Origin of the sequence: Paenibacillus sp. W4I10 (assembly GCF_030816325.1) — a bacterium.
Lineage (GTDB): Bacteria > Bacillota > Bacilli > Paenibacillales > Paenibacillaceae > Paenibacillus > Paenibacillus amylolyticus_B.
In genome coordinates this window covers 115,343-230,685 of the sequence record NZ_JAUSXX010000001.1, presented here as the reverse complement: position 1 = coordinate 230,685, position 115,343 = coordinate 115,343, and the positions used below count along the sequence as shown (strand labels likewise).

The window sequence follows — 115,343 nt, the reverse complement described above, 5'->3', positions numbered from 1 at the left end:
GGAAAAAGGGTTTCTTTATACAGCATGTCGAACATCGTAGGAATATCTGTTGCATTTTACATGCTAGCGTGATAGAATATTTTAAGTTGTGAAACGTTTGTATTCATGCAAATGCCTTACAGGAGGTGAATGTAATGCCAAACATCAAATCCGCTGTTAAACGCGTAAAAACGAGCGACAAGCGCCGCGCACTCAACGCTTCCCAGAAGTCTGCACTCCGTACAGCTGTTAAAGCTGCTGATGCTGCTCTGGTAAGTAACGAAGTTGATACTGCAAAAGCTGCGATTCAAGCTGCTTCCAAAAAGCTGGACAAGGCTGTAACTAAAGGTCTGGTTCATAAAAATGCTGCAGCACGCAAAAAGTCTCGCTTGGCGAAAAAACTGAACGCTCTTTCCGCACAAGCGTAAGAAGCGTTACTTATACGATCCAATGGAAAAATCCTGAACAGCATAGGCTTTCAGGATTTTTTAGTATCTGATTCGATAAGTATAAGACACAAACAAAAGCGACCTTTATTCCGATGATTTAACCATCATGGAGCAAAGGTCGCTTTGTTTGTTATTCACACTAGTAATCTATTACGTTTACGTATTCATTCACGCACCAAGTCTCAATAAGAACAGCTCCAGACCAAGCACTTTATCCACCGCTCCTGTTTTCATCTGGTAATCCAGTTCGCTGAGGTGACTCATAATCATTCTCAGACGTTCCGGCTGAAATTTACGGGCTTGTTCACCCGCAATTTTAACAGCATACGGATGCAAACCAAGCTGACTGGCGATCTGCTGCTGGGAGTAACTTTGTTGGCCCAACTCCTTCACTTGGATCATGATCCGAAACTGACGTGCGATTAAAGCCGCAATTTTAATCGGTTCTTCCCGCTGCTTCAGCAACTCATAGAAAAGAGCCAACGCTTTCTCTAATCGCAAATTAGCGAGTTCCTCCACTAGCGAAAATACATTCTGCTCTGTACTACGGGCAACCAGTGACTCGATATCAGCACGCTTGATTGTCCCCCCATTACCCGCAAACAAACATAACTTGTCTACTTCAGCAGACAGGGTCTGAAGACCTGTTCCTGCATAGCTGATCAACGTTTCCGCCGCTCCCGTCTCCAAGGAAACATCCCGCTGCTTCGCCAGTTTCACTATCCAATTCAACAGCTCATCTCCACTGAGTGGAGCAAAAGCAAGAACTACTGCCTGTTTCTTGACAGCCTTCACCAGTTTCTTGCGCTCATCCAGCTTATCCCCTTGGGCCAGGAAAACAATCGTACTGTAATCTGCCGGATTTTCCATATATGTAAGCAGACGATCAACCTGATGTTCAATCTTGGATTCTTTACCTGCGGTGAACAGGCTCGCGTCCCTTACAATAATTAATTTGCGTGGAACCAGAAAAGGTACAGTCTCTGCTTCTTCAATAACGACCTCCACAGCCGTTTCAGACAAATCATATGGAATAATCGCAAAATCACGATGTTCTTCTTCAATAACCTGTTCTTTTAACATATCCGTAAATTGCTGTATCTGGTACTTCTCCGTTCCGTACAGCACATATATCGGTGCCGTTTCTCCATTACGTATTGCCTTTGTTGCACTTTTTACATCCATTCACGGCGCCTCCCTATCCCTCTTATCCTACCAGAAAAAGTGCAAGACAACAAAGGGACCTTACATCCAGTTATGGATGAAGGCCCCCTGTCCTACATCTATATAAACGCTGACACCAGCAGTTCTAGAAAAAGCCGGTGCGCGGTCATACGACGTCAGTTGTTTGAACTGAGATAGGACGTTTTGTTACTACACTATATGCTTGTCATACTGAAAATGTTCTTTCGTTTAGAGGAGCGCACTCCCCATTTTTAATTATTTCGCAGGAGCTCCACCTGAAACAGCAGGTACATTAAACGAGTTCTTCGCCGTTGTTCCGTCCTTGTCCGTTTCGTAATTAAATAGGGTACCATCCTTCGACCAACTCGCTGACTTCAGTGTCCCCTCTATGCTGCGTTGTTCAACCAAATTTAGAACATCCGGTTCGCTCACAGGTTTGGAGTATATGCTGATTTGATCACCAATAAGCATAACTACATAAGAGCCGTCAGGTGATTTCCATTCTTTTGGTGCTGCTGTTGTAGCCATTCCCTGATCCGGTCCTGCTGGTAATCCTTTGTTTCCTCCAGAAGCGTCTGCACCTGCACTGGAATCAGGTACAATGTTACCTTCAACCGGAACATCTTCAGTCATATTAGGTGTTGTATCCTGAGAAGTGAAGGATTGCGCATCTCCATTTTCTGTTTCTGTTACTCCACTCTCTTCCCCATCTGCAGAAGATTTAGGAGAATCTCCTGATCCCTGAATTCTCTGCTCAGAATCTTGGTTCTGAACCGGATTCTTTTGATTATCGGTCGAAGGAGTTCTGGACGAATTATCCTGCGGTCCTTTATTTGGAGCAGGCGTTGATTCGGTAGCCGGTTGTTTAGGTGTCGGATCTGACTGAACTTCAGGCTCCTGTACCTCATCTCCACCGTTCTCTTCAGGAATTGTTTCTACGTCTTGGCTATCTGGATTAGTTGGTGAAACATTCGATTGCCCCACAAACACATCGTTGCTGCTTGGTTGGGACGAAGTGGCAGGATCATAATTTTCAATATTCTTGCTTAATGGATTCTCATCCACATTGCCGCTCTCTTGAGAAGCTCCAGAGCTCATCAGCATGGAATCGGCATTCTCAATCTGTTCAGGCGGATTTCCCCAGATGGCGAATCCCAATATAACTGCCGCAGCCGCTGCACCCATGGACATACGTCCTGCCATCGAGTTAAGCCATTTTTGCTTCGTTTTCCGCTCACTTGAACGTTGTAAATTCTCAAATGCAGCGGGGACAGGATTCATTTCCTGTATAGTGCTACTTTGTTCCTTCCGCGCTTCGTCAATGGCATCAAGCTGTGGCATAATCGCATCAACCAGACTAAATTTCGGGTTTACTTGCGGTAATTCTTCCAGTTCTCTCGAAAGAGCTCTGAGTAAACTAAAATTCTCGGCACACTCCGGACACTTTGCCACATGCTGTAGCATCTGCGCGGTTTCCGCCTCGCCCAGATCATGATCCAGATAGCGGTGCATCCATTCCACCACCTCTTCGCATTTCATCCTGTCACACCACCTTTCTGATATTCCTGTAGTAGATTCTGTAATTGCTGTCTGGCTCTAAATAAATAAGATTTCACCGTATTCAACGGAAGATCGAGACAATCCGCAATTTCATTGTAGGATAAGTCCTGCAAATATCTTAGAACAATAACGGTACGATGATGCTCGGGAAGCTTGTTGATCGCATCCTGAATGTCTTGGGCCACATATGTAGACATGACCTCGTACTCCACATCCTGATTATCCTGAAAAACCATGTCATGTTCGTCAATGGAGACGGACGGCTTGGTTCTTCTGAATTTATCAATACAGATGTTCGTGACGATGCGTTGTACCCATGTTTTGAATTGGGCCTTTTCTTCGTATGAGTTGATTTTGGTGTAAATTCGGATCAACGCTTCCTGCGCAGCATCCAAAGCGTCCTGTTCATTATTTAGAATGTAATATGCGGTCCGATAGACATGTTGTTCAATCTCCCGCAATAGGGTAATTAGAGCGTCGCGATCGCCCGATTGAGCGGCTCTGATGAGTTCCGGCTCTACCACAAAGGATCCCCCTCTCCCTGCAACCTTACAGACGTGATCATCAATAAAATTGTTGCAAAGTTAAGTATTTTTTTAATTTGCCATAACAAAATAACGGCGTATGTATTAGGGCCGCTGAAATCTTCTCTTAGAATAACAGAAATTGCATAACGAGTCACCAAACGTATCCAAAAGGGATTCCATTACTTACACGACTCAATTCAAATGCAATGGCATACATTATAGATAAGCACTTTTTTGGTTCCTAAAATAAAAAAAGTCGAAATTTGTCCAAATTTAAGCTGATTTTAATGCAATTTTCATGAAAATAGTGTATTGTAAATTTACATTCATAAACACGAGGTGATGAGCATGCCAGCTCTTGCGAAAATTCAAGCTTTAAAAGAACAAATGCCCAAAGAATACCAAAGTATTTCCCACTTTGTGGAACATGCATTGGATTCCATTGATACTCTGGTCGAGGAACATCGGAAGTACGTAGCTGCACAGGCATTATACGGCGATAAAATCGTTGGATCGGAAGAACGCTTGTACAGAGAAACCGTACTTGATGTCAGAGCACAGCTGTTGATGACTCTTGAGAAAACGGTAGAAGATCTGTTGCACAAGGGTGACAAACATTGGAACAAACACTTCAAGGATGGCGTAGAGTAGTTCTTATATTTCTTCTACATTTTGAAAAAATGGCCCGTTTTCCGATATTCTCCCTCGTGGAGTGTAACGGAAAGCGGGCTTTTTTGTGCTGTGACTTGCAATCAAATGAAGTAATGAATTGGTGTATTCATCAGTAAATCACGATCAGTTTGCCATTGAGAAACCCTAAAGCTCTTATGCCTGCTGAGCTGCCATACACCCAAACTTCGATTTTGCCTTTTGAACTCGTTTCATACGAAATGCTGGATGGATCTCCCCACGCAAGGCGCACTTGGGTTATGTTCATTCCTAGAGCTACTTCTCCGGCAATAATTTTATTCCAAGTGGACTGAGACCAATTGTATTTCTTATACGGATCAGAAGAGAAGAATTGGTTGGAATCGTTAAGCATCTCCGTCACACTGGAAGGCGCACCTCCTGCGTAGGCAGAAACTGTTTTTCCTTTTGCATTACGGAAGACAATAGAGTAACTTCGATCACCGTATTTAATCTTCTCAATTTTGATATCTGATATGGTCACTTTACTGAAACGTTGCCCTAAACTCGTATCACTGTTGATCCAGTAGGACTTGCCAATGAAGCGAGCAAGATTCCCCAACTCTTTTTTCTTGATCAGTGCAAGTGTATCCTTCGATTCCACCAGAATAGAAGAATTTCCAACCAGCACCTTGGCCTGCTTTAGCTCAGCATCCCATCGAACCTGAATACCCGCAGCCTGTCTTAACAAGTCCGCAGGAAATACAGTTTGTCCTCCAATCGTTTGTACTTTCCCTTTCAACTTCAGCTCTTTGTTGTTTAATCGCGCAACAGCACTTCCCTTTTGCAAAGTAATACTGTCATCTCCAAATTGAATCTCAAAAGATGAGCCTTTGACATCAATTTTGGCTCCCAATGTTTTAAACACCGACTGTACTGGCAAGTATACATTCCCATCCAGCAATGTGGCGCCTGATAACTTTTTCTCTGAATTAACGTTCAGTTGAAGACTTGAAGCCAAATCGCCTATCTTCAATGTCACTTTGGTTGTTCCCATGCCCGTAACCTTTAGTTTGCCTCCCGCCTGAATCTGTGCAACTTGGGGCTGCTCCACTATAAGTTCTTCAGGCAACGGTACACGTTTGTTTTTGAAACCGTTACTATAATTCTCCTGAACGGTAAGGGTGATCGTATCCCCAATATTAGCGTCCTTGGAAGATGCCGTAAGTGTCACTTGATTTAACGCAGGAGCTGATAGAGGAGCTAACTTTCCATTATCATATGTAGCCCATGATCCATCCTGTAACTGTGCATATAGTTCATCCAGATTAGGCGCATACACCATCCGCGATACGTTACTTAAACCCGGCAGTTGCTCACCCTTATATTTGGCAGTTCGATCGTAGCTCCAGACGGTTCCATCCTGCTTCACCGTGAGCAGCTTATGCGTACTCCCCCACCAAATCAAAGATTGCACATTATTTGCAACCGTGATGTAGTCATCCTCATATAGCATACTTACGATCACTACCGAGCCATCATTTTTTAGCACTGCTGCGTAAACACCATTTGTTGCAATTGCTTTACCATCAGGTACATTTCCTGCTTTACGTATTTTGTTGTATTTGTCATAATATATATCTCCTGATGAAGATAATGCAGTATAAGAAGAATCTCTCCCAGAACTATCCCGATAAGAATCCACATCGATAATCGATTCCAAAACCTTAGCCTGATCATCAAAATTATAAAGGTTTCCATCCTGAAGCTGGACCCATCCATGGCCATATACCTTAATCACACCATTGAATTGTTTCGTTACTGGTTTATGCGCATTGTCCTTATCCCACCGAATCACTTGGCCATCGGCAGTCCACCCAAAGATGGAATGGTCGTCTGATTTTGAAATACCAATCAGTTTCCGATTTTGTGTCCATACTCCACTTGTGGCCCCTTTAGACCAAAGTGTACCATCGTCCAGCAAATAGTCATTTCGGTCAAGAACTGAAGTGATGGAATTACCCGATCCAGATGATGCAAAAGCGGAGGACTGTCCTGCGATCAAACCGATAACTAAAAGTCCAATGCATAGAGCTATCACTTTTCTAATCCATTTCACTCTAAACTTCTGAGTTGCATTACTTTTCCTTTTACTTGGTGTCATTTCTACAAGTTTCATTTTCTTGATCCCCTCATTATTATGTATAGTGCTACGATCACTAAGTATCTCTATCCCTCCTCTAAGGTTGGCCTAACTATTATTCGGTAAAAATAACCATAATCCTGCAAAGAAAATTACTGAACACTAATAACAAACACAACTAAATCCATATTTTTACATATATTTAACGAATAACATACAAATAATTCTATTCAATCACCTAAAATGGAACATATAAACGTACATCCGTAACAAAATTTCAATTGAATATATGGGAGATTAAATGAATCTAAAAACTTTTTCTAAATACTTTCTGGGAATCTTTCTACTCTCTAATGTGTTACTTGTTGCATTTAATATGATAATAGGGCATAAAAGTTGGGACCAAATTGATCACGTACTCAACTTATTTAGCGCAATTATAATTAGCTTGCCGATTAGTATCTTAAAAGCAAGAAAGTAACATATTTTTAGTCAACTCCCCTAAGTGACAGTCGAGATGTGCTTAAAGTACATAGACATTGAAATATGTCACCATCATGCAATTCAAGGAAAAAGTCGTTCGCAGCGAAACGACTTTTTTTCTTTTATAGGTCAATCAAGTACTCTCTTTCTCTATTTCCCACTTTTCCTAAACCTCCGCATGTTAAAATATAGTAACTCTCTTAGTCAATTTCTTGTTAAATATTGTTTTTTAAGATGGAGGTTAATGCTCATAATGACAAAAACCCATAGAATCAATAGGCCGCGCGGTAAAATACTTGTAGCTATATTAACTGCAATTGTAATTTCACTTGTAATGGGGTTATATCACTACGTTCCCTTGGATGAAAGAATAGAGAATACCCACTATTATTCATTCGGGTATACATTTGCCGTTGGATTATTGATTAACCTCGCTATTTTACTTTTCTTAATTATGCCACTTTCCATATTAGTGGATGGATTGCTTATATACAGAAAAAAAGATAATAAGTATATGAGATTGCCCTTTGCTATTGCCGCATATGGTCTATTAGGCTTCATAGGTGGGATTATCTACTCGATATTTACACGTAACTTCACTACTTTTTCCGCTCAGACTATCCACATCATTATAAGTTCTCTTGTCTTTTTTGCCTTACAGTTGGTATTAAATCGGAGCTTTTTTCACTTATCTTCACACCGATAAATAGAGTGCGTACGACTTAACCCATAAGGTTTGCATTTAGTAAACTTATGCTTCCAATAGTGATGGCACTTCAGTATCATCTTGGTATCATCACAAACAAATGGATAACTCAACGAAAAATTAAGAGCAGTCTAGAAAACTACATACTGCTCTTAATTTTTCAACTAACGTTTCCCGTTAGCGTAACAAGTACTAGTGCTTGTTTGGTCTTATAGTTTTATGCATTAAAGTATAATCTTATCAACAATATAGTAAGTAGAACTTAATCACACTTAAGATATCTTAACTCATCTTCTCTTCATTGGAGAATTTTCAGCTAGATCCCTGCAACACTTTTAATTATAAAAAATAAAACTGGAATCACCAATGATGGAATTAAATTGAGTGAATTGAATTTACATATGCCAAGTATACTTAATCCAGAGCAAAAAATAAGAATTCCTCCTACAATTGATATTTCAGTTAGCAGCACCGGAGTAATTAAACCTGATAAAACATGTGCTAATAAGAAAAGTAAGCCTTGCCAACAAAATAGGATTAGCGCTGAGATAGTAATCCCAATTCCAAATGTAGACGGTATCTGTTACAAATAAGGCTTTACACGAGTCTTCGCGACTGTCTAAATACTTCTTTAACCATACTTTGCACTCCGTGGTGAAGTAAACCTCTCTTTGTTTTGCCCCCTTACCATTTACAATAGCCGAGCAGTTTTCCCAGTTCAAGTCCTCAATGTTTAACTTCTCCACCTCACCTATACGACATCCTGTACAATATAGAAATTCAAGAAGACCTCTTTCCCGTAAAGTCTGACAAGAAATCTTTAAATGGATCACATCTTCTTCCATTAAAAACTTAGGTACCCGCTTCTCCATTTTTGGCTCACGCAGTTTAATAGAAGGGTTGCTAGATAGATAGGTCTCTTCATATGCAAAACGAAATAAGGAACGTATAAAACGAATACGTTGCCCTAGGCTGCTTGGTTTTAGACGATCCGATTGCTTTGCTAAGTATTCCTTCAGGAGATTTAAAGTTACTCCCGAAATATCTACGTCTCCAAGATCCAGAACCAACATCTTTTGTTGTAAAGCATAGGCGCGCAATGTATTCGGGCTAAACCCTTGAATTCGTTTATCTGCCTCATATTGATTCCAAAGTTCACTTAAAATCATAATAAAACCTCCTATAAGAGCAATTAATTCTAGTTTGCTTCAAATAAGAGGTTTTAGACTGGGGCTATATAACTAAAGTTTACTGTTAGTTCAATATTGAGCACAAGCAAGGGTGGTAAGAACAAATCATACAGTGTTATTTAAGAAATTATACCCCACCGTAAGGCTTTCGCCTTGCACGGTAGGTTTTGCCATTATTATCAGATTTGCGTTCCGTTGGGTAGATCGAACTCCGGCTTCAAAAGCACGACATCTCCTGTCCAGGCAGTCAGCCCAGAACCAAAACTTCTGAATCGAATCCCGCTATGCGGCGCGGTGAAAAGTGAAGACGCCTACGATTTTTTTTCCGACACGGCTATCCATTAAGACTTCCCGATCGCGACTTAGGATTGAAACTCTTTTCCCCATACTCTTATAGAATCGATGATACTCGACAATTTATTTCCTTGTTCAGTGAGGGAGTATTCTACTTTGGGTGGCACAGTGTCATCTACTATCCTCTTCACAATTCCATCCGCCTCGAGTTCCCTGAGTTGTAAAGTCAACATCCGTTGTGTAATCCCTGGTATTAATCGTTTAAGTTCATTAAATCTGACCGATTTTTCGGATAAAATGTCGATAATGATTCCCTTCCATTTTCCTCCTATCATATGTAAAACCATTTCAACAGGACAGGCCTTTATAACCTCTTCACTGCAATCGCCATAATTTTTTAATCCATATCCCATATTGCCACTCCATTCATTAAGTTACAAAAATGTGCGTACTTATAAGTATCAATCATTTCCACTATATTAACTATATCAGAAATGAAAGGAGATATATCACGGTTACAATGAGAGAATCTTAATGGCAGTCACAACTATAAGAATTAAATACATTTTCGTAGGTATAGGTTTTAGAAAACAGATTAGGGAGGCAATTTTATGAATAAATCCAAGATCGTATTAATTACAGGTGGCAATAAGGGTATTGGTTTTGAGACAGCAAGACAATTGGGAAACATGGGGTATGAGATTTTAATAGGAGCAAGAAGCGAAGAAAAAGGACATGAGGCCGTAACGCACTTGGAAACGGAGAACATTAAAGCTAAAACGGTGGTTCTTGATGTCACAAAACCCAGCTCCGTTCTCTCGGCAGTAGAATGGATTGAACAAGAATATGGATACCTTGATATCTTGATTAATAATGCAGGCGTGTTTTTTGAAGGCAACACATCTCCAAGGGAACTGGAACTGTCCGTTCTCAAGAATACTTATGAGACAAACGTTTTCGGCGTATTTTCTGTCACGAAAGCATTACTTCCATTGCTCCAAAAATCTTCTGCCGGAAGAATCGTAAATCTTTCCAGCGCATTAGGTTCCTTAACTTTGAATTCAGACCCAACGTCGGAATTTTATAATGTGAATTCGCTCGCCTATAATAGTTCCAAAACGGCTGTAAATGCTTTAACTGTTTTCTTTGCTAAAGAATTAAGAGATACTCCTATTAAAATCAACTCAGTTTGCCCTGGATTTACAGCTACCGATTTAAATGATAATAGTGGCTATCGCACAGTCGAACAAGCAGCTTCCAGTGTAGTTAAGCTCGCCACAATCAATAATGATGGTCCAACTGGTAGCTTTTTTGATGAAAATGGAGTTGTGCCTTGGTAAACCATTTTACCCGGGCAGTTTCTGAGTATTCCGTAAGCTATATGGAGTTTACCCCGTCCCACTCACCAGAGTAGCGGAGTAGACTCTCTGTATAGTCAAGGCTATAAGGACTTGTTCATGTCCACTATCGGCAATAGGGTCAAATTCATGTACCTGACCAAGGACATGAACTTGACCCTTTAAAATGAAAAAACGCGTCTAGAGCGGTTTGTATAGGGCTGTATTAATAAAGCTCTATAACCTTGCAATCAGCGATCTACAATCCAGTATTGTAATTTAATATTGATTGTTAAGTTGAATATGTATTTAAACTAACCTGCCCGTTAGTTAAATGAAAAGTCGTCATAATGGGGACTCATGGCAACTTTATGCTTCCAGTTTCGACTCATGGCAAACTTATGCTTCTATTTGTGTTCCGAAAGGCAAAAAACAACGGAAATTAAAGCAAATTCCAGCACATATATGGGTGAAATTTATCTTTTTATGGGTTAAGTCACATTTTTGCATGCCGTGACATCCGTTTTTATAAACTCTTCAACCTGCTTATCATGCAACCATGTAATGTAAATCCTGTCACTCAACTCCAACCAATTTGTACCGGATATCAATCTTCCCATTTTTCACTCTCATCTGAACCTCTCCCATCTGATCTGTCCGATAAATATCTGATCCGGTAGCCTCCAGACGTTCCATCACTCCCGGATTGGGATGCCCATATGTATTGTTAACTCCTGCAGATATCACGGCGGTTCTGGCATTCCAGTATTGGAGCCAGGCTTCGGTGGACGACGTTTTACTACCATGGTGAGCGACCTTTAGAACGTCAAGGGAGATAGCAGAGGAGGATGCATCATATTTAATTGGATTTCCCAAAAACTTCTGCATTATCTCGCTAAGGACAACTTTATCTGCAATGCCTCCTTTCACCTTATGTTTTTCAAAGACTTCAGCAAGTGAGCCATCTTGAATCATATAGAGCAGATCCTGCTCGGCTGCTGCATCCATATCCCCAGTGAACAACATGGAAGTGCCAGCCATATCCAGCAAAAAGACAACGGAATCATGATTTTGGTGTTCAGATACAGGCAAATTGCCTGATTCATTTACATCCATATGTGCCAGATCCGGAGCTATAAAATGTAAACTCGTCTGCTTGTCAGCCTTATAGGACATGCCCTGCTGAATGGCGTACAGAGGAATCTTCCGTTCCATGGCTGTATTCAGCAGCTTATCAAAGTTATCCTTACCGCTGGTCGTGCCATTAAACATGAAACGTTTAACTGGAATCTGTTCCAGCACAGCCTGTAGTCCTCCGGCATGATCCTGGTCAGCATGCGTGACAATTACAGCATCCAGTTGATGGATGCCTCTTTTTTTCAATAGAGGAACAACCACCTTAGCTCCCACCTCATACGGATCACGTCTTGTTTTCCATGATTGTTCGGTGTTCCCAAAACTAACCGTTCCTCCGCCATCCACCAGAATGTGTTTGCCTTCCGGGGTTGTAATCAATGTGCTGTCCCCTTGTCCAATATCCAAAAACTGCACGATGCCGGTTCCAGCAGGCTTGGGAGTCTGATATGCCCACCACAATCCAGCAATAAAGCTTAGCGCGAGCAACACGCACAACCATCGCTGAGCTTTACTCATTCGTTGATGCGTATAATAACCTGCACCTCGTGCAGTAAATGCACTTGTATACTCCGGCCATGCGATACTGGCTCCTAAAGTCGTTAATGAAGTTTCTTTTCCATCTACACGGTTCTTACCTTGATCCTGTGCCATGTTAGACTTAGAAGAGCGAATGCCCACATTCCCCATGGAAACTGGAGGTTGTCGCCTCACAAGAGGTGCCGTCTCCTCCTCAATAAACGTTGTTTCTCGCTGCTCACCATTGCCACGATGCAACAGGTAGAGCAAGGCATACAACACGGCATAATATGCAGTAATCCATAACAAGGGCGGTGTTGCCCAGATCAATACAAAACCTGGCAGGCTGTTCATCCACTCCACGCTTACAAATGTCAGTTGATTCAGTTGCATCGCTATCCATGCGAGGGGTTTCGCCATGGGAACCCATATGAATGACAATAACATGGCGACTGTCCCCAGAGGTAATACAATGGCGCTAATCAAAGAAACAAGCAGAAAGTTGGCTACAAATGAGAGTAATGAGAACTGGTTGAAGTACAGAATGGTTACTGGAAAAGAAATCAGCTGAGCGGTTACCGTTACGGATGCTGTTGCGGCAAGAGATTTCGGCCAGCTGCTGAACAGTCGGTTAATCAATGGCATGTAGATCATCAAACCTGCGGTCACAAGAAAGGATAACTGGAAACTCACGCTTAGCAAAAAGTACGGGTCCCACCACATCATCAGCAACGCTGCTGCACTGATCATCTGAAGGCCGTCTCTGGCGAGACCACGACGTGCCATATACAACCCAATCATGGACATCATTCCTGCCCGAATCACCGAAGGTGAACCACCGGATAACAGCACATAAGCTGGCACCAGAATCAGAACAATCGTGAGTGCCGTCTCTCTGGTAAGCCTTAGCCAAGATAGAATGAGAAGCAAAGAAGCAACATACACAGCGACATGGGTTCCGGAGATTGCCAGGATATGCGTTAGACCGAGTTGTGAAAACTGACCATAGGTACCTGGATCGATATCAGTAGCCATCCCGATAATAAGACCCTTCATATATCCAGCATGAGGCTCTGGAAATAACTGCTCAACCGCCGAGCCCAACTTATGCCTAGTCCAATCCGTCCACCGTAGTACGTTATATTGTCCAAGTCCCTCAGGAGCAACTACTGTGACCGAACTGGCTCCCTTCACTTTGAACAACCAGTGGATATGCAGGGTGCGCAAGTAACTGCGATAATCAAACCCGCCAAAGTTCCTGGCTTCACCAGGAAGGACAAAAGAACCATTAAGCGTGATCAAATCGCCCCTCTTCCAGCCCGCTGCTACCTGTTGTTCTTCTTCCTCCAACAGTCTGACTTGTACCATCAATTGTTCATCTATGTTGAATGCAGATGATGCTACAAGATCTGTATCTGCTGACGAATCCGATATTGGTAATATTGAAGACATCTGAATCTTAAAGTCAGCCCGATCTCCGTCAATGCGTACATCTGACACCAGCTCACCCTGAATTTCAGCTGACCATCCGTCCAACTCATAAGCTGCGATATGCATGGTCTCCGGCAGACTGCTATGATTGCGTGCGTCATTCCACTCCCAATGTACAGCGCCTCCAATAAAGGCAGCGAGTAAAAATAAAACAGACCATCCACGCACATCTATAAAACGAAGTAAAAGTGGCAGACATGCCAGAGCTCCAATTAACCCCCAGATTAACGTCCAGCCTGTTAACGCACATGCTATCCCGCTCCCGCACAACCAACAAATCGTAAAACTTAATAACGGTCTGCCTTTCATTTCTACCCCTCCTTCATTTCACCCGTTGAACGCAGAAAAACCCCCGGAAAGCCAATTCAGGCTTGCCGGAGGTTCTCCCTCGCGTATTCGACCATATTCACATTAATTGCTCACGGTCATCATCGTTTCCCGCGGGGGCTGGTAATTCTCCAGCCTGCGGAACGTTATTCCCTTCTGTTCCATCATATTTGTAACCTTGCCGCTATCTTTAGGATAAGAACGATGAAACACGATTTCTGTTATCCCGCTATTCGCCAGCATATTGGCACATGTCCAGCACGGTTCGTCAGTCACATACACGGACGAGCCTTCGCGGTCGATTCGATCTGTGAATAAAAGCAAGTTTTGCTCCGCATGGATTGTGCGAATGCATCGTTGCTTTTTCACCATTTCTTCTTGCCCATCGGTCACGACCAACTCATACTCTTCCGATATCATACAACCTGCTTCAGAACAATCCGGGACGCCGGTGGGTGCACCATTATAGGCTGTTCCCAGCAGTTTCTTTCCCTGAACAAGAACTGCACCCACATGACGACGCGAACAGCGGGAACGGGTGGAAACCATATACGCGATGTCCATAAAATACGTATCCCAGTCCTTGCGTACCTCTACTGTACTCATGCTGCTTTCCTCCCGCTCAACACATTTTTTATTCTAATATTACCGGATCTGCACATACGGTGCCATCTTCTCCAGCATCTTCATGCCGATCCCTTTGACCTTTGTCAGATCACTGACTTTTGCATAAGGACCATGTGCATTCCGATAGTCCACAATAGCCTGAGCTTTCTTCTCCCCAATTCCGGGAAGCTCCGTAAGCTTGGAGACAGATGCAGTATTCACATCAATCTTACCATTGTCGCTAGCTTCCTCATCAACTACAGGTGGATTACTGTTCGTGCCCATCTCGGAGGGAACCGAAGGATTCGAATTCGTACTTTGCGTAACTGGTTCAATCGAAGTAGCAGCATCTGAAGGATTATCGTTCGTCTGATTTGGAGTTTGAACTCCCGAATCACCTTCAACCCCAATGCTCGAAAACTCTTTAGACTCTCCTGCCTTTGCCTCATTCCCAGTCTGCATCCCATTTGCATCCGTACCCGAAGATGCTCCTGTATTGCCCTGAACCGAAGTAGCCGACTGCACAGCAGGGAGTTCCTGCTCTATCGTCGGCTTCTCGGTGCCGAGCTGCAAGGGTTCCCAGCCACTAGGTGGTTGTTCACTTTTGCCCGACCATAATATAAGTATACTTCCAACCACCGCAGCAGCAATGGTCATCCCTTTGTTCCATCTCATTCTTTCACACCTCTCCCTGAATTCAAAATCATTCATTTCGAACACGGGCGGTGCTTCCGAACCGTTGTACTTTCCTGATGAAACAAGTTGTGCATTTTTCATGTCATGTGAAACAGGTCCTCACGCATAGAATAGAGGGAATGAACTGCGCCAGTACCGTAAAGCATGAAAGGAGGCCTGAAACAATGAAGGTTGGATTTATCGGAACCGGCAGCATGGGCAGCCTGCTAATCTATGCCCTGATCCAATCGGGTGCACTTGAGCCCCGGCAGATTGCGGCCAGCAATCGGACCCCGTCCAAAGTACGTCAGTTATCCCTTCGTTACCCCGGTCTGCATGAATCCCAGAGCAACCGGGAAACGGTGATCCGAAGTAATATCATCTTCCTGTGCGTGAAGCCGCTTGAATTCAAACATGTTATTGACGACATCCTGCCTGTCGTGAATCCCAATCATATAATTGTCTCGATCACCAGTCCCGTGCAGCTGCGACATCTGGAATCTTCACTTCCTTGCAAAGTCTCCAAGGTAATTCCCAGCGTCACACACCAAGTCGGCAGTGGAGCATCCCTCTGCATACATGGCGAACGAATGACCAGTGAAGACCGCGCTGTGTTGGAAAGTCTGCTCAGTCATATAGGCAGGCCGTACCAAGTGGATGAAGCCTGTACACGAATCACATCCGACTTCTCCAGCTGCGGACCTGCATTCATATCGTTCTTTTTGGAACAGTGGATCGAAAGTGCCGTGAAACTGACAGGCATCAAAAGGGCAGATGCCTGTGCTCTGGCTGGCGAAATGCTCCTCGGAACAGGCAAGCTGCTCACCGAAGGAGGATACACCCCGCAAGAGCTTCAGGCTCGTGTCGCTGTACCTGGCGGTATTACCGCTCAGGCACTGGCACTGCTGAAGGTAAGTCTCGACGGTGTTTTCGACAGCCTGATCCACACGACACATGACAAATATGATGAAGATTTGTTAAAGCTGGATGAACTATTCCGAGCCGGTGAGATTAACCGGCAACAATATTAACGAGTTTGCCTGGAACGGCAATGACCTTACGAATGGTCTTGCCTTCCAGCGCCTGCTTAACAGGTGCCAGCTCCATCGTAAAGTCCTGCATACCCTGTGCATCCAGATCCTTCGCGATTGTAGCACGAGTTACGATTTTACCGTTTACCTGAACAACAATTTCTACTTCCGCATCTACTGTCATGGACTCATCATATTCAGGCCAAGCCACGTAAGAGATTCCACCTTCATGACCCAAACGGCTCCACAGTTCCTCTGCCATATGCGGTGCCAGTGGTGACAACAGCTGCACAAAGTTCTCCATCGCTTCACGAGGCAGTGTGTCCGCTTTGTATGCATCGTTGATGAAAATCATCAGCTGGCTGATGGATGTGTTGAAGCGCAGATGTTCCAGATCTTCCGTAACTTTTTTGATCGTTTTGTGAGCAGTCCGTTTGAACTCATCCGTTCCACCGTCCACCGTAATCTTGTCATTGATGGCTCCTGTGTCTTCGTTAATGAAGAGACGCCATACACGTGAAAGGAAGCGGTGCATGCCTTCAACCCCGTTTGCATTCCACGGTTTTGTCGCTTCCAATGGTCCCATGAACATCTCGTACAGACGCAATGTATCTGCACCGAATTCATTCACGATTTCATCCGGGTTAATGACATTACCACGGGATTTACTCATTTTCTCATTATTGGTACCCAGGATCATACCTTGGTTCACCAATTTGTGGAAAGGTTCTTTGGTCTCCACAACACCCAGATCATACAGCACTTTGTGCCAGAAACGAGCGTAAAGCAAGTGAAGCACCGCGTGCTCTGCTCCGCCAATGTACAGATCAACTGGCAGCCACTGCTGCTGTTTCTCCTTGGAGATCAGTTCCTTGTCATTGTGCGGATCGATAAAGCGCAGGTAATACCAGCAGCTACCCGCCCATTGTGGCATGGTGTTGGTCTCACGACGTGCCTTCATTCCCGTTTCCGGATCTACCGTATTCACCCACTCCGTAACATTCGCCAGTGGTGATTCTCCTGTACCCGAAGGTTTGATCTGGTCGATATCAGGCAGCAGCAGTGGAAGTTGATCCTCCGGTACTGTCTTCATCGTTCCGTCTTCCAGATGCAGAATCGGGATTGGCTCACCCCAGTAACGCTGACGGCTGAACAGCCAATCACGCAGACGATAGGTTACTTTCCCTTGTCCTTTGCCGTTCTCTTCCAGCCAAGCAATCATCTTGGCAACCGCTTCTTCATTGTTCAGTCCGTTCAGGAAATCGGAATTCACATGCGCGCCATCACCCGAATATGCCTCTTGTGTAACGTCGCCACCTTGAATAACCTCGATGATATCCAGACCGAACTGCTTCGCAAATTCCCAGTCACGTGCATCATGACCCGGAACAGCCATAACCGCGCCTGTACCGTAACCTGCAAGAACGTAATCAGCAATCCAGATCGGCAGTTTTGCACCATTAACGGGATTGATTGCATAAGCGCCAGTGAATACACCTGTTTTGTCTTTGGCCAAATCCGTACGTTCCAGATCACTCTTACGAGAAGCCTGCTCCTGATAAGCCTGAATCGCTTCACGTTGGTCATCAGTTGTAATTGCTTCTACCAATTCATGTTCCGGAGCAAGTACTGCAAAGCTCGCACCAAACAATGTGTCCGCACGGGTGGTGAACACCTTGATAACTTCCTCGCGACCTTCAATGGCAAATACAACTTCTGCACCTGTCGATTTACCGATCCAGTTACGCTGCATATCCTTGATGCTTTCAGACCAATCCAGCTCTTCCAGGTCTTCCAACAGACGCTCTGCATACTCGGTAATTCTCAGAACCCATTGACGCATCGGTTTGCGTACAACCGGATGTCCGCCACGTTCACTCTTGCCATCAATAACCTCTTCATTAGCAAGTACCGTTCCAAGGGCTTCACACCAGTTAACTGCAACTTCATCCACATAAGCCAGGCCTTTATTGTACAGCTGGATAAAGATCCATTGTGTCCATTTATAATATTCAGGGTCCGTTGTGCTGATCTCACGATCCCAGTCATAAGAGAAACCGAGCGATTTGATCTGGCGACGGAAATTATCAATATTACGGAATGTAATATCTCGTGGATGTTCACCTGTATCCAGTGCATGCTGCTCAGCAGGCAGACCGAAAGCGTCCCAACCCATTGGGTGCAATACATTGTAACCGCGCATACGTTTGTAACGGGAAACGATATCCGTTGCCGTATATCCTTCCGGGTGACCTACGTGCAGACCTGAACCGGATGGATAAGGGAACATATCCAGTGCATAAAATTTCGGTTTAGCAGGGTCCTCACCCGTTTTAAACGTTTTATTTGCATCCCAGTATTGCTGCCAACTTTTTTCCATGACTTGTGGCTGATAGCCGTGTTTCGGCTGGTTATTCTCAGTCATCTATTGTTCCTCCTTCAGGTTATTCGCTTTAGCTTTAATTGCAACAAAAAAACCTCAGCATCCCGTAGCGTTTGCAGCGCTAGGGACGAGAGGTTGAATTCCCGTGGTACCACCCTAGTTAGCGGACGAACGTGCTTCGTCATCCACTCCCTTTGGACCTGTAACGGCGGTTAACCGATGCGGATTTCCATTCCTAAACCCAAGCTTTATACAAGCAGGTTAAACAGAGTGGTGTAATCACCGCATTTCTCCAAGGCGAGTTCGCAAATCACTGTCAACCGGCTTGCACCAACCGCCGGCTCTCTGTTATGTACAGGAATTACTACTGATCCTTATCATCGAAATATGTATACAATATCGGGACCATTATATAAAAAAGCAAGCCCAAAGTCAATATTACACGTTATAATCGCCATCTTGAAGTCTGCGGTTCGTACCGTTCATAACGCTGGTTGCTGTTTAGGATAACCGAAAACGCTCAATGCCTTCCTCCAGATTATGAATGGTCCAATTCACATGTTCCTGATTATCATATTGACGATAAGCGCACTCAATGCGTAGCACCAGATCAAAGTACAAGTCGTAGAGGCTTCTTCTTTTCAGCTCACTTTCGGTCGTAATCGCATGCCCATACCCTTTCACAAAACCAGGCGTATAGTTAAAATGACTGAAATAATGCTCCATCAGAGGATCTGCCCACAGTGAACGTTCAAAATCAATAATCGCTGTGATACGACCTGCGTCTACTAGAAAATTGCCATCCCACAGATCCCAACTCACAAGCACAGGTTCTTTGACATCGTCCAGCACATTCGATTTTTCTTCAATCAAACGTCTCAATTCAGGGTAATCGATCGAAAATGTAATTCCGGCTTCTTCACCATCGGTAAGAATGTCATCCATCAAATTCATAAATGCTTCTTTCCATGTGGAATAACGCTGTTTTTGTTCCGAGAAATATCCAAACTTCTCACCCTTGATTTCATTAATTCGACGATTGTACCGACCGAGTTGTTGTTCAATGGCCTCCTGCTCTTCCGCAGAATACTGATCCTTGACCTGATTATAGGGTGTTCCAGACATGTACTCCATGATAAAATAACGCGCTGAAGCCATGGTTAACGAATCATCATAAGCCAGCACTTGGGGTACGGGAACATCCTGTAGCTCCGTGATGAGGCGTAGTGCCTCAACCTCGGCAATCATGAGATCCTGCTCACAGCGCATCAGATTTGTCGAAGCCGACGGTGCAATCTTGAGTACCACTCGCTGTGCGTCACTAAGTGTAATGAGATATGCATGATTGGCCCAGCCATCTACCATTTCCTTGTAGTCCTGTATACTTGCAGAGAAATGCTGCTCTATTATGGCATTCAATTGTTCTGACGTAAGTCTTGTTTTATATGTACTTTCCATTTTTACACCTCACATTGACAATTGATTTATTTTCTCGGAAAACGCTTTCTATCCGACTATTATCGCCTCCTTTACTTTAACTGGCAATACTTTTTGTCACGTCGTTATGTCTTTTCTTGCATTCCTTTACCCTATTTAAGACTATCGCTATTCATTCTCCATGGAAAATCAAACAAAAAAACTGCCCTTATGCACCATACATAAGGACAGTTGTCATCTTTCGTTCTTACTTCACAGCAACGTAGAACAAGCGCTGTGCGCTGTCTTCGGCCTCTTTCCATTCAAAATCCGCATATACCTTCACGTCTCTAAAACCTGCCTTGGATAACTCCAGCTTCATCCAGTCCGGATTATATGCACGCTGGACATGAACTTCTTCAAACCGCTGGTACATATCCTTGTTACCATCATCCACACGCGAAAAAATACTGAGATGATGTTCGATCTCACAGCGATCCTGATCCAGATCACAAGTCCAAATATACGACACGGAGCGCTCATCCAGTACAAAAGGCTGCTCCTCATCATAACGAATAAGGGTATTGGGATGATGCACATCAAACAGGAACGTTCCATCAGGCTTCAGCATCTCATATGTGCGCTGGAATGTACGAATGACATCTTCTTGTTCAAGCAAATAATTGACACAATCACAGAAAGATATCACCGAATCCACAGGTTCCGGAACTCGCCATTCCCGCATATCCTGCTGCACCCAACGGACACTGCCTTCCCGATACAAACGATGGCCTTGAGGCGTAGCCTCCATCTTGCTGCGTGCAACCGACAGCATATCTGCTGAGAGATCAATGCCTGTAACTTCGAAACCGGAGTTCACGAGCGGGATCGTAATGGAGCCCGTTCCACAGCCAAGTTCAGCGACACTTTTGGGCATTCCATGCTTTTCCCATGCTGTTCTTGCAAACCTTATCCAGTCCGGATAAGGCATATCTTCCATTAATTCATCATACACATAGGCAAATTTCCGGTAAGACATGTCAGGCACCGCACTTTCAATTTCATTTTCCAATCCTGCTAACAAAAGAAAAAGCAGGGGCATCCGGTGTTTACCCAGCCTATCCCTGCCTTATCCGAGTTCCATATTACAACTATTTAATCAAGAAGATTATTTGTTTTCACTTTGATCCGCAGGAGCAGATTCGGACAGATACGTCCAGCTTTCCTTTTGGACCACCAGTCCGTCCTTCATCAATTTGCCCAAGGCACGCTTGAAAGCAGACTTACTGATGCCAAAGCGTTGCTTGATGATATCCGGCGGAGTTGCATCCGAGTATGGCATGCCACCCATAGGACGCTCTTTCATAAAGGCGAGCAGCTTGTCTGCATCTTCGTTACGTCCAACTTGTTTGAGTTGAGTCATGGCCAGATTCACACGTCCGTCTTCACGTACCAGTGTCACCCGACATTTCACTTTTTCACCAAGACGCAGCATATGACTACGTTCGGATGAATGAATCATGCCAATTGCGCCAAATCCCAGTACACCACCCTCTACAAGTACAAAAGTACCCATCTGCAGTGGCTTGTATACCGTCGCTTCAACCCACTCGTTTAACCATGAAGTTGGAGCATGGAAAGACAATGGTGAAAGTTCACGTTCCCCGGCCAATTTGGCACGCAGACGTCCCTGCTTGTCATGTTCCATGATTACAAAGACTTCATCCCCCACTTGAGGACGCAGTTCTTCCAGTTCAGGCAATTCACGAATAGGAAGCAGCAATTGCCGTCCAAGTCCCATTTCCAGGAAACAACCCAGTCGTGGGTGAACATCAGCCACAACCAGTCGTGCCATTTCGCCGAGCATGAGATAAGGCTTTTTCATCGTTACGGCCAGACGATCTTCCGTATCAAAGAACACAAATACCTCAAGCGTCTCACCAATCTTAATATCCCGCGTTAACTCGGTGTAGTGAAGCAGTACATCTTCCGATCCTGTCGTCAAAAAGAAACCAAACGGAGACACTTCACGTGAAACCGGCAAAGAGACGACTGTTCCAGCAATCAAACTCATACAGTTTCCACCACTTTGGCATCAGACCACAGTCGTTCAATGTTGTAGTATTCACGCTCGTCGCGGTGGAAGATATGAACAACAACATCGCCCATGTCCATCAGTACCCAACGTGCAGAATCCATACCTTCGATACCTTTGATCGTCGCTCCGGCTGCATGAGCCTGTTTGCGAATTTCAGTGGCAATGGCTTGTACCTGTGTATCGGAATTCCCGTGACAAATAACAAAATAATCCGCCACCAGGGAAACATTAATCAGATCCAATGCTACAATATTGGATGCCTTTTTGTCGTCAGCGGCAGCAACCGCCATATTCATAAGTTCTTTCGATGATACTGTCATGAACCAACCTCCATAATCTATAATTGTGCAATTAAGTCATTCCGCGACAGCATGGTCAAAGGATAAATGACACGTCGTTGCGAGATCAGCAAGCTGATCGTCGAATCGAATCCGGCAATTAAACCTTCCTCCAGACTACGTTCAGCCTGTTCGCGAATGTGATCCACTCCCGGGAAATCTCGTCCCGGTTCAATGTAATCGGCAAGACATACCACTTTGTCCAGCAAGCTCATGCCTACCCGACCCGAGGTATGCCACCGGATGGCATTAATAACTTCGGAATCCACTACACCGTAATCACGCTCGGCTACAAAAGCACCGACTTCGGAATGCCAGAGTTGCTTGTCATGCTGCAGAAGTTCCTGGTTTAATCCGTTATCACGGATGACCGCTTCCATCTCCGCTACGGGCCAGTACTTCGCCACATCATGCAATATCGCTGCCAGATCTGCTTTCACAGGATCAGCACCGTATTTTTCAGCCAACATCACTGACGATTCCATTACACCCAGTGTATGCTTCCAGCGTTTTTCCGGCATTTGTCCGGATACGGCTTGAATCAGTTCATCACGGCTTAGTGCCATATAAACCGCTCCTTACAATGTATTGGTGCACTTCATCAGGAATCATGAAGCGTACCGAATGTCCTTTGGCCAGACGTCTGCGTACGGCTGTCGATGAAATATCGACCAAGGGCATCTCGGCCAGCAGGACCCGATCCTGTAACTCGTCTGGTAAATCATCCAGATGTAACTGGAAGCCTGGCCGACCAACTCCGATAAAGGTTAAGCGTTCTGCAAGCTCTTCAATCTGCTCCCATTTGGGAAGATAGTTCACCATATCCGCCCCGATAATGAAATAAAATTCATGTTCAGGATAGCGACGCCACAGTTCCTTCATCGTATCGATGGTATAAGACACTCCGCCCAATTCCATCTCGATACCCAGCACCTCATATTGCTGCACACCCTTCACAGCCGCTACCGTCATATCGAGACGTTGCTGTCCCGAAGCTCCGGCTCCGCGTTTGTGAGGTGGAACATGGGAAGGCATGAACCAGATCTCATCCAGTGCATGCGAGTCCCTTGCCGCTTCAGCTGCCAGGAGGTGTCCCATGTGGATCGGATCAAACGTACCACCCATGATGCCGATCTTCACCTGCGTCACGCTCCCTTATCTAGGTAGTTCGATTTGTTTGTTATCACGAGATTCTTTGTACAGGATGATTGTGTTACCAATCAGTTGTACAAGCTCACTTCCCGTTTCACGGGCAACTTCTTCTGCCATCTCTTTTCTGTCCTCGTCATTGTTGTTCAATACTTGCACTTTCATCAATTCGCGCTTCTCAATCGCATCTTCGATGTGACGGAACAGGTGCTCGTTTGTTCCACCTTTACCAATCTGAAATACAGGGGTCAGGTGGTGTGCCTGTGACCGCAAAAAGCGCTTTTGTTTACCGTTTAACATGAATACTCCATACTCCTTATGTTGAGCAGGCCCTGATCGACAGCGCAAAAACTGTCCGGACCTGACCATTCAATTATTATTTTTCAATGGTAAATATGATCACTGAGTACACAAGGTGACTCCGAGTGCAGTACCATCTTCCGATCGCTGTTATCCCCAGATTTTTCTGATCCCTTTTTAAAAAGGGAAAATCCGGTGATAAATGCGACCACTCCGTTTCTTCAGATTGGTTCTGCACTCGTCGTCTGCATGTACTCTTAATATCATTTCACACTTCAAAACTGTTTAGTACAGCTCGTCTCATCGTCTCCACTGGAGCCGGAATGCCGAGCCAATGTTCAAAGGCCACTGCGCCCTGGTATACAAACATACCCAGACCACCATGCACCGTGCATCCTCGCATCCGCGACTCTCGAAGCAGACGGGTCTCCAGCGGATTGTAGATCAGATCACTCACCGCTGCTCCTTCACGGATCAGTGCAGGATCAACCGGAACGTCATCAACATGAGGATGCATACCGGCAGCCGTTGTGTTAATCACGATATCAGCCGTAGCCAGTACCGTTGCAGCGTCTTCCATGCCACTGCCCGAGATTTCTCCCAAGCCATGGCCCCGTAAATCCGAAGCAAGTGCAACAGCCCTGTCCGCTGTACGATTCAGAATGTGGATCTGCTCAGGCTTCTCCAATGCAAGTGCGTATATAACGCCTCTTGCCGCTCCACCTGCTCCCAATACAGCGATACGTTTGCCCGCAAGCTCAGGCACAGCCTCTTCCTTCAGCGATCGGACATAACCAATACCATCGGTATTGTACCCTGTCAGTGTTCCACCTTCATTAACGATGGTATTCACCGCACCAATCAGGCGAGCACTTTCATCGATCACATCCAGATACTGCATCACCTGCTCTTTGTGCGGGATGGTGACATTAACACCACGATAGCCCAGTGCCACAATTCCCCGAACGGCCGCTTCCAGTTGATCCGGATGAACATGCAGTGGCATATACATTCCATTCACTTCTGCAGCCTGCAGAGCCGCATTGTGCATTGCCGGAGACTTGGAGTGAGCAATAGGATCACCCATAACACCAAGCAACACGGGAAGTGAAGAGTTGAACTTTTTCTGCTCAGACATAGTGTTCCGCCTCCGATCCATCTGATGTACAGCTTCTGAGATTACTAGATCAAGGATGGGCGGATCTGTACACGAATGCCTTTTGGAGCATGAACAGCAACAAGCGCTCCAATATCGCCATTAACCTTAATCCAGCCCAAGCCAGAGATGAATACATCAGATTGACTGCCGCGTTTGATGCGGAATTCATGTCTGGTCCATTCAGCCATCTCTGCTGCATCCTCACGGGTTGGCGGAGACAACAATTCTCCCAGATGGTCACGGTACAGGTCATCTGCACGCTCCAGCTTCGTCCGGTGAATATCAAGCGCAGTGCTGATAAAACAAGTGAACGACTGGCGATCACCTTCCACAAAGTCAAATCGAGCCATGCCGCCGAAGAACAGCGTCTGACCGGAGTTCAACTGATACACAGCTGGTTTAAGCGGTTTTTCTGGCATGATGGCAGCGAGATCCTTACGTGAAACAATCTCGCTGAAACGCCATGGATACACGATCCCAGGCGTATCAATGATATATTTTCCATCATCCAACGGAATGTTCACCATATCCAGCGTTGTTCCCGGATAACGGGATGTGGTCAGCTCCTGCTCCAGATCGCTGTAATCACGAATCAGACGGTTAATCAGTGTGGATTTACCCACATTGGTACCGCCAACCACGTACACGTCACGATCTTCGCGATACGTTCCTACAAGCTCAAGCAGTCGGTCGAAGCCCTGATTTTGCTTCGCACTGCACAAGACTACATCCACGGTACGCAAACCCTGTTCTTTGGCTTGCTTCTGTACCCAGTTGCGAACCTTGTTCCAGTTGGTTACTTTCGGAAGCAAGTCCGTTTTGTTCACAGCAAGCAATACCGGATTGTTGCCTACAAAACGTTGCAGACCGGAGATAATACTGCCATCAAAGTCAAACAAATCAACGATATGGATGACAAGTGCATCCTTATCCCCGATTTTGCTAAGCAGCGCCAGGAATTCGTCCTGATCCACCGTAACGGATGATGACTCATTGTAGTTTTTGATGCGGAAACAGCGCTGGCATATAACCGGTTCACGATCCAATGCCTTCTCAGGAATAAACCCTGGTAATTCCGAATTTTCTGTTTGCAGATGCACGCCGCATCCGCTGCACCTTACGGCAAGATTGCCGTTATGCGGTTCTGTCATTTCTTCTTTTCCTCCTCAAGCCATAAGCCTTTCCTGCGTAAACTCGTTAGAGCAATCCGTTCCACGCGTCGATTGAAGCGGGTCATAAAACCTTCGTCCCCAATGGAGATTGGCAGTACCAGAACGGTATATAACCCCATTCGGTTCCCTCCATAAACGTCCGTAAGCATCTGATCGCCTACTACAATCGTGTTTTCAGGAGATAACTCCATCATTTTCATTGCTCTACGAAACGGTACATTCGATGGTTTGCGTGCACTATGCACAAACTGGATATCCAGCGGGGTCGCAAACAGGGATACACGATTCAAATTGTTATTGGACACAATCATCAGCTTGAAACCTGCCTCTTTCACACGTGCAAACCATTCAATCAGTTCGGGCGTAGCGTCAGGGGCTTTGGCTCCAACGAGTGTGTTATCCAGATCAGTTATAATTCCACGGTAGCCTTGAGCGTACAGCTCTTCCAGATTAATGTCAAAAACCGTGTCTACACGCAGCTTGGGCATTAACATTTTAAACAAAGAAGTCACCTCAGTTTCATACGACACACTATATCACAAATCCGTCTTTCCTGAAAATGCATACAGCGCCTGATGGCATAGGAAAAAAGGAAAAACGGGACGGGCAACAACTATGCCCGTTCCGCTTTCAGTTCCTTCCGCAGCTTCAAGGCGGTCTGATAGACGCCCTTCCAGTCGTCGGCAGTTACGGACGCCGGACTGTAACGAGTCTGTTCAAACTTCGTGAGAAGCTCATACAACGTTGCTTCTGCAGCAGGTTTTGCCTGGCTCCAGCGGGCTACCGATTCACGAAGTGTCTCGTCTCCGCTCCGGGTCAACCCTTTGCGTTTCACATACTGAATCCAACGCTCGGTCTCTGCCACTACCTTCTGTTCAGGGGTGAGCGGTCCACCTGTCCGTAGACGAAGCAGGAAGAATCGCATGGAGAAACGATTTCGCCAGAACATATATGCTACCCACATTACAATAATGGCTCCTGCAGCCCAGATAACAAAAGTCGGGATGGCAGACGATGTCTGCTCAGGTGCAGGGGTCTGCTCTTCCTCTTGTACCGGCTCCTCTTCTGGCTTTTCTTCAGGCTCATCTACAGGCTCTACAGCAGGCTGTTCCGTCAGCAGCGGCATATCAAAGCCCGGCGTTGCTTCAACAGGAATCCAGCCATACTCACCAAAGTAAACCTCTGCCCAAGAGTGTGCATCTGCATTGGTAACGGTGTAGGTTGTCTCAATCTCCGCGCCAGGTTGACGTGGAGCCTGCATGTCCGAATTCAGGGACAGTTGTCCAGGCGCATAACCTTTAACCCACCTTGCAGGAATGCCCTCCGAGCGCGCCATCATCACCAGCGCAGTGGAGAAGTAATCACAGTAGCCTTCCATAATGTCGAACAGGAAACCTTCCACAAAGTCGCTGCTTACTTTTCGAGATAAATCCGGATTGTTCGTGTATTCAAAATTAGTTTGTAAGTAGTTTTGCAGTAATGCCACTTTTTCATACGGAGTATTCGCAGATGCCGTTATCTCGGCTGCCAGATTCGACACACGGTTAGGGAAACGGGATGGTAACTGCAGGTACATATCATCTGCCGGATTACTGTTATACAGATCTTCAAATGACTTCGTACGAAGCTCATCTTCCACAATCACAGGGGCTTCAGATACGATGGTGTACGTCTTGGGATACTGTGGTTGCTGACGGTCTGTCACCACATGCAATTCAGCCTGTTCGGCATTCCACAACATCCGTTCTGTTCTGTCTTCACCATTAATCGAGCTCACTTCAGCGATCGAATAAGCACCAAAGAGAATCGGATAGACATTGTCATTCAGCATCGTTACGTTCTGAGTCACTTGTTTGGTGTTCACATTTCCGGATTCTTGGTTCTCCAGAGGCTGTCCGGCTTCAACATTTTCTGTCGCACCCCGTCCACGGTCATCCCAACCTGTGCCTGTATACTCTGCACGTGTCTCACCGCGCCAGTAACTACGCTCATTGGTGGTGACAGACATAACAGGGGTATAGTCGAAGTTGAACCCTCCACCCAGCTGATTGTCTTCCCTGCTGTATCCCGATTCGGTAGCCGCGGGAATATCAAGGTTTCCGTTACCAGCCTGACTTGTGGAAGTTCCGGTATAGTTACGCCACGCCGTATATGGGTCCGTCAAGGTGGGTGGAATCTCCGGCATATTAACGCTGGCTACAATAATTAAAGAAAAGATAATGGCAATATTGGCCAGGACTTTATAAGGATACCGGATGATTCGTTTCCAACCTTGTGGATACTGTAGCTGATAGTTACGGAAATGCTGACATACGAGCCATCCCATCCCCGCAAACATCACCCACGCGATTTCAATCCAGAGTGGAATCTGGGTGAAAGAATCGAGAATCCCCATCGAAATGATGTTAACACCCAGAAAAACAAGAATGCGACGTGTTGTGGTCACGAGTCGAAGCGCAGCTTCAAGCATCACCCATGCACACAGGGAGAACCAGATGTACGGCGTCATGTGTAATATGAATTGCTCCGCTCGGTCCGTTAAAGAGCCATAAGGGATGTACACCGTATAATCAATCAGCGTTTTATGCAAAATGTAACCAACAACGACCGCCTTGATGATCGCCCGATACATCGTTTTGAAGGGCAGGATGACCTCCAGCACAGTGACTGCTGCAAGTGTCCATAAGACCAGAGAAGTTGTCTCCGTGTACCACGATTCCTGCGTAAAGGAAATCCACTGCATGCCAATCAGGAAAATCCAGAGCAATGACGCTGCATGATACCAGGATCGTTTGCCTGCAACGTTTTCATTTCCTTTTGTACTCATACAGAACCTCCCCCCATCACCGTTGGAAGCTCCTGCAAGTGAGAAACAGTGAATGACCTCGTGCCTCTTCCACGCAACATGGCATTCCACTCGGCACTTCGACGGGATTCACTGGTATCGATCAGAATATGACATGGCGTCATGCCCCGCGTATCGGCCCAGCGCAACAGTTCCATTATTTTTTCATCCTTCTGGGGAGAAATCACGACAAAGTAAGCTCCCTGAGGCAGTTGACGTGCGATTCTTTCCACGCCAGGCAACAGATGGGTATCCTGACCGTTATATTGAATATCCACCAGATGATGCATCATCTTCTGTCGTTCCATCAGGCTTTCACTGGGGGCCATGAAGGATGTCTGGTCTGACAATGTCAACAACCCCATCCCCATTCGTTCCCTGACACCATACTCCAGCAGAGAGGCAGCCGTGGAAACGGCAATTTCGAATGCATCCCCATGTTCATAACTTGATGCCAGCGCATCCAGAACCAGAATGGTTTTAGGCACAGACTCATGTTCAAACTCCTTGGACTTCCAGTTCCCTGTCTTTGCCGTTGCATTCCAGTGAATGCGGGAAAGTCGATCTCCGTATACGTAGTCACGTACACCATTGATCTGAGTGGTCTCTCTCCGTGAGCGGGTTAACGCCGTCTGAGGACCGGATAACCGTGATTTGCGGTCGTAGAGCTGCCAATATGGAATAAATACCGTTCTTGGCAGTACGCGAAACTCACCTTTTGCCTTAAACTTTCCTCGATGTTCAATCAGTCCAAATATGTCCTCGCTGGCACATTCCGTTTCTGAAAAAACATACTTCCCCCGCTCAAGTGGCGGTGTCTGAAAAGACAACTCGCCATTACCTCGCATATTGGGAATCAAACTTTCCTTGAACGACCACGATTCTCCGTTATGCCGATGCAGCATTTCACGTACAACAACATAGGGAAGCGGGAGGAATCCCGGAATCGTCAGACTCAGATGTACTTGAACCTGGTCACCCGCATGCAGCAATTCTTCGTGGTCTGGACCAGAAGATAACCTACGAACTCCTTGAGCACGTCTTACCCCGCTAAATCCAGCAATGGCAAGGTACACACAGAGCAGGGTCACCATCGACAGCAACATAAGGGATGTCTTCCCGCCCTGAAACAAAACATAAGCCAGACAGCACATCCACACCATTGCGATGCTCCATACGCGTGGGTGGCGTAACCCTCTATTGACTGTTCTCAAAAGCGGCTTCATGAACTATTGCCCCATGGAGACGGGCACGCGTACTTGCTGGAGTACGGCATTCAAAACGGCCTCGGAACTCATACTGTCCAGTCTCGATTCGGGGCGAAGCACAATACGATGAGAGATCACATAAGGGGCCATCGTTTTCACATCATCCGGAAGCACATAATCACGTTCCTGCAAGAAAGCAAAGGCTTTTACGGCCATCATGAACGATATGGCTGCCCGTGGGCTGGCACCCAGCAATACAGATGGGTGGGAGCGGGTTTGACGAACAACATCCAGCAAATAGTCCATAACCGGATCACCGATAAAGACCTCTTTAATCTCCTGCTGGATTGCCGAGATCTGGTCCATATGAGTCACGGATTCAAGGCGATCTACAGGCTGACCGAGCTGATGCTGTTTCAATAGGATTTTCTCAATTTCCTTATCGGGATAACCTAGACTTATTTTCAACATAAACCGGTCAAGTTGTGCTTCCGGCAAAGTATACGTGCCTTCAAAATCAATCGGATTCTGAGTTGCACAGAGCATGAATGGATGTGGCAGATCATACGTATCGCCATCAACGGTTACGCTGCGCTCCTCCATAACTTCGAGCAGAGCCGATTGGGTTTTTGTTGTGGCCCGGTTAATCTCATCAGCTAGCAAAATGTTGGTCATCACAGGACCTGGCCGGAAATAAAAACGCTCATCCTTCGGATGGAACACAGATACGCCCGTAATATCACTAGGTAAAATATCAGGATTACATTGAATACGCCGGTACTCACCACGCATGGATTTCGATAATGCCTTGATTAATTGCGTTTTGCCAGTTCCCGGTACGTCTTCAATCAGAACGTGCCCGCCTGCAAGCAAAGCTGTAAGTAAAAGTTGAATTTCAAAGGATTTCCCCATAATACAGGATTCCAGATTTGAACGAACTGCGGATATGATTTGGATCGACTCTTTGCGCACAGGCATGTGGTCTAACCTCCTAAAAAAGCATACAGATTTCCTTTTATTGTACATGATCCAGAGTCACGAGTACACTCGAAGGAACTCATAATTTGTTTCCAGCCCGTCAGATTCACCGCAGTTCACGCATGAATACGACAAAAAAGGCCCGGATAAAAGTTATCCGAAGCCTTTGCTGAATCGCAATATGTTCAAGGAGATTTCTCATTCTATGTTAGCCTTTTGGTCTAACGACCAATGCCGCGAGAAAAGAAAAGATGATCGCTGACGAAATCCCCGCCGCAGTCAGATCGAAAATCCCTGTAATCACACCTAGCCATCCCTCTTTTTCCAGCTCCGTCAATGCCCCGTGCACCAAGGAATTACCGAAACTTGTGATGGGGATGGTAGCACCCGCACCTGCAAATTTAACCAAGGGGTCATACACGCCAAATGCATCCGCAAGCGCACCTGTCACAACAAGTGTACTCATGGTATGAGCTGGCGTCAGTTTAACCCCATCCATTAGAAGCTGTCCGACAACACAGATCAAACCGCCAACGATAAATGCCCACAAGAACTGCATTACCTTTATCCCTCCTTTTCAATAGCTACGGCATGTGCAATACAAGGAATACTTTCACCCTGCTGGTACGAAATCGGAGATAACAGCGCACCCGTAGCAACGACGAGCACCCGTTTAAGATCACCCTTCTGCATCCGGTTCAAAATGTGACCATAGGTGACGGTGGCAGAACATCCACAGCCACTTCCCCCGGCAACAACATAAGGCTGTTTCTCCCGATCATAGATCATCAGGCCACAGTCATTAAAAACCGTCTGTTCCATGGGAATGCCTTCTTTTTGCAAAAGCTCTTTCGTAATTGGCAGACCGACGGAAGCCAGATCCCCAGTCACAATGAGATCATAATAGCCGGGTTCCAATCCCGTATCCCTGAAATGAGAGATTATAGTGTCGGCTGCTGCTGGCGCCATGGCTGAACCCATATTAAAGGGATCTTTGATGCCCAAATCCATAATGCGTCCAATAGTGGCTTTGGTAACAACGGGACCATCACCAGTACGGGAGACCACACCACACCCTGATCCTGTGACGGTATATTGCGCATAAGGCGGCTTCTGGGAGCCATACTCCGTCGGATACCGAAATTGTTTTTCAACCGTACAGTTGTGGCTCACCGTTCCTGCAAGGACATAATCTCCAGCTCCGGAGTCAACAATCATGGACGCTAAAGCTAACGTTTCCATGGAAGTAGAACAGGCTCCAAAGACACCTAGGTAAGGCACACCCAGTTTTCGCGCTGAAAAGGAACTACTGATAATCTGGTTCATCAGATCTCCACCAACAAAAAATTGAAGCTCTTCCTTGGTGATATTTGCATTTACCAAAGCCAGTTGGGAGGCCTGTTCGAGCAGTTTGCGTTCTCCCTTTTCCCACGTTTTCTCGCCGATCTCGAGGTTGTCGTAGACATAATCGAAATCAGATGACAGTGGACCCTCGCCTTCTTCTGGTCCTACAACTGCGGCTTTACCAATGATCCGCGGACGATTCTCAAACTGCCATGTCTGGCGACCCAATCGCTTCACAGGTGCCCACCTCCAAATCCCAAAAAGGCGTAAACAATCCCTACGACAAATGCTGCCACGACACCAAACACGATAACGGAACCAGCAAGTTTAAACATGTTGGCCCCTACACCGAGCACCAGTCCTTCAGCACGATGTTCCAGTGCAGCAGAACACATGGAATTGGCAAAGCCGGTAACCGGCACAGCCGTTCCTGCTCCTGCCCATTGAGCCATTTTATCGTAAACGCCGAGACACGTTAGAATAACCGATATGAGAATCATGACCGCCACCGTAGGACTGGAAGCTTCCTTCGATGTCATGTCGAAACCGGCCATAAAAGCCTCTTGAATGGCCTGTCCAATCAAACAGACGGTACCCCCAACCAGAAATGCTTTGAGGCAATTTTTCAGGATTGGACGAGGCGGCTCATGTCTTTTTGCGACTTTTTTGTACTCCTTTTCATCCATGGACAGGGACGACGATTTTTTTTCGCTTCCGGATGCAGATTGAGCTGGCAAGATACAAGACCTCCTCTATGTGAAATGGTTCAAAGCTACGGCTGAATGCCAATGTGTGTAATCCTATATTCATTGTTTGTTAATAATCGGAAGGTTATGTATCCGGCGACAGACAGCATATGTTTCCAACAAGATCATGTTGTGGAAGCAAGATGGGAATACGCCGGTTCTGAGGACTTTTAGATACGCTCTATAAATAAAGAAGAACAATCACGAGCAAGATAAAAAGAACGATAAACAGTACTTTTTCCGTGCCCTCTTCTGGAGGCTTCATTGGATATTTAGCTCCTTTCTGTAAACAGACCAACAAATATTGAACAAAAAGAACATCACAAAATGATGACATCTCCTCCATATATTCATATTCATTGAAGTGGCATCAGGACTACGACTACAGCGGATAGAGTCATGAAACTTGGACACGGTAAGCGCCCAAAACATGCCTTAAATACGTGACATAAACATGGACAATCACTTGCGCAAGGTTCATACTGTAATGTGACCAGTGGTTAAATAACAAGTCCTCAGCATCTTAAAGTGCATGTTCAAAAAGATAAAAGACTTTTTGAACTACATCTTAAAGGACAACAGGCGGGTAGCCGTTCTACTGTGACCTGATTTACATACCAACAGAGGAGTTGTTGACACATGAATGAAAAAACGATGGATATGTTTCGTACGTTGACGGAATTTCCTTCCGCATCCGGTTTTGAACGTGAGCTTCGTGGCTGGATGAAAGATAAGCTTTCCGCTTATACCGATGAGTTCGTCCAAGATCGCCTGGGGAGTCTATTTGGTGTATTACGCGGGGAGGAATCCGGTCCCAAAGTTATGGTAGCCGGACACTTTGACGAAGTAGGTTTCATGACTACTGGCATTACGGAAACAGGTATGATCAAGTTCCGTCCACTGGGTGGATGGTGGAGTCAGGCTGTACTGTCTCAACGATTGGAAATCATCACACCTGATCGTCGGATTACCGGAGTTGTAGGTTCTACACCTACACACTTGCTGGACGAGTCCCAGCGGAACAAACCTGTGGATCTGAATTCCATGTATCTCGATATTGGAGCAGACAACCGTGCGGAAGCAGAATCCTGGGGCATTCATCCAGGGATGCAGATCGTACCGATCTGTGAATTCACACCTATGGCCAATCCTAAGAAAATTATGGCTAAAGCGTGGGATAATCGTTACGGCGTAGGACTTGCACTTGAACTGGTTGAAGCGCTGCACAAGGAAAAACTGCCTAACACGCTTTATGCTGGTGCAACGGTTCAGGAAGAACTGGGGCTTCGCGGTGCACGTACGGCGGCCAATCTGATTCAACCTGATATCTTCTTTGCACTTGACTGTAGCGCGGCGAATGATATGACAGGTGACAAACAGTCATTTGGACATATCGGAGAAGGCGCATTGCTTCGTATTTTTGACCCGGGCATGTTCACCCATCGCGGAATGGTGGAATATGTTCAAGATACGGCTTCATCCAATCAGATCAAAATGCAGTATTTCATCTCACCAGGCGGTACCGATGCAGGTCAAGTTCACCTGAGTGGCATTGGTGTGCCCTCAACAGTGATCGGTATCTGCGCACGTTATATCCATACCTCTTCTTCCATCATTCATACAGACGACTACGATGCAGCCAAAGAACTGATCGTGAAGCTGGTCAAAGGTCTTGATCGGACAACGATGAATACCATAATTAATAACGCGTAACAGTTGACAAGAGACCTCCTAACTATATCGGGAGGTCTCTTTTTTTATATCCACAACTATATCAGTTGGACACATTTACACTTGAACGCAGAGGCCAGAAATAACCTGAAGAAGCGGAGCTAAAACCTTTCTGCAAGAAAGCTGCTTCGGAAGCATATACTTCGCCTTTATTCGGTGATTGAAAGGTTATTCTGTCATTCGGAGTGGCAAGTGTAAATATTTTTTAGTTCAACATACGTAGATTAATAGGCCGAACATTATAGGGAATTACACATAAGATGTAATAACGGTAGATGAATTAAACACCAAGCAGCGGGGGACCTGTTATGGCAGTGAGAAGGAATGGAAAATCGAATAAAGGTACCAAAAAAACAAATGCCGCAAACACCCTTCTCAATGGCAACCTTAAAGGAAGAAATCTGGAACTTATCGTTGCAGCATTACTAGTAAGTGGGAAGTTAAGAGTGGATGCGGTCACGTTGTTTCGAGAAGCTACACTGGTCGTTGAACTGGTTGGGCAGTATAAAACATTACAAAATATTACACCATCGAATCAAGACAAACTGGTGCAATTCCTCGATGAAATCGGTGGCGATATGACGTTGAATGACGTTATACGGGCTTTCCAACAGAGAATCAATTCCTAAACGCCAAGAAATGAGGTTGAAGTGATGTCTGACTTTGACGGAAATGGGTTCGCTGAGCTACTGATCATTGTCATTCTTGTTGTTTTATTTGTATTTGGTTCTTCCGATATTGACGACCTGACTGATTCTCCTTCTCAATCCTGAATTGGCTAGGTTATTACGATCCATTCATTATGAAATGCATATCTGTAAACGCCAGCCCACAATATGCGGGCTGGCGTTTTTGGATGGCTATAGAAATAGCGGTGAGAATGCAATCCAGGCCAAAATAAGAGTAAGCACAATGCAGACATTCTCTACAACGGCCCCACGCTTGGTCCCTGTACTCATCAGATTCACCCGTATGCGCCACTTGAGTGGTGGTAACGGACGAATACCTCGATTGGTGAGTGAATCGGCCAACAGATGCATCGCATATGCAGTTCCTCCCGCTACCCAGATCTCCGGTCCCTGCTGCTGGGTCGTGCTGTACAACAAGCCCGCCCATATTGCGGTTCCGTACAGGGTATGTGTCAGTCCCCTATGAGTCAGTGTGGTGCAGAGCATTAACAAACTGCCTGCAATCAAGTTCCACGGTGCGAACGCGTGACCATAAAAGACCAGTCCGAGTCCAATCGCAAACATCAACACTTTGCGAAGCGAACGTGAAGGCAGGAATGACACAAGCGCAATGAGGATCGCAAGCAACAGGTTCCATGGTTTGGCATGAACATAGAAGTACACAAATACAGCTGTGGGCAACAGAATCGTCTGTAACAACCTGATCAGACTGTTAGGCAAGGCTCTGGATACCAGCAGCGAATTTGGCTCATCAATGTCAGGCAATAACGAACCAATCAGTGCAACCGTAACTGCCGGCGCTGTCACCGGCATACCGGCCAACTGCAGAACAGAAAGCGACACACCTGTCCCGATAATAAGGTGGGATCTTCCCATCATGATGCAAAAACGTCCTTTCAAAGAAATCGGGAACAATAAGGCCCAGTTCCGATTTTACAACGAAAACAAAATAAGAACAATAGTTCGCATTTCTTATTTGTATGAAAATAAATATAACTTTCTGTGATGGGGCGCACATTATTATATTTATGACTCTTCTATCTTTATTAGTGAATTAAATCACATAAATTGTCGTCAACTACTTGTATAATTTCAAATATAAACCACTAAAATTGTTGGTAATGTACAGCGTCTATCCAAGGAGGCATACACACATGAACGGAAAAAAAGAGAAACTCGTTATCATAGGTAACGGAATGGCAGGAATCAGTACTGTAGAACAAATTTTAAAATTAACATCGCGATTTGATATTACTGTTTTTGGCACAGAGCCCTACCCTAACTACAACCGCATTATGTTGTCTTATGTACTGGAAGGAAGCAAAACACTGGATGACATCGTACTGAACGACCTTCACTGGTATGAAGATTACGGCATTACGCTGCACACAGGCACAACGGTTACACGAATCGATGCCGAGACACACGAAGTTGTGACTGAAGAAGGAACTCGCGTTCCTTATGACAAAATTATCATTGCAACAGGCTCCAACTCCTTCATTCTCCCCGTTCCGGGACATGACAAAGAGGGTGTTGTCGGTTTCCGCGATATCGCCGATTGTAATGTGATGCTCGACGCTGCCAAACAGTACAAAAGAGCGGCCGTTATCGGGGGCGGACTGCTGGGTCTTGAAGCTGCCAAAGGGTTGGTACAACTTGGCATGGAAGTTACCGTAGTACACTTGATGCAGGATCTGATGGAGCGTCAGCTTGATCCACAAGCTTCAGCCATGTTGAAGGCAGAACTCGAACGTCAGGGTATCCGGTTCAAGATGGGTGCGCAGACTTCCGAACTGCTGGGCGGCGAACGCGTTGAAGGAATACGTTTTGCAGATGATACGGTTCTGAATGTTGATTTTGTGGTCATGGCTGTAGGCATTAAACCCAATACGACTGTAGCCCGCGAAAGCGGTATGGAAGTGAACCGGGGTATTGTCGTGAATGACTATATGCAGACTTCACTTGAGAATGTGTATTCGGTCGGAGAATGTACAGAGCACCGCGGGGTATGTTACGGCCTCGTTGCCCCATTGTTCGAACAAGGAATGATTCTGGCGAAACATATCTGCGGGGTTGAAACGGCTCCTTATGAAGGTTCCGTAGTATCTACGAAATTGAAAATTTCGGGTGTAGACGTCTTTTCAACTGGTGAATTCATCGACAGTCCGGAACACACCGTCATTTCGCACAAAGATGACTGGAAACGGACTTACAAAAAAATTCTGCTTCGTGATAATAAAATGGTCGGCGCCGTTCTCTTCGGTGACATTACGGATTCTGCCGAATTGCAGAAACTGATCAAACAACAGACCGAAATGACCGAGGAATTGTACGGTTCACTCATGGGTACAGGCTGCGGCGGTCATAAGAAAGCAACTTCTGTTGAAACGATGCCCGAGGACGAGATCGTCTGTGGATGTAACGGGGTCACCAAAGGAACTATTGTTGATGTAATTACAAACCAGGGCCTTACCACTGTAGATGAAATCAAAGCCTGTACCGGTGCAACACGCTCTTGCGGTGGATGTAAACCGGTTGTGGAACAGATTCTGCAATATGTGCTGGGAGACGGCTTCAGCAGTGGAGCCAAACAGGGAATATGCGGATGTACTTCCATGGGACGGGATGAGATTGTAGCTGAGATTCGTGCAAAAGGATTACAAACGACCAAAGAGGTCATGAATGTACTGGGTTGGAGTCAACCTGAAGGTTGTTCCAAATGTCGTCCGGCGATCAACTACTACCTTGGCATGATTGCACCAGACACACACGAAGATGAGAAAGAATCCCGTTTTGTTAACGAACGTATGAACGCGAATATTCAAAAGGATGGAACGTATACGGTTGTACCTCGGATGTACGGCGGGGTGACTACACCAGCGGACCTCAAACGCATCGCTGACGTTTCAGTCAAATATGATGTGAAAGCAGTCAAAGTTACCGGCGGTCAGCGTCTTGACTTGATTGGTGTCAAAAAAGAAGACCTGACTAAAGTCTGGGCTGAACTGGATATGCCTTCAGGTTATGCATACGCCAAATCGCTGCGCACGGTCAAAACATGTGTCGGCTCCCAATTCTGCCGATTCGGTACACAGGATTCCATGGCTATGGGTGCTCGCATTGAACGTAAATTCGAACGTCTGGATCTGCCTGCCAAGTTCAAATACGCTGTCAATGGCTGTCCACGGAACTGTGCAGAGGCATGTACAAAAGATATCGGTATCGTTGGTAACGACGGCGGCTGGGAAATCTTCATCGGTGGTAACGGCGGTATTAAAGCAAGACTTGCTGATTCCCTGTGCAAAGTGAAAACAGATGAAGAGTTGATTGAACTGTGCGGAGCCATCATGCAATATTACCGCGAAACAGGTAACTATCTGGAGCGGACTTCCGAGTGGGTGGAACGTATGGGTCTGGAGCATATTCGTTCGGTTGTCGTGGATAATCTTGAGGAACGCAAAGCGTTGATGCAACGGATTGAATTCGCACTTGAGCATGTGGAAGAACCTTGGCAAAAAGCGATTCGCAATGAGGAAGGCCAAAGCAAAATGTTCCACGGCATCGAAGTATCGGCTCGTCCATAAGTAAGCTCGCAAGATTAATACTGCCGGAATGTTAAATATAGATAAGGAGTGGTTTTAGATGACGACAAAACAATCAGGCACCTACTTCCCTGCCGGAGTAGTTGAAGAATTCCTGCCACGAATCGGAAGAGTAGTTGAGATTAAGGACCATCAGCTTGCTGTCTTTCGTGCATCGGATGGCACCATCTTCGCTGCGGATAATCACAATCCCCACCCTAAGGGTGGACCGCTGGCTGAAGGCATCGTGTCCGGGCATTATCTGTACGATCCGCTGTATGATTGGAAAATTGACCTGACTACCGGTCTTGTGCAAGCACCAGACAATGGTCAAGTACAGATGTATCCGGTGAAGGTAGAGAACGGCCAGGTCTGGATCGAAATATAGCTCCATTGAAACGTTCAAAGATTGATGCAAAATAATGGGGGAAACCGTGATGTATACACCAAGTGTTGAGGGAATTATTGAAGCTGCGGTTAAAAAACGGGATCAAATGAACGCAAGCCTGCCACGTTATATGGTTGCTGCCTTGATGGCTGGTGCCTATGTAGGGCTTGGCATCGTTCTGATCTTCAGTATTGGTGCTCCGCTTCTTGCGGCACAGTCACCACTGCAAACCATGTTGATGGGCATGTCCTTCGGACTCGCCCTCACGCTGGTCATCTTTGCCGGATCGGAACTGTTCACAGGTAACAATATGTTCTTTACCATGAGTACACTGGCAGGCCGGACCACAGTTAAAGATACACTGAAAAACTGGGGACTCGTCTTCCTCGGCAATTTGCTAGGTGCGATCCTGCTCAGCCTGCTTATTGTAGGCAGCGGCCTGTTCAAAACGGCTGCGCCCGAACATCTGTTATTCGTCGCTTCTGCCAAAAAGATGGCCGCTCCCGTATCGGAGTTGTTCTTCCGCGGCATTCTCTGTAACTGGCTCGTCTGTCTGGCGATCTGGATGGCTGCTCGCACAAAAGAGGATATCGCCAAAATTGCTCTTATCTGGTGGTGTCTGTACGCCTTTATTGCAAGTGGGTATGAGCACAGTGTTGCCAATATGACTTTGCTGTCCTTGTCCTGGCTGTTGCCAAACCACCCGGATACCATTACTCTGGCAGGCTGGTTTCATAACATGATCCCGGTGACGCTTGGTAATATCATCGGCGGTGCCCTCTTTGTCGGAATGGCTTACTGGTATACTTCATCAGTACGCAAAAAAGCGTAACTCTTAATCCAACTGCATTTCCGTACGATAGATAGCAGAACATTTACACAACTAAAGCCACGATGGATGCCGAACTCACGTTCAGTCATACATGGTGGCTTTTTGGCTTCGTTTTACATTCAATGTATACATCGTTAATCCCAGGTTAATATAACTAGAGTATAGTCAGTGTAGGCGACTACTCAAAATTACAAAGGATGATCTCTACTATGGGAATTCATACGTACTTCCGATCATTGAATGATCTTGAACGCATTATTCGAACCCCTGGCAAATTCAAGTTCGAAGAACATTGTGTATCCGCCCATTCCTGGAAAGTAGTTCAGTACGCCAAAACCTTGGCCGATATTGAAGAGCAGCAAGGCGTGAACATAGATTGGAAGAAGCTATACGAGATCACCAGCAGCCATGATTATGGCGAAATCTTCATCGGTGATATCAAAACGCCAGTCAAGCATTCTTCACTCGAACTTCGTTCCATGCTTCAGCAAGTGGAAGAAGGTATGGTTGAACATTTTATTAACGAAAATATCCCGGAAGAGTTCAAAGAAATTTTCCGCAGACAGCTCCGAGAAGGCAAAGATCAATCTGTCGAAGGACTAATTCTGGAAGTCGCAGACAAGATGGATCAAGTGTACGAAGCCTTTGCCGAACTGCAACGGGGTAATACGGAGAAAGAATTTATCGTCATGTACCGTTACGCACTCGTCAAGATCAAAAACATCGATCTCCACTGTGTCCGCTATTTCCTCAATCACATCCTGCCTGATATCATCGAAGAAGGTATTCGATCCCCGTTCGATATTCGCAAAATAACCGAAGAAGCTTTACTGCAATAAATTAGCTCAAGCCATCTGGATTCCCATTATCCATGGACAGGGCTTTTTTTCGTTCCAGTGACTGTTGGCGATACTCGCTTGGATATAGGCCTGTTTTGTTTTTGAAAATCCGGCTGAAATAGTGGGAATCACTATACCCTACCGCTCCACCAATGGTCTTGATATCCATATTCTCGTGCGTGACGAGCATACGCTTTGCTTCATTAATCCGCAAACCTGTCATATATTTCAGCGGAGTCTCACCCGTCACTTTTTTAAAACACTTTCCCAGATAGTCCACACTAAAATGCATCTGTCCCGCCATGTCCTGGAGTGTAATCTCATGCATGTAATTCTGCTTCAAATACAACTTAACGGCCTCTGCGATATCCTCCGGCTTCACCTGCTCGTCCAGCACGGCACTGACGTGGGCAAGTGAATCCACAGCGCTCCCAAGCTTCAATTCCATCGCATCCAGCAGTGTCCGAAGCTGTTCTTCCGATAATGGTTTGAGCAGATAATCCTCCACCTTGTAACTGATTGCCTGCCGTGCATATTCGAATTCATGATAACCACTCAGAATGACAATTTTCACATGCGGATAGGCAAAATACAGATGTTTGGCGAGTTCCAATCCATTCATTACCGGCATCTGTATATCAGTTACAACCAGATCAGGTACGGAATGTTCAATGAGCTGTAACGCTTCCTGACCGTTCCGCGCTTCACCAATCACCTCGAACCGGGTGTCCAGCTCTCTGAATTTGCGCGAGACATTCCTGCGAATCAGGGCTTCATCTTCCACAATAATCGTTCTGTATTTGATTGTCATGGTTCAGTCATGCTCCTTTCGAATGGAACCACCTATGGTAATCTGGACACCGCCGGAAGGCTTGTTCGTAATCTGCATGTGGGCTGCCGTGCCATACCATAATTTCAATCGGACCCATATATTCTTGAGTCCCATGCCGTTAATTTCAAGGTCAGGCATACGCTCCCACTCCTGTGACTGTTCGATGTAATGCATGATCTTGGCAAGTGCTTCGGGTTCCATGCCAGGCCCGTTGTCTTCCACATGGATCTGCCAGGTCTTCTGTACCGCATCCATATCTCCAGTAATATTCAGTCTCCATGGAGGGGTATCACCCAGTCCATATTTCATGGCATTTTCGAGTAATGGTTGTACCATCAGCATAGGAACCTGGATATACTTCATCTCATCCGAAATATGGAACTCGTAGTGTAGATCATCCTCAAACCTAATCTTCATACACTCCAGATATCGCTCACAATAATCCAATTCTTGAGACAGGGGAACCCCATTCTTTCCCGGAGTAGAAATATAACGCAGCATAGACGCAATATTGGTGCAGAACGCGACAATCTGCTCATTCATGCCTTCTTCCGCCATGATGCTAATATTTGTGATGTTGTTATAGAGAAAATGCGGGTTCATCTGGGATTGGAGTGCCAGTAATCTCGCTTCTGTCTCCTGAGATTTCATCGCCAGCCTGTCCTGAAACGATTGCACAAGCTGTTGATTCAGCCGGATAAACGTATCATTCAGCTCATCCATCTCCCGAATAGAACCGGGATGCTCCAGCTTGAACAATTGACCGGAATCCTGACCCGATACCAGATCATTCTCACCCGTTTTCTGAATAATACGCTGCAAACGATGTAGCGGCAAAGTAACCCGTTTGGAGATGAGATACGAGAGAACCAGAATCAACATGAGAGTAGCTAACGTGGCACCGATAAACATCACAGCCATCCGGTTGAGACTCGCGAAAAGGGACTGCTTGGACTGCATGACAACAACGGTCCATCCCGTCTCCTGAGACGTCATGTACGTCATCATTTGTTTGGAATGATTCAAAGGATCGGTGATCTCCTGCATCGTATCAGGCGGAAATGAAAGATTTTGAATCAAGTCCACATCATCGAAATGGCCTGCTTGAGAAGCACCGGCATCCGAAGAAAGTGGATACAACCGTGTATTTTGTTCATCCACTACATAGATCCGGAGATCGTTGTTATTCGCCTGCAATTCATTCAAATGCTGGAACAGGGTTCCGGCATCCTGCAAAATCTCAACGACGCCTTGACTGACATAATTACCATCTTTGTATACACGGGTAAGCGAAATGTAGGGTTGTTCTGATTTCCCCTCCCCTGTTGGCATGGGCAAAGCTCCTCCCTCTAACAGACGGATCACTCGCCAGCCACTCCGCTCCCAGGTTTCCTTGTACCACGGTCGCTGAGTCAGATCTACAGACAGTTGCCCGTTGAATGCACCCGCTCCCAGCATCTTGCCGTTCACATCATAGATATTGGCCTGCTTGGCTGTATTGGAGCTGCTGATAATTGCCAGAATGACATCAATTAGTGTGGTTGTATCCTTATACAATGCCGGATCACTCGTCATTGTCTGCTCGCTATCCTCCGCTGGTGCCAAGTAGTGACTGAAGTGTTCTTTGACCAGATTGGAGTACACGATATTCATGGAGAAGTTGTTCATTTTCACCACTTCCTGATCCAGATTACTAACGATTGATACCCCCAGTTGTCTCTGTTGTTCTTCACTTCGCTGACGAATGTCACTTGCGAGAAAAACATATAGAAGCCCCGCCACAATCAGCGAAAAGATAATAAATACCGCAGAGTAATAGGCAAACAGACTTTGCTGAAGCGTTCCAAATCGATACCGCAATCCCCATACACCTCGTCCTATGATGATATCAGTCACACCATTCGAAAATGTCCACCCAACAGAACGCTTTTGTCTATTGAGCACATCCCTTGTTCACAGTAAAGTTATCCACATAAGAATACGCTTACATTAAGCGTTTCGGCAAGTGACAATTTTCTTTATATTTCGGGAGGTTCAATGATGAGAAAACGATTTCTATTTTCGCTTGCAAGTGTGCTCCTGCTCTCCACCCTGCTGCTTGCCGGGTGCAACTCAGGTAAAAGTACGGAAGGTTCGGGTAAGGTGACACTCACGTTTGGAACAAGCCAATCCGGTATTCCGCGTACAGGCATCATGCAGACGATGGCCAAGGAATATGAGCAGGAGACCGGTGTCAAAATTGACTTCCAAGTCGTCCCTGACGCACAGTGGCGTGACCTGATCAAGGTGAAGCTGGCCTCTGGTGAAGCACCTGACATTTTCAATGTCGATGTGGACCCACTGAGCATGCCGGCTAACGTAAGACCGGAGGAAAATGCCATTGACCTGACCAATGAGGAATTCACAGGTCGGATGTCTGAAGAGATTTTGCCAACCGTCAGTCACAATGACAAGGTGTACGGGGTTTCTTTTGCGCCAACGAAAATCTGGTATGTGTACTATAACAAACGTATCTTCCAGGAGCTCGGCATAGAGCCTCCTACATCCTATGCCGAATTCAAAGCGATCAGCCAGAAAATTAAGGATAAAGACATTATTCCGTTCTATCAAGCACCTGCCAGCGGGTGGTATCAGGTTCTGCCTTTGTTCGAAACAGGGCCTAACTATGAGCAAACAACAGCGGGAACGTACGAGAAGCTGAACAATAATGAGATGAAAGTCGCAGATATGACGCAACTCAAGACGGTCATTGAACAGTTGAAAGAATTTGCGGATCTCGGTTATTTCGGCAAAGACTTCTTGTCCAATACGGTAGAAGCGGGAATTGAAGCGTTTGGTCAGGAGAAAGCAGCGATGTTGCTGCGGGTTCCAGGGACGGAAAAGGAAGTCTCCGAAGCGTATCCGGCAATGAAAGACAATATGGGGTTCTTCGTCATGCCGTGGGGAGATAATCAGACGATTGGTGTGAATCCCGGCGGTTCAGCTGCCATGTTTGGTAACAAAAACAGTAAACATCCCGAAGAAGTGCTGAAATTCTTCCGCTGGATTACTGAGCATGATCATCTGCAACGTGTGTTCGACGAAGGTGAAGGTAATCTGACGATCTGCTGGCCGGAAATCGAACCAAAGCTGACACAGGACTATATTGATTATGAGAAAAAACATGAAAAAGGTACGGTCATGCAGGCCGCTGTGAAATATATTGATCCACAATGGATGGATATTGGTAAAGACTTGTCGGGCATGTTCGCTGGAGCCATGACACCGGATCAGATTCTGCAAAACATTGATAAACGCCGTGCTGAACAAGCCAAAGTGCTTAAAGATGAGAAGTGGCAGTAATAGCGCATATTGTAGATAAACATAAATGCTGAACAGCGTTACATGCAGCGGGCATTTGCCCGCTCATGTATTTTGTTTTGGCAGGAAGGAAAGGTGTTACCGGTTATGAATGCAAACAAAATCTATCCCTGGTACTTCTCATCTGGAGCGATTGTATTATATCTGTTGTTCATCGTTGCTCCCGCCCTGCTGGGCATCTATTATTCCTTCACCGACTGGAACAGTTATAGTTCGGAGAAGAACTTTATCGGTCTGGAGCATTTCCGTACCATATTGGCGGGTGATCCGACCTATCTTCTTTTTATCAAAAACACAGTCCTGTTCACCCTCGTGACATCCATCGCCAAGACCGTTCTGGGCTTATTTCTGGCTCTACTCCTAGTTAGCGGTGTAAAGGCCGCCAATCTGCACCGGATGATCATTTTCTCCCCGCAGGTGCTGTCGTTCCTGATTGTTGGGCTTGTGTTCAAAAGTCTGCTTGACCCCAACAACGGGTTCGTTAACGTAACCCTGCGTTCATTAGGGCTGGATGTTCTCGCCCAAAACTGGCTGGGTTCCCTAACCTGGGCCATGCCATCCATCATGGCAGTGGACACGTGGAAAGGCATGGGGTACATCATGGTGCTGTTCATCGCCGGACTGCTCGCCATCCCCCGGGATTATTACGAGGCAGCGTCCATTGACGGCGCCGGGTTTGGGCAAAAGCTGTTCCGGATCACGATTCCGATGCTGATGCCTACGATTACCATTGCCACGGTGCTCAATATTACGTATGGGCTGAGAGTATTCGATGCCGTATACGTGTTAACCAACGGTGGCCCCGGTAACGCAACAGATGTGATTAACACGGCGGTCTATTCCTCTTTTGCCAAAGGGTATTGGGGACTCGGAAGTGCGCTATCTACCATTCTGTTTGTCATCATGGCGATCATCTCCTTTTTCATCATTCGTTTGATGAACCGAAAGGTGGAATACTGACATGCAATTGAGAAAAAGATTGGCTTCCATCGGGTTAAATGCTCTCGCCTGGCTGCTCAGCCTGGTGGTCTTGATCCCTTTTGTCGTCATTGTACTGAATTCATTCAAGTCGGATGCTGAGGCCAAAGTGCTGAAGCTGACGCTGCCCGAGAAGTTTATCTTCGAAAATTACAAAATTGTCTATGAACAGGGACATTTGGGCGGTTCCTTTTTCAACAGTCTGCTGCATTCCGGGGCTTCTTCTCTGCTATTGGTGTTTGTTGTGGCCTTCTCTGCCTTCACTTTATCTCGTAACCATTCGAGGCTCAGCAAGTTTCTGTACTTCTTCCTGATTCTAGGTATCACACTGCCGCTCAACTACATTCCACTGATGGAAGTCATGAAGTCCATGGGTATGATCAATTCACATGTCGGCATGATTCTGCTCTACACGGCCATGGGGATTCCGATCTCACTGTTCATTACGTATGCGTTTGTGTCTAACATCCCGAAGGAGCTGGATGAAGCCGCGATCATGGACGGATGTAATGGGATCAAGCTGTTCCTGAGAATCATTGTACCTTTGTTAACCTCGGTGCTGGTAACGGTATTTGTTCTTAATTTCCTGAGTGTCTGGAATGAGTTTACTGCCCCACTCTATATGCTGAATACAGTGGAGATGTGGCCGATGACGCTGGCTGTATATAACTTCTTTGGACAATTCAGTGCCCAGTGGAATCTGGTCAGTGCCGATATCGTGCTCACGTCATTGCCTGTGTTGATTGTGTTCCTCATTGGGCAAAAGTATATTGTAGGAGGACTAACTTCAGGGGCGGTTAAAGGGTAAGCTCCACCGACAATCCAAATACACAAACGCATCTTGTCTAAGTACATCTGCTGACTCCTCAGCACAAAAGCCCTTGTCTGCTCATCGTGTGAACAACTTCTTCGTACAGAAGAAGTATCACACGCTGCTGCGGACAAGGGCTTACGCTGTTGGATTCGAATTAATCGTGCGCCAAACCGCCAACATCGGATGGAGCCGTTATATCTGGGCTCTGCTCCAAAGATTTGATCATTTTCAAACGGGATGTGATTATTGCGATCAGAATAACAAACAGACCCGCGATGATAAACAGAAAGGCAATACCTCTGCCTGGCCCAGTTCCAATAATTTGACCAACAGAAGAAGCCAGTGCTCCCCCCTCCATCAACAGCGGATTAAACACATGGTCGGCCAGAAATCCAGCCAAACTGTATGCAATAATAAACCCGAGTTGTGACAGAATACCAATGATTCCCCATACCCTGCCCTGCTTTTCGTTGGCGATATTGTTTCGCACCAGCACATCTGCGCTCATATTGACAAACGGCAGCGATGACAGGAACAGAAAACCTGCGAAGATAATAAAATAAATGTTGGTGGATATCCCCAGAAGCGAAAAGGACAAACCGCACAAAATCAGACCCATCACAAGCACACTTGCGTATCTCTTTGTTATTGTAAATATGCCGATGCACAAGCTGCTAATGAGCATGCCGATGGCACTTACAGACTGAAACGTTCCAAGTGTCTTTGCATCCGTGAATGACAGAAGCATCGGACCAATGAGTGTCTCCAGGAATCCCAGATAAAAGGTGACAAGTGAAATAATCACCACCAGCAACAGTACTCCCTTGTTGGTTACAACTTCTCTCCAGCCCTCTTGAATATCGGTGATCCAGTTTTTGCCTTCTCGATCCTCTCGCTCCACCTTCATGCTCTTCCGAATAACCAGCACAGCCAGAATGGCAACCAGGAATGTCAGAATATTAATGACCAGAATGACTTCAATGGTTGTTATACTAAGCAGAATGCCCGCAATGATGGGTGAAAACAGAAACTTCGAGGATTCAGCCAGTTGTACAAGACCGCTTCCTTTTGAGAATTGATCCTTATCCAGCAGGTCCGTAGCAGAGGCCTTGTATGCCGGGCTCTGCAACGCGGAAAACACTGAACTAAAGGCCACTCCCACATAGATATGCCATAATTGGATATCACCTGTGAGCATAATCGACAGAATGAAAATCAAACCGGCTGCCGACCCCAGGTCGCCGATAATCATCATCGTTCGACGGTCGAATCGGTCGGCCAGTACACCTCCAATAGGTCGAAGCAGGATATTCGGCAAAAACGTGAATAAGGTAATCAATGCAACACTTGTTGCTGTATTCGTTTTTTCGAAGGCATACACCCCCAGGGAGAAGGCTGTAAGTCCAATCCCAATCATGGAGATGAGCTGACCGAACCATACTACCAGAAACTTTCTAAATGATTTTTGAACGGTATGTTCCATGGATGATACTCCTTTCTCGGCTAACCTTGATTCGGAAAATAAAGACGAGTGACGTAGGCGAAGCTTCCTTTTTCTGCTCCCAGCACACGTTCCATAATATGCGTGAATGCTTCAACCTTTTTTTGGAGTTCTTCCTCCTCCCATTGAAAGATGCCTCGATCCAGCAAAAATTGTGACGATACGAGCAGGAATTCGATGGATTCCTTTGGGTTAGGTGTATGAAATACCCCCTCCTGAATGCCCTGCTCTACCACCTCGGCCAAGATGGGACTTAATCGAATTACCGTCTCTACAAGACTCTTTTGGTGCATTTCCACATTATGAACACTGTGCAATTGCTCGATGAGATCATGTTTTCTGCCGTCTGGCTGATTCTGCGCCATCATGATGCGAAAAATTTTGTCATGGGCGTTTAGTTTGGGGTCGGACACCACGTGTCTGGCTGATGCCTCCCCGCTCAGAATAAAACGCATAACGATGGCGTTCATGACCTCTTCCTTGGACTGAAAATAATAATAAAATGTACCCTTGGCAATGTTGCACGCCTGAAGGATATCCATGACCGTAGCTTTGGTGTACCCCTTTGTTATGAACAGAATCTCGGCGGCATCCAAAATCTCGTTCCTTCGTTCTTCCGGATTTTTTATCAATCTCATATCCTGGCCTCCGATACGTTCGACCGACTGTCGGTCTATTGTAGTCATGGAGTTCTTTTTTTAGAACCCCATTTCAGTCAACCATTGCGCCAAATGGCTTTCCCTTGTTTTTAGATCCTGACGCTCTCTTGCATATTTTCCAATATTTCTGTCTGCAACAAGCTTACCGTCCATCATAAACAGCACACGTTCCGATCTGGCAGCGACTTTCACATCATGGGTCACCAGCAGAATGGTTGTACCCGTTGCATTAATATCGCCCAGAATATCCATGATCTCATACGTTGATTTGGAATTCAGCGCCCCCGTTGGTTCATCGCCGAATAAAATATCTGGATTATTAATCAGCGCACGGCAGATGGCAATCCGTTGAAGCTGTCCGCCTGAGGCTTGGGTGATGTTATGCCCAGCCAGCTCATCAATCCCCATTTTTTTCATTAATGACATCGCCCGTGTATTAATCGTTTCTCTGCTGCTATTCTTGGCCAGATACGCGGAAAGTACGATATTGTCTAACAGATTCAGATTCTTGAGCAGATGAATATTTTGAAAGATGAACCCCATTTTGGTCAAACGTAGACTTGCCAGATCCCTCTCCTCAAATGCCGATATTTTTTTGCCATTAAAATAGACACTTCCAGCACTAATCTGATCCATACCACTTATGTTGTACAGTAAGGTAGACTTGCCTGAGCCAGATGGCCCCATGATGGAAACAAATTCTCCCTTTTTTAATTGAAGGTTGATATCTTTTAAGATGTTATGTTCTTCATTCTCGCCGATCGCTACGGATTTATTCACGTCTTTAGCCTCAAGTATAGTTGTCATCGTTGATCCTCCCTATTCGACAATCATTTTGGATATGCTCGTTTCCTTGATCGATTGGATGCTTATCCATGCTGTTAGTACAATCGTGCCTGCAAGTAACAATGGACACAAAACATATGCCTGTAACGGGTTAACAACAAAAACAATATTGGAAGCACCAAACGTCGACATAATGGCACTAACCAGCAACGGACCCAACGTATTGGACAATATCGTTCCAGTAACAACCCCTAAGATTAATATGACAAGTGACATCACGACATACTTGAACTTGATTTTAGACAAGGCAAACCCGAGACTTCTTAGTACAGCAATGTCGTTGTTGTCCTTGGCTACTAACATCTGAAGGAACAGTGCTGTAATTAAAATAGATATGAAGACACCGATGACCAAGGCCAGCATCGTCACCAATTTCAATTGTTGGATGGTTCCGCCTAACGTCTGATCCAGATAACCTTGAAGATCGGTTACTTTGGCTGGCGAGAAAGCCGCCTCATATTCAGCAATTTTGGTAGCCATGTCTCCGCGATTATTCAGATCCAAACTGACCACATACCACAACACGCTATCCTTGTTGTAAGGCAATAAGGCTTTCGCCGTTTTCCCACCATTCGTAACGTCCTGGTATATTCCGCTGACCGTCATCATCTGGTCCTTGCCATTAACGAGCAAAGTAAGTTGCTCACCAGTCTTCAGGCGCAGCTCGCTACTGTTTGCATCAGATAACGCAATTTCATTCTCGGTTGTTGGCGCATTACCGCTAACATAAGACAATGGGAAAATACTGAAATCCCCAGTTTCTACACTCAGATTGTCGTAACTTCCTTCCGCATTTTTAATCTTGAACTGACTTGTTACCAATGGGGAATACGTTTTGATGTCTTTATCATTTTGGATCTGGGCAACCAGATTGTCATAACGCTGCTCCACATCGTCTGTGTGCCTCAAGTCAATGCGAATATCACTCTGTCCAACACCCATATAAGATATAAAACTTGGCGCCTGCAAAGTGTTCAGGAAGTTGACCGGCACAATCATGATAAATGAACTGACTACAAAGACGAACAACAATAATCGGAACATCTTGATTCGCTGTATGACTTCCTTCAGACCAAGAAAGACAGGTACAGAAGACCAGCGATTGCGGGACAAACTAAGCCGGTTTCGAATGATCTGTGTATCTCCCAGGCTCCCGGTACGGAGAGCATCCACTGCGGAGATGGAACGAAAACGTCGCAGTACCGTTCGACAGAACAGAACAACCATGGCAAATATGATTCCAGCGGCTAATAACGGAATCGCGAAATGCAACAGGGTTGCAGGTGCTTTTCCCATATACAACATGATGTTGGAAACAAATAATCTGTTAACGCCAAGTGATGCAATGTAACCAAGCACGGATGCAAATCCGGCCATAAATACATACTTCATCAGATACAGTCTCTTAATATCCTTCTCTGCGATCCCTATCGCTTTCATGACACTAATCTCACGATAATCCTCTTCGATGGTCGCAAGCATCGTGAATCGGATGCAAAGCATCGCGATCAGAATCAGCACAAGACTGACCAAAATAATAACGGCTGCAATAACTCCGTCGGTCATGGCATTCAATACCTGGAACAGCCCATAGGTTACGACTGGACCAGCGTTGGGAAGTCCGGCATTTTGGTAAGCTTGGGTAAATTCACTCGTCAGTCCGGGATCCGTCAACCGGAATTCGATGAGATACTCCATCTCTCCGATGCTCTGCTTCAGTTCCTGCAAATTTCCTGCACTCACAATAAAACGTTTGGAGTGCACAACTGATGGATTCATCTGAGCATCACGGACAAAATCAACGATGGTGTAAGAACGCTCAAATTGACCATTATCGATCCGAACCTGGTCGCCAACGCTCAATTTTTTTTGCTGCATGTAATATACCGGAACCGCGATCTCGCCATCGTTCACCTGAATAATCTCACTGTCCAAATTCAACAAATAGTCGAAACCCTGATTCTGTGTAACAAAGTCAATGTCCATAACGCTGTTCTTTTCGGACTCTGCTCCGAGAAACAGATTAGAGCCGTCAATGTTGACCATTTCCACAATCTGATGCTGTTGGACCATGGCATTTTCTTCAGCCCATGTATTCACTTTGGCCTGATCGAGTTCTCCGGCATGCATTTGCACAAAGTGTGGTGTTTTGGATTCAGAAAATAGATATTGGATGGAACTCGTCAGTTCCATAATCATTCGTGACCCCGAAGATACCAGCAAGGCGGCGAGCAGTACAAAAATAAATAACGCAGCCGTAATCCCTTTTTTTCTCGTTATATCGTTTCTCAGCATTCGTAGCAGCATAAACGAACATGGCTCCTCTCATCTACAAGTTGTTCCTATTTATCTGGAGTCATAAAGCTTGTCAGACAATGCGCCACCGTTGAAGGTTGATGCATCATGAACATGTGAGCACCCTCTTTGATGGTTTGAAGCTTCATGGATGTGTCAAAATATCGGCCCCATCTCAACGCTGATTGAAGGGTAACGGTACGATCCCGTTCTCCCCACAGATACAACACCGGCAATGAGAGCGGCTCATATTCAAGCGTTGCTGCAGATTCCAGCATCCTGAAATCCGCCCGGATGACGGGCAGAAAATAATTCAACAATTCTTTTTCATGTATCAGTTCTTGCGGAAGAGCTTCATAGGAAAACAGATGATCAATCAGATTTCCGTCTGACATCCGATCATAATTCTGCATCCCGCATTCGTCAGGCGTGTTGCAGGCAGATAACACAAGCCGTAGCGTTTTAGCTACATCTGGACGTTCCTGACATAAGCGCTGCGCAACAAAGTAGGCTGTAATCCCTCCCAGACTATGTCCAAATAACAGACTGCCGGGCTGTATAACATCCAGCAACTTGCTGGTATACAGTTCTACGAGTTGCTGCATTTGCTCCAGGGGTGTTTCGGTGTTCAGACCATGACCCGGGGGCGTAAACGCCCAAATTTCCGTGTCAGGAAGGTACGGCACTAGGGGCTGAAAACTGTTAGAGTTCCCACCGAGATAAGGAAAACAGACTATCTGTCTGTTTCCCTCTCCCTTTTGTAGCTGCTCCAAATAGATCGGTTCCATCATTTATCCACCACCATAATCAGGCTTACTTTTCCAGAACATATGCAGGGAATGTCTGAAGTGAAGTATCCACATTTTTACGCTTGAAGATGACATGTATGACAACAGCCGATATTACAAAAAAGAAGAATTGCATAATCTGAACTTGCGGATTAAAGTAGTACAAATCAATTTGACTTCCTGTGGCCACAAGCCAGAATGCAAGCAGATAAAACAGAAGTGTACCTTTGGTTGCATTGAAGATATAACTTTGGAACACGATAAATGCCATAAGCTGAACAACGTAGTATATGTAAGTGGTTGAGGTGCCAAAAGAGGAAATCAAGTACCCCGGAAGCACCCATAATCCGAACAACAGGCCGGTAAGCAGACCACTTGTTATATTACTTTTTAACTTCCCTTGCAAAAATGGAAGCAAAAATCCGATCCAGCCAAACAGCCCACCAATCAGCCCCGTCTCCTTGATCAGATTCACAATCCCCAACCAGATCATTTCAGGTACACTATATGTCAACTCAGGGACCGGTATGCCGAATAACAAGGAACCAAAGTGCATTGTTGAGGCAAAGATGATGGAAATTCCAATAATGAGTGGTATCCAGAACAGATCCTGTCTGCGCGGAACCAGCTTCATAAACATTCCTTTTAATGCTTCCGTGCCGCCCATCACATAACATGTAATTAATCCGGCAATGGAAGGTGAATACAGAGCAACGATTGCAAGTGGATGCATCAAGGTTAACTCACCTGTTATGGGTACAATAAAATCCGCAAAGAACATGAACAAACTTGCGATTCCATAACATGTGCCAAAGGAAATTCCCAAAAACAAATACATATATTTGTTGGACGGGCTGGTTGCCGGACTTGTGACTGGACGAATGGATGCCTGATTAGCTGTAATCATAGTGCCGCCTCCTTCTCAGTCAACTTTCTCTCAATAAGATCATGCAAACGGTTAATCGTGCAGAAATTAGCCAAATCCAGATCTTCATTTGCTATCTCAATCTGGAATCTACGCTCTACAAAGTCCACCAAACGCATCGCAAAGAGCGAATTGACGAACCTCTGCTCAAAATAATTGTCATTATCATTAATTTGAGTGTCCTCATGATCCATGGTGAGGTTGTTCCCGATAAACTCCCGAATTTCCTGACGATAATCCACTGCCCTTCCCCCTTGTTATTGGTGTTGCCCCTCGGGCACTAAAACCTGAATGTAATCTGGAAACTCTACAGCCTGCTGCAAATCATGATAAAACAGTACTCTTCCTTCCTGATCTGCAGATTGCTGCTTGAAACCGGCAAAGCGATAGCTGATATTCATCATCCGGTTCCTTCCGGTGTCCCTGAAGTCCGCAAGCATCTGTTTGCCCTGCTTCCGAGCTTCACGCATGATATACGTTAGCAGTACACTCCCTGCTCCCCTGGACATCACTCTGCAAGACATCAGAAGCATGTTTAGCCGCCATACTTTCTGCTGCATGTGAATAAGTGCAAGCCCAATTTTGCCATACGTCCCGTATTTGTCTTCGAGTTCACACACCAATAACATATGGTCCTGCGAGGTCATCAGTTGATGCAGCTCCTCGTAACTGTAGGTAATTCCCGTTGCATTTAGTTGATTGGTGCGAACGGTAAGTTCCTCTGCACGTTGAAGATCATCCTCAGTAGCCTCGTAGATGGAAAATTTCATGCCGAGCGTAGCCAGAAATTGTTCTGAAGGTCCTTCATACTGTTCCTCAGCCTGTTTACGGAGTGTATCCGCCTGATACATCTGCCTTCTGCACGCAGAGTCGGCTGTAATGAATCGAGGCATCAGCCTTGGGTCATCAAGCATGGCTTCATATTGATCCGCATGAAGTACCTGGATGTCAGCATGTACACTTTGCACTTCTTCCAGTTCAAAAGGTTGATCATCCACAAACAGAATGGCATCCATACCGATATTAATGTTCTGCTGAATCCGCTGAACAGAGAGTGACTTCGCATCCCAATGGATTTCGGGATACAGAAAATATTCGGCGATGCCCAGTTCGTTTAGTTTCGCCCAAGCCAGCTCTGCATCATTTTTACTGGCAACAGAATGCAAAATACCTCGCTGGTCCAGTTTTTCAATCACCTCCTTTAAGCCCGGCTTCAGTTGCACATCTGCAGATTCAAGCAAAACTCCATCCCATATGGTGTGGTCCAGATCCCAAACGATGCATTTGATATCCTTGAGCTTTTCCATGGTCATGCCACCCTTCATCTTAGTAGGCATAGAATCCTTGACCCGTCTTACGCCCCCACTGTCCTGCATCAACCATTTTCTGCAACATCGGACAGCATCGGAATTTGGGGTCCTGATAGCTGTCGTACAATACTTTCAATGAATGCACGACCGTATCCAGACCAATCAGATCCGCCGTCTCCAGCGGCCCCATCTGATAATTGAAGCCCTTCTTCATAATGGCGTCCACCTGCTCAGGTGTAGCGATTCCATCCTGTACAATGTACGCTGCTTCATTCATTAACAAGTGCGAGAGGCGATTAGAGACAAACCCGGGCAAATCCTCTATGACAACTGGACTTTTATCAAGAGTTTCCAAAAACGCTACCATCTCATGTTCCGTACCCTGCGTTGTATGATGTCCTTTGATCACCTCCACCATGGATTTAACAGGAACTGGATTCATCAGATGCACCCCAATGACTCGACCTGGGTCAGGCAAAAATGAAGCGAGCTTTGTCACGGAAATACAGCTTGTATTTAGCGCAAATAAAGCATCCGGACGAGCCGTGTGGTATAGTCGTGCGTAAACTTCCTTTTTCAACTCCAGATTCTCGGTTACATTTTCAATAATGATACTTGCCTCTTCCACACCTTCATCTTGTGTCTGGAACGAAATTCGTTCCATGATCTGATCCAGGGGCACCTGACCGTACCCTTGCTTCAGGAAGCAAGCTGAACGATATTCACGACGTATAACATCAGGAGCGTGTTCGATGACCGACGCCGAAATATCCTGCAAAATCACACGATAGCCAGCCCTCGCGACATCCAGTGCTGTGGCGCATCCCATCACCCCTGCGCCAATGATTGCAATGAGTCGATTATGCATACCTAATCACCTCCTTATTGAGCTACCATCAGATCAGCTCGTCGTAGAGCTCTTTCATTTCTGCAAGTGCTGCTGGGACACGCTCACTAAACCAGGCAACATCCTGCATATCAAGCAGGATATTCGGATACATCCGCGAGAGCGTAGATACCAGAACACCGTGCTCAGCAAGCTTGCTATTTAACAAAATATCAAAAGACATCAATTCAAACGTATAATCAGCCGTATCCGTAAGCGGCTCCGTGCAACAGTGATAAGAAGCACAGCCAGACGGACCCTGAACAATTAAAGGCAGACCTACCTTCACTGCTTCCTGGCAGAGTATGTCATGCATCATCTCAGCGTGGCGGTTCATGCTGTTCATCGCCTGTCCTCCATTGCGGCCCAACATTTCCAGCGTAGCTTTTACAGCAGCTGTACCTAATGGATAGCCATTAAACGTACCCGCATGAATTACTTTTTTGTCTACAAGCAACTTCATGATATCCGCTCGGCCAACCAGGGCTGACACCGGAACTCCGCCACCGGCGATTGCCTTCCCAAGTGTAGTCAGATCGGGCGTTACACCGAATAACTGTTGGGCACCACCGAGTCCCATACGGAATCCTGTTATAATCTCATCAAAAATGAGCACGACCTGGTACTGGTCACATAACTGTCTGACTTTTTGCAGATAACCCGGAGCAGGCATGACTCCGCCTCCATTTACACAAACCGGCTCCATGATTACTGCTGCAATGTCGTCTCCATGCTGGCGAAATAGTTCCTCCAGACGGGGTGCGTCATTCCATGGCAGGAGGTAGGATTGAGATTCCATGGCATCCCTTGCCCTCCCCTTTGTTCCTTTCATGTCACCAGGATAGTCTGAAGGTACAGGCAAACCTGTACGTGCAGTCTTGCCACCCATAATATTGTCCGCATTGCCATGATAATGGCCTTCAAAACGTACAAAGCGATTTTTACCTGTCCACGCCCGGGCAAGACGAAGTGCATTCTGGACAATCTCCGTGCCAGATAACCCAAAACGAATCATTTCTGCTGAAGGTACATATTGATGGATCAGTTCCAGAGCCTCTGCATCCAAATCGCAATGACTTACAGAAAGAACACGGTCAATGGTATCCTTCAGACACTCGTTATACTCCTCGTTGCCGTGGCCAACAATGAGGGCACCAAAGCGGGCATATAGATCCAAATACTCGTTGCCGTTCATGTCCGTCACTCTGCTTCGGGAAGCATGCTTGAAATGGAGCGGCGTCTCTTCCCAAGGAAGGTGAAAATTATAGTGGACACCGCCAGGCAGCCATTGTTTCACCCGCTGATTGTACTGCATCATCTCCGTGATCATGCCTTATCGCCTCCCCCACTTGTCTGGTTTACTGCTTCATATCGCTCCAATAACCTGAACCGATCTTGCGGATCATCCAGCGAATAGGCTGCAGGCAAGGTCTTATTCTCAGCCATCATATTTCTTACGCTCTGGCCTGGACCGATATCGATCCATACCGTGGCTCCCAGATTTTGAACGCGTGCCAATGCCTGATTCCAGCGAATAGGTTGCAAAAGCTGGCTGCTCAGCAGCTGAGGAATGTCCTCGGGTCCGCGAATGAACTCACCATGTACTGTAGAGCATATGGGAAACACCGGTGCAGAGAAGGAAACCCCTGCAAGCATCTCTTCAAGCTCAGGCTGAATGAACTGCATCAACTCGCTATGATAAGGTGCATCTGCCTTCATTGGCATCATACGAAAAGGAATGAATTCCCCACCGTAGCCATCCACCTGATCATCCAACAGTTGAAGACCCTTCGCAGTACCTGCGACGACAAACTGTCCCGGTGAATTATAACCGGAGATCGTCACATACTCGTTCTGACGAATATTCTCGACTAATTCTTCAAGCGCTTCTTGGGTTACATCAACAACAATACCCGCTCTTCCTTTTTGCTCCTGAATGGAGCGATGCATCAACGCACCACGCTGAGCTGTAAAACGGATTCCATCAGCAAATCGCAACGCACCCGCCGCTACTAAAGCCGAAATCTCCCCCAAACTGTGACCTACTGCATAATCTGGAGTCATTCCAGTCCGGCGAACAAATGAGTCAAATAGAACGTAGCTTGCCGTCAGTACAGCAGGCTGAGCATATTCAGAGACCGTCAATTGATCCAGGGTCCCTTCCATAACCAGTGCCTTCAAATCAAATCCGATCACCTCGCTTGCTTCCGCAAAGATCTGATTCGCCTCCGGCTCACTGTCCAACAACTCGCTGCACATTCCGATATACTGGCTTCCCTGGCCGGGAAATAGCGCACAAAACGTCATACGCCACCGCCACGCTTGTAATAGGCTTTTAATCCGTAATGCGAGATCATCTCCTGCTGCATCTGAGAAGAACCTTCAATAATCTCCAGAATTTTGGCTTCCTTATACAGCCTGGCAACAGGATATTGGTTACTAATTCCGTTCGCACCATGCACCTGTAACGCATCGCTTGCAACTTCAACAGCAACTTTGGACGTAAAATATTTGGCGATTGTTGTTTCCATGGCAGCCTGCGGGTCCTTGGCTTCTCTCAGCTCGGCTGCCCGTAAACATAATGCTCGTGCTGCATGGACTTTTGTCACCGCATCTCCAATCATGCCGCGAATCAGCTGAAAATGACTCAGCTTCTGATCAAATTGCTTCCGCTTCCTTGAGTAAGTCACCATGGCATCCAGCGCTTCCTGCGCAATCGCCAGCCCTGCCCAGGCTATGCTATATCTGCCCTGATCCAGCGCCCCGGTTACGATGTACTCAAAACCTTCATTTAGACGTCCAATAATGTGATTCTTTGGTACACACACCTCATGGAGATCAATCTCAGCTATACCTGTCTCTCCCGCAACCATGACACCTTCAATAGGTTTGGTCTGTACACCCTCAAACTGGCGTTCTACCCAAAAAGCAGTGCTTCGTCCCTGATTCGAGGCAATAATGATAAATACATCTGCCAAATGTCCAAACGTGATCCACTTCTTTTTTCCATTCAAAACATAACAGTCCGATTCTTCTCTCCACTCGGTCTTTACACTTTTGGCATCCGAACCAACTTCCGGTTCAGTCAGGCCAAAGGCAGCAATCCATTCTCCCTTCACCAACTTGGGCAGCCAGGACGATTTTTGCTCAGGCGTTCCGAAACGTACCAAAGTTTCACTTACAAGTGAAGTATGTACCGTTAACAAGCTGCGAACGGCTGGAAGAGCCTTGCCAAATACTTCAGTCAACAGCCCGTACGCCTTAGGGCCGAGACCCATGCCGCCATATTCAGCCGGGATCGAGGCAGCCAAGTAACCTTTTTCAGCCATGGCACGGATCAATGTTCTGGGAATGGCTTGCTGCTCTTGAATCTGTTGAGCATAAGGACGAATTTCACGGGCAGCAAACAATTCAGCTTCATGAATGATCTCTTGCTCTATATCCACTTCAATCATTCGGCAACCCCCTCTTGAAGAAGAGATTCATTCAGATAGGCGGCGAACTCGGCAATTGTTTTGTATTCAAACAACGCAACCGGACTGATGTCAACTTGAAGATGCTTACGCGCACGGTTAATGATCTTGAGCGCCTGCACAGATGAGACACCAATTTTCAAAAAATTCATCTCTTCATCAATGTCCTCTGGCTCCTGATTCAACGCTGCTGCAATCTCGCTTTTGATAAAAAGCTCAATTTCTTCTTTTGTCATATCATGACCTCCGTTCCCTGATTCACATCTATCCAATGTACATACGGCTCGAATGGATGTGCTGGCAGATGTACAATCTGGCCAGAGCCATTCGGATGTAACTGTTCCCAATCCAGCGCAGCACCACGTACATAAAGCTGTCCCAGTAATAAAGCAAGCTGATCCTCCATGGTAAGCGTCGGCTTGGCAGACAGGCGGATGAAGCTCTCCTTGCCACTGTATTCAAGCTGCTGCACTGTATGATCTGCAGCAATCATAATTACAATGTCGGCGCTTGCCATCTTGCCAGGTGTGTCTTGCAGACTGTCTAACGTCACTCTATTTTTCACTGGAATGGATTGGCTTGCATGAGCGCTGTGATGTTCCTCGCCATCCAGATGTAAACTGGATACAAGCTCCTCTCCTGCAGCTATTCCTCGAATCTCCTGAATGGAAGGGACCAGACGTACAAGTGTCTCAAGCAGGGTCACCCAATAGTTCAAGGTAGATACCTTATCTTCATTAGAATCGTCTGGCCGGATTACTTGACGAGCTAGAGCCTCATCTTCTCCGCGAATCTCATGCCCCCCAACCACAATATTGACACGAGCAGCTCGGTTTCTAGGCTTGAAGCCATACTCCATCTCTTCGATGTTCCACTTTCCGGTTGAGCTGACAGCTACTGCTGCACGATACCGATAATGTTTTCTATATCTGTTCCGGGTAAAACAAAGATCCTCTGGTGCCAGGTCCACATGTTTCTTCACATACTGCTCCGTGTTATCAATCAGCTTTTTTAAAGCATGCTCTGATTTGGCAGAGAACGTTAACAATTGGCCGCGTGCCGGGGCAACTGCACGGACAGGGGCTTTCCATTCCTCCAGCACAATGTGGGCATTCGTACCTCCCAGGCCAAATGAACTGATGCCTGCCTTCCGTGTTTTTCCTTCAGGTACATCCCACGTTTTATGCTCGCTAACAATATGGAACGGCGATTGGTCCAGTCGGAGGGCCGGATTCGGATTATCCATATGCAGACTTGGTGCCAGTTCCCCATGCTGCATACTGAGCAGAACCTTGGCAAGACTGGCTCCACTGGAGGCTGCAAATAAATGACCAATATTGGTTTTGACTGAACCTAATCCAATCGAATTGTCGCTTGTGCATCCCTTTTCACGGAACAGTCGGAGCAAGGCATTCACCTCAATTGGATCTCCAATCCTTGTCCCCGATCCATGTGCTTCAATATAAGAAATCTCGCTCGGGTTTAGGTTGGCATCGCGATAAGCGGCACGGAGTACCTCATATTGTCCCTGAGGGTTGGGTGCCATAATGCCCAGGGAATATCCGTCGTTATTCACCGCTGTCCCGCGAATCACACCATAAACATGCTTATTGTTGCGAACTGCCTCTGTTAGCGGCTCCAGATATACAACAACAGCACCTTCTCCCAAGACTGAACCATCTGCTTCCCGGTCAAATACCTTCGTATGTTGAGTGGAAGAACAGATTCCAGCATTGCGTGATAGTTGATGAACATGCGGTGTAGCCAAAATGTTCGCTCCACCTACAACTGCTCCAGAGATACGCTTGTCCTGAATGGCCGCCACAGCTTGTGTCAGTGCTACCAGAAAAGATGAACATGCTGTATCTATGGACATTGCCGGCCCTGTAAAATTGTACATGTGTGAAATGGAGGCCGCTGCTATATTGGACATATTGCCTACCATAGCGTGAGAATGAACAGCCTTTCCAAGACTCCGGTTCATATAATCAACAACCAGATCGAAGTATGTGCTTGGGTTAATCCCTACATACACACCCACATCACGCTTATCCTCATGATCCACGAGCATACCCGCATCCTCCAGCGCCTCATGAGCAACTTCCAGCAGCTTGCGATGCTGCGGATCCATAAATGCAGCTTGTTCAGAGGGGATTTCAAAGAACTCATGATCAAACGTATCCGGTTGCTTTAGTTCCCCAATCCAGTCATCCCAATCGGGTTGCTTGGAGTGTGTTGCACGCTCTAAGCTTACCCGGTCAACACTATCTAACCCGTTAACCAGATTGCTCCAGAACTGCTCTTGGGTGTCGGCATCAGGCAGACGCAGAGACAGCCCGGTAATAGCAATAACACGATGTACATTCAGGTGATTATCTGTTGTTTCAGCTTGTTCAAAGTCCTTCGTTTCTGCTGGAAGTTCCTGCAGATATTCCACCATCTCACGTACTGTACTGCAAAAAACAAGTAGTTCTTGTCCTAATTCACGCCCCATATGTGCGGATAGCTTGTCAAGTAATTGATAGGAGAGGATGGAATTGCCTCCAAGTGCGAGAAAAGAAGTATCCATCTCAATCTTTCCTGCGGGCAATTGAAGAATTTCGGCCCAGGCTTTGCGTACGGTATACTCCAAAGACGATGTGGAAACCGTCTCGTGTTGTTGTTGTGTGTTTTCGCGAATCAGCTCTTCAATGGCCTCGATGTCCTTGGTAAATACTCCACGCTCATATTCGTTTCTCAGCATGAAGCGCTGGACCTTGCCACTCGTCGTTTTGGGAATAACCTTGATTGGGAGAACATGGGTGATTTCAATACCCAATCCAGCCCTCATACGTTGGATCAGATCCTGACGTACATCCAGAAACTGTGGAGTGCACGATTTGTATTTAACAAATACAAGCAGCTCCTCTACTTGTTTGAGGCTGTTAAAGTGCCCGACTACCGTCAGATTCCCTCTCGGAATGCTGCTATTCTGGTACAAAATTTCTTCAAGATCATGCGCATAATGGTTCTGTCCCCGAATAAACACAATGTCCTTGATTCGTCCGCTTACAACCAGGGAGCCATCAGCCATATAACCCAGGTCTCCAGTGCGAAGCCACCCATCCACATACATTTCACGATTGATCTCCGGGAGACTGTAATATCCAGAGGTTACCGATTCCCCACGGATCTGGATTTCGCCAACGACCCGCTCATCCAGCACTTCACCCTGTTCATCCGCAATCCGGATTTGAATCCCTGTCATGGGATATCCTTCATGGACAAATTCGATCACATCCGAAGTATGGCTATCACTGCTAGGCAGCTGGACTGGCACAGCCAGCCCATCCTGCACCAGCCGTGAACGCGAAATACGTTCAATTCGCGGCTCTTCTCCCAGTCTGGAGGTACATACACCTACTGTCGCTTCGGCCATGCCATACGCAGGAAACATCATATTGGGACGATAGCCACAAGAGCTGAATTTTTTGACAAATCGCTCGATAACAGACGTTGATATAGGCTCTGCACCATTCAAGGTCATACGCAGTGAAGACAGATCCAGCGTTGAGAGCTTGGAATCCGGGATCTTCTGAACCATCCATTCGAAACCGAAATTGGTACAGCAAAACCATTTTCCCTGATGCTCCGTAATCTTGCGCAAGAACAGATAAGGCGACCGTACGAAGGTATAAGGTGACATCACCATGATGTTGGCTCCACTCAGGACGGGTGTCAGATGCTGTCCAAATATCCCCATATCATGCGTATGCGGCAACCAGGTAAACACATTATCTCCTTCTTCAGCTCCAAGAAAAGTCTTGCATGCAATACTGTTAGCGATAATATTGTGATTTGTTAACTGCACACCTTTGGGAATTCCCGTGCTTCCTGATGAGAATTGCAGGAACACAATGTCGTCAGGAGAGGTTGGGCATAGATCAGCCATCTGCTGGCCTGCTTGAAGCTGGTTCACGCTAATCAACATAAGATCTTTGAATACCGGACTTTCCGCAAGCTGCTTATACTTGGGCATGTAGGCTTCCTCGACGATCACAACCGGACGCCCGAGTACCTCCCACACTTTCGTGAATTTCTCCAGACCGGCTGAGCCTGGTTCCCAGGCGGCTGGAGGACTAACCGGGGCGACAATAATGCCCCCCAGCATACAAGCCCAAAATGTACGGTAAAATTCCTGTGACTGGTCAATTTCCAAAATAACGACCTGTCCTTGTTGAATGCCTTGCTCCTGAAGAGACTGCAGGTACTTGCGCGCCTGCATCAGTAATTCAGGATATGATTCAAACTGTTCGTCACCTGAAGAACTGATATAGGTCATTCCCTTGTCTGGATGAGTATCTGCAATGTAGATTAACATCTCAGCCACTGTTGAATAATGCTCTGGCACAATCAGCTCGGGTCCTCGCTGTATGGATTTACTGGACATGTTGCACCTCCATTGCCTCATTGTGAACTACCACTTTCACATCGCTACCAAGCTTGTCATCAATCAGCTGTTTCATACGTTTGATGTCCAGACCAACCTGACAGGCCAGATGTACGTACAGACACTCTTCGTCGTAGCGAATTACCCATTCGAATTGGGCGAGTCCCGAATTCGAATCTTGGTCATCCGACGACTGAGACGACATTGGGATCGCTTCGCTGCTGGAGATGAAGCCTTGATAATTAAACAGAATCATCTGACGCGGCTCCTGTTCTGCTTGCCTGTAGGCAGTTCCCAATTGTTCCTGTATGCCATCATATTGTGCCGAGAGGGAAGAATCATGTGTAAGTGCCATAAAGTTAATGCTGTGTCGCTTCGTAAATTCCAGACGTTCCAACAGATCTTCCTGTGTGAATTCACTGTCTACCAGCACTGGAATCAGATCAAGGAATTCTCCCACATAATCGTAGTAGGATTCTTCGCCATACTCCCTTCCGTAATGCACCAGGGCTATTGGCAATTGGCTTATGTTCAGATAAGCCGCAATGATGTTGGAAAAAGTTTCAAAGTATGTCCACCAAACATCTGCAGGCTCCTTCCCTGCAAGGGACAACTCGGCAGTCATTGCTGAAGGCGACAATGTTTCTATTTCCTTCAACTTGTCCATGACGATGGTGTTATATCTATTCCATGCCTGAAGTGAAAATTGTTTCTTCATTTCATCTTCAGATACCCCTATGGGGCCTTGAGACAGAAAATTTACATAATCCTCATAATTTCGTACTTGGTACAGAAGATCACTCTCTGTCCCTACACCTTGCGGTCTATATAATGCCTTCGACTCAAGTTGCTGTTTGATGATTTGAGCACTCATACCATCAAACGCAAGATGATCAAAACTCCAAATCAGCTTATGCTCTGTGGCTCCTGTACGCAAAATACACAGACGCCAAGGTAGTTCCTTCAGCGTATACGTTTTGTATAACAGAGACTGAACCAGTTTGTACTCCAACTGCTCAATCGTATCCGAAGCATAATGACGAATATCAAGATATGGGATAAGCTGTTGCAGCATGTCCGCCGCTAACGACATATCACATGGATGCCAATACAATTGTTCTTCCTCATATATCATGCTGTGCAGTAACTGATGCCGGGATATAACCCCAAGTATCAGGTGTTTTACAGCTTGTTCATTCAATTCGCCTTCCAGCGTTGTTGTAAATCCGCTTGCTCGTGAAGTCGTAGAAGCATGTGCTTGTTGTATTGGAGATAGTGGGAATTGACCCATAGGGGTCATGCCCGCCATAAAAGATGAAACCTGATTGCAGCTGTTTAAGACATGCAGGACCAGGCTGTCCAGTTGTTTTTCATGAAGTGTTATGTCCTGTGGTATGACTATCGGGATCTGGATATGCAGGCTATCTTCGGACCAAACTGACGCCGGAGGATTAATGTCTACTAATTTGGCAAGTCCTCTAACTGTCGGATATTGGAATAATTCGTTCACATTGATGGCAATTCCTTCTTTTGACAAAATTTGAGTGAATGCAATCGCTTTGAGCGAATGCCCCCCATTTTGAAAGAAGTGATCTTCCACACCAATGCTTGGATTACCGAGTATCTGTCGCATGGCGGCAAGAATGACACGCTCTATTTTTGTCCGAGGTGAATTCACTTCCAGAGACCTCTGCTGCTCTTCAACCAAATGCTCGGACAATGCTCTTCGGTCCACTTTGCCATTGGCATTAATCGGAAGATGATCCATTCGAATAATTCGTGCTGGCACCATGTACTCTGGCAGTTGCTGGTGAAGTTCTCTTCGAATGTACTCAGTATCTGCCCCAGTGTTGCTTGTATAAAAAGCAGCAATGTATAGACTTCCTGATGGCTCTGTAACTGTCATGACAAAGGCATCACGAACTCCTGAAAGACGCTCCATGCAGTTGCCTATCTCCGATAACTCAATGCGGAAACCTCTAATCTTGACCTGGAAATCCGAACGTTCAATAAAAATCAGACTGCCGTCAATCAAACGTTTGACGATGTCACCTGTCCGATACATTCGTTCTCCTTTGCGGAAGGGATCATTAAGAAAGTGTTTTTGGGTAAGATCCTCACGGTTAAGATATCCAATACCTACCGCATCCCCACTGATATACAGTTCCCCTGGAACGTTAGGTGGCACAGGCTTCAGCTCATCATCCAGAACATACAAGGCTGTGTTAGACAGGGGGTAACCTATAGGCAGTGAGCCAGTATAAGGCTCTGTTTGCTGTAATAAGTGGTAGGAGGCAAAAAAGGTTGCTTCCGTTGGCCCATATCCATTCAATAACCTGCCCGGACCCACACATGCAAGCGCTTTGTTGGCATGACTCACCGATGCAGCTTCACCACCAAACATCACTCTACGCACATTCTTCAAGCAATCAGCATCCCAATCCACCAGCATATTAAACAAGGATGTCGGAATATAAAATACTGAAATTCGTTGCTGTCGGATGACATCCGCCAAACGAGCCATATCCAAAATGGTCTCTTTTGAGATTAATACAAGAGTAGCGCCATTTATTAATGAAGCAAAAATATCGAAAATGGAACCGTCAAACGCATAGTTTGAAATTTGCAGGATACGATCCTCTGGCACGACGGTGACAAAATTACTATTTTTCATGACTTTGCTCACATTGCGATGACTCATCACAGTCCCTTTCGGGGTTCCTGTAGACCCTGATGTATAAATGATATAAGCCGGGTCAAGAGCGGTCATGTTCATATCTTCAACAGGCTCCTGCATGTCTCCTGAATCAAATGCTGCCAGTTCATCTGCCGGCACGATACAAGGAACTACAGATTGCCATGTGGAGACATACGCCGTTTCAGTCAATAACACAGCCGCATCGCAATCTTGCAAAATAAATTCAATTCTCGATGGCGGCGAAGCCGGGTCGATCGGAACATAACTGCAACCGAGTTTGAGTGTAGCAAGAATACTGATCATCTGGATCGGTCCACGGTCCAGAATGAGAGCAATACTGGAGCCTGATTTTACCCCTTGTCCAAGCAACCTGAACGCCAGCCACTGAACACGTTCATTCAGATCCGCATAGCTCCATTCACCGTCTTCCCAGACCAATGCTGTCTTCTGTGCATGCACATGAACTTGTTCCTCGAATAATTGGGAAATGGTAGCATCTCGCGGATACTGAGCGGCATTATCGTTGACTCCGTACAGCAGCCATTCCTCTTCCTCCGGTGTAGTGAGCTTAATCTGACCAATTCGTTCATTATCCCGTGTTATGATCTGAGACAGGATATACCGGAATTTATCCAGCATCAGTTCCATGGACTCCGCTTTAAACAAATCCGAGCGATAGTCAAGCTCAACCGTGTAACATTGTTTATGCTCGACCAGTGTCCAAGTCAGATCAAATTTGGCATCCACCTTACCTTCGACCCATGGTTCAAGCATCAGTTCCCCGGCTTCAGGATCATCGGTTCCCATATTAATGTAATTTAGCACCACATCAAATAGGGGGCTGCGGCTTAAATCACCGAATAGACCAAGTTGCTCCACCAGTGCTTCATAAGGATAATGCTGATGCTCATAACAGGATAACAGCTTGCCACGTATCTCATTCAAATACGCCTCTGTGGACCATTCTTTGTCCATGCTGGTGCGAATGGCAAGCATGTTCACGAACATACCCATAACGTTATTGAGTTCTGGCTTCTCGCGCCCCGCAACCGCTGTACCTACGACCAAGTCGTCTTGACCCGTATACTTCCAGATTAATAGATTCAGAGTTGCCATGAACAACATATAGGGTGTAAGCCCTTGTTGAGTACAGAAATCATTGACCTGTGTGCTTAACGACTCACCAAGTTCAATGGAACGTCTGTCTCCTCTGTAAGATGACGCGCCATGTCTTGGGAAGTCTGTAAGCAATTCAACCGGTGCAGGCATGTCCTCGAATTCACGTATCCAAAACTTGGCGTCTTCAACAGATTGTCCATGTGACGCAGCTTCATCACGCCATTCCGCATAATCCTTATACTGAATGTCAAGAGATTGCAATGTTTCTCCTCTGTACATGCGTGCAAAATCCTGCATCAGGATCGCAATGGAACTCTGATCCGAAATGATATGATGCATGTCGATGAATAAGATGTGTTCCTCTTGAGAAAGGCGAATCAGCTTAACACGAACCAATGGTGCGCTGGTCAGATCAAAAGGCTTTATCCATTCCATGACCTGCTCTAACCCTGCTGTTTCTAATTCCAGCAACTCCACAACGCTTGGAACCTGATCCTCGACAACCTGGAAAAGCTCACCGTCAATCATTTCAAACCTAGTACGGAATGCTTCATGTCTCTCTACCAGTGCATCCATTATTACTCTGAATTTAACAGGGTCAAGTTTTCCTCTTACCCTATAAGAGCTGGCGAGATTGTACGCCGTACTCTCACCTTTCATCCACTCATGCACCACATACATTCTTCGCTGTGCAGAAGTGGTCTTGTATTTCTCTTTCTTAGTTACAGGCAAGATTGGGTTCACTGAATCAGAGTCACTTGTAGCCTGATGTTGAGCAATCCATTGGACCATGTGTTCAAACACAGAATGATCAAAAACTTCTTCCAGCCCCAAATTTAATCCAAACATTTCTTTAATCCTCGACGCCAAGGAAATCGCTTTTAATGAATGACCCCCAAGCTCAAAGAAATCATCTTCAAGGCTGACTGCTCCATTACCAAGCAACTCCTGCCACAATTGCGATAATATATGCCTTATCTCATCATCAGTCCGTTGAACCGTGACTTTCCCAGATGGAGATTGGTCTAATGCTGCGATAGAACCCGCCGCAACCTGCGACATACCTGCAAGCTGATACAACGCAACATCATGTTGATGAACAATCGGATCAAAGGAATACGTCGGCAGGGAGATTTTTTGCCTACGCCCCGTTCCGTTTAACTGTTCCCAATCCAACTCCATGCCAGAGCACCAGCAAAAAGCGAGTACTTTCATTAAATACACGTCTGCCTCAAGCAAGCTCTGACGATCTCCAGTAAGAGCAATGATGTTTGGCTCTGAAAATGAATCCAAGGCTATTTGGTCTGTATCCTGCTGCTGATTCGAAACGATCCACAGCGTATGCCCAGCAGATTCAGAAAGCGTCTTGCGATTTAGCAGCGTGAACAGGAAATTTGGAGATAACAGTGGTGCAATACTCGACGCAAGGTCTGTTACAGTTGCATCTGTCATCCTTCCTGTCAAAGCATCTGACAATGCTCCTTCTTCTAGTGACCAATGCTCCAGATTGTATAGAAGCCCCACGGCATGTACTGGATCAAGTGCATCACTAATAACCAACCCCACCAGTTCGCCAACGCCTTGTCCACAGACAGCATCCGGCTTGATACCAAGCTGCATCACGGTTTTATAAAGAGCATATTGCACAACAAAGCACTGCATGCGCTCAAGCCTTGAATCGGTTAACGATCGCCCTATGCCCTGGTGAATGGCATACTGTTCCTTGGACTCAAAGAGATTCAGTATCTCTTCAAAGTGCTGTTTGAATATCTCTGAGACCTGGCTGCGATACACAGAAGCATATAGTTCCCGAATTTTGCGCGCTTCCCAACTTGCATTTCCGCTGAGATAAAACATGACCTTAGGCTTCCCATTCATCACACTTGCCTGTGTCTCAAACTCTACAGACTGCTCGCTTGGCGGAATATAACCGTCTACAACGATTAGCGCTTTACGATGAATGAATCTGCTTCTTCCCTTCTGTAGCGTCCATGCAGCATTGGGCAACTGCTCCGGCAATGCATGGATCGCCTGTAGAACCGAATCGTACGTGCGTTCCAGCGCAGATTCACTTTTGGCCGAGAAGGGCAGCAGAAGCAATGATTCATAATTGGCTTGGCTCTCTTGGACGGGCGGTTGCTCCAGAATGACGTGAGCATTAGTACCCCCGATCCCAAACGAACTGACACCTGCTCGCAGGACATGCTTCGCGTCTTCTAATGACTGTGGCTCCTTGTTGATATAGAAGGGACTATGCTCCAGTTCCAACATCGGATTCGTCCGATTCATATGAATCTGTGGCGGAACCACCCGGTGATAAAGCGTCAGTACGGTTTTAATAAAACCGGCGACACCTGCTGCCGCATCAAGATGCCCAATATTGGCTTTCACAGAACCTAGAGCACAATAATTTCTACGATCTGTTCCCCATGACTGCCTGAGTGCTTCGATTTCAATCGGGTCCCCCAGTTTGGTTCCTGTTCCATGCGCCTCCAGATAGGATATCTCTTTTGGAGACACTCCCGAACGATGAAGGGCTGATTGAATAACCTTGACCTGCCCGGCCACACTCGGTGCCGTATATCCAATCTTGTCCATGCCATCATTATTAATCGCTGAACCTTTAATGACTGCATAGATATGATCTCCATCTCTCTGCGCGTCGCGGAGTGACTTGAGCACAACCATTCCACATCCATTACCAGACACAGTACCAGATGCCTGCTCATCAAACGGTCTGCAATGACCATCCTTTGAATAAATCATGCCTTCATGCCAGCGATAACCTTCTTTGAGCGGATAGGAGATAGAGACACCTCCCGCAAGTGCCACATCACACTCCCCACGAATCAGCGATTCAGCAGCTTGGTGGATAGCAACCAAAGAAGTTGAACATGCGGTCTGTACGGCCATACTCGGCCCTCTCAGATTTAATTTGTGAGATACTCGGGTTGTAATATAGTCCTTTTCATTTAAAGTCATGGCTTCAAAAGCCTGTAGCAAATTACCGGAACGACCTAGAAATTGCACCATCCATGGTAAGCTCAGTCCACTTCCGGCAAACAATCCTATAGATCCCTCATAACTGTAAGGATCACACCCGGCATGCTCAAGCGCCTCCCATGAGCACTGATGCAGCAGCCGTATTTGCGGATCCATCATGTTGGATTCCTGATGCGGATATTCGAAAAATCCGGAGTCAAAATACTCAGTATCTTGCAGTACACCTTTGGCCCGTACATAATCAGGATGTTTGAAGTCTTCCGGTCGTACACCCGCAGCGTTTAGATCCTCCTCATTCAGACGGGTGATACCGTCCTTACCTGCCATTAGATTATCCCAGAACTCCTCAATATTTCTTGAGCCGGGAAAATGCCCTGCCATGCCAATGACTGCGATATCCGACGACGAAGAATCTCTGCTACTGTGGTCTGAAGCAAACGAGATACTCTGTTTTGGTCTGCTCTGTGCCGGTCTGCTCTGCTCCACTTTGCTGTGTTCAACTGTGCTCATCACATCATCTTTGGGAGCTGTTGTCGGGTCTGGGTTCGTAACAGGATATCCAGCCGTAGCGATATGCCCGCTCTCCTCTCGCACCTGTTGTGTAACTGTCGGCAGCATCTGCTCAGCCACCAGATGATTGACCAGTGATGCAATGGAGGAATGCTCAAACAATTGCACCAGCGGAACGCTTTTATCCAGATAGGCATTCAGCCGATTATTGATCAAGATAAGCCCCAGCGAGTTGCCTCCGATGTCAAAAAAGTGATCATGGATATTAACCGTATCCAGATTCAATATTTCCTTCCACGTTGCAATGAGCATCTGCTCCAAATCAACTTTTGCCCGCTCCATTCCTTGAATCGATGAGCCATAAACCAGAGCAGGGTTATCCCTCTCTCCCGTTTCAAAATCAGTCAGACGAAGGGCATTGCGATTCAGTTTGCCATTAGGCAGCACAGGCAGATTTTCCAGACAAATCAAGCGAGAAGGCATCATGTACTGTGGAAGCCGCTGCTTTAACCAGGTCCGAAGCTGTACGTCTTCATCTTCCATAACGGAAGGCCCAATCCCAGGCTTCAGACTGTAGAAAAGGATTAATTGCAATGAATGTTGCTCGGCCCCTTCTACCTTAACGACAGCTTCTCTTACACGTTCATAATTCATCGCTGCCTGCTCAATCTCGTTCAGTTCAATCCGGTAGCCACGAATCTTCACCTGCTGATCCAACCGTCCCATTAACTCAACATCCCCATCCGGCAGTATACGGGCCAGATCGCCAGTTCGGTACAAACGGCCTCCCAAAACATTGGGGTTTGCAATGAATCGGGCATCGGTCTCAGCAGCATTGTGCAGATAACCGCGGGATAATCCTTTTCCTGCAATGCACAGCTCTCCATAGCTGCCAGGTGGCAGTATTTCACCTTCATCATTCAGAATATAAATCTCTGTATTGGTAATGGGCTTGCCAATGGTAATCGCGGCTGTGTCATTCAATTCTTTGGTCGTTGACCAGATCGTAGTTTCCGTTGGTCCATACATATTAAAGACTCGAGCAGGCGTAAGCCGCTTCAGATCGGTGAGGAGTCCCACAGGGACATTTTCCCCTCCGGTAAGCACACACCGCAGATTGCCCAGCACCTGAGCGAATTCCGGATTATCGACAAATGCCTTAATGCGTGAAACAGTGCTAAGAATGTGCGTAACACCATGTTCACGTATTCGACGTGAAGCAAGAGCCGGGTCAAGCTGTTCCTGCTCATTGGCCAGATACAGCGAATATCCGGTGCATAGTGGTGCCCACACTTCAAATCCGAAAATATCAAAAGATATGGTCGTTACACTGATGATGCGATCTGTCTCATGTGCAAAAATATGTCGGTGCCTGATGTCCTCAACAAAATTGACCATCGCCTCATGAGTAATCATGACCCCTTTGGGACGACCCGTCGATCCTGAGGTGAAAATCACACAGGACAGGTCCGAAGACAGGAAGTTTACGTCCGGGTTAACGGATGAGCGCACATCCTGGGCAGTTGGATCATACACGAATCGCTCTCCGCTAAAAGTCACTGTGCCTTCTTCATCAGGCGTACACAGTAATACGTTCATTCTGCTATCTTCGATCATATTCAGGATACGCTGCGGCGGAAAAGCAGGGTCCAGAGGCACATAAGCCGCCCCAGCTTTCAGCACTGCCAATAGCATAATGATCAACGATTCATCACGTCTGGATAATATGCCCACAGGTTCATCCCGGCGTACACCTTGATCAATAAGCTTCCAAGCCAGCGTATTAGCTTTTTCATTAAGCTCCCTGTAGGTAAAAGCGGCTCCGGATGATACAAGGAGAGCTTTCTTGTCTGGTGTGTGTTCTGCCTGCAGCTCGAACAGCCGATGCAGACCCACCGCAGGAGTGTAATCCAGACGTGGACCAGCAAGCAGATGGACTGGGTGCTCATGAGAACCAATGTTTCTCTCAAGCAGTTCGCTCAGAGACAGATTGGGCTGTTGTACAACCTCTTGGCAGAGTCCGATAAACTCCTGCATCATACCTTCAACTGTGTCCCGGCGGAACAGATCCATCGAGTATTCGATATATCCTTCAATCACCTGCTTCTCCCTGTTTTCTTGACAGGTCATTAACAGATCATAAGTGGACGTACCCGTCTCCACCGGAAAAGAACTGAATTGCAAACCATGAAGTTCAAGTCCATGCAAATCCATGTTCTGATAATCGAAACAAACATCAAATACCGGATTTCGATTCAACTCACGTGTCACGCCCAGTTGTGCCACAAGCTCATTAAACGGATACTCCTGATACGCAAAAGCATCCAGTGTATGTTGTTTAAGTTCGCGTAAAAAATCAGTGTACGTACGATCAAACGTTGGAAAATTCCGTATCGCAATCATATTGACAAACATGCCTACCGTCTCTTTCCACTCTTCTTGTATCCTTCCTGCAACAGGCGTTCCTACCACAATGTCCTGCTGACCTGAGCGGTGTGCAAGAAGAAGATTCCACACACTTAGCATTACCATATACATGGATGCTTCCGATGAGGAAGCCAGCTCGTGCAAGTTTTGTGTTAACGAACGATTCAACGTGAAATGGAGACGTCCCCCTTGCATGGATCGCTGTGATGGACGCTCATGGTCAAGTGGAAGCTCCAGCACAGGTAAAGAAGGGCCAAGATGGTCCAGCCAGTATGTTTGATGTGAATTGTATTCATTTGAAGCGAGACGCTGCTGCTGCCATACCGCGTAATCTTTGTACTGTAATCGGACTGTATGCTCTTTGCCAAAATATAAATCATTGAAGTCACGAGTAATGATTTCGACAGATGTACCATCTGCGATAATATGGTGAATATCAAAGAATAGCAGGTGCTTGCGCTCGCCTATCTTAATCAGTTCAACCCGCATAAGCGGAGCACTCCCCAGATCAAAAGGACGAATCAATGTCTCGATCATCGCAGGCAACTCTTGGTCATCTGCCACATGCTGCTCTGCATAGCCCATACTTAAGCGAACCGAAGGTTGGATGATCTGAACGATCTCAACGCCCCGTATCTCAAACGATGTTCTGAGCGCCTCATGATGCTGCATCAACTTCTGCAAAGCAGCCTCAACTCTTATACGGTCCAATTCACCTTCAATAATGGTTGCAGACGGTAGGTTGTATGCCGTATTGCCTGGATCAAGCATCGCTTGTGTGAACATACGCATCTGTGCAGAAGAGATTGGATACGCATCCATAGTGGGTGCAGATTGAATTGTCTGTTGGTCCACTTTTGGTTTCGCAATGACATAGAGATGCTCCGCCAATTGAATAGGCGTTGAATGATTGAAAATATCTGCTACCTCAGGCTGAATTCCTAAATGAGACCGGATCCATGCAGACAAGCTGACTGCTTTGAGAGAATCTCCTCCAACCGCAAAGAAATTAACCTCTTCATCTAGATCATCGATGCCAAAAATCGTTCGATATGCGTCCAGGACAATCTGTTTCAGTTGGTCTGAACCACCAGTATAAACTGTCCCTTTTACTAGAGAAGAGCCACTTCCCTTACCCTGGTCTGCATGCTGCCTATCATCCCCGGTACCCATTCCTTCCGCTGCTGATGAGCCAGAAAGAGAAACACTGACAGGATAGGATTGTTTGTTGAAAACATAAGTAGGCAGAGAGCATTTGCGTCGTACCGTCTGCCCTTTGAGCACCTTCCAGTCCGGTTCAATGCCTTCGCACCATAACTCCGCAAGTCTGCGGTTCACATAGATACTATCCTGCTCTGTTTCCCTTACGTGACGTAGCATATTCAGTACCGTCTGGGAATCTCTTGATTGACTGTGCTGTCTGGCAAAGGAGCTTAGCGTTCGTCCTGCACCTACTTCAATTAATACAGCCCGCTCATCCTTCAACACTTCAGCCAGGTTTGATTCAAACAACACCGGCTGTAAAATATGACGGGACCAATAGTCAGGTTGTGTGATTTCATCTCCAAGCGCCCATGTTCCACTGGTGTTGGACAGTAATGGGATCTGTGGTGTATGAAGTGAATGCTCTGCTAGATAACGTCTAAATTCCTCGGCAGCCTTATTCATCATTGGCGTATGGAATGCATGGGAAGTCTTTACACGAATGCACTTCCAGCCCCGTCCTTCAGCCTTGGCTTCCATCCGTGAAATGGCTTCAGCTGTCCCACCAATCACACTGGAACCTGTAGTATTCACCAGGGCAAGCCACATGTCTTCCTCCAGTTGTGACTTCACCTGCTGTGCATCCGCCATAACGGCAAGCATGACCCCGGGTTGTTGTTGCTGCATCAGACGTCCGCGAAGTCGAACTAACTTGACAGCATCTCCGAGTTCGAACACACCCGCTACCGCAGCGGCAGCCAATTCACCAATGCTGTGTCCGATCATGCCATCTGGCTTGATGCCCAGATCCAGTAGCGACTTGGCCAGCGCATAACTGGTCATGAACAGTGCGAATTGGCTGTACTCCGTCTGGTTTATTCGCTCAGGCTGCTGATCCCCGTATACAACGGACAGCATATCTTCTCGTTCTTCCGCAGGCAGAAGGTCCAATATTTCCTGAATATAACTTCTAAAGATTGGAGCCAGGCCTGCTTGCTCTGTAGATCTGTATAGTTCTGCACCCATTCCCTGATACTGACTGCCTTGTCCGGGGAACATAAAGTATACGGGACGGGTGCCTTGAGCTGAATGGTATACGCGTGCTTTCCCCAGCTGTTGTATCAGCTTGTCCGGATTATCCTTCCATGTCTTATCCAGAATGAGTGCCTTACGATACGCAAAAACAGATCTACCTGACTGCAAGGTCCACGCTGCGTTCGACACAGATTGATCCGGATGTTGAGTCAGATGTTCCATAATCCGTTCAGCGGTGCGGTTCAGCGAGTACTCCGTTTTGGCGGAAAAAAGCAATATATTTACGTCATCATCCGGACTGCACTTCTCCATCTCGGGAGCCTCCTCCAATACCATGTGAGCATTCGTGCCCCCCACACCAAATGAATTGATTCCTGCGCGCATGACTCCAACATTGCCCTGTTTCCAGTCCACACCTTGTGCATTAACTTTAAAAGGCGTATTCAAAAAATCAATCTTGGGATTAGGCTGCTCATAGTTCGCTGTTCCAGGGATATAACCTTGTCCAAGACTGAGCGCTACCTTGATTAAACCAACCACACCTGCGGCTGTATCCATATGTCCCACATTGCCCTTGACCGAACCCAGATAACAAAATTGCTTTTGGTCGGAAGCAAAGGCCCGAGTTAACGAGTTTACTTCAATTGGATCACCAAGCAACGTTCCCGTACCATGTGCTTCGATATAACTTACCGTTTCCGGGTCTACTCCGGCTACCTTATAAGCATCCCGAATGACTTCAGCCTGACCGCTTACGCTAGGAGCAAGAAAACTGAGTTTCTCTTGTCCGTCATTGTTAATTGCTGAGCCTTTGATGACCCCGTAGATATGATCCCCGTCCCGCAGAGCATCGGTTACCCGCTTCAGCACCACAATTCCCATACCATTGGAGAAGACGGTTCCACTGGCTGCCGCATCAAATGGACGACAGTGTCCATCTGTGGAGAACATCATGCCATCCTCAAATATGTAACCCCCTTCATTGGGCAACTCCACGGTGATCCCACCAGCCACGGCCACATCACATTCTCCAACGATCAAGGATTGACATGCCAGATGAGGTGTAACCAATGAAGTAGAACATCCCGTCAGAGCGGTATAGGCCGGCCCTTTTAAGTTAAGCTTATAAGCCATTCGGGTAGCGAGAAAATGATTGGTGCTGAGGGTAAATGCTTCGTATTTACTGCTATAGTTAGCATCGTTAAAAAGCACTTGACGGTACCATTCGAAGTCATCGGATCCGCCAAGGAACACACCCACCTTACCCGCCTCATCCGGTCTGCAGCCTGCATCCTCCAGAGCTTCCCATATTCCCTGATACAAAAGTCTGAATTGGGGAGACATCATTTTGGCTTCACCGGGAGTATAGTCAAAGAACCCTGCGTCAAACTCATCGATGCCGTTGGCACGTCCTTTTGCCTTGACGTAACGAGGTGAACGCAGCAGCGCTTCCTCCACACCAAGCTCCCTCAATTCATCATCACTATAAAAGTGAATGCTTTCCCGCCGTTCAACCAGGTTACTCCAGAACTCCCTTATATCCTCAGCGCCCGGCACATTCACCGCCATGCCCACAATTGCAATGTCCTCACGCATAATGCCGTCTTTTCGTTGAAACAATTGTTCCCTTTCAGTCGGTACCCGAACTGCCTCATCCTTCGGACCCAGCGCGGCAAATTGACGCAATGTCGGGCATTCAAAAAAACGAGGAACAGGGAACTCCACATCGGTATAATGTTTTAGTTTATTGTGAGCCTGAATGACAGAAAATGAATTTCCGCCCAATTCAAAGAAATGGTCATCGCGCCCTACTCTCTCAACACCGAGCACTTCGGCCCACACTTCGGCTATAGCCTTCTCAAGTTCGGAAGACGGGGCGGTATAGAACGTACTGGAAGTGTGAGCATGCGTGATATCTGCCATGAGTGCCTTCCGGTCAATCTTCCCACTGCTATTCAATGGAAATTCGGATTTATGTACAAAAACGGATGGTATCATGTATGCCGGTAACGAACGAGACAGATGCTCTCTCAATTCGACAGAAGGCAGCTCCTGCTCTGACAGATAGTAGGCATACAGCAAGCCGGACCTACCTTCAAATGATTTCATGACTACCACGGTCTGAATGACACCCGGATAGGATGACAGGGTATTCTCAATTTCGCCTGTCTCCAGTCTGGCTCCCTGAATTTTAACCTGAAAATCAATGCGTCCCAGATATTCGATCGTACCGCTTGGGAGTGAACGTACCAGATCTCCTGTACGGTACATGTATCTGAAATGCTCTGCGTCCTGTCCTTCTTGAAAGAAAGGATTAGGGACAAACTTCTCTCGGGTCATCTGTTCCAGATTCAGATATCCACGTGCAAGTCCAACACCACTAAGACAAAGCTCCCCTGGAATACCTAACGGCTGAAGCTCATCATGATTTCCGACGACATACCATCTGGACTCATTGAGCGGGTAGCCAATCGGTACATTACCCAAGCCTTCGTAATGGCTTAATGGATAATGAGAAACCCATATGGTGCATTCGGTTGGACCATAAACATTTTCAAGACTTGCTCTAATGCTTAACCTGTTAAATTTCTCAATGATGTCTGGCGTGACTGCCTCTCCGCCAACAAACATCCATTTCAGCGTTTCCAATGCTGACAGATCGGAGCGAAGCTCCATCGTTTCCAGAAAAAGACGGAATAAAGTTGGAACAAAGTTGATGTGCGTCACCTTATGTGATGCCACCGTAGACACAATACGAGAAGGGTCTTTTTCTGCTCCAGGCTCAAGAATACTTAGTGCGCCTTCACCCATGAACCAGCCGAAAAGTTCCGTGGCCGACACATCAAAGGTATAAGCTGTTTTCAGCAAGTAAACATCCTGCGCCTGCATTGGAAAACGACGATCCAGATCAAGCAGTGTATTGACTACGCTATGATTTTCAACCATGACTCCTTTTGGTTTGCCTGTTGATCCGGATGTGTACATGATATAGGCAAGGCTATGCGGATTCAGCGCCTCTTCGAGATTTGAGGCATCCCCCGTATAGGCCTGATCTCCCTCAACGTAGATGTACTGGACATCCAGAGTCTCGTCATCTTTTTCGGGTTGTATAGCCAGCACTATGGATATGTCTGCATCCGATATAATATAGGCCTTTCTGGACAAAGGATAGGAAGGGTCTACAGGCACAAAAGCACATCCGGCTTTTAATACAGCCAATAGGGCAATGACCATATCCGAGGAACGTGGCATCTGCACGCCAACTGCCGCGTTATCACTTTTTTTACTCGCAACGATCTGCCTAGCCAATTGATTCGCTTTTGCGTTGACCTGCGCGTAGGTCTGATGCTGCTTCCCTTCCATTAGAGCTACCCGCTCCGGGAAACGTGCTACTTTATCGTGAAATATATCCATAATATGTTGTGGAGTGTAGGGAAAATAAGAAGTTTGATTGAATCGGTACAGTAGGTTTTCTTTCTCATCCTGCGTTAGGAGGCTGAACTCACTGATTTTTTGATCAGAATTGGTTACTAGTTGATTCAGCAAGTATAGAAATCGTTGGCCCATTCGCTCCATTGAACCTTCACGGAACAAGCTCGGTTTATATTGCAGCTTCAACTGAGCACCTTGCGGTAAACGACTCAACACCACCATCAGATCTCCTGGAAACGTAACCTTATCCTGATCCAGAATACGAGTTCCGAGCATATCTTCCTCATAGGAATCATAAACAAAGGAGATATCAAACAACGATGGTGATCCGGGTTGAGCCTGTAACATGCTGTCTCTGACAATGAGGTTATTGGGATATCCGATGTTCCTGTACGTATCCATCCAGGTTGTGGCTACTTGTTGCAGCAGAGGTTTTAGAGTTGATTCGAGGTCAATATGGAATCGCATGGGCAACATATGGACAAAACATCCAATCGTTTCTTCCAAGTCCATACCGGGACGATGAGAATATGGGGAGGCAAAGGTGATATCGTCTGTACCGACATATTTACTCATAAGAATGCCAAAGGCACCCATAAAGAACATAAAAACGGTTACTTCATTATCTTTGGACATCTGTGTAATATCAGCCATTAACGATTCCGAAATATCAAATCGCAGTTCATGACCAATTCCTTCTTGTAAAGAACCTGCTGGAAAGTCGTGCTTTAGAGAAAGAGGTTCCGCTCCCTTCATTTTGTTTAACCAGTATTCCCGCTCTTTGGAGTACTTGTTTTCGTGCAGTTTCTTGTTCTCTGCCTCAACATAAGAGATGAATCCTTCATCCGGCTTGACATCCACAGGTTGATCTTCAAGAAGACATGTATATGACTGGATAAGTTTGTTTTTCATCAGTTCAAGCGACAAGCCATCACATATTAAATGATGAATACATAAGGTCAGAATATATCGGCTTTTATCCATCTGAACAATCATTATACGGAACAGAGGACCTTTCTCCAGCTCAAAAGGTGTCCCGATGCATTCATCCACCAGTGCTTCTAACTGTTGTTCCTTTGGATTCTCCTGATTCTCGCTACTTAGGTCCCACAAGGCAAGTGAATAATCCATATCTTCATGAACGGATAACACGGGTACATCATTTTGAATCTCAATCCGAGTACGCAGCACCACTTGCTCATACATAAGCAATTCGATGGCCCGGCGAAATATCTCCATTTGAAGATGATCAAATTGAATTGAAGCTGAGATGTTATACGAAGTGGGATCATTCACCTGACAATCAAAATAGATTCCCTTTTGTGTTTCGGAAAGTTCAACGGTTTTTTGTACCATCACGACCACACCTCATCGTTTAATTGAGATTCAAGCTGTGTAAGGCAAAAAATCAATTACAGCTTAGTGCATTACCCAGATTCCGCCGGCCAATACGGAGAGAACCGTGATAAACGTTTGATACACCACATCCATAATGAGATTCCCGATACTGTCTCCATCTGCCTTGCGATTTTTAATCATGACATAAGTATGTGACCAAAGACCACTTAACCCGTATATGTACATCGTTACCAATACACCAACCCAAAAGTTCCCCTGGAACCAGATGGCCATAATCCCCATAACTCCAAGCCCTACCTGGGAAAAACCGTATTTAACCTGAAATGGTCCACCAGGCCATCCTAACATTTTGGCTGTCTGATCCGCTCTGGCAATGTTGACAACATAACCAATCACTCCAACCAATCCAAACGTAACCACAAACTGATGAAGCAGCAATACTCTGCTAATCTCGCTCATTTCTCCGGGAAAACCTAACACATATAGGTGTACTCCCCCTGAAATTAGACCTAACAACCATAGAACCAAAAACCACATGCCTGTCCCACTCCCGCCGTTTGTTATTTGGAATCATTTGTAACTAAATGTACAATCTTGTAGATACACACATTATATAATCGCTTTTACATTTGTCAATTCATACATAATTTTCTAGTATGTCGAAGATTTTGTCATTTTTCTTCTTCTGTACGCAAACAAGAAAACCATATAGTTCCATTTAACTTGAAAATAATAGGAATTTAGCCCTATTATTACATTAAAAGGTTTGAAACCTACTTCTTTTTTAACGCTTCAAAAGAACCACAACTCATTTATTTGACATAGGTGATCGTTCAATTATCATCTGTTTGATCATCTACGATTACAGGATAACAGCAACGATCAATTAACCTATGATATAAAAGAATTGACATCCGATCGCTTTGTAACTATTATAGTTACAACGGTGGTGATTATCGCATGAGACAAATCAGCAGTCGCTTTTCCATTGCGGTTCATACCCTGTCCCTGATCGCTGTTATGCCCAATGAATGCACCGGAGATGTGATCGCGCAGAGTGTGAATACAAATCCCGTGATTATTCGGCGGATTATGTCCAAGTTGAAACAGGCTGGTCTGATTGACGTCAGACCCGGTGTGGGCGGTGCTTCATTGTTGAAAGATCCGGCCGACATTACCCTTCTTGATGTATATCGAGCGCTTGAGGTCGTGGAGGATGGGGAATTGTTTAACTTTCACAAACATCCGAATCCGAAATGTCCGGTCGGCAACATGATTGAACACACCTTGCGTGCCGAACTCATTGAGGCTCAGACAGCCATGGAACAGCGCTTGAATCGTGTAACCATACAGCAGATGATGGATCAGATTCATGTCTCTGAATAAAAAAGCTCATAATGAGCTTTTTTTAACCCTTTCGTTGTAATCACACCTGTTATAACATATTTGATTACATCCATATGCAACCAACAACACATATCATAGGAGGAAAAGAAAATGAAAATTTTGGTTACTGGCGCAACAGGTCAATTGGGTTCACTGGTTGTAGAGGCATTGTTAAAAAACAATTCTGCCAAGGATGTGGCAGTAAGTGTGCGTAATCCGGAGAAAGCGGAAGCACTCCGCACTCAAGGCGTTGACGTGCGTCACGGTGATTTCGATCAACCGGAGACGTTGGAGAAAGCTTTTGCCGGTGTAGACCGTCTGTTGCTCATCTCGACTGATGGTGACAATGAAACGCGTATTCGCCAACATCAGGCTGCCATTGACGCTGCCAAGAACGCAGGCGTGGGATTCATCGCTTATACAAGCGTTGTGAATGCAGAGAAAAATACCCTTTCCCTGGCGGAAGTTCACCGCGCTACAGAAAAAGCTATTCGTGAATCCGGCATTCCGTATTCCTTCCTGCGCAACAACTGGTACCTGGAAAATGAAGCAGGCAGTGTGCAAGCCGCTACGCAAGGCGCACCTTGGGTTCATGCCACCAATGACAGCCAAGTAGGCTGGGCTACCCGCAGTGACTACGCCCATGCTGCTGCAGCTGTACTCGCAGGTGAAGGACATGAGAATACCGTATATGAATTGTCCGGCAAACTACGTACGCAAGCTGAACTGGCTGCCATTGTTGGTGAAGTGCTTGGACAGGAAATCAACGTGCAAAACGTGGACGATGCCGCTTACGCTGACATCATGAAAGGTTCAGGTCTACCGGACTTTGTCGTATCGATGCTTGTTGATATGCAAAGTGCTATTCGTGAAGGTGCATTGGCTGTCGAGAGTGATACATTAGAGAAATTGCTTGGCCGTCCGGCTCAGCCACTTAGCGAAGGTATTAAAGCAATTGTAGGCAAGTAAGTTTTGGATATGAGAAAGGGACACACCAACAAATGTTGGATGCGTCCCTTTTTTGGTTTGGTGTAGCTAACGATCAATACAACGATATACCCGTTGAACGGATGACTGTACACTCACCAATTGATTGCGACTGCTGCAATTGGAGATAGGCATTTATGCTGTCCACAAAGTTCATCACTCATTGCTCACCAGTCACTGCTCAAGAATATAACATGCAGGAATGTGATCGGCCAGCCAGATATTTTCGTTTCCATGATAAAAAAGGATTCCATCTGTGGCCGCTTGAGCAGCATTGATTCTCAAAATGACAGGCTGATCATCCCGTCTTCGTCCCACCTGATTGGCCGTATTGATATCTGCGGACAGATGTACATATTGCCTTTGCCGCGGCTGTAAGCCATGTTCCATAATCGAATTCACAGCACGTGCGGGTGTTCCATGATAAAGGGTTTCCGGTGGCTCAGCAGATATCTTCGATATCTTATGGGGTGTCGAATGTCCATACAATGCCCGGATGCGGCCTGTACGGATTTCATGTCTCTTTTTCTCCGAGGCTTGAATCATCTGCTCCAGATCGGCTTGCGTGACTTCCTTCCATTGCGGACTTTCATGTAAAGCCACCAGCAATTGCGAGATTTCCACCCAACCCTCTTCGTCCAGTTCCAGCTCATACTCCCACGGTGCATGTCGCAGAGCGTATGAGAGTTCCTTGCTTAATTTCATCAGATCCAATGCAATCATCTCCCACATCTAATAAAACCGTCTATTTTTGCGATTGAACCGCTGTTAAAATCTCCTGTATGTTACGTTGTAATCCTTCATCGTCTTCCTGATTGAACTGGCGGTGTCCATCAATCCCACGTTGGATAATGGTATTCATCACCGGATGAACCTCACGATCGGAAGCCACCCGGATCAGATCATCGGCAAAATCAACAGCCTGCTGCTCACTATAATTAAACGGTTTGATCAGCATCCGAATGCTCAAGGCATGGGCCTGTGGCTCTGCCAGCTGATCCCGATGAGTTATGCCATATACCGCGCCAAAACCAAAAGCAGCCATGACCTGACGCTCCAGTTCACTCGTTTGTTCCAAAGGGGTGCCAATCAGCTCACACATTTTGTCCACCATCTGTTCCAGCTCATTTGCTGCCGCACCCAGAATTACGTCATTAATATCGTCAGCGTTAATAAATTCAGTCATATTGGTTTTCTCCATTTCTGTACTGTATTTGATCCATTCTCTCAGACTCTATGAGAACATTGTATCGGAGTTGAGGTGTTCGTTTCAAATTCCTCTGGAGATAAAAGGCGAAGCGTATGCTTCCGAAGCAGCTTTCTTACAGAAAAGCTATTAGCTCCTCTTCTTCAGTACATGAAAATCTCTATTTATGGTTAGTGCAGTTTGGTAAATGTTCATATGCATCACTGTTAATCCCGGCATGATTCATCGTTTGGCGTAGCTCCGAAACAAACTCCATAAAATAGACTTCAGGACTGCGGCTTCCGGCATAATACTGCAGATCATAATCGTAATTTAACCTCGAAAATACATCATGCAGATCGTCAACCAACACCTTTTTCATATCCTCTCTCGTAATAGCCGGGTCCATATTGCACTCATTGACTAGGGTCTGTAATGTCTCTTGGAGAGCCTGCTGATCGTATGATGGGTTAGACAACAGATGCTGCAAATCATACAAGTCTTTAAACCTGGGCCTCACTATCGTTTGATGCAGCTTCCATGCAATTTGGATGGAGAGTGGTACAGTGTAAGGAACGACAAAAGCTTCACCAACCATGGGTTGGTACGATAGAGTAACAGGCTTCTCATCCAAGTCGAGGTTAAAGGATATATCCAGATGCAGCTCATCCTCATCTCCATACTCATTTTCGCTCCTTGGTTCACTATCAATATAAAAGGCAAGCTCCGTGTTCACCGTGGGAAAATCATCCGCCATCGCGTAGTCTATTCTGCGCCAAAAGGTATTCTCCCGAAAGCTTCGGAATACGATACCGTCATTCAGATCCATCTCAGTTACCCGAATCATCCAGTCTGTAAACACTGTATTGGCCTGATCCTCAGTTTCAATTTTACCCGTATACAGAAAGTCGATGTCATCAACATAACGAACATTGGGATTCTCCAAATATTGTCTTGTCAATAAGCTTCCTTTTAATACAAATGGACTATTCACCAGAGAAGCGCGCTTTAATAGAGCTTCCAACACAACAATGAATCGCTCATCCTCATTTAGGAGGTGCATTTTTATGTTTTTTTCTGACACTCGTTCTCCTCCTCCATTCATCGTACTCAACATCCAATTAGATCCATCCACGATCCAGTTCTTCCCGGCTGTCATAGATGCACAGTTCATATTGCTGTTTTAACAGTTCGATCTTGTTCTGCAGTAAGATGTCATGAATTTCTCCCACTCTACGATAAAAATGTTCTGCACTTTCATATTCCCGGACCGTTACGAATCTGACTTTTCCATCCACATTCAGCGAGTTCCGTGAAATATGTCCGCCCGAATCCGCGCACAGTTGCTTCAATACGGCCACATCATCCACATATACCTTTCCGTGCCATTCGAAATAAGGCTTGGACTGTGCCAGCATCGGCTGATAAAAATACGTTTCTTCCTTAGCCGGAATTTCCACCTTCGTCCGAACAACTGTGAATCCGTTATCCCGAAACTTCGCCCCAACTTCTTCAATAACATTCTTCACTTCTTCGTAATTCGTGCTATGTACAATGCCTGTAATCATTGGCTGATTAATATATTCACCTTTGTCCAAGACGATCAACACGGGCTTCACGTTCTCTTGATTACAGATGTTGATAAAGGTCTCTTTCTCGTTCTGCTTCAGATCACGCATGGTTACATGATATTCAAATTCCATCAGGTCACTTCCTTACTGATTTTTGTCATCTCTCATTAGACAGATCTCTCTTCTATCTTCTGTTAATTCTCCACTCACATCGCTCAACTCAAATATTTCCACAGATCTTCTTTAAGTTTTACAATTCACGTTCAAAACGCACCCCTAATTTCTCTACAAGATACTGACAACTGGGGCATTCGTTAACATGAACTAGGAGAACTTTATTTACTCAGCAATTCAAAAAATTCTAATATATTGGTCGCGACTTTTTGTGTCACAGGAGAAAACTCCTCTGACTCTTCATGAAACCAAATAACTACAGTAGGCTCTTCTGTTTCTCTAAAATCCAAACAAATAAGATCTCCTGAAAAAAGCGTTGCAATAGGAACTACATTCATTCCCACTAAATCTTCATTATCAGTTAATCTATCACCTATTTGCGTAATAGTAACTTCAATATCATACCATCCATTAATAGGATCAGACTCACTGTCATCCAATATACATAGAAATTTTTCTATTATGTATTCTTGCTGATTCATACTAAACATATTTGTGATTGGTACAGCTCCGTTATGTTCCTTAATAAAATTCCTATAAGTTTCAGGAAATGAAACTCTCAAACTTCGCTCAACCACTTCTAATAATTCTTTGTTTGGCAATGGAAAGACAATGGTATTAACATCCACTCTCATTTCTTTCACTCCTTATGTTATCTTTTAGCATGCATACAACCACCGTGAGTTCTCTCTCCCTCTCCTTAGGTACTAGGTTGTGCATTTCACTAACACCAACATGCTGATTTTAGAGATAAAAACAACCACAATACGGGCAGTTAACTCACATTGTGGCATTGTACGATCTTGTTGCTAGGCTTATAAACCAAGTTTACACTAAGTCTTTGACAGAACCTGTTAAAGTACAATATCTTGAAGACCCACTTCTACTACTTCTTCATTTTCAACACTAATACCTAATCCATGTTCTTGTTCCCAAGTGCAATCACATAATATCCCTACTCTTCTAATACCATCCTCGAAATCATATCTTATTAGCAAACCTGTAGGCGTAACAAGTCTCCCTAACTCGTCTATTGATGAAATCTTTGGAGCAATTTTTTCAACTTCTTCACTATCACTTTGCATTGCTCGATAATCTTCATAGTTTTCTAAATAATACTCTAAAATCTTATCTTCGCTTTCCTTTACTATGCTAGGCATACACGCTTTGAATTGCGAAAAAGCATTTCGTTGATTCGGAGTAATTTCCTCATTCTCTTCGCCATAAATATTCAAAAGTATTTTTTGGTTTTTCCTAAACATAGTTATCTCTATCGTCCCTATCCATACATCTTCATAAACAATTTCTCCAAACAACTCATCTTTTTTCATTTTTAGAGTATCGTCCTTTCTTATTTAACTTCACTTACACCACCAAGGTGTCCAAATTTAGAATTAACACTACTTGGAACCAATTGTATGATTTTCCCATCATTAAGTTCATACTAAGTATACTTTTTTTTGTTCTCCATATTGTCATTTCAGCCTTGCCCTTAAAAATTAAATTCCGCATCCAGGCCTTTTTTGCATTGCGTCATTTGATCTTCCAGCATCATACGATATGTAGTCACGAGCACCTGGAATCATTGCTATTTATCCAAATCTTTTGTCATTTTTCATATTTTGTTTCACTGAGTATAAATCTTAAAGACTTTATGTATCATATGGTTGATCAAAGTTTTGACTTTTAAGACACAAGATTAACCTTTTCTAAAAAAAATCAAAACAAATAAGCTCCAGTCAAATAACCGGAGCCTGTCTGATTTATCTTTGAACTAAAAATACAACTGGATGTGACGCTCTTTTTCAGGAATATCTTCATCTTCTAATAAATCCACTTGAGTTAGCGCACCCTCATGCTTAAGTTCAGCGATGAACAATGCATAGAAGTCTCCTGCTGTCGGATAGGAGAATAAACCATATCCTTTTCGAGAAATCAGCTTGTTCACCTCCCTAATTTTCTCAGGGAGATATTTGTAGACAAACTCTCCCAACTCTTCTAGCTGATCTGTAGTTCCCAATTCGATATCATAGGCATACTCATAGTCTAAGATGTAATTGACGATTTCCTGATCCACTTCTCCTTTGTAGTCCAGAAATAAAAACCGTTTGGTCGCTAAGCCATGATTTAGCATACTATAATACGCCAGTGATTCATCCGGATCATTCAAAATCATGTCGATATCCTCTGCATCATCGAAAATTAACGGCACCAAATCTTCATCTGCCATGCAGTCTTCCTCCTCTCCTATTCAAACAGAACTCCATGGTGGTTTGGGATATACTCTGGATAGTTTTTGCGATAAAAGTCATCAATCATTCGTAAAACGGGATCCCACTCTGGATACGGTTCAGGATCTTGAATGTTCATTTTAGCCTCCGGTGAGTTCATCAGGAAATCATCAAAATGACTTGGATTGGGCAGACCTTGTTTTTTTCTCACATGAAGCAAATACAAAATTTCATAAGGATAAAAAGCGTAATCATAATTTCCAAATTCAAGCGATTTTCCTAACTCTGAAGCAAGCGTGGAATGATGTTCGGACATTCTTCCAATTAAATGCGTAACTTCATTCAGATCAGGCGTATTCCATTGTTCCAATACTTCTTTATATATTCCAAGTTCTTCTGGAATCAATTCACATGGCCGTCCCTTATCTGCTAATGCGGACTTCACAGTCAAGTGAATATTTTTATTAGTTCCTTCTATTGTTTGATTGGTGTGTTGTAGATACAACTCTACTAAAAACCAGATATGTTGTTTCCAATCATTTGCTTCCATTAAATTATCTCCAAGATATTTGACTATAAAATCAAAAAATATCTTTTCCTCTTTTACCCATCCGAATAAATTGAAGTGCACTAATGCAATGATGCTATACTCAAAAGAATAATCAATCAATTTCATATTAGGATAACGATCTTTATAAATATGCCTACCCATGCACTGATAAAATTTTGTTTGTTGAATTTTTTTTAGTGCACTTACATCTCGACCGTTTTTAATCAATACGTCATTTTTCCAGACATCTAACCAAAAGGAAGATATATTATCCATATCAATTAATAGGATATGATCACTCTCTGTATCATTAATATCGACGATTTCAACAATCTCATTTTTACCTTCTTCGTATTCATTTACAGCATTACTATCAACAAAATTTTTGACATACCTTTTGTAGGCCAATTGCAATTTTTTTGAATTAACCATTGTTTTCTCCTTAAAATGTTATTTGATTGGATTACTCCAATCTTTTACTTTTACAACATCTACTCCAAAACCAACTGAAGTTTTCGAAATATCGACTTCTACTCTGATAAACCCAAACTCCAACCCTGGGTTTTCTTTTAAAAGTTTCTTGTATTTTGTCTTAAAATCCGCAAAACTTTTATTTTTACGGCTTGACATTACTTCAAAATATTTTGCACCACCCAGTTTTTGCTCTGTTGAATAGTTGAAATTTCCCCACTCCGAAGTCTTAGCCTCAATCATGGTTAATTTAGGAGGCGGACCTTTGGACAAAAAGGCTCCATCTATTCCGTTCCTACCAACTTGGAACAGATCGGAAATATCCTTACCCAGATTATTGTTTATTGCGATTTTTTTCGCAACTTCCTCTCCAAAGTCACCCTTATCATGATCATAATATTTTTTATTATCGATTTTTCGCTCATACCCTTCTACACCGGATAAATCAAATTTATTACTTATATCATCTGGAGTATCAAGTTGATTGGCCAGCTTGCTTCGTTGTCGTTTTAATTTCTTGATTTCTTCTTCGCTAGCCCCTCCATTTTCCTTCATTTTAATTTTTTGATCTAGATAGTCAAGTTGTTGTTGGATTTGCTTTTGACTCTTTCCTTTTTTCTTTTTCGTATTGTCACTAGATTTGTCATTAGTATTTGGTTGCTTTGTATCCTTTGGTTTCTTTGTTTGTTCGCTTGGGCTACCTTCGTCCTTTTTCTTCGTTGGCGGCTTTCACGTATTCACTTCATTCGGCGTTTCATTTTTTTCTGTTTTCGTCTTCGATGTCGTGCTATTTTTCGGCGTTGTCGGTACATTAGGTTCTTTCTTTTTCGAAGAAGGTGAACTACCCGAACTTGTTTTCGACTTCGGCGGGTTCTCTACAGGTTTAGAGGTTGACCTTCCCCCACTGTTTGCTGTCTTTCCATTCCCCGAAGTAGTCTCACCCGTTTTATTCGTCTTATTATTGCTCCAATGACTTCCTCCACCAGACACGATCCCCGTCTTCTGATTGTCTTCCCAATACTTTCGGACAAATGTCTTCGCTTTGGGCACGATGGACGAAGACGGGCTCGTGTTCACTTTGGGCGTCGTTGTTCCACTTGCCTGGGGGATGGACCGCCTCAGGCCTGCAGTTCCGCCTGCTGAACCTCCCCTGCGATTAAAACCAAATTGCGTATCCATCCCTTTTTGCATGGCTTCATGTTGGTAATATCCATCCCATAGTTCAGCAAAGGCTTCATCGCTCATGGGGGCCTTTAACCTGCTTTTCGGTGTTGTCGTTGCATTAGATTCATTCGATTTCGAAGAAGGTGTTATCTCTTTTTCTTATATTTCCACCCTATCTGGTGCAAGAGTGGCCTCATACTTTGGTTTAAGTGGCTTTAACGAGAAATCAGCATAGTCTTTTGCCTTGTTATCTCCTTCAAACTACTATCTACATAAAACTCCTTTTGTCTATTCATGTTATGCCTACTACGGAATATGCAAAATCAAGTTCATCTACAGTTGTGAGTAAATTTGAAACGCAAGAAAACTAAGAAACAAAAAACAGGTCAATTACTGTGGTATCTGACCATAATCAATCTGTTTAATGTAGCGCAATGGTGATAATTGCGTAAAAAATTAAAGCATTTGATTTGCCTATAATTGAAGAAATCTTCATACGGGTATTACATAGTTTAAAGGTATTATTGGTTGAATGATGGATTCATTCGGCACTAGGGGAGGGGGATCTAATTCATTTACTCGCTGTACATATAGAGGATATAAAAGACCACAACACGGACAGCTAGCTCGCATTGTGGCACTGTTGATTGTATTGTACGATCTTGTTGTTAGGGTTGTAATTCAAATTATATTAACAGTAGTAATTAGCATAATTATCCTACATTATTTATTCAGCTAACATTGTCAAGAAGTCTTTAAAACTATTTGCAACAGGATAACTCACTGGGTCAAACTCCCCTGAATTTGCATGATCCCACACACAAACATCAGGATTGTTTCTAGACTCACGAAAATCCAAGCATAGAAAGTCACCAGAAAATAGAACAGCAACTGGTAATAATGCAACTCCTATTAAGTCCTCATCATCAATCAATCTCTCATCAAGTTGGGATTTTGTGGCATCAATATCAAATATCCCTAATTCGATTTCGGTTGGGTCTTCAAGAATACACAAAAATCTAGTAACTATATAATTATGACCATTACAACTAAAAGAACGTCTTTCTGGAATGCCCCCATTATTTATTTTAATAAATTCTTTATAATCTGATGGCAATTCTACTCTCCAAAAACCTTCCTCTTTTGACAATAGTTGTTCAGTTGGTAATGGATAAATAATAGACTCCGCTCTCATCTGCACAATTTCTTCCTCCTTTATCTCGGCGCATCTGCCCACATTCCGGTAGACCTACCACCATTATGAGTTGTAATATTATGAATACCAAAGGGAACTAATTGCATTTTCCCCGGTACTTCAGTATGATGCCATGTATAAGATCCGTTATCAACTAATTTAATTATGTCTTCTGGTAGATTTTTATTCAACCAGTTAAACTGTTCTGTGTCACCTTTCTTCCACAATTCTTTTGGAAGGTGATCTGTATGCACTACTACACCCGCCCCCTCAAAATCAGCAAAGCCGTAACGCATACCTTTTACTTTCTTCACTTCGATTTTAGGTATAAGCTTTAATTCCTCAGCCTTATTTCTAATCATTTTTCTTTGTTTAGCAGTTAAATTTGCACCTCCCTGTATACTTTTTTCCCATGACCATCCTTTAATATTTATGATCTCGACATAATGCTTAGCATAGTCATGTAATACTTCATCAAACTTCTTATTACCTGACAAGAAATTGTCAATGTTTCGTAGATGTGGTGGTTTACTTCCACTATCACCTTTTCCCGTCCCCTCAGTTCCTTCCGTATTTTCCTTCGGTTTATTTGTATTCGGTTTCTCCGGTTCGGATGATTTAGGTGGTTTCGTATCAGCTTGCGGTTTACCTTCGTCCTTTTTCTTAGATGGAGATGGCTTCCACGTATTCACTTCATTCGGCGTTTCATTTTTTTCTGGTTTCGTCTTTGATGTCGTGCTATTTTTCGGCGTTGTCGTTGCATTAGGTTCATTCGTTTTCGAAGAAGGTGTACTACCCGAACTTGTTTTCGACTTCGGCGGGTTCTCTACAGGTTTAGAGGTTGATCCTCCCCCACTCTTTGCTGTCTTTCCATTCCCCGAAGTAGTCTCACCCGTTTTATTCGTCTTATTATTGCTCCAATGACTTCCTCCACCAGACACGATCCCCATCTTCTGACTGTCTTCCCAATACTTTCGGACAAATGTCTTCACTTTGGGCACGATGGACGAAGACGGGCTCGTGTTCACTTTGGGCGTCGTTGTTCCACTTGCCTGCGGGATGGACCGCCTCAGGCCTGCAGTTCCGCCTGCTGAACCTCCCCTGCGATTAAAACCAAATTGCGTATCCATCCCTTTTTGCATGGCGTCATGTTGGTAATATCCATCCCATAGTTCAGCAAAGGCTTCATCGCTCATGGGGGCCTTTAGCCTCCATGATAGATACTTCATCTCCTCAAGGCTTAGGCCTTGTGCCTTCCAATAATCATAACTCCCTAGTTCCTCTACCGTGATATGAGGCCTGCCAATATCGAAGGTAATATTCGCAAAATGAGGCCCTACGAAAAGAATATCGTATTCCTCCGGGTTTTCCATCACTTTATTGTAATAATCCAGCGAACTTTTCAGTTCCTGATCCGCCTGTTGTTTCGTCCATTTCTCTCGAATATGAGCTGGAATATCATAATATGTGGCACTAATTTCCTGATGCTGCTGATGCAACTTCTTGAGTAGATCAATGGGGGAAGTCGATGTGGTCAACTCTTTGGCGGCCGTCAGCATTTTACCCAGCATCGTCCATTTCGCTTCGTTCTCCTGCTGTTGGAGTTCGGTAAATCCGTTCGTAAATCGGTCCAGCAAATTCAGAGCCGAAGGCTTGAAGGAGCCTAACTTCGGCACACTCGCGATCAGACCCGTTGCAACGGCAGCAATACCTACGCCGATGGCTGTCTGAGCAGCAATCCCCCCTAGAGCTCCCAGGATCGGAATCATAGCAGTGATGGCCAACGCAGCTCCAGCCAACGATCCATCTTTCGGGTTCGTCGTTGATGCCTGCGTCACTGCAGCAGCCTCTGCGGCTGCTGCGGCCTGAGCCGCTTCGTACTCCTCAATCGGCATCAGCGGTGGCTCCGGCTCCGGAGGCAGATCCGCCACATGAACAGGCGCTTTGTTGCTGCCCTCCTGTTGCAATAGACCTGCTCGTACGTTGGCCTCCCCGTCCAAAATGAAGCTACCACCCCCGCCAAGCAGCCAAATCGCTTCTGGTGCTGTGGCTTCAATCTTTCCGGCCGCAAGCAGGATATTGCTGCCTTGAATGGACAGATTGCCTGGACTATTCAATACGATCCCCTGATCATTCAAGGTAATCGTCAACCCGGATCCGGCTTGCAGTGTAACCTCATCAGGTGACATCCCGATAGAGCTTCCGGCAGGATGCCCCCAGACTTTATGCTCTGTCCCTCCGTTAGTGGAACGTTTACCCTCAGAGATGGAATGACGAATGTACGCTCCGGATTCCAGACTACTTGGAAAATATAATTCCACCTGATCCCCGATCTCCGGCATCATGTATAACCCGCTATGCCCTTCCGCAGCATAAACTGGCGCGACCGGATAGGGGCAGGCGGAACCTTCCGTCATCGGGCCCTCGTCCATTGGCAGTTTGATCTGAATATGATCATGAATTACGCGGACCACCTCGCCGTACAGCGATAACCCAATCAGGTCCGATAGGTTGCATCTAGGTACGCGAATGTGGTCTTCGAGTACCATGCGGTATGTCGTCATGAGCAACCCGGATTCCAGTCGCGAATGGGCATACACCACGGTCAACTCTCTGCCATCCGGAAGTTCGACCTTGTCTCCCAACGCGTAGGTCTCGACACTTTCCACCGTATATTGCAATACGCCTTGCGATCCCTTGGGGCCCTGAATGATATATCGATCTTCCGTTCCGGAGCTAAGCCAATCAATTCCGGCCAGCTCCTTACGAACCTGATAAGGTTGGTCTTCTGGCCATTTCCACAACTTACCTGCGGGCAAACCGATATACAGTTTGGGTGATGCCGCTGTGATTTCGGGGACCAGCACTGTACCGAATCGTGAGGCAAGCCGGCGTAGGAACATCCAATCGGTCTCTTTATATTGTAATACAAGTCCGCTCAATGAGGTATTTTCGGTAACCTGATCCATGACATCCGAATAGCGGTAAGAATTCATAATGAATTGAATGAGTTCTTTGAACGTCCACCCTCTGTTTTGAAAGGCTCGTTCCTCAATTCTCATATCCATTTGATAGGAGTTGGACAAAGCTTCAAGTTCGAATCGATAGACTCCTCCCGACAAATGAACCGAGAGTGAGGTCATTACGCCGTGGAAGAGTCTCCTCACCGATCTACCATTTTCATCGACTTGTCTGAGCACGATAGATTCCCCTTCAGCCTGAACCTGAAGAATGCCCGGCCCATCCTCTTCCGGAATTATACCGCTGACGTAGAGTTTCGCATGCTCGTTCACTTGGCGGGTAATTTGCACGCCTTCTAACCACTGTGCACGATAAGGCCAATATAGACGAATTTGCTCATAACCGATCTGGTCGAGTTTCTTCTCCGTAATTTCACTCATCGTCAAAAGTCCAATTGCTGTCCGTCATTCTCTATGACGATATCTCCGCCGTACAGACACTTGTGCGTACAGTGACTGAGCAGTGCAGCTTTCCCTTCTACCTTGGTATCTCCCTTTCCATGAAGCCAAGGCATGGTCAGCACGGGAACGCAAGGCGCTTTCTTAACCCCATAGATGTCAACCATCGTGCTTGCCGCTACTGCTGGATTAGCTGGATTGGAACAGTTACCGAACGATCCAATATGAATACCTGGAACATAATCCTCGACAGTCATCTTCGCCTTCCCCTTGATATATACGCCATGACTGAATGGTATCTTCAATCGTGTACGCTGCGTCCCGCAATTGCATTTAAGTATTGCTCCTGCAACGACATAGCTTTTAGAGGCTTCTCCAGCCGTATGAATCTGGGCATCATGATCTTGACTTCGCACCATCATAACCTCTCCTTTCTAATTCGTTTGTTCCAAGTCCAACGGAATGAATTGTACTCCTGTGACATCTCGCCGCAGAATGCTCTCCGACAACGCTAGATTGACAATAATCACGGTTTCGCGCTGCTCCATCAATTGGAACAGGGGTACCTCCGGGAAATCTCGCTTCAGTATGATCCGCTCCAGACTTCCATCCATGCGCCGAAGGGTATGAGGAGATAATATGTTTGCCAGTGCAGGAGGGTGAATGGCCCAATACGTCTCTTGGGTCATTCGCTCCTTGTCCGTTAATACGGTAGCCCTTCGCTTGAGCTGAGGACAATACATAATAAGTGTTTCAAGCAATTGATCTGAAACCAAGGGAACCGGCTGTTCCAAATAATCCGTATAATCGACATGGAATCCGCTTCGCACATAAAGGTTAATGGCTGTATGCTCACTGCCTGAATCATGAAAAGCCTGATTCCAGGTCCTGCGTTGCAGTTCACCAACAGGCTCAGTCTCTACGCGGTGTATCCATCTGAGATCGGCCATTAGACGAAAGTATCGGATAACCCTCGCCTCCTCTCGGCATCGTCAAAAATCGCACCCTCCACATCAGCACCCTCCCATAACGTATCTGTTAGATTGGCTCCACGGAATATGGCTCCACGAAGGTGTGCCCCTCGGAAGTCAGCACCTGAAAGGTTTGAATTCTCGAAGTTAAGCGCATCGTATTCTGGACCCTGAGCGAGTCCTTCCGGATGTCCTACCTCCCCTATTATCTCCCTGAAAACAGCTCTTTCCAGAGAACACCCGCTGAAATCTGCCCCATATAGAACGCTTCCGGTGAAATCGGTGTTCTCCAGACTACAATTGCGCCAACGTGTCCCTATCAAGATACAGCGTTGAAAATCGGTAGAATGCAGATCGATACGATCAAAACGGCTGTAACGAAAATCCAGATCGCTGCATTCCATTTCGCTCATATCCAGTCCCTGAAAGTGCGCGTACATGACCTCCAGACCATCACTTTCTTCCAATGCTTCACCAATCTCCTCAGTGCTCCTATTCCTTCGATCAAGACGAAATACGCACTCGCTGGCATCCAAGTATTCTCCTACACGTACTTCGAATATCTGTTCCAGATCCATAAGGGAGTTCCATTCGAAGTCCTCCAGCGCGCGACAGCTATGGCGTATAAAATGCACAAGATACCGATTCACCAACGCCGCTTCCTGTAACATGATTCGGTCCAGTTCTACCGCTGTGACGGTTCCTTGATAGTGAGGAAGTTCTTCTCTTAATCCATTGAGCATCCGTTCAAGACACTCATAGGCCCAGTGGGAAGAATAGAATGAACGGATGGGTGTTCGATCCAGCAACCATGAAGCATCGTATGCTTCGACCAGGACATTCATCGCCCCTCCAAGAAGTTCTGTTCGCAACATAGAATATTGAATGTAAGCGATCCGCCCTTTCGCCCCACGCTTTTGGGCGTCGCTGACTTCCTGAATCATCAACCTGAAATGACTTAGGAACTCGGCTGTCAAATCCGTATACCTTGTATGCAACGTATGCTGCAAATCATCCATAAGTTTGGCCCGCGCAGGTTTTAACCTGATGGGTATAAAAATGTAATATAGATTCCTTGCGATCCATTGGAAATTATCCCTCCTGCCCATACGTCACCCTATACTAGTTGGCTTTCACTTCTGATCCACTCATTTTTGCCTGTCCATCCAATTTGAATGTCCCTCCCCCGCCTTCCAGCAACAATTGCGAATCGGCAGATAACGTTATTTTCTTCCCGGCTTTGAGCGAGATATTGCCCCCAGCAGACATCCGAATCTGCTGGCTTCCGATGATCTGAATGCCCTCGTCCCCGCTGAGACGAATGAACACCTCGCCCTCTTTGCTGCTAATGGAGATGGAATCTGGAGTCAGTCTGATTTCTTTGCCATAAGGCGTACGGAAAATTTTATGATCCGGTTTGTTTAATTGGTTCGTTCCAGTTACCTTATTATCCAGACGGGGTGCTCCTGTCGCATAGGCCTCTTCTTCGTTTTGCGTTGGAAAATATACGGCCACCGGATCACCCACTTCAGGCATGACATACCAACCTGTCTGCCCCTCTGCGATGTATGGCGACTGATACAACAGCCACAACGCTTCCTCTTCCTCCTGTTTTTCATCACAGTCCAGCTGAACTCTTACATGACCACCATGCACTGAAAGGATGCGACCAAGTAATGAGCTTCCGGCAATTATCGAATTGTAATATGTCTTTTGTCTTAGTCCTCTATGGAGGCTAAGTACATATTGGTGCTTCACTATTCCTCCCACAAGCTCGGTGTATGCCTCAGTCACATATAGGCTTCTGCCTCGGAAGGTAATATGATGTCCAAGCTCCATCACCTGATCTGTCTCGATTTCATATATAATGAAATCTGATTCGTTGACCTTTAACGTATCGTTTTCAGTAAAGTACATGAATGGTGCCATGTTTTTGCGGATTGTATAACGTGTATTGTCCAGATCGATTGAGTTTCCGTGCTCAAAGACGCCAAAATAAAATTTGGGGCTGTCAAACTGAGCGGCCGGCATCAAGCTGGTGCGAAAACGAGAAGCAAGTCTCCTGAGAAATGCCCAATCCGTTTCCTGATATTGCACGGCAACCTTGCCAATCTTGGCTCCCCCTGTTCCCTCATCAATTACGTCCAGCCCCGGATAATCCTGATCCAGTTCCTTTAACAAATCGGGTAACTTCATTTTGACATTTTGAAATGTACGCGTTCGTTTTGTAATGTCCATCCGGTATGTATGTGAGATGGCCTCCACATGGAGCGTATATACACCTCTGACAACCTGCACTTCAACAGATAGTGGAATGCCTTTGAACAGAGGCTTCTTATTACCATCCTCATCTTTTTGCCACACTTCAATTGGGGTATCCTTATCCGTAACATCGACATAGCGATCCTTCCATTCCTCAGACACCATGCCCTTAAACACGAGCCGAGTGTGCTCATTCATTTTTTTCCGGATCGTCAGTTCTTGCAAATGCAACAGTTCATATGGTTCAATAATCAGATTCTCATAAGTCAGACTCATGTTGCCCATCTCCTTTCAACTTCAATGGATCGCAAGTGAATTTAGAATCGTCTCGCCAGGCTCCAGCCAATCGCGCTTTTCTTCATCCGTGCAATTAAATCCGTAAACAAGAACTGACTGGTCTAAAATCGAAAAACCGATATGGTTATATATCTGATTATTCAACCCCTGAACGGAAAACTGACAGTAGCCCGTGAACTGTCCCGTTTCAGTAATTCGAACGCCATGTTTCTCCCATTGTCTGATAGGCTGCGTTCCGCGAATGACATTGGCCATCGTTTCGGTAAAGGAAGTCAGCTCCTCTTCCGAAATTCGATGCTCCAACCTGTTGAATGTAAAATTGACTGTCCCTGAATCATTGGTATATATCCATTCCGGCCGATGAGACGAAGGATACTTCATGCTCGCTTCCTTCTCTGAAATTAAACGCAATGAACGTGGAAGGGATATGGCTACCCTACTATCGTACAGCTCAGTTCGTTTTAGAAATACGCTTTCCTTTCCAATACGGAGCCTCGCTGGCAGCTCTGCTGAATTAATAGCCTGGGATGTATGTGCTAATTTAACCGTCTCTTCTACTTCACTGTTCTGACCATTCTCTTCATTTTCACGATGGTTATATAATATGGGAATTACTTTGCGATCAAGATATTCCATATGAAAAACAACTTCCTTTCCTTGTGCTGAATCAATCCACAATCATACGATGTGGTCCACCCACTGGCATACCCGAACGTCCCGTTCCCCGACCTGCATTCGCCAGTATGCGATCCAGATATCGATGAATCTGCGCATGATCATATTCTCTGTACTCCAGCCCCAATCGACTGGCAATGTGATGCAAAATGACGCTACGTGCAACCGTTCCTTCATTGAGACACATCATGGCGAAGACCAGATCCTGGGGATCAGAGGTCCCCGTTCGAAGCAACCTCTCGGCATAATCCTTCATGACAACCGGAGATAAGGTGCTTGCTCCCTCAGCTGCATAAGGGACATGAATGACATGCAGCGTGTTGAACTCCGTTGCCAAGTCGGCAAAGGTCTGGTAGTCCCGCCGCAGCCGTGCCCCTTCCTTCAGCTTGAATCGAGCCAGCTCCAACTCACTAGATGTACACGTTGTCTCTTCATCCAAGAGCAGTTCCGAATGGCTTATCGTCATGTCACTCACGGTCTCCTCCGCGGTAAACCGAAGCTTTAGCACATTGACCCGTCCCGTAGCTTGGTATGCCAGTTCCATAGGCTCTGTCAGCATATAAAGCCTTCCATTATGCAGCACCATCCCAGGAGCAACAACCAGCTTGTCCGGGAACACTTCTACCTCTGCACCTGCAACAATGCCATCTGCATAACCGCGATAGTACAGTTCGATGAAGTCTCTGGGGAAATCGCGTAGTCCCTCCAACATGGATGTTTTCAGAATTCTTCCCTTGTTAAAATGCGGATACGAATATGTGAACATGAGCGGTGTTCCTCCTTTCTGCTCGTGGTCCTCACTTCATTCCGTCAAAGAAGTCCAGTTCAGACAAGTCTGTTTCAAACGGAAGCAACTTCTGCGATCCCAGATACAGTCGTTCATTTCTACGAGCTACAGGCAACACATGGAAACACCAATGACGATCATCCGGAAAGACAAAAAACTTCGTCTCTCCATTCACGATGGAATCCGTATCATCCTGCGGAATTTTATCTCCGTATCGATCCCGAATGTCTTCATAAAGCACCTCTTTGTAGAAATCCGGACGGTTGGCATATACGAACTTCTGTCTCAGCTGGCCATCGCTTCCGCTAAGGTATAACTCCACTTCTGCCGTCTCGAATGGACGGGAAATACTACCCGGGATGCCATCACTCCGATCCAGACTGCTGATCAGCATCTTCTCACGTCCATTATGCGTGTAGGCACTTACGGTATACGGAATTACAGCGGCATCATGCGTGATGTCGGCTTGAACGCTTCCTGTTTTGCGCGCACTCAGATAACGAATCGCCCCTCGAAGGCAGGCAAGTTTAAGATCAGGCACACGCCCTTCCGCAGGTTTTTGCCGAAACTCAATGCTTCTGCCTGGAACGAACTCTTTCAATGCTTCCCGAAATACATCAATGCGGCAGGACTGACCTGTCAACTTGATAATCGAGTATTGGTTCATCCGTCCCTGCCGATAGAAATCATCCAAAAACTTGCGAACCACCTCATAGATATCGGCCTTAATCAGCTGGGTAATTTCCTTGATATTGAACACCACGTCGGGGATCTCATATTCATCCTTCAACTCCCCATTCCGTTCTACCGAGAGGAACCAACGTTCCATGGTGGTGATCTGCAGATCACTGTCCCCGTCGCCCTCCATCTCCGAGTGGAATCGGTTACGCAAGATGCCGGTTTTGCGGAAAAATTGCTGCTTCATCTCTTCTGCGATTTCCCACAGGAAGTAGAAGTTGCCTCTTACCCGCAAATACTCATCCCGTGAACGATTCTCTCGACGCGCAAACGCAGTCGGGATGATGTGTTCTGCCTCCTCATAGCGCTGCTCCAGCTTCAGATAAACGGACTTCACACCCTCTTCGTCCACCTGACGGAACACATCCGCACCAGGTGCCTCAATTAGGCTATCAATATCCGTCACCTGACGGCGTCCGCTATAGTAGTCGGCGAACACAATTTTCATGAATTGCATAATACGATAGGTAATGTTGTGACCTCCGAAGTTCGTATCCCCATTTTCGTAGGTGGTATGGATATCGAGCTTGTACGCCATATGTCCATCCTCAATCGTAAAGGCACAGGAAGATAAATCCGTCGTTCCACCGCCACAATCAATTACGAGCGCATGATACGTCTGCCCTTCCATGAAAGCACCACGTTCCATCCCGTCAGCAAGGGTGTTATAGAGCACAGCCATTCCCTCATCCAGTGCATACGTCTGCTCAATCCGATAATCCGGAAGCATCTCTCCGAACATCTGCAAAAACTGCACTTTCATCTTCACGGGACTCGTAAAATGCACATGGCGAAACTTGCACTTGAACTGATGCTCTGCCGTTCGGATGATGTAATTCATGTACTCACGCAGCAGATCCATACGAGAGACCATGGCCGCATTGCCATGAACATCGACGATTTCTTCCATTTTGTTGTAATTATTCACCCATCGCTTCATGCTGCGGAAGACACTCGCCCGGCTGCTGTACCCTCCCCGACGCATGCTTCGCAGCGCTTCATAGCCAAACTCGTAACGAATGTTCGCTGGATCCGAGCACTCCGCCACCCCAATGGCCGTAGGCAGGACCTCGATCCAGTCCGTATCTTTGTATGTAGGGTCGGGAAAAGAAACATAGTTGATGGCATCCATACGGACTCGCCCATTCAGCAAATCCTGGCTGCTTGGCGCCTGAATATAACCGTTATGCAAATAGGCGCCTGCCGTCGTATTGGAGGTGCCAAAATCAATGGCAAGCACTGCTTCTGTCGGTTCAAGCTCCCGGATATCCAGATCTGCCAGTGGGATCTGAGTATATTGAATATGAACCGGTGGAAGCGGTCTGTTAGAATAATAGGTCTGATATAGGTACTCCGAGTCGCGTTTACGGAAAAAGAGGAGACTGTACTGTCTGTTGCCCGATCTCTTCCAGGTCGACCCACTTCCTGCTGTCAAATAAAAGGTTCCCGATACAGAGTCGTCCTTAACCAGGTTGAAGATGCCACACAGCTCCATGCTCTCATTGACTAAAAGTACGTTGGATTCGGTTAATCCACCCGGTGCCGTAACCACATATCGATCCAGCTTGTCCACGTTCAGTCCTTCGTACAGAATCAGTCGCGCAGGCACACTAATGCCTCCATCACTGCTCATGGGCGCCGTCATATGACGAGAAATAGCCTTTTGTATCCGCTCGAATCCGCCATCAACAGACTGGTCGATCCACAATACATCGTCCGCTCCCAGAAATTTTAAAATAATCCGAATCAGTTCTTCCCGCTCCGTCCGAGGACCCAACCCCTCGATTAACCGTTCCTTGTAGCAAATGTTCCGTAATTGGAACGTGGTCATGTCCATTAATTCTTCACGCGTATAACGCATGGTTCCTCTGGAACGTTCCCTGCTCGTGGCGTCAGGATACAATCGGTATGAATAGCCGTTCATCTATACTTCCTCCTTACAACTGCTGGTACTGCTTAATATAGGGCAATCCCGTCCTGTATCATCGTATAGTCCACATCCAGAATGCCAAAATGATGCCCCCAGTATATTTCCGTGTCGAACCGAACCGGCAGAAAGAGTTCAAGAATCAGTTCCAGCTTCTCCTTCGCTTCCGTACGTTCTACCTGACCAATATACAAAAGCAATTCATCCTTTTCCTCACAATTGGCATAAAGGGTTGAACGCGGGAACATTCGAACAAGGGTATCCCTCAGCAGATGAACCGCCTCACCCGTATCATACAAACGGAGCATATTGCAGGCGATCACTTCCTGCTCCTCCTGCCCGAACAGCTCCAGTCGCCGTCGAACCCGATCCCCGTATACACCCGAATTCATATCCTTCAGAATGAAGCGAATATAATACTCCCTCTTGTTCATACCCTGCATCAAATCCATATCCGCCAGAAAATGAATAACCAGATCAAAGAGTGCTTCCCGCAACTCCACCTGCTCTTCATTATTGATATCAAAGAGGTCCCGGAAAATATCAAAAAAGCGATAATACGGATTGACTTCTACCGTGCCTTCCACGCCTGAAGCATTCAGGTTTGTCTGGCTAAGTTCCATATAAGGCGAATATACACGTGCTGGCACAAAGGTTACGTCGCGCAGATCGGTTCCATCACGTTTAGCTCGAATAATCAGATCCCAGATGTAATTCATGCTGTACTCACACCCATTCCCCTTCGCAGCAGTATTCCGGGAAAGCCAGCTGGATTTCGGATACCAGAAAGCTCAGCAGATCATCCAGAAAAATAGCCTGTAACGGCTGCTTCCCGTGTCTGCTGAACCTTAAAATCATTCGATGTTTATCTGTCTCAACACGGACATGGTCGCTAACAAATGCATTAAGTGGGTACGTAATGCCCAAAGCGGGTCCTGGCGCCACGACTTGTACATCTTCCAGTTCCAACCCCTCTGCTGCCTGAAAAGCGTGAACCATGCGGGCAATCTCCCCTTTGGACCGCACAGAACGTCCTTCCTGACGCGCATATTTACCGGCAAACCCTTCCCGCTTGTTGTTGGAAAACAGCGGATAGTCCATCCTGCCAATGCGGGTTGCTACGGGACCCGCTATTTTCAGCACCGTCCATGAATCGGATTTTTCCAGTGGTGATACGATGGTGATATCTTCTTCCGATCTTTTGATATAGCGAATATGCGATTCGTCTCCATCGACCAGATATCCGTGTTCCGTTCCGGTTTTGCGGAGTGGCAACACATGTTCATAATTGATTCGGTCCGAAGCAGGAACAGGGAATCCACCCGTTTTCATATCCAGCTTCTGGATGTTCCACAGTGGAATCATGTTGGATCTTTTATAAGACTCGAACTCCTCCAGATGGATGGAAAGTTCCTTGACAGTATGTTGTTTGTCCCATGCCTCTCCATCGTCCGAACCCACAAGAACACAATCAACGAATTTGAACACATAAGGTGCATTAATCGATTTCCATGGCAGGCTGTTTTTACGAAAGACCCGGTACAATTCTTCAACTTTGGAGATATACGCTGTACTGGATTTCAACCGAACCGTTATGGCATGTCTGCCTTCACTCGTTACAATCTCCCCGCGAAATATCCGATTACTTTTCAGCAGAGATTGGAGTTCCTGTTGCCCACATTCCATGTAGAACGTGAACAATTTCATCTCTTCCTTACGCGCCAGAGCCTCTGAAGCCTCACTCAAATAGACGGTCTGTGGTTCAGCATCCTCAGGAATGATCGGGTACAGAAATTCATGAATGGGGTCCAGATCTTCCCGCGCGCATAATGTGACATATACATCATGACGTTCCTCCTGCGGCAACACCTCATCGAAAACCCGTTGCTCAATTTGCTTGTTCAGCGTCTCCTGATACTCCACAAGATTAAGAAAAACGCCTGTCATGAGATCTTTGAGCATGCGGCGTTGTTCAAGATCCTCCATCTTGTTAAGACGGTCACGAATCATGTCTTTCATCATGAATCTCCTCCTTCCGATGATTCCTGTTCGTTCACGTCAGCCTCCGTGGTTCCGGTGCTTCCGTCAGCCTTGGAGGCAGAATTACTGCCAGCATTACTTGTCGTTTTTCCAGAAGAAGCACCTGAGCCAGAAGCATCCGCATTGCTACTTCCAGCCGAGGTAACATTACCAGTGGAAGAACCGTTCCCCACTGTACTGCCTGTGCTCACACTTCCTGTACTCCCGGTCATATCCGAGGTTATGCCCGATGTATTTGGTGTATCTAATCCTGCCGTATCCTGCGTAAGATCAGCCGCCGGTACCGGTGGGTTCAATTTCTCATCCAGCTTGTTTATTTTCCGCTCCATGGCCAGCACACGTTCCAGCATATCGATCTCCTGATAAATTCCCTGTGCCGAAGCATAGGCATCCATGGCACCACTATAGTCACCGGCTTCATTGAAGCGGTCACCCTTCTGTTCCAGCGTATCTGCCTGAAGCTGTCGGGATTGCCGCTTGATATCTGCACGTTTGGTCTCGGCCGTCTCCAGTTGCGTAGCAATTTCCTTCAGAGCATCTTTGTAAGCTGTCTCCGTAGCGGCTGTTCTGGCCCGTTTATACAAAATGATTGCTCCACTGTAATCTCCGTTCTGAAGTTTCAGATCGCCCTCGGTGATCCAGTCTTGCACTTGCTGGAAGGTCGTCATCTGCTCCAGGCGCTCCTGAATAACTTCCCGGTTGAACATGCTATAGGATTCAGACAATTCCAATGCTTTGGTGTAACTCGCGGTTGCTTTGGTAATGTCGCCTTCTTTCAGGTGAGCTTCCCCATCAACCAGCGTCTGGGCAGCAGACATCTTCGCGGTCAACAGCTTTTTATGTATAGGGTCCTTGATTTTGATGGAATTATTGCGTGCAAGGCTGTAGTCCGAGACCGCCTTGGCATACTCTTGTTCCTTGACGTACTGGTCTGCGGTCTGTTCATATTGCAGCATATCTACGACCAATTCAGCTTTTTTGGCTGCACTTTTTACCGCGTAGAATATGCCGGCTCCACCAAAAATCAGGAGCATGACCAGCATGATGGCAATCCGCTTAATCCATTTCTTACGGTTCTTGGGCTCTTCATGAAAAATTTTGTTCACATATATGGCTGCCGCACTATAATTCTCGATACGGGTACGCTGCTTGCTAAGCATCACTTCTTCAAGCGTATCCGCCAGTGTCTGCGGGTCATTGGCACCTTCAACCGCATCGATCATCTCGGCATCCTGAACACCTTCCCATAATCCAGGGGTGCAGAGCACAAGCACATCGCCATCGGCCAGCTTGATCTTATCCGATACATACGGTCTGATCATGCCAGGTTTGCCCGCGTATTCGTTCAGATTGCCGCGTTCATCGTGCTGATCGACACGATCCTCTGCAATCTGGCCTTCGGCTGCCAACTGGGCAGCAACGCTATGATCTTTGCTTTTTAGTGCAAGCCGATTTCCACGAAAATGATACAACCGGCTGTGTCCGGCAGATGCCCACACCATACGTGTATAATCTGTCACTACAATGACGAATCCCGCTTTGAGCCTGACTCGGCGGCTTTCATACTGCAACCATTCATGGGCAATCTTGATATACTCCGTCAGTCTGCGCTTGGACATGGTTGGCTTTTCCAAAAAGGATTCCAGAATCGTCTGCACTGTGATCTGAGCACTATCCACTTCCGTGTCTGTATCCAGGCCATCTGCAATGACATAACAGGCCCAATCTTCCAGCTCAACGCAGCCGTAGAAATCCCGATTTTTCAGGAAAGATCCTGCTTCCGAGACAAAAGCCGTCTTGAATTCACTGTTCTCCTTCCTCATCCGTCTCCCCATTTCCCTTCCCTGTGCGTTGCCTGATCCGCTACCATCCTTGCTCCAAAATGATAATCGTGGCATTATCCTGATGCACGAGCTGTTTTTCTTCAATCAAATCAATGATGGTCTGGGCTGCATCAAATGGCGCCATGTCTTTCGCCAGTATAGTCTCCAGTTCCATTTCAGTAAGGGAGTTGTACACCCCGTCACTGCATAACACAATCTTGTCCGCCGGCTGCAGTGCAAACGGCTCGTCCGCGATTTCCATTTGTTTAAAATGGTCGTACCCCAAATAGTTGACCAGCCTTTTGCGCTGCGGATTATCCAACGCCTCCTGCTCCGATATTTCTCCAGACATATACTGTTCTTCCAGTTGAGTTTCCAGCGTATGTTTATGATTGATAGCAAGTAGCTCTCCTTTACGAAATACGGCCAAAATACTGTCTCCTACCGCGCCCCAATATAGCTCTCTGCCCTTGATCATGGCTGATACCAACGTTGTTCCGCCCGGAACGCCAAGCAAGTTACGAAGAATCGCCTGGTTTGCCGCATGGGAAGAAGCATCCCAAAACTCCTCTGGATCAGGAAACCGCTCCAACTCTTCAAACTCACGGATAAATGTTTCTACCGCAGTGGTACTGGCTACTTTCCCACCAGATAAGCCACTAATTCCATCGGCAAGCACCGCAAGTACACCATAAGGCTCCACGGCACAGGCAAAATAATCATCCTGTTCACTGCGAGCACCAATGGTCTGTCCATTCCCGATCTGAACGCCAACCGGCCTATCGTCACGTTGCCTTACCGGAATCCGGCTTCGGACGAATAACAACAACCAGATCGACAAACAGCCTGCTGCCAGAACCCAATAAGGCGTTAGCTCCTTGTCGTTCCACAAGATCATGAAGGTATTCACTGTTGCTCCCATTCAAAATGCACACCACATAATGGGATGAAAATGAATTTGCTGCGTCCCAATTGAATGACGTCGTACGCAGCCAGTTCCACCGGAGAATAGACCGCTTCGTTATTATGGTAGGCAAGGCCGGAAGCATCGCCGGGCAGCAGATAGAAATTCCGTTTCTTGGGATCATATACAATCACCGCATGATTACGCCTTGAAATCGTGTTATCCCCAAGGATTCGAACATGCATCTCTTCCGAACGTCCAATAAAGTTCTTTTCAGCCATAATCCGATAATCCTGGCCCATCTGTGGACCTTCGATACACACCATCCATCCCGTTACCGGTTCAATTCCTGTCGTTTCTCCCAGGTATGGCATCGTTCTGTCATCCTCTGCCGTGCGAGGCGCGCGTGGGATTGCTCCCCCTGCTTCACTATTGCCGGAAGGCGGTGACTCGACGGCCAGATTGCAATATGGACAGGTGTTTCCGTGCCGTCTCGTGCTGAACATATGTCCGTTTCCACATCTTGTCAGACTCATTTCTTTTCATTCCCCCGTAAGCTTGTATAATGGTACGCCAACGTTATTTCACCAAAATGCGGGTATTGGCAATATAAATTAAGTCCCCTGCCTCAATCAGGCTGGGTTCTTCGATTTCCAATTTGGATGATCTGCTTTGATTTCCCTTACGTACGCCCACGCCGCTGGCGGAGTCAATATCCTCGATAAACCATTGGCCCGAAGCTTTGTTCAGCACAGCATGTTGCGGACTGATGAGGGAAGCATATGGAGTATCGGACAGATCAATGTCCGCCTCACTGTTCTTCGAACTTTTTCCGATCAATACACTTGTCTCACCCTGAATGTACCATTCCTTCACACTTGTACCGTCATCGTCCAACAGTACGAGTTTCACAACACGTGAAGACAACTTCTTCTTTTCCCTCTTGCTGGCAGGTAAGTATTTAAAAAACAGGTATGCTCCCCCGGAGAGGACCACAATAATTCCAGTTATCCACTGGGCACTCATGTCCCTGTTAATGATGAATATGTAATACAGCACGGCTAACGAAATCATGGCGACGCATGCGTCAACCCCTATCGTCATTACCGACCTTCCTCGTTTCACTTCCATAACCTCCGCCTGAACCGGCATGATCCATTACAGGCCACCGGCTTACTTTTTTCGAACTCCGAAATATCGGTCAAACATGGCGGACATATCCATTCCTTTATTGGGATCGGCTTTGCCACTGTTTGAGCTTTCCTTGCCTTTGGGGCGATAGCCAAAAAATTGTTCAAACTGTTCCTGCATTCGTGATGGATCAGACCATACCTTCTCGGTATTCATAGGTCCATTTTGGGCTTGTCCACTCTTTTCTCGTGCAGTACTGGATGTTGCTCCATTTGGCCCTCCCGGGTTCCCTGTAGATCGAGGTTGTTGATTGTATGCTGCCCTTAACTCGGGATTTCCGAGTGTACTGTAGGCCTCATGGACTTGCTTGAAACGCGCCTCTGCCTGCGGATCTCCCCCATTAACATCCGGGTGAAATTTCTTCGCCAATTGACGATAAGCCTTCTTGATCTGCTCCGGAGAAGCTTCACGTTCCACACCAAGCACGGCATAATAATCTTTCATGATATTCGTTCCTGCCTCCCTGCCGTATTCGGGCGTAAATAAAGATTAAGGGGCACCAGGGCCCCTTAACATGACAGCGTTATTCTGGGCCAGTCATAACTGACCCGGAACATGAGTTGCCCCCTTTTATACCGGGAAGCCGCCTTCGATTTTAGTGAATTCAGTTTTGTCTTTTTTCTGTTTGATGAACAGGCTGAATTCACCCACGCCTTCGGTATCTCCGAAACGCTCTGTGTAATCCACAACGAACGCATTAGGCATGTAAATTTTGCGTACCACTTGATCCGCTGCAACCACTTCCAGGGTTACTTTACGGTAGCAATCTGCTTTTTCAGCCGGAACAAGGGACCACAGAGCAAGTTTCATCGTGTCATCTGCATTGTCACCATCTGTTGCTGTAATAATTTTGCCACTGATGCGAAGTGTTGCACCTACATCTGTGGATCTAGCATTGGAATCATCCGGTGTATCTGTGTCATACACTACTGTGCGGATATTATCCATTCCCAATTCGATTGTTTCTGCGCCTTCTACTTTCAATACAAAACCCATTAATAAAAACCTCCTTAAGATTAGAAAACAATGTGCCCGGCATGCTCTCCATCTGGGGAGAGGTACCGAAATATATGTATAAGGTCAGCCAATAAAGGCCGCCTCTAACACCAAAATGAATGTCTATAATTCGTTGTTTGGAGAATTATATTCAATTTCTAAAACTTGTACCTACTCCAGTTTCTTACACCTTCATCGCGCTGGTGCCTTTGGTAATCATGACCTCCAGGTTCTTCACGTTGCCGTTAAATACCAGGTCAATGTGGCACATATTGCTCTTCTCATCGATGATAAAGCTCATATCGTCACCTTCCTGAATGATCGAATTGATCGACCCTCGGGTTCCCAGCCACCGGCTCTTCTGACTGCTCGGATTGTTGCTGAAGAATTTGACGATATTTTCATGCTTGAAATCACCTGTTTGGAAACGGAGCAAGCGCTCAATGTAAGTACTTACGAGTGTCTTATACAAGGAATCAAAACCATCTTCGGACATCGCCATGCTTCTCGCTTTGTATACCGTGATCCGCTTGATGTCGCTATCCTGGATTTGGGCATTCTCCGATGAGAAAATAAATCCAAAGTTTTTGCGGTTAATCGAATCCTTGATGGTGTTCGTGAATCCGGAAATTTCTTTGGTCATCGTAGTCACTACACGCAGACTGTTATCGCCTGCCTCAATATCAAAACGCACACCTGGATAATCCCGGTTCACGGTTTTGAATGCGCCTCGTAGATACTCGGGGCACTGATATGCAGCCACAATTCCGGCAGATACATAAGACGCACCGACATACACACCTTCAATCCACAGCTTCAGAATGTCTTCCTTCTCCTTGGAAAGCTCCACACCATTCTCCGTCTGGAGCATACGACTGTCGATAACGACACCCGATTTCTCTTTCGGAATGATGGTGAAATTCGGAGCACTTGGAATGGCGAATTCGCTGTAGTCTTTGCGAGTTAATACCGCGCATTTATCAATATATTTATCGATGCCCGCAGTAGCCATGCTGCTGAATGTAGTCTCTTCTCCAGATTCGAAGCTGAAGAACACTTGTACTTTGTAGTCTTTAACGACTTGCAGAAGCATGGACAGGGATTCCATACTGTTCCCGTCTTGTTTAACCACTTTCTCGTTACCACGGAAACGGGCTCGACTGACTTGAACTTGTCCCGTATTCTCCAGTTCAACGGAAGGAACAATTCCGAACCAAATAGTGTCGGTAAAATCATTCTTCGCATTGACTGTGTTGAGATAGGTCTCCAGCCGCGGAATATTACTGCTCTTGACAAGCATATCCAGCTTGGCATTGGCAATCAGCATGGAAGGCAGCATGCCTTTGTTCTTGGTCGCATATTGATCAAAGAACATTTTGACACCCAAAATTTTCTCTACCAGCGGTTTTACGGTTTTCACAAAGTCATCCTTGGCGTTCTTGTAAAATTCCAGGTATGTATTGTAATTCTGTACTTCAACTGCCGTATCAACATCCGTCTGAACCGCAGGCAGTGGGCAGAATGTACGAACGACCAGATCCTGTACATACGGTGAAGGTGCCTCGGAGAGTGAATCATAATCTTCGGCAAACACCTGAGTCAAATCTGTGCTTGTCGACTCATCCAGGAGCATCAACTCGTTGTTATCACTCTTTGGAGCTTCGATAATTTTCAATTCTCCGCTCTCACCAATCGTGAGTTGTCCTACCTGAATCGCTTCGGAAGAAGTTTCTTCTTGAGCACGGCCCAGCAACAAGCGGGTTTTGATATCTTCGATGGCCAGTGGCAGCATTGCCATAACATTGTTATAGTTCCGGCTGGCATCTTCAAACATGACATTAAGTTTATCCCCGATATCCAACTTCTTCGGGTCCCCGTCATCCAGCTTCTCATGCTGGCCGTACATGTAATGAATTTCTTTCCGTACCTGCCGAATGTCATCCATAACCTTTTTCGGTGAGATCATATCCAGCAAATTTTCAAACTTGAAATCTACATTCGTAATCCCCTGACTACGTTTGGTATCGATCAGGGTAAAGAGCATTCTCAGGAAGTCATTGCTATGATCAATTTTGATCTCAGAGATTGCTTCATCCGGAATCCCTTCCGGCTTTTTGAGCGTATACATGACTTTCTGGTTTACCGCATTGAAAAAGGAATACACACTGGGAGAAAACTTGTCCAAAAACTCATCGAAGCTTCGTACAAGCAGGTGTTCATTGATCTCCTTGATCTTGTCATCATTCAGACTGTCGATCCCTTTTACGTCACCGACAATCGTAATCAAATCCATTTTCTCAGGATTGATCTCTTCGAAAAGCATCGTTCGGTTCGTTTGATTAATAATATCCATTCAGGCAACATCCCCCTAATGATGGTTCATTCGGGCGAATGCTTCCCCCCCTCCATCAATTTTTGACACTCCGCACGCTCTATCAGTCTTTGGTCATGATCTAAGAGAATCATCTTCTCAGGCGATCACAAGTCCAATAGAACGAGCTGTCAACATATGACTGGAACTTATGTACCAGATTATGCCGTTTGCTTTGGAGATTTATGGAATTCATCTTAATCATCAGTGATATGTTTTGTCAATATTACCCTATATAGGTCTAAAAGCTCATTTTTGTGACTTCGATATACCTATAGAACTAATTTCCGATTTACGCTTCACTTCCCATCGAATCATGCCGATGATAAAGAATATCCTATAATCTGGATGATGTTCAATGATTTAAAACTAGTGGAGTTTTCCCCCTAATCAAGAGGAAATCGCCTTAACGTATGCGGTGTTGCAATATTCTTAGCTTATCAAAACTACGCATAACGGGGTTTTATCGAGTGGAAACAAAAGTTTTTTAACAAAAATCAGTTTGACCTCTAAAAATAATTGCAGTGCCCAAAACAGAAAGGAGATTCAAAGCATCGTATGATATTAACAAAATTCAAAAAAACATTTTTTTCTCTCTTGGTAATCAGCTTTTTAATTCCAGCATGGGACATGGGGAGCCTATACGCTGAATCATCCGTCAAGACCCAGACTTATGAAGGACTCGATGCCATGTTTGTCCTGGATGTTAGCTACTCTATGAATGAGACCGATAAAGATCGCATTGCCGAAGAAGTTATACATATGTTTATGGACATGAGTAGTGGACCTAAGACCCGATTGGGATTCGTAGCTTATAATGACAAGATCACTTCATCCGTACCACTGATGGATATTTCATCCTCTGGAGCTCGCAATAATCTTCGTAGCCGTGTGGATGGCTTAAGACGTTCAGGATATACAGATCTCGGACTTGGCTTACGCCGAGGCGCTAGTCTGCTTGAACAATCCAAGACGGACAAACGTAAACCATTTATGATTTTGCTCTCTGACGGAGAAACGGATTTACGAGGATCGACGAGCAGAACACCTGCCGACTCATCCAAAGATGTGGACAAGGTTATTGAGATGGCACAACAAGCTGGTTATCCCATCTATACTGTGGGACTAAACCGCGACGGTACGGTTAACCCGGCAGAATTGGAGCGCATCGCTAAAGAAACGGGTGGTTCTTCCTTTATCACCGGAAGTGCGGACGATCTGCCTGAAATCTTCAATCGTATTTTTGCAGATCAGATTCAATCTGTTCTTGTATCTGTAGCGGCTGTGACTGCAACCGGAGCAATGCAGGAAGTAACCGTGGATATTCCTAACTCCAGCATGGCGGATGCCAACATTATCATGCTCTCTGATCATGCTGTCTCGGAAGCTCAGCTCTATTATCAGTCGAGCAATGTCAGCTTCATTCGGTCTGATAAATATGCTTTAATGAAGATCATTCGTCCGGTCAAAGGACAGTTCAAACTGAAATTCAAAGGCCGTAGCGGTGATCTGGTGAAGATTAACCTATTAGGGAATTACAACGTCTCAGCGGTCGCAAATATGGCAACGGAGCAGCCAGTCAAGGGGAAGAGCATCACATTTGAGGCATCACTCTACGATCAGGCTGTGGACCCTAAACCCATTCAGGACTTGGATGTGTACAAGGGGTTGGAAGCAGAACTCATTATAACGCCATCTAGCGGAAAAACAGAACGTATCCCTTTGACCAATACAGGCAGCGGGTTTACGGGAAAATACACTTTCCCCAAGTCGGACCTGTTCACATGGGGTCTACGGATCGATGGTCCGGACTTTTATCGGGAAATTACTCCGGTTGAAGTCGACATTACGAATCAAGCACCCGTAGCCACCGGTGAATCCATGGTGTTATCCAAAGATGACAGCAATACAGATGTCGACCTGAACAACTACTTTAAGGATGCCAATAATGATCCATTAACGTATGTCCTTGCTGAAGGTGGAAATGAACGCAAGCTCGGGGAGGCCATCATTGAAGGTAACCTGTTGCGATGGTCCTCTCTTCAAACTGGAAGTTCGACCATTAAGGTGACAGCAACGGATTCTGAGGGAGCCAGTATAACAACAGATATTTCGTTGCAAATTCATTCTTTACGTGAAAAGGTACTCTTATATACAGGATTGGGCCTGCTTCTTGCTGGTGGAATTTTCGCACTGTATTGGTTCGTATTGAAGCCAAAACCCGTATTCCGCGGAAGACTGGAAGGATACTTTCTAGCTACAGCGAACGGCGAGGATATACCGGTGACCAATTGGCCTCTGACTTCATTGGACCGCCGAAAAGTAAGTCTCAGTGAACTGTTTGATCGCATGGACATCGGGGTCAAAGTACCGGAGTCGGGACGAATCTGGCTGGAAGCCGGTAAAAAAGAAACGTTATTGGTACGGCACGATACGAATTGTACGGTTGTCCGAGGCCGAACATCAGTGAAGCGCAGACACACGGAAGCTATGGAGTACAATGAAAAGTTGTATATTACGTTTGAGGATGGTGTTACGGAGATCGAAATTCGTTACAAAGCCATCAAACCAAGTACCAATATCTATGTAGGACAAAAGAGAGATTCACAGTAAACATTGTGTGTTAACTACGTGCACACTGATGCATGCTTTCTCTCAAAATATAAAAGAAAACAAGCCAGTTCGT

At 45.8% G+C, this 115,343-nt stretch carries 90 protein-coding genes and 1 other annotated feature; of the genes, 16 read left to right on the top strand and 74 right to left on the bottom strand.

Going from position 1 to position 115,343, the window contains the following annotated elements:
• Nucleotides 1-134: 134 nt before the first annotated feature.
• Nucleotides 135-407 (top strand): 30S ribosomal protein S20, encoded by a 273-nt coding sequence (gene rpsT / locus QF049_RS00945; RefSeq protein ID WP_024628504.1) that lies wholly within the window; start codon nt 135-137, stop codon nt 405-407.
• Between the two features lie 189 nt (nt 408-596).
• On the opposite strand, the gene holA is transcribed toward rpsT, so the two are convergent.
• The 3 genes from holA to QF049_RS00930 form a co-directional block, all read right to left on the bottom strand.
• Nucleotides 597-1,613: a DNA polymerase III subunit delta gene (gene holA, locus QF049_RS00940; protein ID WP_307534216.1), complete on the bottom strand. Its 1,017-nt coding sequence runs from the start codon at nt 1,611-1,613 to the stop codon at nt 597-599.
• Nucleotides 1,614-1,868: 255 nt separating this feature from the next.
• Nucleotides 1,869-3,152 carry a zf-HC2 domain-containing protein gene (locus tag QF049_RS00935; protein WP_307534215.1) on the bottom strand — a complete coding sequence of 428 codons (1,284 nt, stop codon included), beginning with the start codon at nt 3,150-3,152 and terminating at the stop codon, nt 1,869-1,871.
• Entirely contained in the window at nt 3,149-3,697 is a 549-nt protein-coding gene (locus QF049_RS00930) for an RNA polymerase sigma factor (RefSeq protein ID WP_017687205.1), read from the bottom strand. Before QF049_RS00930 ends, QF049_RS00935 begins: the two co-directional genes overlap by 4 nt.
• A gap of 351 nt (nt 3,698-4,048) precedes the next feature.
• Here QF049_RS00930 and QF049_RS00925 point away from each other — a divergent pair, with 351 nt between their 5' ends.
• A complete protein-coding gene (locus tag QF049_RS00925) occupies nt 4,049-4,351 on the top strand; it encodes a hypothetical protein (protein WP_076211684.1) in 303 nt (100 codons plus the stop codon).
• 130 nt (nt 4,352-4,481) lie between these two features.
• On the opposite strand, the gene QF049_RS00920 is transcribed toward QF049_RS00925, so the two are convergent.
• From QF049_RS00920 to QF049_RS00900, 4 genes are all read right to left on the bottom strand, one after another.
• Nucleotides 4,482-6,506 (bottom strand): copper amine oxidase N-terminal domain-containing protein, encoded by a 2,025-nt coding sequence (locus QF049_RS00920; RefSeq protein WP_307534212.1) that lies wholly within the window; start codon nt 6,504-6,506, stop codon nt 4,482-4,484.
• Between the two features lie 1,469 nt (nt 6,507-7,975).
• Nucleotides 7,976-8,197, bottom strand: coding sequence for a DUF554 family protein (locus tag QF049_RS00915; RefSeq protein WP_307543045.1), 222 nt, complete (start codon nt 8,195-8,197; stop codon nt 7,976-7,978).
• On the bottom strand, nt 8,118-8,828 hold the full coding sequence (locus tag QF049_RS00910; RefSeq protein ID WP_307534210.1) for a tyrosine-type recombinase/integrase: 711 nt from the start codon (nt 8,826-8,828) through the stop codon (nt 8,118-8,120). The genes QF049_RS00915 and QF049_RS00910 overlap by 80 nt, the downstream gene beginning before the upstream one ends.
• 383 nt (nt 8,829-9,211) lie before the next feature.
• A complete protein-coding gene (locus tag QF049_RS00900) occupies nt 9,212-9,556 on the bottom strand; it encodes a winged helix-turn-helix transcriptional regulator (protein ID WP_307534208.1) in 345 nt (114 codons plus the stop codon).
• A 198-nt stretch (nt 9,557-9,754) separates the two neighbouring features.
• On the opposite strand from QF049_RS00900, the gene QF049_RS00895 reads away from it, so the two are divergent.
• On the top strand, nt 9,755-10,483 hold the full coding sequence (locus QF049_RS00895; protein ID WP_307534206.1) for an SDR family oxidoreductase: 729 nt from the start codon (nt 9,755-9,757) through the stop codon (nt 10,481-10,483).
• Nucleotides 10,484-11,056: 573 nt separating this feature from the next.
• On the opposite strand, the gene QF049_RS00890 is transcribed toward QF049_RS00895, so the two are convergent.
• From QF049_RS00890 to QF049_RS00880, 3 genes are all read right to left on the bottom strand, one after another.
• Entirely contained in the window at nt 11,057-13,933 is a 2,877-nt protein-coding gene (locus QF049_RS00890; RefSeq protein WP_307534203.1) for a ComEC/Rec2 family competence protein, read from the bottom strand.
• A gap of 102 nt (nt 13,934-14,035) precedes the next feature.
• Nucleotides 14,036-14,557 (bottom strand): deoxycytidylate deaminase, encoded by a 522-nt coding sequence (locus QF049_RS00885; protein WP_307534201.1) that lies wholly within the window; start codon nt 14,555-14,557, stop codon nt 14,036-14,038.
• Nucleotides 14,558-14,596: 39 nt separating this feature from the next.
• The gene (locus QF049_RS00880; RefSeq protein WP_307534199.1) at nt 14,597-15,232 is read right to left on the bottom strand and encodes a ComEA family DNA-binding protein; all 636 of its coding nucleotides are present in this window, start codon (nt 15,230-15,232) and stop codon (nt 14,597-14,599) included.
• A 185-nt stretch (nt 15,233-15,417) separates the two neighbouring features.
• On the opposite strand from QF049_RS00880, the gene comER reads away from it, so the two are divergent.
• Nucleotides 15,418-16,263 carry a late competence protein ComER gene (comER, locus tag QF049_RS00875; RefSeq protein WP_036615122.1) on the top strand — a complete coding sequence of 282 codons (846 nt, stop codon included), beginning with the start codon at nt 15,418-15,420 and terminating at the stop codon, nt 16,261-16,263.
• Here the strand turns inward: comER and leuS are convergent.
• From leuS to spoVAC, 17 genes are all read right to left on the bottom strand, one after another.
• The gene (gene leuS / locus QF049_RS00870; RefSeq protein ID WP_307534196.1) at nt 16,244-18,688 is read right to left on the bottom strand and encodes a leucine--tRNA ligase; all 2,445 of its coding nucleotides are present in this window, start codon (nt 18,686-18,688) and stop codon (nt 16,244-16,246) included. The two genes, comER and leuS, sit on opposite strands and share 20 nt — an antisense overlap.
• A 78-nt stretch (nt 18,689-18,766) precedes the next feature.
• Nucleotides 18,767-19,036: a binding site (T-box leader), on the bottom strand.
• 111 nt (nt 19,037-19,147) lie between these two features.
• Nucleotides 19,148-20,104, bottom strand: a complete 957-nt coding sequence (locus QF049_RS00865; RefSeq protein WP_307534194.1) for a phosphotransferase family protein — start codon at nt 20,102-20,104, stop codon at nt 19,148-19,150.
• A 226-nt stretch (nt 20,105-20,330) separates the two neighbouring features.
• Complete coding sequence (locus QF049_RS00860; protein ID WP_124115955.1) at nt 20,331-21,101, bottom strand: class I SAM-dependent DNA methyltransferase; 771 nt, start codon at nt 21,099-21,101, stop codon at nt 20,331-20,333.
• A gap of 129 nt (nt 21,102-21,230) precedes the next feature.
• Nucleotides 21,231-22,136 (bottom strand): CvfB family protein, encoded by a 906-nt coding sequence (locus QF049_RS00855; protein ID WP_036668546.1) that lies wholly within the window; start codon nt 22,134-22,136, stop codon nt 21,231-21,233.
• Nucleotides 22,133-22,480 carry a ribosome silencing factor gene (rsfS, locus tag QF049_RS00850; RefSeq protein WP_036615136.1) on the bottom strand — a complete coding sequence of 116 codons (348 nt, stop codon included), beginning with the start codon at nt 22,478-22,480 and terminating at the stop codon, nt 22,133-22,135. Before rsfS ends, QF049_RS00855 begins: the two co-directional genes overlap by 4 nt.
• 17 nt (nt 22,481-22,497) lie before the next feature.
• Nucleotides 22,498-23,064, bottom strand: coding sequence for a bis(5'-nucleosyl)-tetraphosphatase (symmetrical) YqeK (gene yqeK, locus QF049_RS00845; protein WP_124115953.1), 567 nt, complete (start codon nt 23,062-23,064; stop codon nt 22,498-22,500).
• On the bottom strand, nt 23,048-23,638 hold the full coding sequence (locus tag QF049_RS00840) for a nicotinate-nucleotide adenylyltransferase (protein ID WP_307534190.1): 591 nt from the start codon (nt 23,636-23,638) through the stop codon (nt 23,048-23,050). Before QF049_RS00840 ends, yqeK begins: the two co-directional genes overlap by 17 nt.
• Nucleotides 23,639-23,653: 15 nt before the next feature.
• Complete coding sequence (gene yhbY, locus QF049_RS00835; protein ID WP_017687186.1) at nt 23,654-23,947, bottom strand: ribosome assembly RNA-binding protein YhbY; 294 nt, start codon at nt 23,945-23,947, stop codon at nt 23,654-23,656.
• Nucleotides 23,948-24,215: 268 nt separating this feature from the next.
• Entirely contained in the window at nt 24,216-25,085 is an 870-nt protein-coding gene (aroE, locus tag QF049_RS00830; RefSeq protein WP_307534188.1) for a shikimate dehydrogenase, read from the bottom strand.
• A 44-nt stretch (nt 25,086-25,129) separates the two neighbouring features.
• On the bottom strand, nt 25,130-26,257 hold the full coding sequence (yqeH, locus tag QF049_RS00825) for a ribosome biogenesis GTPase YqeH (RefSeq protein WP_017687184.1): 1,128 nt from the start codon (nt 26,255-26,257) through the stop codon (nt 25,130-25,132).
• A complete protein-coding gene (locus QF049_RS00820) occupies nt 26,254-26,781 on the bottom strand; it encodes a YqeG family HAD IIIA-type phosphatase (protein WP_036615148.1) in 528 nt (175 codons plus the stop codon). The genes yqeH and QF049_RS00820 overlap by 4 nt, the downstream gene beginning before the upstream one ends.
• A 110-nt stretch (nt 26,782-26,891) precedes the next feature.
• Complete coding sequence (locus tag QF049_RS00815; protein ID WP_307534185.1) at nt 26,892-29,105, bottom strand: DUF4129 domain-containing transglutaminase family protein; 2,214 nt, start codon at nt 29,103-29,105, stop codon at nt 26,892-26,894.
• The gene (locus QF049_RS00810; protein ID WP_373428192.1) at nt 29,102-30,349 is read right to left on the bottom strand and encodes a DUF58 domain-containing protein; all 1,248 of its coding nucleotides are present in this window, start codon (nt 30,347-30,349) and stop codon (nt 29,102-29,104) included. Before QF049_RS00810 ends, QF049_RS00815 begins: the two co-directional genes overlap by 4 nt.
• A gap of 3 nt (nt 30,350-30,352) precedes the next feature.
• Nucleotides 30,353-31,309, bottom strand: a complete 957-nt coding sequence (locus QF049_RS00805) for an AAA family ATPase (protein ID WP_036615157.1) — start codon at nt 31,307-31,309, stop codon at nt 30,353-30,355.
• 208 nt (nt 31,310-31,517) lie between these two features.
• Complete coding sequence (gene spoVAE, locus QF049_RS00800; RefSeq protein WP_047843814.1) at nt 31,518-31,868, bottom strand: stage V sporulation protein AE; 351 nt, start codon at nt 31,866-31,868, stop codon at nt 31,518-31,520.
• A 5-nt stretch (nt 31,869-31,873) separates the two neighbouring features.
• Nucleotides 31,874-32,890 carry a stage V sporulation protein AD gene (gene spoVAD / locus QF049_RS00795; RefSeq protein ID WP_076214289.1) on the bottom strand — a complete coding sequence of 339 codons (1,017 nt, stop codon included), beginning with the start codon at nt 32,888-32,890 and terminating at the stop codon, nt 31,874-31,876.
• Entirely contained in the window at nt 32,887-33,390 is a 504-nt protein-coding gene (spoVAC, locus tag QF049_RS00790; protein WP_373428191.1) for a stage V sporulation protein AC, read from the bottom strand. The genes spoVAD and spoVAC overlap by 4 nt, the downstream gene beginning before the upstream one ends.
• 648 nt (nt 33,391-34,038) lie before the next feature.
• On the opposite strand from spoVAC, the gene QF049_RS00785 reads away from it, so the two are divergent.
• Nucleotides 34,039-35,112, top strand: a complete 1,074-nt coding sequence (locus QF049_RS00785; RefSeq protein WP_192133617.1) for a M42 family metallopeptidase — start codon at nt 34,039-34,041, stop codon at nt 35,110-35,112.
• 326 nt (nt 35,113-35,438) lie between these two features.
• Nucleotides 35,439-35,759 (top strand): hypothetical protein, encoded by a 321-nt coding sequence (locus QF049_RS00780; protein ID WP_124115949.1) that lies wholly within the window; start codon nt 35,439-35,441, stop codon nt 35,757-35,759.
• A 231-nt stretch (nt 35,760-35,990) separates the two neighbouring features.
• Here the strand turns inward: QF049_RS00780 and QF049_RS00775 are convergent, their stop codons facing one another.
• Complete coding sequence (locus tag QF049_RS00775) at nt 35,991-36,698, bottom strand: metal-dependent hydrolase (RefSeq protein WP_036615169.1); 708 nt, start codon at nt 36,696-36,698, stop codon at nt 35,991-35,993.
• Between the two features lie 275 nt (nt 36,699-36,973).
• Here QF049_RS00775 and nirB point away from each other — a divergent pair, with 275 nt between their 5' ends.
• The 4 genes from nirB to QF049_RS00755 all read left to right on the top strand — a co-directional run bounded on the left by nirB (nt 36,974) and on the right by QF049_RS00755 (nt 41,459).
• Nucleotides 36,974-39,403, top strand: coding sequence for a nitrite reductase large subunit NirB (gene nirB / locus QF049_RS00770; protein WP_307534178.1), 2,430 nt, complete (start codon nt 36,974-36,976; stop codon nt 39,401-39,403).
• Between the two features lie 58 nt (nt 39,404-39,461).
• Entirely contained in the window at nt 39,462-39,788 is a 327-nt protein-coding gene (gene nirD / locus QF049_RS00765; protein WP_091028331.1) for a nitrite reductase small subunit NirD, read from the top strand.
• Between the two features lie 49 nt (nt 39,789-39,837).
• Entirely contained in the window at nt 39,838-40,620 is a 783-nt protein-coding gene (locus QF049_RS00760) for a formate/nitrite transporter family protein (RefSeq protein ID WP_124115946.1), read from the top strand.
• A 209-nt stretch (nt 40,621-40,829) separates the two neighbouring features.
• Entirely contained in the window at nt 40,830-41,459 is a 630-nt protein-coding gene (locus tag QF049_RS00755; protein WP_124115945.1) for a YfbR-like 5'-deoxynucleotidase, read from the top strand.
• A gap of 1 nt (nt 41,460) precedes the next feature.
• Here QF049_RS00755 and QF049_RS00750 read toward each other — a convergent pair whose 3' ends face one another.
• A complete protein-coding gene (locus tag QF049_RS00750) occupies nt 41,461-42,270 on the bottom strand; it encodes a response regulator transcription factor (RefSeq protein ID WP_124115944.1) in 810 nt (269 codons plus the stop codon).
• Nucleotides 42,271-42,273: 3 nt separating this feature from the next.
• The gene (locus tag QF049_RS00745) at nt 42,274-44,151 is read right to left on the bottom strand and encodes a cache domain-containing sensor histidine kinase (protein ID WP_307534171.1); all 1,878 of its coding nucleotides are present in this window, start codon (nt 44,149-44,151) and stop codon (nt 42,274-42,276) included.
• A 180-nt stretch (nt 44,152-44,331) separates the two neighbouring features.
• Here QF049_RS00745 and QF049_RS00740 point away from each other — a divergent pair, with 180 nt between their 5' ends.
• From QF049_RS00740 to QF049_RS00730, 3 genes are all read left to right on the top strand, one after another.
• Nucleotides 44,332-45,633, top strand: a complete 1,302-nt coding sequence (locus QF049_RS00740; RefSeq protein ID WP_124115942.1) for an ABC transporter substrate-binding protein — start codon at nt 44,332-44,334, stop codon at nt 45,631-45,633.
• Between the two features lie 105 nt (nt 45,634-45,738).
• On the top strand, nt 45,739-46,611 hold the full coding sequence (locus tag QF049_RS00735; protein WP_091028318.1) for a carbohydrate ABC transporter permease: 873 nt from the start codon (nt 45,739-45,741) through the stop codon (nt 46,609-46,611).
• A 1-nt stretch (nt 46,612) separates the two neighbouring features.
• The gene (locus tag QF049_RS00730) at nt 46,613-47,437 is read left to right on the top strand and encodes a carbohydrate ABC transporter permease (protein WP_307534168.1); all 825 of its coding nucleotides are present in this window, start codon (nt 46,613-46,615) and stop codon (nt 47,435-47,437) included.
• Between the two features lie 160 nt (nt 47,438-47,597).
• Here QF049_RS00730 and QF049_RS00725 read toward each other — a convergent pair whose 3' ends face one another.
• From QF049_RS00725 to QF049_RS00650, 16 genes are all read right to left on the bottom strand, one after another.
• Entirely contained in the window at nt 47,598-48,926 is a 1,329-nt protein-coding gene (locus QF049_RS00725) for an MFS transporter (protein ID WP_124115940.1), read from the bottom strand.
• A 20-nt stretch (nt 48,927-48,946) separates the two neighbouring features.
• Nucleotides 48,947-49,582, bottom strand: a complete 636-nt coding sequence (locus QF049_RS00720) for a TetR/AcrR family transcriptional regulator (protein ID WP_124115939.1) — start codon at nt 49,580-49,582, stop codon at nt 48,947-48,949.
• A 60-nt stretch (nt 49,583-49,642) separates the two neighbouring features.
• Nucleotides 49,643-50,410 carry an ABC transporter ATP-binding protein gene (locus QF049_RS00715; RefSeq protein WP_047843824.1) on the bottom strand — a complete coding sequence of 256 codons (768 nt, stop codon included), beginning with the start codon at nt 50,408-50,410 and terminating at the stop codon, nt 49,643-49,645.
• Between the two features lie 12 nt (nt 50,411-50,422).
• Nucleotides 50,423-52,756 (bottom strand): ABC transporter permease, encoded by a 2,334-nt coding sequence (locus QF049_RS00710; protein WP_091013886.1) that lies wholly within the window; start codon nt 52,754-52,756, stop codon nt 50,423-50,425.
• A gap of 35 nt (nt 52,757-52,791) precedes the next feature.
• Complete coding sequence (locus QF049_RS00705) at nt 52,792-53,535, bottom strand: thioesterase II family protein (protein ID WP_307534164.1); 744 nt, start codon at nt 53,533-53,535, stop codon at nt 52,792-52,794.
• Nucleotides 53,536-53,557: 22 nt separating this feature from the next.
• Nucleotides 53,558-54,439, bottom strand: coding sequence for a hypothetical protein (locus QF049_RS00700; RefSeq protein ID WP_307534162.1), 882 nt, complete (start codon nt 54,437-54,439; stop codon nt 53,558-53,560).
• The gene (locus QF049_RS00695; protein WP_017687156.1) at nt 54,436-54,699 is read right to left on the bottom strand and encodes an acyl carrier protein; all 264 of its coding nucleotides are present in this window, start codon (nt 54,697-54,699) and stop codon (nt 54,436-54,438) included. The genes QF049_RS00700 and QF049_RS00695 overlap by 4 nt, the downstream gene beginning before the upstream one ends.
• Nucleotides 54,700-54,714: 15 nt before the next feature.
• Complete coding sequence (locus QF049_RS00690) at nt 54,715-55,794, bottom strand: HAD-IIIC family phosphatase (protein WP_373428190.1); 1,080 nt, start codon at nt 55,792-55,794, stop codon at nt 54,715-54,717.
• The gene (locus QF049_RS00685; RefSeq protein WP_091013879.1) at nt 55,784-56,635 is read right to left on the bottom strand and encodes a 3-hydroxyacyl-CoA dehydrogenase family protein; all 852 of its coding nucleotides are present in this window, start codon (nt 56,633-56,635) and stop codon (nt 55,784-55,786) included. Before QF049_RS00685 ends, QF049_RS00690 begins: the two co-directional genes overlap by 11 nt.
• A gap of 28 nt (nt 56,636-56,663) precedes the next feature.
• On the bottom strand, nt 56,664-57,983 hold the full coding sequence (locus tag QF049_RS00680; protein WP_210108954.1) for an aspartate aminotransferase family protein: 1,320 nt from the start codon (nt 57,981-57,983) through the stop codon (nt 56,664-56,666).
• A complete protein-coding gene (locus QF049_RS00675) occupies nt 57,980-58,960 on the bottom strand; it encodes an ACP S-malonyltransferase (protein ID WP_307534157.1) in 981 nt (326 codons plus the stop codon). The genes QF049_RS00680 and QF049_RS00675 overlap by 4 nt, the downstream gene beginning before the upstream one ends.
• The gene (locus QF049_RS00670; protein ID WP_307534155.1) at nt 58,957-60,108 is read right to left on the bottom strand and encodes an acyl-CoA dehydrogenase family protein; all 1,152 of its coding nucleotides are present in this window, start codon (nt 60,106-60,108) and stop codon (nt 58,957-58,959) included. Before QF049_RS00670 ends, QF049_RS00675 begins: the two co-directional genes overlap by 4 nt.
• Complete coding sequence (locus tag QF049_RS00665) at nt 60,105-60,362, bottom strand: acyl carrier protein (RefSeq protein WP_017687150.1); 258 nt, start codon at nt 60,360-60,362, stop codon at nt 60,105-60,107. Before QF049_RS00665 ends, QF049_RS00670 begins: the two co-directional genes overlap by 4 nt.
• The gene (locus QF049_RS00660) at nt 60,359-64,555 is read right to left on the bottom strand and encodes a beta-ketoacyl synthase N-terminal-like domain-containing protein (RefSeq protein WP_307534152.1); all 4,197 of its coding nucleotides are present in this window, start codon (nt 64,553-64,555) and stop codon (nt 60,359-60,361) included. The genes QF049_RS00665 and QF049_RS00660 overlap by 4 nt, the downstream gene beginning before the upstream one ends.
• Nucleotides 64,545-81,338: a non-ribosomal peptide synthetase/type I polyketide synthase gene (locus tag QF049_RS00655; RefSeq protein WP_307543036.1), complete on the bottom strand. Its 16,794-nt coding sequence runs from the start codon at nt 81,336-81,338 to the stop codon at nt 64,545-64,547. Before QF049_RS00655 ends, QF049_RS00660 begins: the two co-directional genes overlap by 11 nt.
• 63 nt (nt 81,339-81,401) lie before the next feature.
• On the bottom strand, nt 81,402-81,878 hold the full coding sequence (locus tag QF049_RS00650; protein ID WP_026080959.1) for a DUF6790 family protein: 477 nt from the start codon (nt 81,876-81,878) through the stop codon (nt 81,402-81,404).
• A gap of 423 nt (nt 81,879-82,301) precedes the next feature.
• Between QF049_RS00650 and QF049_RS00645 the strand changes: the two genes are divergently transcribed.
• Both QF049_RS00645 and QF049_RS00640 read left to right on the top strand, forming a co-directional pair.
• A complete protein-coding gene (locus QF049_RS00645; RefSeq protein WP_036668516.1) occupies nt 82,302-82,727 on the top strand; it encodes an Rrf2 family transcriptional regulator in 426 nt (141 codons plus the stop codon).
• Nucleotides 82,728-82,838: 111 nt separating this feature from the next.
• Entirely contained in the window at nt 82,839-83,696 is an 858-nt protein-coding gene (locus QF049_RS00640) for an SDR family oxidoreductase (protein ID WP_307534150.1), read from the top strand.
• Between the two features lie 192 nt (nt 83,697-83,888).
• Here the strand turns inward: QF049_RS00640 and QF049_RS00635 are convergent, their stop codons facing one another.
• From QF049_RS00635 to QF049_RS00495, 28 genes are all read right to left on the bottom strand, one after another.
• Nucleotides 83,889-84,428, bottom strand: coding sequence for an RNA 2'-phosphotransferase (locus QF049_RS00635; RefSeq protein WP_307534148.1), 540 nt, complete (start codon nt 84,426-84,428; stop codon nt 83,889-83,891).
• A 31-nt stretch (nt 84,429-84,459) separates the two neighbouring features.
• Nucleotides 84,460-84,900, bottom strand: a complete 441-nt coding sequence (imm48, locus tag QF049_RS00630; protein ID WP_307534146.1) for an Imm48 family immunity protein — start codon at nt 84,898-84,900, stop codon at nt 84,460-84,462.
• 181 nt (nt 84,901-85,081) lie between these two features.
• Nucleotides 85,082-85,984 (bottom strand): nucleotidyl transferase AbiEii/AbiGii toxin family protein, encoded by a 903-nt coding sequence (locus tag QF049_RS00625; protein ID WP_307534144.1) that lies wholly within the window; start codon nt 85,982-85,984, stop codon nt 85,082-85,084.
• 37 nt (nt 85,985-86,021) lie between these two features.
• On the bottom strand, nt 86,022-86,603 hold the full coding sequence (locus tag QF049_RS00620; RefSeq protein ID WP_307534142.1) for a hypothetical protein: 582 nt from the start codon (nt 86,601-86,603) through the stop codon (nt 86,022-86,024).
• Between the two features lie 203 nt (nt 86,604-86,806).
• Nucleotides 86,807-87,280, bottom strand: a complete 474-nt coding sequence (locus QF049_RS00615) for an SMI1/KNR4 family protein (protein WP_307534140.1) — start codon at nt 87,278-87,280, stop codon at nt 86,807-86,809.
• Nucleotides 87,281-87,499: 219 nt separating this feature from the next.
• Nucleotides 87,500-87,976 (bottom strand): DUF6985 domain-containing protein, encoded by a 477-nt coding sequence (locus tag QF049_RS00610; RefSeq protein ID WP_307534138.1) that lies wholly within the window; start codon nt 87,974-87,976, stop codon nt 87,500-87,502.
• A gap of 443 nt (nt 87,977-88,419) precedes the next feature.
• The gene (locus QF049_RS00600) at nt 88,420-88,875 is read right to left on the bottom strand and encodes a DUF6630 family protein (protein WP_307534136.1); all 456 of its coding nucleotides are present in this window, start codon (nt 88,873-88,875) and stop codon (nt 88,420-88,422) included.
• Between the two features lie 17 nt (nt 88,876-88,892).
• Nucleotides 88,893-89,858: a hypothetical protein gene (locus tag QF049_RS00595; RefSeq protein ID WP_307534134.1), complete on the bottom strand. Its 966-nt coding sequence runs from the start codon at nt 89,856-89,858 to the stop codon at nt 88,893-88,895.
• A gap of 18 nt (nt 89,859-89,876) precedes the next feature.
• Entirely contained in the window at nt 89,877-90,452 is a 576-nt protein-coding gene (locus tag QF049_RS00590; RefSeq protein ID WP_307534132.1) for a hypothetical protein, read from the bottom strand.
• A gap of 174 nt (nt 90,453-90,626) precedes the next feature.
• A complete protein-coding gene (locus QF049_RS00585; RefSeq protein ID WP_307534130.1) occupies nt 90,627-91,142 on the bottom strand; it encodes a hypothetical protein in 516 nt (171 codons plus the stop codon).
• A 646-nt stretch (nt 91,143-91,788) separates the two neighbouring features.
• Nucleotides 91,789-92,256, bottom strand: a complete 468-nt coding sequence (locus QF049_RS00580) for an SMI1/KNR4 family protein (protein ID WP_373428327.1) — start codon at nt 92,254-92,256, stop codon at nt 91,789-91,791.
• Between the two features lie 20 nt (nt 92,257-92,276).
• On the bottom strand, nt 92,277-95,657 hold the full coding sequence (locus QF049_RS00575; RefSeq protein ID WP_307534126.1) for an HNH endonuclease: 3,381 nt from the start codon (nt 95,655-95,657) through the stop codon (nt 92,277-92,279).
• A 2-nt stretch (nt 95,658-95,659) separates the two neighbouring features.
• Nucleotides 95,660-96,094 carry a DUF4280 domain-containing protein gene (locus QF049_RS00570; RefSeq protein WP_307543034.1) on the bottom strand — a complete coding sequence of 145 codons (435 nt, stop codon included), beginning with the start codon at nt 96,092-96,094 and terminating at the stop codon, nt 95,660-95,662.
• Nucleotides 96,095-96,109: 15 nt separating this feature from the next.
• Nucleotides 96,110-96,625, bottom strand: a complete 516-nt coding sequence (locus tag QF049_RS00565) for a hypothetical protein (RefSeq protein ID WP_307534124.1) — start codon at nt 96,623-96,625, stop codon at nt 96,110-96,112.
• Complete coding sequence (locus QF049_RS00560) at nt 96,625-97,665, bottom strand: pentapeptide repeat-containing protein (protein ID WP_307534122.1); 1,041 nt, start codon at nt 97,663-97,665, stop codon at nt 96,625-96,627. Before QF049_RS00560 ends, QF049_RS00565 begins: the two co-directional genes overlap by 1 nt.
• 103 nt (nt 97,666-97,768) lie before the next feature.
• Nucleotides 97,769-99,184, bottom strand: a complete 1,416-nt coding sequence (locus QF049_RS00555; RefSeq protein WP_307534119.1) for a phage baseplate assembly protein V — start codon at nt 99,182-99,184, stop codon at nt 97,769-97,771.
• A gap of 21 nt (nt 99,185-99,205) precedes the next feature.
• Complete coding sequence (locus QF049_RS00550) at nt 99,206-99,841, bottom strand: hypothetical protein (protein ID WP_307534117.1); 636 nt, start codon at nt 99,839-99,841, stop codon at nt 99,206-99,208.
• 31 nt (nt 99,842-99,872) lie between these two features.
• The gene (locus tag QF049_RS00545; RefSeq protein WP_307534115.1) at nt 99,873-100,646 is read right to left on the bottom strand and encodes a DNA and RNA helicase; all 774 of its coding nucleotides are present in this window, start codon (nt 100,644-100,646) and stop codon (nt 99,873-99,875) included.
• A 31-nt stretch (nt 100,647-100,677) separates the two neighbouring features.
• A complete protein-coding gene (locus QF049_RS00540) occupies nt 100,678-103,329 on the bottom strand; it encodes an Hsp70 family protein (RefSeq protein ID WP_307534113.1) in 2,652 nt (883 codons plus the stop codon).
• A gap of 32 nt (nt 103,330-103,361) precedes the next feature.
• A complete protein-coding gene (locus QF049_RS00535) occupies nt 103,362-104,051 on the bottom strand; it encodes an iron-dependent peroxidase (protein WP_307534111.1) in 690 nt (229 codons plus the stop codon).
• Nucleotides 104,052-104,058: 7 nt separating this feature from the next.
• Nucleotides 104,059-105,351, bottom strand: coding sequence for a normocyte-binding protein (locus tag QF049_RS00530; protein ID WP_307543032.1), 1,293 nt, complete (start codon nt 105,349-105,351; stop codon nt 104,059-104,061).
• On the bottom strand, nt 105,351-107,270 hold the full coding sequence (locus QF049_RS00525) for a SpoIIE family protein phosphatase (protein ID WP_307534109.1): 1,920 nt from the start codon (nt 107,268-107,270) through the stop codon (nt 105,351-105,353). The genes QF049_RS00530 and QF049_RS00525 overlap by 1 nt, the downstream gene beginning before the upstream one ends.
• Nucleotides 107,236-108,117, bottom strand: a complete 882-nt coding sequence (locus QF049_RS00520) for a PP2C family protein-serine/threonine phosphatase (protein ID WP_307534107.1) — start codon at nt 108,115-108,117, stop codon at nt 107,236-107,238. Before QF049_RS00520 ends, QF049_RS00525 begins: the two co-directional genes overlap by 35 nt.
• Complete coding sequence (locus QF049_RS00515; protein WP_091013796.1) at nt 108,102-108,635, bottom strand: FHA domain-containing protein; 534 nt, start codon at nt 108,633-108,635, stop codon at nt 108,102-108,104. Before QF049_RS00515 ends, QF049_RS00520 begins: the two co-directional genes overlap by 16 nt.
• A gap of 43 nt (nt 108,636-108,678) precedes the next feature.
• A complete protein-coding gene (locus QF049_RS00510; protein WP_127545040.1) occupies nt 108,679-109,230 on the bottom strand; it encodes an FHA domain-containing protein in 552 nt (183 codons plus the stop codon).
• Between the two features lie 42 nt (nt 109,231-109,272).
• Nucleotides 109,273-109,734 carry a J domain-containing protein gene (locus QF049_RS00505; RefSeq protein WP_091013790.1) on the bottom strand — a complete coding sequence of 154 codons (462 nt, stop codon included), beginning with the start codon at nt 109,732-109,734 and terminating at the stop codon, nt 109,273-109,275.
• A gap of 126 nt (nt 109,735-109,860) precedes the next feature.
• Entirely contained in the window at nt 109,861-110,286 is a 426-nt protein-coding gene (locus tag QF049_RS00500; RefSeq protein WP_056695746.1) for a hypothetical protein, read from the bottom strand.
• Between the two features lie 184 nt (nt 110,287-110,470).
• Nucleotides 110,471-112,639: a transcriptional regulator gene (locus tag QF049_RS00495; protein WP_091013787.1), complete on the bottom strand. Its 2,169-nt coding sequence runs from the start codon at nt 112,637-112,639 to the stop codon at nt 110,471-110,473.
• A gap of 648 nt (nt 112,640-113,287) precedes the next feature.
• Here QF049_RS00495 and QF049_RS00490 point away from each other — a divergent pair.
• Nucleotides 113,288-115,270, top strand: coding sequence for a vWA domain-containing protein (locus QF049_RS00490; RefSeq protein ID WP_307534101.1), 1,983 nt, complete (start codon nt 113,288-113,290; stop codon nt 115,268-115,270).
• Nucleotides 115,271-115,343: the final 73 nt, after the last annotated feature.

What these genes read in the sequence shown, in the direction of transcription:
- rpsT (WP_024628504.1), top strand. Translation starts at nt 135, where the DNA reads ATGCCAAACATCAAATCCGCTGTTAAACGCGTAAAAACGAGCGACAAG.
- holA (WP_307534216.1), bottom strand. Translation starts at nt 1,613, where the DNA reads ATGGATGTAAAAAGTGCAACAAAGGCAATACGTAATGGAGAAACGGCA.
- QF049_RS00935 (WP_307534215.1), bottom strand. Translation starts at nt 3,152, where the DNA reads ATGAAATGCGAAGAGGTGGTGGAATGGATGCACCGCTATCTGGATCAT.
- QF049_RS00925 (WP_076211684.1), top strand. Translation starts at nt 4,049, where the DNA reads ATGCCAGCTCTTGCGAAAATTCAAGCTTTAAAAGAACAAATGCCCAAA.
- QF049_RS00920 (WP_307534212.1), bottom strand. Translation starts at nt 6,506, where the DNA reads ATGAAACTTGTAGAAATGACACCAAGTAAAAGGAAAAGTAATGCAACT.
- QF049_RS00910 (WP_307534210.1), bottom strand. Translation starts at nt 8,828, where the DNA reads ATGATTTTAAGTGAACTTTGGAATCAATATGAGGCAGATAAACGAATT.
- QF049_RS00900 (WP_307534208.1), bottom strand. Translation starts at nt 9,556, where the DNA reads ATGGGATATGGATTAAAAAATTATGGCGATTGCAGTGAAGAGGTTATA.
- QF049_RS00895 (WP_307534206.1), top strand. Translation starts at nt 9,755, where the DNA reads ATGAATAAATCCAAGATCGTATTAATTACAGGTGGCAATAAGGGTATT.
- QF049_RS00890 (WP_307534203.1), bottom strand. Translation starts at nt 13,933, where the DNA reads ATGAAAGGCAGACCGTTATTAAGTTTTACGATTTGTTGGTTGTGCGGG.
- QF049_RS00885 (WP_307534201.1), bottom strand. Translation starts at nt 14,557, where the DNA reads ATGAGTACAGTAGAGGTACGCAAGGACTGGGATACGTATTTTATGGAC.
- QF049_RS00880 (WP_307534199.1), bottom strand. Translation starts at nt 15,232, where the DNA reads ATGAGATGGAACAAAGGGATGACCATTGCTGCTGCGGTGGTTGGAAGT.
- comER (WP_036615122.1), top strand. Translation starts at nt 15,418, where the DNA reads ATGAAGGTTGGATTTATCGGAACCGGCAGCATGGGCAGCCTGCTAATC.
- leuS (WP_307534196.1), bottom strand. Translation starts at nt 18,688, where the DNA reads ATGACTGAGAATAACCAGCCGAAACACGGCTATCAGCCACAAGTCATG.
- QF049_RS00865 (WP_307534194.1), bottom strand. Translation starts at nt 20,104, where the DNA reads ATGGAAAGTACATATAAAACAAGACTTACGTCAGAACAATTGAATGCC.
- QF049_RS00860 (WP_124115955.1), bottom strand. Translation starts at nt 21,101, where the DNA reads ATGTCTTACCGGAAATTTGCCTATGTGTATGATGAATTAATGGAAGAT.
- QF049_RS00855 (WP_036668546.1), bottom strand. Translation starts at nt 22,136, where the DNA reads ATGAGTTTGATTGCTGGAACAGTCGTCTCTTTGCCGGTTTCACGTGAA.
- rsfS (WP_036615136.1), bottom strand. Translation starts at nt 22,480, where the DNA reads ATGACAGTATCATCGAAAGAACTTATGAATATGGCGGTTGCTGCCGCT.
- yqeK (WP_124115953.1), bottom strand. Translation starts at nt 23,064, where the DNA reads ATGGCACTAAGCCGTGATGAACTGATTCAAGCCGTATCCGGACAAATG.
- yhbY (WP_017687186.1), bottom strand. Translation starts at nt 23,947, where the DNA reads ATGTTAAACGGTAAACAAAAGCGCTTTTTGCGGTCACAGGCACACCAC.
- aroE (WP_307534188.1), bottom strand. Translation starts at nt 25,085, where the DNA reads ATGTCTGAGCAGAAAAAGTTCAACTCTTCACTTCCCGTGTTGCTTGGT.
- yqeH (WP_017687184.1), bottom strand. Translation starts at nt 26,257, where the DNA reads ATGACAGAACCGCATAACGGCAATCTTGCCGTAAGGTGCAGCGGATGC.
- QF049_RS00815 (WP_307534185.1), bottom strand. Translation starts at nt 29,105, where the DNA reads ATGAGTACAAAAGGAAATGAAAACGTTGCAGGCAAACGATCCTGGTAT.
- QF049_RS00810 (WP_373428192.1), bottom strand. Translation starts at nt 30,349, where the DNA reads ATGAAGCCGCTTTTGAGAACAGTCAATAGAGGGTTACGCCACCCACGC.
- QF049_RS00805 (WP_036615157.1), bottom strand. Translation starts at nt 31,309, where the DNA reads ATGCCTGTGCGCAAAGAGTCGATCCAAATCATATCCGCAGTTCGTTCA.
- spoVAE (WP_047843814.1), bottom strand. Translation starts at nt 31,868, where the DNA reads ATGCAGTTCTTGTGGGCATTTATCGTTGGCGGTTTGATCTGTGTTGTC.
- QF049_RS00785 (WP_192133617.1), top strand. Translation starts at nt 34,039, where the DNA reads ATGAATGAAAAAACGATGGATATGTTTCGTACGTTGACGGAATTTCCT.
- QF049_RS00780 (WP_124115949.1), top strand. Translation starts at nt 35,439, where the DNA reads ATGGCAGTGAGAAGGAATGGAAAATCGAATAAAGGTACCAAAAAAACA.
- QF049_RS00775 (WP_036615169.1), bottom strand. Translation starts at nt 36,698, where the DNA reads ATGATGGGAAGATCCCACCTTATTATCGGGACAGGTGTGTCGCTTTCT.
- nirB (WP_307534178.1), top strand. Translation starts at nt 36,974, where the DNA reads ATGAACGGAAAAAAAGAGAAACTCGTTATCATAGGTAACGGAATGGCA.
- nirD (WP_091028331.1), top strand. Translation starts at nt 39,462, where the DNA reads ATGACGACAAAACAATCAGGCACCTACTTCCCTGCCGGAGTAGTTGAA.
- QF049_RS00760 (WP_124115946.1), top strand. Translation starts at nt 39,838, where the DNA reads ATGTATACACCAAGTGTTGAGGGAATTATTGAAGCTGCGGTTAAAAAA.
- QF049_RS00755 (WP_124115945.1), top strand. Translation starts at nt 40,830, where the DNA reads ATGGGAATTCATACGTACTTCCGATCATTGAATGATCTTGAACGCATT.
- QF049_RS00750 (WP_124115944.1), bottom strand. Translation starts at nt 42,270, where the DNA reads ATGACAATCAAATACAGAACGATTATTGTGGAAGATGAAGCCCTGATT.
- QF049_RS00740 (WP_124115942.1), top strand. Translation starts at nt 44,332, where the DNA reads ATGAGAAAACGATTTCTATTTTCGCTTGCAAGTGTGCTCCTGCTCTCC.
- QF049_RS00735 (WP_091028318.1), top strand. Translation starts at nt 45,739, where the DNA reads ATGAATGCAAACAAAATCTATCCCTGGTACTTCTCATCTGGAGCGATT.
- QF049_RS00730 (WP_307534168.1), top strand. Translation starts at nt 46,613, where the DNA reads ATGCAATTGAGAAAAAGATTGGCTTCCATCGGGTTAAATGCTCTCGCC.
- QF049_RS00725 (WP_124115940.1), bottom strand. Translation starts at nt 48,926, where the DNA reads ATGGAACATACCGTTCAAAAATCATTTAGAAAGTTTCTGGTAGTATGG.
- QF049_RS00720 (WP_124115939.1), bottom strand. Translation starts at nt 49,582, where the DNA reads ATGAGATTGATAAAAAATCCGGAAGAACGAAGGAACGAGATTTTGGAT.
- QF049_RS00715 (WP_047843824.1), bottom strand. Translation starts at nt 50,410, where the DNA reads ATGACAACTATACTTGAGGCTAAAGACGTGAATAAATCCGTAGCGATC.
- QF049_RS00710 (WP_091013886.1), bottom strand. Translation starts at nt 52,756, where the DNA reads ATGCTGCTACGAATGCTGAGAAACGATATAACGAGAAAAAAAGGGATT.
- QF049_RS00705 (WP_307534164.1), bottom strand. Translation starts at nt 53,535, where the DNA reads ATGATGGAACCGATCTATTTGGAGCAGCTACAAAAGGGAGAGGGAAAC.
- QF049_RS00700 (WP_307534162.1), bottom strand. Translation starts at nt 54,439, where the DNA reads ATGATTACAGCTAATCAGGCATCCATTCGTCCAGTCACAAGTCCGGCA.
- QF049_RS00690 (WP_373428190.1), bottom strand. Translation starts at nt 55,794, where the DNA reads ATGCCTACTAAGATGAAGGGTGGCATGACCATGGAAAAGCTCAAGGAT.
- QF049_RS00685 (WP_091013879.1), bottom strand. Translation starts at nt 56,635, where the DNA reads ATGCATAATCGACTCATTGCAATCATTGGCGCAGGGGTGATGGGATGC.
- QF049_RS00680 (WP_210108954.1), bottom strand. Translation starts at nt 57,983, where the DNA reads ATGATCACGGAGATGATGCAGTACAATCAGCGGGTGAAACAATGGCTG.
- QF049_RS00675 (WP_307534157.1), bottom strand. Translation starts at nt 58,960, where the DNA reads ATGACGTTTTGTGCGCTATTTCCCGGCCAGGGAAGCCAGTATATCGGA.
- QF049_RS00670 (WP_307534155.1), bottom strand. Translation starts at nt 60,108, where the DNA reads ATGATTGAAGTGGATATAGAGCAAGAGATCATTCATGAAGCTGAATTG.
- QF049_RS00665 (WP_017687150.1), bottom strand. Translation starts at nt 60,362, where the DNA reads ATGACAAAAGAAGAAATTGAGCTTTTTATCAAAAGCGAGATTGCAGCA.
- QF049_RS00660 (WP_307534152.1), bottom strand. Translation starts at nt 64,555, where the DNA reads ATGTCCAGTAAATCCATACAGCGAGGACCCGAGCTGATTGTGCCAGAG.
- QF049_RS00655 (WP_307543036.1), bottom strand. Translation starts at nt 81,338, where the DNA reads ATGGTACAAAAAACCGTTGAACTTTCCGAAACACAAAAGGGAATCTAT.
- QF049_RS00650 (WP_026080959.1), bottom strand. Translation starts at nt 81,878, where the DNA reads ATGTGGTTTTTGGTTCTATGGTTGTTAGGTCTAATTTCAGGGGGAGTA.
- QF049_RS00645 (WP_036668516.1), top strand. Translation starts at nt 82,302, where the DNA reads ATGAGACAAATCAGCAGTCGCTTTTCCATTGCGGTTCATACCCTGTCC.
- QF049_RS00640 (WP_307534150.1), top strand. Translation starts at nt 82,839, where the DNA reads ATGAAAATTTTGGTTACTGGCGCAACAGGTCAATTGGGTTCACTGGTT.
- imm48 (WP_307534146.1), bottom strand. Translation starts at nt 84,900, where the DNA reads ATGACTGAATTTATTAACGCTGACGATATTAATGACGTAATTCTGGGT.
- QF049_RS00620 (WP_307534142.1), bottom strand. Translation starts at nt 86,603, where the DNA reads ATGGAATTTGAATATCATGTAACCATGCGTGATCTGAAGCAGAACGAG.
- QF049_RS00615 (WP_307534140.1), bottom strand. Translation starts at nt 87,280, where the DNA reads ATGAGAGTGGATGTTAATACCATTGTCTTTCCATTGCCAAACAAAGAA.
- QF049_RS00610 (WP_307534138.1), bottom strand. Translation starts at nt 87,976, where the DNA reads ATGAAAAAAGATGAGTTGTTTGGAGAAATTGTTTATGAAGATGTATGG.
- QF049_RS00600 (WP_307534136.1), bottom strand. Translation starts at nt 88,875, where the DNA reads ATGGCAGATGAAGATTTGGTGCCGTTAATTTTCGATGATGCAGAGGAT.
- QF049_RS00595 (WP_307534134.1), bottom strand. Translation starts at nt 89,858, where the DNA reads ATGGTTAATTCAAAAAAATTGCAATTGGCCTACAAAAGGTATGTCAAA.
- QF049_RS00590 (WP_307534132.1), bottom strand. Translation starts at nt 90,452, where the DNA reads ATGAAGGAAAATGGAGGGGCTAGCGAAGAAGAAATCAAGAAATTAAAA.
- QF049_RS00585 (WP_307534130.1), bottom strand. Translation starts at nt 91,142, where the DNA reads ATGAGCGATGAAGCCTTTGCTGAACTATGGGATGGATATTACCAACAT.
- QF049_RS00580 (WP_373428327.1), bottom strand. Translation starts at nt 92,256, where the DNA reads ATGAGAGCGGAGTCTATTATTTATCCATTACCAACTGAACAACTATTG.
- QF049_RS00575 (WP_307534126.1), bottom strand. Translation starts at nt 95,657, where the DNA reads ATGAGTGAAATTACGGAGAAGAAACTCGACCAGATCGGTTATGAGCAA.
- QF049_RS00570 (WP_307543034.1), bottom strand. Translation starts at nt 96,094, where the DNA reads ATGGTGCGAAGTCAAGATCATGATGCCCAGATTCATACGGCTGGAGAA.
- QF049_RS00565 (WP_307534124.1), bottom strand. Translation starts at nt 96,625, where the DNA reads ATGGCCGATCTCAGATGGATACACCGCGTAGAGACTGAGCCTGTTGGT.
- QF049_RS00560 (WP_307534122.1), bottom strand. Translation starts at nt 97,665, where the DNA reads ATGGATGATTTGCAGCATACGTTGCATACAAGGTATACGGATTTGACA.
- QF049_RS00555 (WP_307534119.1), bottom strand. Translation starts at nt 99,184, where the DNA reads ATGAGTCTGACTTATGAGAATCTGATTATTGAACCATATGAACTGTTG.
- QF049_RS00550 (WP_307534117.1), bottom strand. Translation starts at nt 99,841, where the DNA reads ATGGAATATCTTGATCGCAAAGTAATTCCCATATTATATAACCATCGT.
- QF049_RS00545 (WP_307534115.1), bottom strand. Translation starts at nt 100,646, where the DNA reads ATGTTCACATATTCGTATCCGCATTTTAACAAGGGAAGAATTCTGAAA.
- QF049_RS00540 (WP_307534113.1), bottom strand. Translation starts at nt 103,329, where the DNA reads ATGAACGGCTATTCATACCGATTGTATCCTGACGCCACGAGCAGGGAA.
- QF049_RS00535 (WP_307534111.1), bottom strand. Translation starts at nt 104,051, where the DNA reads ATGAATTACATCTGGGATCTGATTATTCGAGCTAAACGTGATGGAACC.
- QF049_RS00530 (WP_307543032.1), bottom strand. Translation starts at nt 105,351, where the DNA reads ATGAAAGACATGATTCGTGACCGTCTTAACAAGATGGAGGATCTTGAA.
- QF049_RS00525 (WP_307534109.1), bottom strand. Translation starts at nt 107,270, where the DNA reads ATGCCACGATTATCATTTTGGAGCAAGGATGGTAGCGGATCAGGCAAC.
- QF049_RS00520 (WP_307534107.1), bottom strand. Translation starts at nt 108,117, where the DNA reads ATGGGAGCAACAGTGAATACCTTCATGATCTTGTGGAACGACAAGGAG.
- QF049_RS00515 (WP_091013796.1), bottom strand. Translation starts at nt 108,635, where the DNA reads ATGAGTCTGACAAGATGTGGAAACGGACATATGTTCAGCACGAGACGG.
- QF049_RS00510 (WP_127545040.1), bottom strand. Translation starts at nt 109,230, where the DNA reads ATGGAAGTGAAACGAGGAAGGTCGGTAATGACGATAGGGGTTGACGCA.
- QF049_RS00505 (WP_091013790.1), bottom strand. Translation starts at nt 109,734, where the DNA reads ATGAAAGATTATTATGCCGTGCTTGGTGTGGAACGTGAAGCTTCTCCG.
- QF049_RS00500 (WP_056695746.1), bottom strand. Translation starts at nt 110,286, where the DNA reads ATGGGTTTTGTATTGAAAGTAGAAGGCGCAGAAACAATCGAATTGGGA.
- QF049_RS00495 (WP_091013787.1), bottom strand. Translation starts at nt 112,639, where the DNA reads ATGGATATTATTAATCAAACGAACCGAACGATGCTTTTCGAAGAGATC.
- QF049_RS00490 (WP_307534101.1), top strand. Translation starts at nt 113,288, where the DNA reads ATGGGGAGCCTATACGCTGAATCATCCGTCAAGACCCAGACTTATGAA.